The organism is Psychromonas aquimarina ATCC BAA-1526 (assembly GCF_000428725.1).
GTDB lineage: Bacteria > Pseudomonadota > Gammaproteobacteria > Enterobacterales > Psychromonadaceae > Psychromonas > Psychromonas aquimarina.
Map to the genome: position 1 here is coordinate 292,208 of NZ_KE386791.1, position 115,343 is coordinate 407,550.

94 protein-coding genes and 2 other RNA genes (1 of these 96 cut by a window edge) are annotated in these 115,343 nt (G+C 41.2%); 51 read left to right on the top strand and 45 right to left on the bottom strand.

Features of this window, described 5'->3' with window-relative positions:
• The 4 genes from G337_RS0120725 to G337_RS0120740 form a co-directional block, all read left to right on the top strand.
• Nucleotides 1–864 (top strand): FimV/HubP family polar landmark protein (locus tag G337_RS0120725; RefSeq protein ID WP_028865537.1); only part of this gene is annotated, 864 nt, incomplete at its 5' end.
• A 93-nt stretch (nt 865–957) separates the two neighbouring features.
• Entirely contained in the window at nt 958–1,971 is a 1,014-nt protein-coding gene (gene nagZ, locus G337_RS0120730; RefSeq protein ID WP_028865538.1) for a beta-N-acetylhexosaminidase, read from the top strand.
• Nucleotides 1,972–2,072: 101 nt separating this feature from the next.
• A complete protein-coding gene (gene ycfP, locus G337_RS0120735; RefSeq protein WP_028865539.1) occupies nt 2,073–2,615 on the top strand; it encodes an alpha/beta hydrolase YcfP in 543 nt (180 codons plus the stop codon).
• 223 nt (nt 2,616–2,838) lie between these two features.
• Nucleotides 2,839–4,125, top strand: coding sequence for an NAD(P)/FAD-dependent oxidoreductase (locus tag G337_RS0120740; protein WP_028865540.1), 1,287 nt, complete (start codon nt 2,839–2,841; stop codon nt 4,123–4,125).
• A 57-nt stretch (nt 4,126–4,182) separates the two neighbouring features.
• Here the strand turns inward: G337_RS0120740 and G337_RS0120745 are convergent, their stop codons facing one another.
• The 7 genes from G337_RS0120745 to G337_RS0120775 form a co-directional block, all read right to left on the bottom strand.
• Nucleotides 4,183–4,644, bottom strand: coding sequence for a DUF2919 domain-containing protein (locus G337_RS0120745; protein ID WP_028865541.1), 462 nt, complete (start codon nt 4,642–4,644; stop codon nt 4,183–4,185).
• Nucleotides 4,645–4,706: 62 nt separating this feature from the next.
• Entirely contained in the window at nt 4,707–6,557 is a 1,851-nt protein-coding gene (sppA, locus tag G337_RS0120750; RefSeq protein ID WP_028865542.1) for a signal peptide peptidase SppA, read from the bottom strand.
• A gap of 87 nt (nt 6,558–6,644) precedes the next feature.
• Entirely contained in the window at nt 6,645–7,184 is a 540-nt protein-coding gene (gene fabA, locus G337_RS0120755) for a bifunctional 3-hydroxydecanoyl-ACP dehydratase/trans-2-decenoyl-ACP isomerase (protein ID WP_028865543.1), read from the bottom strand.
• A gap of 124 nt (nt 7,185–7,308) precedes the next feature.
• Nucleotides 7,309–8,994: an AAA family ATPase gene (locus G337_RS0120760; protein WP_028865544.1), complete on the bottom strand. Its 1,686-nt coding sequence runs from the start codon at nt 8,992–8,994 to the stop codon at nt 7,309–7,311.
• Between the two features lie 111 nt (nt 8,995–9,105).
• Nucleotides 9,106–9,495, bottom strand: a complete 390-nt coding sequence (locus tag G337_RS0120765) for a TraR/DksA family transcriptional regulator (protein ID WP_028865545.1) — start codon at nt 9,493–9,495, stop codon at nt 9,106–9,108.
• 246 nt (nt 9,496–9,741) lie between these two features.
• The gene (locus G337_RS28980; protein ID WP_028865546.1) at nt 9,742–10,518 is read right to left on the bottom strand and encodes a hypothetical protein; all 777 of its coding nucleotides are present in this window, start codon (nt 10,516–10,518) and stop codon (nt 9,742–9,744) included.
• Between the two features lie 72 nt (nt 10,519–10,590).
• On the bottom strand, nt 10,591–11,277 hold the full coding sequence (locus G337_RS0120775; RefSeq protein ID WP_028865547.1) for a sensor histidine kinase: 687 nt from the start codon (nt 11,275–11,277) through the stop codon (nt 10,591–10,593).
• Between the two features lie 194 nt (nt 11,278–11,471).
• On the opposite strand from G337_RS0120775, the gene cysB reads away from it, so the two are divergent.
• Nucleotides 11,472–12,446 (top strand): HTH-type transcriptional regulator CysB, encoded by a 975-nt coding sequence (gene cysB, locus G337_RS0120780; RefSeq protein ID WP_028865548.1) that lies wholly within the window; start codon nt 11,472–11,474, stop codon nt 12,444–12,446.
• A gap of 59 nt (nt 12,447–12,505) precedes the next feature.
• Here the strand turns inward: cysB and pabB are convergent, their stop codons facing one another.
• On the bottom strand, nt 12,506–13,927 hold the full coding sequence (gene pabB / locus G337_RS0120785; protein WP_037028260.1) for an aminodeoxychorismate synthase component I: 1,422 nt from the start codon (nt 13,925–13,927) through the stop codon (nt 12,506–12,508).
• Nucleotides 13,928–14,054: 127 nt separating this feature from the next.
• Here pabB and G337_RS0120790 point away from each other — a divergent pair, with 127 nt between their 5' ends.
• The 6 genes from G337_RS0120790 (at nt 14,055) to G337_RS0120810 (ending at nt 20,426) form a co-directional block, all read left to right on the top strand.
• Entirely contained in the window at nt 14,055–15,596 is a 1,542-nt protein-coding gene (locus G337_RS0120790; RefSeq protein ID WP_028865550.1) for a fumarate hydratase, read from the top strand.
• A gap of 82 nt (nt 15,597–15,678) precedes the next feature.
• Complete coding sequence (locus G337_RS0120795) at nt 15,679–16,869, top strand: amino acid aminotransferase (protein WP_028865551.1); 1,191 nt, start codon at nt 15,679–15,681, stop codon at nt 16,867–16,869.
• A gap of 124 nt (nt 16,870–16,993) precedes the next feature.
• Entirely contained in the window at nt 16,994–18,346 is a 1,353-nt protein-coding gene (pssA, locus tag G337_RS0120800) for a CDP-diacylglycerol--serine O-phosphatidyltransferase (protein ID WP_028865552.1), read from the top strand.
• Complete coding sequence (locus G337_RS0120805) at nt 18,346–19,131, top strand: sulfite exporter TauE/SafE family protein (RefSeq protein ID WP_028865553.1); 786 nt, start codon at nt 18,346–18,348, stop codon at nt 19,129–19,131. Before pssA ends, G337_RS0120805 begins: the two co-directional genes overlap by 1 nt.
• Before the next feature lie 171 nt (nt 19,132–19,302).
• Nucleotides 19,303–19,400, top strand: an RNA gene (ffs, locus tag G337_RS28435) — signal recognition particle sRNA small type.
• Between the two features lie 57 nt (nt 19,401–19,457).
• On the top strand, nt 19,458–20,426 hold the full coding sequence (locus G337_RS0120810) for an LpxL/LpxP family acyltransferase (protein ID WP_028865554.1): 969 nt from the start codon (nt 19,458–19,460) through the stop codon (nt 20,424–20,426).
• Between the two features lie 35 nt (nt 20,427–20,461).
• Here the strand turns inward: G337_RS0120810 and G337_RS0120815 are convergent, their stop codons facing one another.
• A complete protein-coding gene (locus tag G337_RS0120815; protein ID WP_028865555.1) occupies nt 20,462–21,199 on the bottom strand; it encodes a YciK family oxidoreductase in 738 nt (245 codons plus the stop codon).
• A gap of 128 nt (nt 21,200–21,327) precedes the next feature.
• On the opposite strand from G337_RS0120815, the gene sohB reads away from it, so the two are divergent.
• The 9 genes from sohB (at nt 21,328) to purF (ending at nt 32,390) form a co-directional block, all read left to right on the top strand.
• The gene (gene sohB, locus G337_RS0120820; protein ID WP_028865556.1) at nt 21,328–22,377 is read left to right on the top strand and encodes a protease SohB; all 1,050 of its coding nucleotides are present in this window, start codon (nt 21,328–21,330) and stop codon (nt 22,375–22,377) included.
• Between the two features lie 189 nt (nt 22,378–22,566).
• Nucleotides 22,567–25,218 (top strand): type I DNA topoisomerase, encoded by a 2,652-nt coding sequence (topA, locus tag G337_RS0120825; RefSeq protein ID WP_028865557.1) that lies wholly within the window; start codon nt 22,567–22,569, stop codon nt 25,216–25,218.
• Between the two features lie 192 nt (nt 25,219–25,410).
• A complete protein-coding gene (locus tag G337_RS0120830; RefSeq protein ID WP_028865558.1) occupies nt 25,411–25,905 on the top strand; it encodes a hypothetical protein in 495 nt (164 codons plus the stop codon).
• Between the two features lie 82 nt (nt 25,906–25,987).
• The gene (gene glgC / locus G337_RS0120835; protein ID WP_028865559.1) at nt 25,988–27,232 is read left to right on the top strand and encodes a glucose-1-phosphate adenylyltransferase; all 1,245 of its coding nucleotides are present in this window, start codon (nt 25,988–25,990) and stop codon (nt 27,230–27,232) included.
• A gap of 113 nt (nt 27,233–27,345) precedes the next feature.
• A complete protein-coding gene (truA, locus tag G337_RS0120840) occupies nt 27,346–28,131 on the top strand; it encodes a tRNA pseudouridine(38-40) synthase TruA (RefSeq protein WP_028865560.1) in 786 nt (261 codons plus the stop codon).
• A 40-nt stretch (nt 28,132–28,171) separates the two neighbouring features.
• Nucleotides 28,172–29,446, top strand: a complete 1,275-nt coding sequence (folC, locus tag G337_RS0120845) for a bifunctional tetrahydrofolate synthase/dihydrofolate synthase (protein WP_028865561.1) — start codon at nt 28,172–28,174, stop codon at nt 29,444–29,446.
• Nucleotides 29,447–29,449: 3 nt separating this feature from the next.
• Complete coding sequence (locus tag G337_RS0120850) at nt 29,450–30,091, top strand: SPOR domain-containing protein (protein ID WP_028865562.1); 642 nt, start codon at nt 29,450–29,452, stop codon at nt 30,089–30,091.
• Between the two features lie 131 nt (nt 30,092–30,222).
• Complete coding sequence (locus G337_RS0120855) at nt 30,223–30,717, top strand: CvpA family protein (protein ID WP_028865563.1); 495 nt, start codon at nt 30,223–30,225, stop codon at nt 30,715–30,717.
• A 158-nt stretch (nt 30,718–30,875) separates the two neighbouring features.
• Entirely contained in the window at nt 30,876–32,390 is a 1,515-nt protein-coding gene (gene purF, locus G337_RS0120860; protein WP_028865564.1) for an amidophosphoribosyltransferase, read from the top strand.
• 143 nt (nt 32,391–32,533) lie between these two features.
• Here purF and G337_RS0120865 read toward each other — a convergent pair whose 3' ends face one another.
• From G337_RS0120865 to asnS, 4 genes are all read right to left on the bottom strand, one after another.
• The gene (locus G337_RS0120865) at nt 32,534–35,635 is read right to left on the bottom strand and encodes an efflux RND transporter permease subunit (RefSeq protein WP_028865565.1); all 3,102 of its coding nucleotides are present in this window, start codon (nt 35,633–35,635) and stop codon (nt 32,534–32,536) included.
• On the bottom strand, nt 35,632–36,936 hold the full coding sequence (locus tag G337_RS0120870) for an efflux RND transporter periplasmic adaptor subunit (protein ID WP_028865566.1): 1,305 nt from the start codon (nt 36,934–36,936) through the stop codon (nt 35,632–35,634). Before G337_RS0120870 ends, G337_RS0120865 begins: the two co-directional genes overlap by 4 nt.
• Complete coding sequence (locus G337_RS0120875) at nt 36,926–37,588, bottom strand: TetR/AcrR family transcriptional regulator (RefSeq protein WP_028865567.1); 663 nt, start codon at nt 37,586–37,588, stop codon at nt 36,926–36,928. Before G337_RS0120875 ends, G337_RS0120870 begins: the two co-directional genes overlap by 11 nt.
• Nucleotides 37,589–37,771: 183 nt before the next feature.
• Entirely contained in the window at nt 37,772–39,172 is a 1,401-nt protein-coding gene (asnS, locus tag G337_RS0120880) for an asparagine--tRNA ligase (RefSeq protein ID WP_028865568.1), read from the bottom strand.
• Nucleotides 39,173–39,307: 135 nt separating this feature from the next.
• Here asnS and G337_RS0120885 point away from each other — a divergent pair, with 135 nt between their 5' ends.
• Entirely contained in the window at nt 39,308–39,724 is a 417-nt protein-coding gene (locus tag G337_RS0120885; protein WP_028865569.1) for a hypothetical protein, read from the top strand.
• A gap of 81 nt (nt 39,725–39,805) precedes the next feature.
• On the opposite strand, the gene bioA is transcribed toward G337_RS0120885, so the two are convergent.
• Nucleotides 39,806–41,077: an adenosylmethionine--8-amino-7-oxononanoate transaminase gene (bioA, locus tag G337_RS0120890; protein WP_028865570.1), complete on the bottom strand. Its 1,272-nt coding sequence runs from the start codon at nt 41,075–41,077 to the stop codon at nt 39,806–39,808.
• Nucleotides 41,078–41,184: 107 nt separating this feature from the next.
• Here bioA and bioB point away from each other — a divergent pair, with 107 nt between their 5' ends.
• The 11 genes from bioB to G337_RS27990 all read left to right on the top strand — a co-directional run bounded on the left by bioB (nt 41,185) and on the right by G337_RS27990 (nt 52,667).
• On the top strand, nt 41,185–42,237 hold the full coding sequence (gene bioB / locus G337_RS0120895) for a biotin synthase BioB (RefSeq protein WP_028865571.1): 1,053 nt from the start codon (nt 41,185–41,187) through the stop codon (nt 42,235–42,237).
• Entirely contained in the window at nt 42,237–43,406 is a 1,170-nt protein-coding gene (bioF, locus tag G337_RS0120900) for an 8-amino-7-oxononanoate synthase (RefSeq protein ID WP_028865572.1), read from the top strand. The genes bioB and bioF overlap by 1 nt, the downstream gene beginning before the upstream one ends.
• Entirely contained in the window at nt 43,396–44,202 is an 807-nt protein-coding gene (gene bioC / locus G337_RS0120905) for a malonyl-ACP O-methyltransferase BioC (protein WP_037028264.1), read from the top strand. Before bioF ends, bioC begins: the two co-directional genes overlap by 11 nt.
• Nucleotides 44,203–44,886 carry a dethiobiotin synthase gene (gene bioD / locus G337_RS0120910; RefSeq protein WP_028865574.1) on the top strand — a complete coding sequence of 228 codons (684 nt, stop codon included), beginning with the start codon at nt 44,203–44,205 and terminating at the stop codon, nt 44,884–44,886.
• A gap of 181 nt (nt 44,887–45,067) precedes the next feature.
• Nucleotides 45,068–46,231 carry a cache domain-containing protein gene (locus tag G337_RS0120915; protein ID WP_028865575.1) on the top strand — a complete coding sequence of 388 codons (1,164 nt, stop codon included), beginning with the start codon at nt 45,068–45,070 and terminating at the stop codon, nt 46,229–46,231.
• A 120-nt stretch (nt 46,232–46,351) separates the two neighbouring features.
• A complete protein-coding gene (locus G337_RS0120920) occupies nt 46,352–47,125 on the top strand; it encodes a hypothetical protein (protein ID WP_028865576.1) in 774 nt (257 codons plus the stop codon).
• Between the two features lie 111 nt (nt 47,126–47,236).
• A complete protein-coding gene (locus G337_RS26995) occupies nt 47,237–47,617 on the top strand; it encodes a DUF1294 domain-containing protein (protein ID WP_037028267.1) in 381 nt (126 codons plus the stop codon).
• Nucleotides 47,618–47,876: 259 nt separating this feature from the next.
• Nucleotides 47,877–48,341, top strand: a complete 465-nt coding sequence (locus G337_RS0120930) for a GNAT family N-acetyltransferase (protein ID WP_028865577.1) — start codon at nt 47,877–47,879, stop codon at nt 48,339–48,341.
• A 111-nt stretch (nt 48,342–48,452) separates the two neighbouring features.
• Nucleotides 48,453–49,394: an ABC transporter substrate-binding protein gene (locus G337_RS27000; protein WP_051303466.1), complete on the top strand. Its 942-nt coding sequence runs from the start codon at nt 48,453–48,455 to the stop codon at nt 49,392–49,394.
• The gene (locus G337_RS27985; RefSeq protein WP_051303468.1) at nt 49,394–52,327 is read left to right on the top strand and encodes a putative bifunctional diguanylate cyclase/phosphodiesterase; all 2,934 of its coding nucleotides are present in this window, start codon (nt 49,394–49,396) and stop codon (nt 52,325–52,327) included. The genes G337_RS27000 and G337_RS27985 overlap by 1 nt, the downstream gene beginning before the upstream one ends.
• On the top strand, nt 52,314–52,667 hold the full coding sequence (locus tag G337_RS27990; RefSeq protein WP_051303470.1) for a DUF6404 family protein: 354 nt from the start codon (nt 52,314–52,316) through the stop codon (nt 52,665–52,667). The genes G337_RS27985 and G337_RS27990 overlap by 14 nt, the downstream gene beginning before the upstream one ends.
• A 31-nt stretch (nt 52,668–52,698) precedes the next feature.
• Here G337_RS27990 and G337_RS0120950 read toward each other — a convergent pair whose 3' ends face one another.
• The gene (locus G337_RS0120950) at nt 52,699–53,364 is read right to left on the bottom strand and encodes an SDR family oxidoreductase (protein ID WP_028865578.1); all 666 of its coding nucleotides are present in this window, start codon (nt 53,362–53,364) and stop codon (nt 52,699–52,701) included.
• A gap of 529 nt (nt 53,365–53,893) precedes the next feature.
• Here G337_RS0120950 and G337_RS0120955 point away from each other — a divergent pair.
• Genes G337_RS0120955 through G337_RS0120965 form a run of 3 tightly spaced genes read left to right on the top strand, consistent with a single transcriptional unit; the run spans nt 53,894 to nt 56,125 of the window.
• Nucleotides 53,894–54,652 (top strand): amino acid ABC transporter substrate-binding protein, encoded by a 759-nt coding sequence (locus tag G337_RS0120955; protein ID WP_028865579.1) that lies wholly within the window; start codon nt 53,894–53,896, stop codon nt 54,650–54,652.
• Between the two features lie 34 nt (nt 54,653–54,686).
• A complete protein-coding gene (locus G337_RS0120960) occupies nt 54,687–55,358 on the top strand; it encodes an amino acid ABC transporter permease (protein ID WP_028865580.1) in 672 nt (223 codons plus the stop codon).
• On the top strand, nt 55,358–56,125 hold the full coding sequence (locus G337_RS0120965) for an amino acid ABC transporter ATP-binding protein (protein WP_028865581.1): 768 nt from the start codon (nt 55,358–55,360) through the stop codon (nt 56,123–56,125). The genes G337_RS0120960 and G337_RS0120965 overlap by 1 nt, the downstream gene beginning before the upstream one ends.
• 88 nt (nt 56,126–56,213) lie before the next feature.
• On the opposite strand, the gene G337_RS0120970 is transcribed toward G337_RS0120965, so the two are convergent.
• Nucleotides 56,214–56,495: a peptidylprolyl isomerase gene (locus G337_RS0120970; RefSeq protein WP_028865582.1), complete on the bottom strand. Its 282-nt coding sequence runs from the start codon at nt 56,493–56,495 to the stop codon at nt 56,214–56,216.
• A gap of 164 nt (nt 56,496–56,659) precedes the next feature.
• On the opposite strand from G337_RS0120970, the gene htpX reads away from it, so the two are divergent.
• From htpX to G337_RS0120995, 5 genes are all read left to right on the top strand, one after another.
• Nucleotides 56,660–57,529, top strand: a complete 870-nt coding sequence (htpX, locus tag G337_RS0120975) for a protease HtpX (RefSeq protein WP_028865583.1) — start codon at nt 56,660–56,662, stop codon at nt 57,527–57,529.
• A gap of 144 nt (nt 57,530–57,673) precedes the next feature.
• Complete coding sequence (locus G337_RS0120980) at nt 57,674–58,651, top strand: ABC transporter substrate-binding protein (protein WP_028865584.1); 978 nt, start codon at nt 57,674–57,676, stop codon at nt 58,649–58,651.
• Nucleotides 58,644–61,163, top strand: a complete 2,520-nt coding sequence (locus G337_RS0120985; RefSeq protein WP_028865585.1) for a bifunctional diguanylate cyclase/phosphodiesterase — start codon at nt 58,644–58,646, stop codon at nt 61,161–61,163. Before G337_RS0120980 ends, G337_RS0120985 begins: the two co-directional genes overlap by 8 nt.
• Nucleotides 61,163–62,875 (top strand): autotransporter assembly complex protein TamA, encoded by a 1,713-nt coding sequence (locus G337_RS0120990; protein ID WP_028865586.1) that lies wholly within the window; start codon nt 61,163–61,165, stop codon nt 62,873–62,875. Before G337_RS0120985 ends, G337_RS0120990 begins: the two co-directional genes overlap by 1 nt.
• Nucleotides 62,872–66,864: a translocation/assembly module TamB domain-containing protein gene (locus G337_RS0120995; protein WP_028865587.1), complete on the top strand. Its 3,993-nt coding sequence runs from the start codon at nt 62,872–62,874 to the stop codon at nt 66,862–66,864. The genes G337_RS0120990 and G337_RS0120995 overlap by 4 nt, the downstream gene beginning before the upstream one ends.
• A gap of 85 nt (nt 66,865–66,949) precedes the next feature.
• Here the strand turns inward: G337_RS0120995 and G337_RS0121000 are convergent, their stop codons facing one another.
• A complete protein-coding gene (locus tag G337_RS0121000) occupies nt 66,950–69,553 on the bottom strand; it encodes a TRAP transporter permease (protein WP_028865588.1) in 2,604 nt (867 codons plus the stop codon).
• A gap of 127 nt (nt 69,554–69,680) precedes the next feature.
• Nucleotides 69,681–70,640, bottom strand: a complete 960-nt coding sequence (locus G337_RS0121005) for a TAXI family TRAP transporter solute-binding subunit (RefSeq protein ID WP_028865589.1) — start codon at nt 70,638–70,640, stop codon at nt 69,681–69,683.
• A 409-nt stretch (nt 70,641–71,049) separates the two neighbouring features.
• Here G337_RS0121005 and rihA point away from each other — a divergent pair, with 409 nt between their 5' ends.
• Together rihA and G337_RS0121015 are read left to right on the top strand one after the other, a co-directional pair.
• Nucleotides 71,050–71,988 (top strand): pyrimidine-specific ribonucleoside hydrolase RihA, encoded by a 939-nt coding sequence (gene rihA, locus G337_RS0121010; protein WP_028865590.1) that lies wholly within the window; start codon nt 71,050–71,052, stop codon nt 71,986–71,988.
• A gap of 203 nt (nt 71,989–72,191) precedes the next feature.
• Complete coding sequence (locus G337_RS0121015; RefSeq protein ID WP_028865591.1) at nt 72,192–72,593, top strand: hypothetical protein; 402 nt, start codon at nt 72,192–72,194, stop codon at nt 72,591–72,593.
• 42 nt (nt 72,594–72,635) lie between these two features.
• Here G337_RS0121015 and G337_RS0121020 read toward each other — a convergent pair whose 3' ends face one another.
• A complete protein-coding gene (locus G337_RS0121020) occupies nt 72,636–73,805 on the bottom strand; it encodes an ATP-binding protein (protein WP_028865592.1) in 1,170 nt (389 codons plus the stop codon).
• An 810-nt stretch (nt 73,806–74,615) separates the two neighbouring features.
• Between G337_RS0121020 and G337_RS0121025 the strand changes: the two genes are divergently transcribed.
• Nucleotides 74,616–75,833 carry a phosphoribosyltransferase family protein gene (locus G337_RS0121025; protein WP_028865593.1) on the top strand — a complete coding sequence of 406 codons (1,218 nt, stop codon included), beginning with the start codon at nt 74,616–74,618 and terminating at the stop codon, nt 75,831–75,833.
• 1,807 nt (nt 75,834–77,640) lie between these two features.
• On the opposite strand, the gene G337_RS0121030 is transcribed toward G337_RS0121025, so the two are convergent.
• From G337_RS0121030 to G337_RS0121045, 4 genes are all read right to left on the bottom strand, one after another.
• Nucleotides 77,641–77,892 carry a hypothetical protein gene (locus G337_RS0121030; protein ID WP_028865594.1) on the bottom strand — a complete coding sequence of 84 codons (252 nt, stop codon included), beginning with the start codon at nt 77,890–77,892 and terminating at the stop codon, nt 77,641–77,643.
• A gap of 922 nt (nt 77,893–78,814) precedes the next feature.
• Nucleotides 78,815–80,833 (bottom strand): HAMP domain-containing methyl-accepting chemotaxis protein, encoded by a 2,019-nt coding sequence (locus G337_RS0121035; protein ID WP_028865595.1) that lies wholly within the window; start codon nt 80,831–80,833, stop codon nt 78,815–78,817.
• 379 nt (nt 80,834–81,212) lie between these two features.
• Nucleotides 81,213–82,100 (bottom strand): nuclear transport factor 2 family protein, encoded by an 888-nt coding sequence (locus tag G337_RS0121040; RefSeq protein WP_245597692.1) that lies wholly within the window; start codon nt 82,098–82,100, stop codon nt 81,213–81,215.
• Between the two features lie 122 nt (nt 82,101–82,222).
• Nucleotides 82,223–83,077, bottom strand: coding sequence for an SDR family oxidoreductase (locus G337_RS0121045; RefSeq protein ID WP_028865597.1), 855 nt, complete (start codon nt 83,075–83,077; stop codon nt 82,223–82,225).
• 116 nt (nt 83,078–83,193) lie between these two features.
• On the opposite strand from G337_RS0121045, the gene G337_RS0121050 reads away from it, so the two are divergent.
• Together G337_RS0121050 and emrD are read left to right on the top strand one after the other, a co-directional pair.
• Nucleotides 83,194–84,084 carry a LysR family transcriptional regulator gene (locus G337_RS0121050; protein ID WP_028865598.1) on the top strand — a complete coding sequence of 297 codons (891 nt, stop codon included), beginning with the start codon at nt 83,194–83,196 and terminating at the stop codon, nt 84,082–84,084.
• 756 nt (nt 84,085–84,840) lie between these two features.
• Nucleotides 84,841–86,067, top strand: coding sequence for a multidrug efflux MFS transporter EmrD (emrD, locus tag G337_RS27015; protein WP_051303472.1), 1,227 nt, complete (start codon nt 84,841–84,843; stop codon nt 86,065–86,067).
• A gap of 165 nt (nt 86,068–86,232) precedes the next feature.
• On the opposite strand, the gene G337_RS0121060 is transcribed toward emrD, so the two are convergent.
• Nucleotides 86,233–86,862, bottom strand: a complete 630-nt coding sequence (locus G337_RS0121060; protein ID WP_028865599.1) for a class I SAM-dependent methyltransferase — start codon at nt 86,860–86,862, stop codon at nt 86,233–86,235.
• Nucleotides 86,863–87,578: 716 nt separating this feature from the next.
• Between G337_RS0121060 and G337_RS27020 the strand changes: the two genes are divergently transcribed.
• From G337_RS27020 to G337_RS0121075, 3 genes are all read left to right on the top strand, one after another.
• The gene (locus tag G337_RS27020) at nt 87,579–87,887 is read left to right on the top strand and encodes an FKBP-type peptidyl-prolyl cis-trans isomerase (protein ID WP_245597693.1); all 309 of its coding nucleotides are present in this window, start codon (nt 87,579–87,581) and stop codon (nt 87,885–87,887) included.
• A gap of 147 nt (nt 87,888–88,034) precedes the next feature.
• An RNA gene (gene ffs / locus G337_RS28440) (signal recognition particle sRNA small type) lies at nt 88,035–88,132 on the top strand.
• 241 nt (nt 88,133–88,373) lie between these two features.
• Nucleotides 88,374–89,363 (top strand): ribonuclease Z, encoded by a 990-nt coding sequence (locus G337_RS0121075; protein WP_028865600.1) that lies wholly within the window; start codon nt 88,374–88,376, stop codon nt 89,361–89,363.
• Nucleotides 89,364–89,496: 133 nt separating this feature from the next.
• On the opposite strand, the gene G337_RS0121080 is transcribed toward G337_RS0121075, so the two are convergent.
• The 4 genes from G337_RS0121080 to G337_RS0121095 all read right to left on the bottom strand — a co-directional run bounded on the left by G337_RS0121080 (nt 89,497) and on the right by G337_RS0121095 (nt 93,567).
• Nucleotides 89,497–90,270, bottom strand: coding sequence for a hypothetical protein (locus G337_RS0121080; protein ID WP_028865601.1), 774 nt, complete (start codon nt 90,268–90,270; stop codon nt 89,497–89,499).
• Between the two features lie 108 nt (nt 90,271–90,378).
• Nucleotides 90,379–91,614 (bottom strand): quaternary amine ABC transporter ATP-binding protein, encoded by a 1,236-nt coding sequence (locus G337_RS0121085; RefSeq protein ID WP_028865602.1) that lies wholly within the window; start codon nt 91,612–91,614, stop codon nt 90,379–90,381.
• Between the two features lies 1 nt (nt 91,615).
• The gene (locus tag G337_RS0121090; protein ID WP_028865603.1) at nt 91,616–92,506 is read right to left on the bottom strand and encodes an ABC transporter permease; all 891 of its coding nucleotides are present in this window, start codon (nt 92,504–92,506) and stop codon (nt 91,616–91,618) included.
• Nucleotides 92,507–92,562: 56 nt separating this feature from the next.
• Nucleotides 92,563–93,567 (bottom strand): ABC transporter substrate-binding protein, encoded by a 1,005-nt coding sequence (locus tag G337_RS0121095; protein ID WP_028865604.1) that lies wholly within the window; start codon nt 93,565–93,567, stop codon nt 92,563–92,565.
• Between the two features lie 775 nt (nt 93,568–94,342).
• Between G337_RS0121095 and G337_RS0121100 the strand changes: the two genes are divergently transcribed.
• Nucleotides 94,343–94,990, top strand: a complete 648-nt coding sequence (locus G337_RS0121100) for a TetR/AcrR family transcriptional regulator (protein ID WP_028865605.1) — start codon at nt 94,343–94,345, stop codon at nt 94,988–94,990.
• A 72-nt stretch (nt 94,991–95,062) separates the two neighbouring features.
• Nucleotides 95,063–95,569: an SRPBCC family protein gene (locus G337_RS0121105; protein ID WP_028865606.1), complete on the top strand. Its 507-nt coding sequence runs from the start codon at nt 95,063–95,065 to the stop codon at nt 95,567–95,569.
• 279 nt (nt 95,570–95,848) lie between these two features.
• On the opposite strand, the gene yddG is transcribed toward G337_RS0121105, so the two are convergent.
• The 17 genes from yddG to G337_RS0121190 form a co-directional block, all read right to left on the bottom strand.
• Complete coding sequence (gene yddG, locus G337_RS0121110; RefSeq protein WP_037028270.1) at nt 95,849–96,775, bottom strand: aromatic amino acid DMT transporter YddG; 927 nt, start codon at nt 96,773–96,775, stop codon at nt 95,849–95,851.
• Between the two features lie 256 nt (nt 96,776–97,031).
• On the bottom strand, nt 97,032–97,646 hold the full coding sequence (locus tag G337_RS0121115) for a hypothetical protein (RefSeq protein WP_028865608.1): 615 nt from the start codon (nt 97,644–97,646) through the stop codon (nt 97,032–97,034).
• Between the two features lie 89 nt (nt 97,647–97,735).
• Entirely contained in the window at nt 97,736–98,047 is a 312-nt protein-coding gene (locus tag G337_RS0121120) for a hypothetical protein (RefSeq protein WP_028865609.1), read from the bottom strand.
• Between the two features lie 98 nt (nt 98,048–98,145).
• On the bottom strand, nt 98,146–98,571 hold the full coding sequence (locus G337_RS0121125; RefSeq protein ID WP_028865610.1) for a GNAT family N-acetyltransferase: 426 nt from the start codon (nt 98,569–98,571) through the stop codon (nt 98,146–98,148).
• A 177-nt stretch (nt 98,572–98,748) separates the two neighbouring features.
• Nucleotides 98,749–99,576, bottom strand: a complete 828-nt coding sequence (locus G337_RS0121130; protein ID WP_084605545.1) for a substrate-binding periplasmic protein — start codon at nt 99,574–99,576, stop codon at nt 98,749–98,751.
• A gap of 138 nt (nt 99,577–99,714) precedes the next feature.
• Nucleotides 99,715–100,848: a membrane-bound lytic murein transglycosylase MltC gene (gene mltC / locus G337_RS0121135; protein WP_028865612.1), complete on the bottom strand. Its 1,134-nt coding sequence runs from the start codon at nt 100,846–100,848 to the stop codon at nt 99,715–99,717.
• A 412-nt stretch (nt 100,849–101,260) separates the two neighbouring features.
• Entirely contained in the window at nt 101,261–105,034 is a 3,774-nt protein-coding gene (locus tag G337_RS0121140) for a DNA replication protein (RefSeq protein ID WP_028865613.1), read from the bottom strand.
• A 98-nt stretch (nt 105,035–105,132) separates the two neighbouring features.
• Nucleotides 105,133–105,525 carry a hypothetical protein gene (locus G337_RS0121145; protein WP_028865614.1) on the bottom strand — a complete coding sequence of 131 codons (393 nt, stop codon included), beginning with the start codon at nt 105,523–105,525 and terminating at the stop codon, nt 105,133–105,135.
• 397 nt (nt 105,526–105,922) lie between these two features.
• Nucleotides 105,923–106,801 (bottom strand): ABC transporter six-transmembrane domain-containing protein, encoded by an 879-nt coding sequence (locus tag G337_RS0121150; RefSeq protein WP_028865615.1) that lies wholly within the window; start codon nt 106,799–106,801, stop codon nt 105,923–105,925.
• A 470-nt stretch (nt 106,802–107,271) separates the two neighbouring features.
• Nucleotides 107,272–107,985: a L,D-transpeptidase family protein gene (locus G337_RS0121155; RefSeq protein ID WP_037028274.1), complete on the bottom strand. Its 714-nt coding sequence runs from the start codon at nt 107,983–107,985 to the stop codon at nt 107,272–107,274.
• Nucleotides 107,986–108,433: 448 nt separating this feature from the next.
• The gene (locus G337_RS0121160) at nt 108,434–109,276 is read right to left on the bottom strand and encodes a YwqG family protein (protein WP_051303474.1); all 843 of its coding nucleotides are present in this window, start codon (nt 109,274–109,276) and stop codon (nt 108,434–108,436) included.
• Between the two features lie 50 nt (nt 109,277–109,326).
• A complete protein-coding gene (locus G337_RS0121165; protein WP_028865618.1) occupies nt 109,327–109,728 on the bottom strand; it encodes a gamma-glutamylcyclotransferase family protein in 402 nt (133 codons plus the stop codon).
• Between the two features lie 3 nt (nt 109,729–109,731).
• Nucleotides 109,732–110,364: an SGNH/GDSL hydrolase family protein gene (locus G337_RS0121170; protein ID WP_037028275.1), complete on the bottom strand. Its 633-nt coding sequence runs from the start codon at nt 110,362–110,364 to the stop codon at nt 109,732–109,734.
• A gap of 62 nt (nt 110,365–110,426) precedes the next feature.
• Entirely contained in the window at nt 110,427–110,846 is a 420-nt protein-coding gene (locus G337_RS27025) for a VF530 family DNA-binding protein (protein WP_084605547.1), read from the bottom strand.
• A 111-nt stretch (nt 110,847–110,957) separates the two neighbouring features.
• Entirely contained in the window at nt 110,958–111,335 is a 378-nt protein-coding gene (locus G337_RS0121180) for a hypothetical protein (protein WP_028865620.1), read from the bottom strand.
• Between the two features lie 346 nt (nt 111,336–111,681).
• Nucleotides 111,682–112,278, bottom strand: coding sequence for a TrmH family RNA methyltransferase (locus G337_RS27030; protein WP_051303476.1), 597 nt, complete (start codon nt 112,276–112,278; stop codon nt 111,682–111,684).
• 330 nt (nt 112,279–112,608) lie between these two features.
• Nucleotides 112,609–113,874, bottom strand: a complete 1,266-nt coding sequence (locus G337_RS0121190) for a NupC/NupG family nucleoside CNT transporter (protein ID WP_028865621.1) — start codon at nt 113,872–113,874, stop codon at nt 112,609–112,611.
• 456 nt (nt 113,875–114,330) lie between these two features.
• Between G337_RS0121190 and G337_RS0121195 the strand changes: the two genes are divergently transcribed.
• On the top strand, nt 114,331–115,343 hold the 5' portion of the coding sequence (locus tag G337_RS0121195; RefSeq protein WP_028865622.1) for a vWA domain-containing protein. The gene runs 877 nt beyond the window's last position; only the first 1,013 of its 1,890 coding nucleotides appear in the window; the start codon lies at nt 114,331–114,333; the stop codon falls past the right edge of the window.

Sequence of the window (115,343 nt, forward strand, 5' to 3'; positions counted from 1 at the left end):
CTTACTTTAGAGACAGAGCCTGAAGAAGATGCTGCAGAACTTGATTTAGCTGAGCTTAGTGAAGATATTGCTGAATTTGATTTAAGCGCACTAGAGACACCGCAGGCAGATGCTCCTGAAACTGACACAGAAGCAGAGCTTGATTTAAGTACATTAGAAGCGCTTGACTCTAACGCGGATCTCCAGGAGGAATTAGCTGAGCTTGATTTATCTTCTTTAGAAACGATTGAACTTGAACCTGAAGCTGATGATATTAGTGATTTAAGTGAACAAACCGCGGAGTTTGATTTAACCTCTTTAGATGATTTAGATACGCTTGAGAAAGAGTCTTCATTAAATGAACAGCAGGGCGCAGACGAATTAACATTAGATCTTGATGATGATGAGTTTGATCTTTCTGCTTTGGACGGATTAGCGCAGGAAAGCGGGTTTAAGCCGACACCGCTAGCTGAGTTTGAAGCAGAGCAGGAGGCCTTAGAGCAGAGTGAGCATGATAAATTAGCAAAACAGTTAAGTGATGTTGCCTTTAAATCGGATGCGCCGCTGCCTAAAATCGATGCAGAAAGCAGTGATTTTATTGATATTGAGACTTTATTGGAAAACAGTGAAGGTTATAGTAATGATGAACCTTATGCTGAGTTAGAACTTGATCTTGGTTTGGATGAATTTCCAGATGTAGTTAATTCTGGTGAAAGCGTGGATATTGATGATGATGAAAACGGCATCGGCGCTCAATTAGATCTCGCTCGTGCTTATCTGGAGATTGATGATAAAGAGGGAGCAAAAGAGATCCTGCTGTCGGTACTGGAAGACAGTAACGGTACACAGAGAAAAGAGATAGATAAATTATTAAGCCGATTGTAGATATCTTCTGTTAACTATCTACTGAATTACAAATGAAATCAAAAAGCCAGCACTGCTGGTTTTTTTATAGACAAAAAACATAAGAGAAAAATAATGAGACCGCTAATTTTAGACGTACATGGTTATCAGCTGGATGCTGAGGAAAAAGAGATGTTAGCCCACCCTCTGGTTGCAGGCATCATTTTATTTACGCGCAATTTTGCAGATATTCAACAGTTAAAAGATCTGGTTAAAGAGATTCGCTATTATGCTGTTAATGATATTTTAATAGCTGTAGACCATGAAGGAGGGCGAGTACAGCGCTTCAGAGATGGTTTTACCCTGCTGCCCAGCGCAGGCTCCCTGATCGAATACAATGATCTTGATACTGCCAGGCAGTTAGCTTTCAGCAGTGCCTGGGTAATGGCCGCTGAATTAACTGCATGTGATATAGATTTAAGTTTTGCCCCGGTCCTGGATATTAACGGTATTTCCGATGTGATACAAAATCGAGCATTTTCCAGCAGAGCTGAGCAGGTTATTCAATTGGCGCAGGCTTATATAACAGGAATGAAAACAGCCGGTATGTCTTCCACAGGTAAACACTTTCCCGGGCACGGCAGCGTGAAAGCAGATTCCCATATTGCATTACCGTCAGACAACCGCAGCCCGGATGAGATATTCAGCACTGATATATTACCTTTTAGTGAACTGATTAATCATAGCTTATTAGATGCAGTGATGCCGTCACATGTTGTTTATCCGCAATGCGATGCGCAGCCTGCAGGATTTTCAAGCTACTGGCTGCGGGATATATTACGTAAAAAACTTAATTTTAACGGCGTTATTATCAGTGATGATCTGTCAATGCATGGTGCAAGTTTTGCGGGCGATCATTTAAGCCGCGCCGAAGCGGCCCTTGATGCCGGTTGTGATCTTCTGCTGGCATGTAACGATAGAGATGCTGCAGTTATGCTGCTGGATAATTTGAAACTGCCTGCAGCCGGTAATAGTGAAGTGATCCGCAAGTTACAATATGTTAAAAGACGTATTGAATTACCGTTGAAAAACAATCCGATCTGGTTAGAAAACCAGCAAAAACTGCTGCAGTTTGCTGAGCGGATCTAATTAGTCGTCTGCAGCGCTTGCACTATAGATGAAATCCCATAAACTTAACTGTATGAAATATCGCTAAATTTACGACTAGAAGAAAAAGGCGGGAACAACTAATGATCATTTATCTGCACGGTTTCGACGCAACAAGTCCGGGTAACCACGAAAAAGTGATGCAATTAAAGTTTATAGATGATGATGTTCGTTTTGTTCATTACAGCACCATTCATCCTAAGCTTGATATGAGTCATATTCTCAAGGAAGTTCATAAACATATTCAAAGCAGTGAAGACAAGACGCCGCTTATCTGCGGAGTTGGTCTGGGTGGCTTCTGGAGTGAACGCATCGGTTTCTTATGCGGCATTAAACAGGTTATCTTCAACCCTAATCTGCATCCGGAAGATAATATGGTCGGTAAAATTGAATGGCCGGAAGAGTATTTAGATATTGAGACTAAGTGTGTCAGTGATTTTAGAAAGAAAAATACGCGCAATTGTCTGTGCATTCTTTCTACATCTGATGATGTTATTGATCCCGATGAAAGCGATCATGAATTGTCTGAATATTATCAAATTGTTTTTGATGACCAGCAGGGTCACAAGTTTCGAGATATTTCACACCATCTGCAGACAATCAAACAGTTTAAATCCGCACAATAATTTATTTTTTAACGGCAGCTAAGGCTGCCGTTTTACTTTTCTGTAATTAAATAACCCATTTCCTACAATTTCATTAACATAATTAGTGATAATTCCTCGTTTTTGTAATAAAGTTACATTGCTGTTTGATCTGTATCAAATTGTAGTTCTATTACAGCAGTGCTTCACTTTAATTTAGAGCTTTCTTGTAATCGAATTAGTCATACAAATATTGAGGTTTATTATGTGTAAAATTGTCATTGTAGGTGGTGGTGCCGGCGGTTTAGAGCTTGCGACTAAGCTGGGGGACAAATTAGGCCGTTCTAAAAAAGCGCACGTGACCCTGGTTGATAAGAATAGAACACATCTATGGAAGCCGCTGCTGCATGAGGTTGCGGCAGGTTCGATGGATGATGGTATTGATGCATTAAGTTATCGAGCCCATGCGAAGAATCACGGCTTTAACTTTAAACTTGGTGCATTAGCGAATATTGACCGGGACAATAAATTAATACAGCTCGCCGAACTGGTTGATGAGGACGGCACACAGATATTACCAGAAAGTCAGCTTAGCTATGACATTCTGGTAATGGCACTCGGCAGTATTAGTAATGACTTTAATACTAAAGGTGTACGTGAGCACTGTATCTTTTTAGACAGTCCGCAGCAGGCCAAAAAATTCCATCACCGCATGTTAAATAAATACTTACAGCTTGGTGTACAGGAAACTAAGCAGGTTAGTGTTGCTATTGTTGGAGCGGGAGCCACCGGGGTGGAGCTCTCTGCCGAATTGTTTAATTCACTTAAGCAGGTTTCCAGTTATGGTTTTGAGCATATCAGCAGCGCTGATTTAAAAGTAAGTCTGGTTGAGGCTGGTGAAAAAATATTACCTGCACTGCCGGAACGTATCTCCGGCTCAGCTCATCAGGAGTTGTCTAAGCTGGGTGTTGATGTGCGCACCAAAACAATGGTCACCGAGGCTACTGAACAGGGGCTGCTGACCAAAGACGGCGAGCTGATAAAAGCGGATTTAATTGTCTGGGCTGCCGGTATTAAAGCGCCTGATTTTATGAAAGATATTGCCGGATTAGAAACAAACCGATCCAATCAGCTGGTTGTAAAATCAACACTGCAGACTTCATTAGATGACTGTATTTATGCACTTGGCGACTGTGCCAGCTGCGCGCTGCCCGAGGGAGGATTTGTGCCGCCTAGAGCTCAGTCAGCACATCAGATGGCCTCTTTAGTCGCTAAAAATATTATTGCATCGATCAATAAAAAACCTTTGTCTGACTATAAATATACTGATTACGGCTCGTTAGTTTCATTGAGCAACTACAGCACAGTGGGAAGTTTAATGGGAAATTTAATGAAAGGCTCGATGATGATAGAAGGGCGTCTGGCCCGTCTTGTTTATATTTCATTGTACCGTATGCACCAGATAGCACTGCATGGATATATGCGTACCGGTTTAATCACTTTAGTCGAGTCTATTAACCGCGTTTTACGTCCGCGTTTGAAACTTCACTAATAGTTACTGCTGCTGATATAACGGCACCGACAAGTCAGCTGCTTGTTGGTGCAGGTTTTAAACTGTGCGGATAAAGCAGTCTTTTAAATGTCTGCTTCTGCAGCAGTACAGCAGCAGCCAGACAGCAAAAACTAACTGCAGCGAGGCCGCTAGTGAATACTGGAAATTGTTAAGCAGCAGATAATAAAACTGCAGGGCTAAATCGGCTAGAATGCTTAATAACAGAAACGGATAACCTGCCTGCCATAATTTTGAAATAACTCTGTTTTTATCATGGTCTCTGCCCGATAAAATAAACAGGAGTACTGCAGCGGCACCTGAAGCTAAGCCTGAATAAAAATGAATTTTATCAGGATAGAAGATGGCTAACAGTTTTTCTCCCTCATTGCGTGAGACCACTGAAATAATCAGCAGTCCCCAGGTTCTTGCCAGAAACAGTAAAGCCAGATAGAAAAACGGAGGCGGTTTTAAATTACCTGACTGGGTATAGTGTTGAAGCGGATAAAGTCTAATGCTCATTGTTCTACCATATATGAAAAAGGGGACAATAGTCCCCTGATAGTTATCTTATATATAGCATATTACTTGATAATACACATAGGGCAATAAGCATAACGTCCCTGGGGGTCATTAAACTTGGTCAACACAGCTGCTTGTGACTTTAAAGAGTTTAGAGTTTGTAAAACAGCCGGATTAAGCTGCAGACTTTTCCCCAGCAGCTGAGCATTACTGCTGAACATTTCATTAATAAACTGCTGTTTTGCTGATACGGCTGGTGTGATTACTTTTATGTCATACTGCTGCAGATCAGCAAGCACTCCTGCTTCTTGTATTGCATCCTGAAGGCCGCCTATTTTATCAACAAGCCCGAGAGTTTGAGCATCACTGCCTGTCCATACACGTCCCTGGGCAACTTTATCAACTTCAGCCAGTGTCATGCCTCGGCCTTCACTGACCACGGTTAAAAACTGCTGGTAACCATGCTCAATACCCATCTGAATAATTTCGCCCAGCTCCGGGTTTAACGCCCGGGTGGGATTTAAAGTTGATAGCTCTGTAGTACCAACGCCGTCATTATAGATTCCGAACTTATTTAGAGCCTTATCTGCACTTGCAAACATACCGAAGATACCAATCGAGCCGGTTAGGGTTGTCGGCGATGCGACGATAGAGTCGGCTGCCGATGCAATCCAGTAGCCGCCGGAGGCTGTAACACTGCCCATGGATACAACTACTTTTTTACCCGCCTGTTTCAGAGCTAATACCTGCTGGCGGATTTTTTCTGATGCAAAAGCGCTGCCGCCTGGAGTATCTAGACGAATAACCACCGCTTTAATATTTTTATTATGCAGTGCTTTATCTAATAGCTTGCTGAAGCTGACACCGCCTATCGCGCCGATCTCCTGGCTGCCCGCTAAAATTTCTCCACTTCCGTGAATCAAAGCGATCTGATCTCTATTACCCTTAGCTGTGTACAATTTCGGCAGCGTAGACTGATAATTTGAATAATCGACTAAGTTTAACTCATATCCTGACAGGCCGGCGTTATCCTGCATTTTTTTTATGATTTCAAAACGATTATTAAGATGATCAACTAGACCTGCCTGCTGTGCATAAAGGGCTGCATCACCGCCGGCTTTTTTAAGCGCGGATTTAAGCTCTTTTAATGAAGGTGAGACCGATTGTGCACTGATTAGACTGCTGTGCTCTCTTTGAGTCACCACGGTATCGATATAATCTTTCCATAGTTGATTTAACCAGTGTTTGTTAGCTAGTTTGCTGGCCTTTGACATCTGGTTGTCAGTAAATGGTTCAACAAAAGATTTATAGGTACCAACTTTAAATACATGCGGGGTGATCAGCAGATTGTCTAAAGCTTCTTTGAAATACAGGCGGTAGACAGAATAGCCCTGGAGCAGAACCATACCCTGCGGATTAAGATATATTTGATCGGCATAACTGGCTAATAGATATTGTGCCTGTGAATAGTTATCGGAAACAGCCGTCACTTTTTTGCCGCTTGACTTAAAGTCGTTTAGTGCTTTGCCTATATCGGTAAGATGATTAATGCCGGCACCGCTGAGGTTGTTCAGCTCTAGTAAAATATCATTAATTTTCGGATCGTTCTGCGCATGGCGGATAGTCTGAATAACTTCGTCCACCTGATATTCTTTTATCTGCTGCTGTTCACCTGAAAGCATCTGGCTGGAAAGTTCGGCTGCAAAGTTAACCGGGTTTTTCTGTTCGACAATCACACCGTTTAAATTAAGGTGCAGTGTTGAATTATCTGAAATTTGAATCGTCTGCTCATCGACATTGAGAGCGGCAACAACAATGATCAGCAGTACGACAAAAACTGCATTAATAATAAACAGGCGTGTCAGATTGATTAATTTAGCCAGTGATTTCAGCCAGGAGAAGAGTAGTTTCATTGCTGTTCCTTAAGCGGTGCACAAAAAAATAAAGCACTGATATTTTCATATACAGTGCTTTATATAGTTTAGTTTATTAAAGGTAGATTAAAAACTTGCAGTATCAGTAAATAAACCTACTTTCAGATCTTCTGCGGTATAAATAACTTTACCGTCTACTTCAACAATACCGTCAGCAATACCCATAACAAGTTTACGCATAATTAAACGTTTCATTGTAATACGGTAGGTTACTTTTTTCGCTGTTGGTAGTACCTGACCGGTAAATTTAACATTACCTACACCCAGTGCACGTCCTTTACCAGGGCCGCCGCTCCAGCCAAGGAAGAAGCCGACTAACTGCCACATAGCATCCAGGCCTAAACAGCCCGGCATTACCGGGTCACCCGGGAAATGACATTCAAAGAACCATAACGCTTTATCAATATCTAATTCAGCAATTAGTTCGCCTTTACCGTGCTCGCCGCCGTCTTCAGTGATGGTGATGATTCGGTCTAACATCAGCATGTTGTCTACCGGCAGCTGGCAGTTGCCTTCGCCGAATAGCTTACCCTGGCCGCATAATACTAATTCTTCTTTCGAGTAAGAGTTTTTACCCAACTCTTTTTGGGATACAGTTTTGGTCATAGTCACTTATCTTGTAAATTTGAAACTTGCGAGGTATTTCAGACAAATAGCCTGAAATACCGATAATAAATTAGGTGCGCATACTCTATATGACAGGGTAGTAACAATCAACTTTATTAAATGTTTACCTGAACAAGTGCAGCAGTTTGTGCAGTAAACCGGCTTCCTGTGTGTCGTTTTCTTCTTTATGCAGATCTTCAATACGTTTATTGATGATTTCTATCACTTTATTAAACGGCTGATTCATTGCCAGAGGGAATGCTTCCTGACAGTGATCAATGCCGTAAATATTAATTTTCTTATTACGTACTAATTCGATAGTGTTTATATTTAAGGTGAGATTAATCTGATTAGCTTTAGGCATCATAATAGTGACCGGATCAGTTAATAAACCTAACTCAAATAAGCGTGTTACTGACTGAATTTTCTGATTAATGCCGCCGATTGCAAGAACATTTCCATGCTGATCCAGTGCGCCGGTTACAAAAAGGTTCTGCATAATTGGAGTATGCGAATAACAGGAGATAACCGCTAACAAAATTGCCAGTGAAGCGCTGTCTCCGTCACTTTCCTGATAAGACTGCTCAAAGACCACATTACAGGATAACGGGAAATTCGGGATATGAGTGAAAAAGTGATTCAGGTAGCCCTGTACAATTAATGTACTTTTGGCATGTATATTACCAGCAAGTTCCACTTTACGTTCAACGTCAACAACTTCCCCGTCACCAATCATATCACTAGCTGAAACTCTGAATATCTCACCAAACTCAGTCGGGTAACCCATTAACTCAACAACAGAAAGACCGTTTATCTGGCCTATTTCGTGGCCCTGCAGCTGAATTTTCAGCTGCTTTTCCAGCAGGGCTTGATCGCTGAAGTTTTGTGCTAAAGACTGAGCCTGAACCTGAACATCGAGTACCTGCTGCAGGTGTGCTGCACTAAGCACTGTCTGCTGCGGATTAAACAGCTGCGCATAACGTAATACGCTCTCAATTATTTCCGGAGAAAATAAAATTTTCTTCTGATGCTCGCATTTTGCCGCCAGATGATGGAACAGCAGTGCCATTGCCTGCGCTGATAATTCAGGTAAAGCAAACTGCTTAATCAGTTTATTACAATAGCTGCGCAGAAGCTGAATATTAGTATCAGTGGTTTTAACGTCACTGGAAAGCTCCGCAAACAGTGAGCCTACTTGACTGTATTCCGGATCAATCTGCGCTAGTTCATCGAGCTGATATCTATTGGCGACCAGAATGATTTTAGTATCAACCTGGGATAACGGCTCTGCGGGATATTTTCCTTTTAATTTATCACCATTTACTGCTGAGGTTGCGGGAAGTTTACGGCTTATTAAAAAGGCTTTTAACAGGAACCATAAACTCGGCTGTGCAAGCAGCGGGCTGATATGCAGAATCAGGCAGCCTTTATTGTATTTAAATATTTCGCCCTGATGAAAATCGATAGCATGGTTTTCTTTTTCGTTTAAACGTCCGAACAGGGTCTGATGATCGTAATTTAATAGTGCCAGCTGCGGGTAATCAAAGCCGCTTGATGCGCTTATCACTTCTGTAGCCGCCTGCCAGTAACGGGCATTAAATATCAGCAGGGGCTGCGGGAGCTGAATAAAATGTTTAATAATTTGCGAAGCCAGAGGATAGATAGATAACCAGTCCTGCTGTTCAGCCGGCAGTGCTAATTGTGCAAGAAAATCCGGTGCACACTGCTCAGCAGAGAGAGGAGTGAGTGATGCTGCAGCTGAATCATTAACAGGTAATTTACTGGTAGATACTGATTTATTTATTGACAATGTGGCAACTCTAAATTGATAAATAAGGATGGGCTTTAAGCGATTATAAGTAGGGCTGGTCGATGTTGCAATGGGTATGATTAAATACCCACTGCAGATGCGGCAATATCCTTATAATTTAAAACTGTTATTGCTTTGTTTATCGTATTTCTCCTGACAGCTCAGACATCGCTGCGTAGTCGGATCAATCTTCAGCCGTTCGATACGGATCTCTTTTTCACAGTCGGAACATAAACCGTACATGCCCATTTCTATATTATGCAGGGCCGCATCAATGCTCTCCATTTTTTCTATTTTATGAGCAATTGACGGCAGATTTATTTTAAGTGCTAATTCAAGCAGTTCATCCGAGGCTAATTTCTGCAGTTGCCTGGCCGCCAGTTTATGGCTGGAGTGACTGGATCTCATTAATATTTCAGTCATACCCAAGCGCAGTTTTTCAAGACTCTCGAACAGCTGCGCTTGAAAAATCTTTAGCTGCGTTTCACTGATATGTTGCATTTTTATCTCGATTTTACAAATTCATATCTTAATAGTAGAACGTGACACTTGTTATCCTTATGATTTAAATCAACTTATCGAGGTTGTAACAAATCAATAACAGTTCATTTGATATGGATCAGATCCAGGCTGTTTTAATAATGCAGTAAAAGTGCGGGATAGGGCTGTAAGAGTGGAAATATTAAGGAATGCCGTACTGTCTGCAGATAATTGGCTTTCTGCAGACAGTTAAAGATTATAAAGCGGCTACCATTTCTTTTTGTCCTGGAATAAGACATCGAGATCGTCTTTTTTCTCTTTCTCTTTTTCCTGCAGTGCTTTAAGCTCTTTATCACTGGTTTTAACCAGATAAGTTTTTATCTCATTTTTGATTGTAGTCAGCTGCGCCTGCTTCTTTTCCAGGTAACTGTCTTTATCGGTTATACTCACTAGAATTTTCAGCAGTTTATTGATCATCTGATTTGCACTGCCGAACTGTTTCGCAACTTTTGCCTCAAATATTCGTTTGATGCCGTTTTCCAGATTTATTTTCAGCTGCATGATTTCTAAACGGTGATCTTCTGCAACAAAAATCTCTGTATTTATTTTCCCCTTAGCATGCTCTGAGCGCAGTACCGCACGTATTTTTTTGGTTACCTGCAGCAGCTGCAGAGCTTCTTTATCATTTTCTGGAGCCCGGAAAATACTTTCATCAGGCGGCGTGTAGTTGGTCCGCACCTGCTGGATCTGTGCATCGGTATTTTTTAAATGATCACGAATTGCCGCACTGTTCGGGGAACTTTGAATCATTATCATTAAAGCATTGCGAATACGATGCTGTAGAATTAATAAAAGTGATTTACTAAAGGGCATGCGTGTGGCATTGAGCAGCAGTTCGTCAACTTCAGTAATAACTGCACGCTGCTTACTGATGGCAATCCTTTTTTCAGCTTCAATTTTTTGCTTATACTGCTGAATAATATTGTAGCCGATAAGGACAAATAATAATAAACCGACCAAAGCTAAAATTAATGGAAATAACATAAGTTCTCGTAATACATAGTAATTAAAATTAATGCTGCTGAATAACAGCGCAACTTGAGCCTCTAGTTTGCATTAAGGCAAACGTAAGGTAAACACGCTTCCGCTGGATTCAGTTTTATTTTCAAGTAAAATGTGACCCTGCAGCTGCTTTGTTTTATGTTCTGATGCAATTCTCTTTGCAAATAACAGGCCAAGTCCGCTTCTACCTTTACCCGCATTAAATAATGCAGGTTTCTCCTGGTTGATTGCCAGCATATGCTCCGGGTAGCCCTCACCGTCATCTTCAACCTGTATATTAAGATACTGCTGGTCTATAAATGCACGTAAACTAACACTTGTCTGCGTGTGTCTCAGTGCGTTTACGAAAATATCGCCTATTAGATAAGTGATTAAATCCTGGTCAAAATAAGCTGTCAGATCAGGATCTACCTGTAAAGTGACGTTGACATCGTGACTGTTTAAATACAGGCGGTTTCTGTCGATTACCTCCTGAAGCATTTCCGCGACGGAGTTTTCTTCAATATAGATAGGTAATTGATTCTGCTCATCCCGGTATAAAGCGAGTAGCTGCATTAAGGTGCCGTTAATTCTTGATGTCTGATAATGCAGGTCGGCAAAAGCCTGGTGCTGTTTGGCGGTTAAATTATCGGCCAGGTCTAAATTCTCAATTGACTGTAACAGCATAAACAGTGAATTTTTCATGTCATGGGTACTGGTAGCCAGAATAGTGCTGAAATTGAGTGAATTTTCCTGATCCATATTACTCTCCGTTTATCTATGCGCTTATTTATGACTAGAATAAGACTATGCTCTGCAAAGCTGTTGAATGTGTAAGTATATAAATATATGCGTTAAATAACTAATAGTTAAAGCAGCTCTTTGTATTTATTAGAACTCTGATAGTATTAAATAGAATAATAACCTGCAAATGCAGCATAAATATTGGGCGAATCATGAAATTACAACAATTGCGTTATATCGTCGAAGTGTTAAATCATAATTTAAATGTTTCAGCCACAGCTGAAAACCTGTTTACCTCGCAGCCCGGCATCAGTAAACAAGTTCATATGCTGGAGGATGAGCTGGGTGTTCAGATCTTTGAGCGCAGCGGCAAACATTTAACCAAAGTTACTCCGGCAGGCAAAGAGATCATTCGTTATGCAACGCAGGTATTAGGTAAAGTTGAAAGTATTAAAGCAGTTGCCTGTCAGTATACGCAGCCGGATCAGGGGACTTTAAATATTGCCACAACCCATACTCAGGCGCGTTATGCGCTGCCTGATGTGATTCAGGGCTTTATTAAACGCTATCCTAAAGTGTCGCTGCATATGCACCAGGGAACACCAACTCAAATCAGTGAGTCTGTGGTCAAAGGTAAAACTGATTTTGCGATTGCAACTGAAGCTCTGCATCTTTACCAGGATTTAATTATGCTGCCTTGTTATCACTGGAACCGTTCAGTGATTGTTCCTAAAGGACATCCTCTTGCTGATATAAAAAACATCAGCATTGAAGATATTGCAAAACACCCGATAGTGACTTACGTTTTTGGTTTTACCGGACGTTCAGAACTAGATGATGCTTTTAATGCCGCCGGTTATACACCAAACGTTGTATTTACTGCAACCGATGCAGATGTGATTAAGACCTATGTAAGGTTAGGAGTAGGTGTTGGTGTTGTAGCAACGATGGCTGTCGATAAAGATGATAATGATGATTTTTGTGTTATTGATGCCAGTCATATTTTTAAATCCAGTACCACCAGCATAGGTTTTCGAAAAGGCTCATTTCTGCGTGATTATATGTATGACTTTATGGCCCGTTTTGCACCTCATCTTACCCGGCCGCTTGTCGAAAAAGCGATTCAGCTGAAATACAGCGCAGAAGTCAGCAAGTTATTTGCAGATATTGAATTACCGACACGTTAGACGTATTTCTTGCGTTTATTAATTTGATGGTGCGAGTACAAACCGCACCATCAACCCGGCTACTGCTGCTTATTTAATGCCTCTAAACAGGGCAGTATTTTACTGACTTTATCAAAACACTCCTGATATTCTGCATCTACATTTGAATCAGCCACCAGGCCTCCTCCTGCCCAGCAGTAGATATTATTCTGAAAACAGACAAGGGTGCGGATTGTTATACTGCTGTCCATCTGCCCGTTTGCGCTTATATAAGCAATGCTGCCGCAGTACAGCTGGCGCCGGTTCGGCTCCAGCTCGGCAATAACTTCCATGGCGCGGATTTTCGGCGCGCCGGTGATTGAACCGCCCGGGAAACCTGCTCTGAGCAGATCTTCTGCACAGTGCTTTGTCTGCAGTCTGCCTAATACAGTACTGACTAAATGATGAACGGCAGGAAAGCTTTCAATTTCAAACAGCTTAGGCACAGTAACGCTGCCCGGCCGGCAGACGCGGCCGATATCATTGCGCAGCAGATCCACTATCATCAGGTTTTCGGCACGGTCTTTAGGTGATGCGGCTAATGCCCGGCTGCTTTGCTCATCCTGCGCTTTGTCGGCAAAGCGCGGCCGTGTTCCTTTAATCGGTTTACTTTCAACGATATTGTTTTTTAATTTAAAGAAACGCTCCGGAGAAAGCGAAAGAATAACCTGTGCGGGTAAGCGCAGAAAAGCTGCAAAAGGCGGGCGGTTTTGGGCGAACAAAGCCAGATAGGCTTGATACTCATCACCACTGTATGGCGCTTGAAAACGCTGTGCCAAATTAACCTGGTAACAGTCGCCGCTGAGGATGTAATCCTGCACTTTTGCAAATTTGTTTTTATAGGCTCTCTTATCCATATTCGCATTCCAGCTGCCGTTCAGCTGAAAAGGTACGCCGGGTGCAGCGCTTTTACTCTGCTCCATTAACCAGTCAAAGCGCTGCGACCATAAATCGTCAGCTGTCTGAGTCTGACCTTTTACTTTATGAACAACTAGATAAAATAGTTTTTGGTAATTATCATAAACTAATGCCCAGTCATAAAAACCGGTCGCAGTTTCCGGCAGTGCAAGCCCCGCAGGTTTATCTGAATTGTTTGTTGTTTCAAACTGATAACCCAGCTCATAACTGAAGCTGCCTAAAACACCGCCGCTAAAAGGAAGTGGATTATCGGTAACTTCCTGATGAAATATTTTTTTACGTAAAGATTCAATAATAGTCAGAGGATCATCACTGCGCTGATAAGTGCCGTCTATGCTCTGTATTTCAGTTATTGTGTTAATTGTCTGCAGCTTTACAAGCGGCTGAGCGCTGTAAATTGACCAGCGGCTGTCGCAGCTGCCGGTTGCCGCTGATTCTAATAAAACTCCCCAGTCAACAGAGGCAATGTGTTGTTTTATATTTGAAAATTCGTCTGTGGTTAACGAAATTGTTTTAAATAGTATATTTGTAGTGCAGTTAGTCATAATTTTTCGAATTCAGGCAACAGTTTTGTAACAAACTGGTTGGTGGTTGTTATGATGCAGATTAACATTCTATTTAATATATATCAGCAATTTATAGTCAGCATCATTAATCTATTCGGAGTTTTATATGACGATTATCAAGCAGCAGGATTTTGTTAACAGTATTGCAGGTGCATTACAGTTTATCTCTTATTATCACCCTCTTGATTTCATTGAGGCGATGGACAGGGCTTATCAGATTGAGTTGAACCCGGCCGCCAAAGATGCAATTGCACAAATATTAATTAATTCACGCATGTCTGCACAGGGGAAGCGTCCTATCTGTCAGGATACGGGCATTGTTACTACTTTTGTAAAAATAGGTATGGATGTTTCCTTCGATACGGATTTAACTGTGCAGGAACTCGTTGATGCCGGGGTAAGAAAAGCCTATACGGATCCGAGTAACCCGCTGCGTGCTTCTATTGTCGCTGATCCTGCCGGAGCAAGGAAAAATACCAAAGATAATACGCCTTCTGTAGTACATATTGAGATGGTGCGCGGTAATAAAGTTGAAGTGATGGTGGCGGCCAAAGGCGGCGGCTCGGAAAATAAATCTAAAATGGTGATGTTAAATCCCTCCGATTCCATAGCCGACTGGGTAGAAAAAACCGTACCAAGTATGGGAGCCGGCTGGTGTCCGCCGGGCATGTTAGGTATAGGTATCGGCGGCACGGTGGAAAAAGCAGCTGTAATGGCGAAAGAATCGCTAATGGAACCCGTTGATATTGTTGAACTGCAGCACAAAGCTCAATTAGACAGCGAAAATTTAACTGCCGATGAAAAGCTGCGTTTAGAAATTATGGAACGGGTTAATAAGCTGGGTATCGGCGCGCAGGGGTTAGGCGGTTTAACTACGGTTTTAGATGTAAAAATTAAAAGCTGTCCGACCCATGCCGCCTCAAAACCTGTGGTTATGATCCCCAACTGTGCCGCAGCGAGACATACGCATTTTACCCTGGACGGCAGCGGTGAAGCTCTGCTGCATACACCAAAACTCAGCGACTGGCCGGAGATTACCCGTGAAGCCGGGGAAAATGTGCACCGCGTGAACGTCAATGATCTAAGTAAGGCGGACATGTCCTCATGGAAAAGCGGCGATACGCTGCTGCTGTCAGGAAAAATTCTAACCGGCCGTGATGCGGCCCATAAACGTATTCAGGAACTGGTTACTTCAGGGCAGGGCTTACCTGAAGGGCTGGACTTTAAAGACAGATTTATCTATTACGTCGGCCCGGTTGATGCTGTCGGTGATGAGGTGGTCGGTCCTGCCGGTCCGACAACAGCAACACGCATGGATAAATTCACTGATTTTATGCTCGAAGAGATTGGTTTATTAGGCATGATCGGTAAGTCTGAACGCGGCCCGCAGACAGTTGCCTCTATTGCTAAAAACAAATCTGTGTATCTGATGGCCGTCGGCGGCGCCGCTTATCTGGTTGCTAAAGCAATTAAAAAAGCACGTGTGGTTGCTTTTGCCGATCTCGGTATGGAAGCGGTTTATGAGTTTGATGTCGAGGATATGCCGGTTACTGTTGCCGTCGACAGCGCAGGTAATAACGTGCATGATCAAGGACCTGCGGTGTGGAAGGTGAAAATTGCAGAGCTTGATAATAAAATGGCGCAATAAGTGCAATTTTTATTGCTTGAAAAAGTAGTAATGGTATAACACTAACTCTGAATATACCGTAGACCAGAATTAAGGAATAATTATGTTTGAACAAGTAAGTATGGCACCAGCAGATCCAATTCTTGGGCTGACAGACGCTTTTAAAAAAGATCCGCGTGCTGAGAAAATTAATCTCGGCGTGGGTATCTATAAAGATGAAAGTGGTTTAACGCCGATTTTAGCTACGGTTAAGGAAGCAGAAAAACGTCTGCTTGCTGAAGAAACCACCAAAAGTTATTTAACGATTGAAGGTATTGCGGCTTACGGCGCTGCAGTGCAGACACTTCTATTTGGTAAAGATGCTGAAATTATTACTTCAAACCGTGCGCGTACAGCGCAAGTGCCCGGCGGTACCGGTGCTCTGCGTACCGGCGCTGACTTTGCGGTAAAAAAATTAGGTATTAAGAAGATCTGGGTAAGTAATCCGACCTGGGCTAACCATGGCAATGTGTTTAAAACAGCCGGTCTGCAGGTTGCTAGTTATGACTATTATAACGCTGAAACTAAAGACCTGGATTTTGATGCAATGATCAACTCACTGCAGAGTGTAGAAGCAGGGGATCTGGTTTTATTCCACGGCTGCTGCCATAACCCGACGGGCATTGATCCGACGATTGAGCAGTGGGAAACGGCAGCTAAGCTGACTGCTGAACTTGGTGCTGTGCCGTTCTTTGATTTTGCATATCAAGGATTTGCCAAAGGTGTGGAAGAGGATGCGCAGGGTTTACGTATTTTTGCAAAATATAATAAAGAGCTGCTTGTTGCGAACTCCTTTTCTAAAAACTTCGGTTTATACAATGAACGTGTCGGCGGCATCACTTTAGTTGCACAAGACAATGAAATTGCTGACTCTGCATTCAGCCAGATAAAATCTGGTATTCGTTCAAACTATTCAAATCCTCCTGCTCACGGTGCCGCGGTTGTGACGACCATACTTAATGATGCGCAGCTGTATCAGCAGTGGGTTCAGGAAGTTGCTGATATGCGTGTACGTATTCAGGAGATGCGCGATCTTTTTGTGGCAACACTAAAAGAAAAGGGCGTAAGCGGCGATTATAGTTTTATCAGCCGTCAGAACGGTATGTTCTCTTTTTCCGGTTTATCTGTTGAACAGGTAAATCGACTAAAAGAAGAGTTTGCTGTATATATTGTTGGTTCAGGACGAATTTCGGTGGCAGGAATGACCAAAGATAATATGCAGCCGCTGTGTGATGCTATCGCAAAAGTTATTTAATATTTTGCAGGTATAAAAAAACAAGGTTGTTTAGGCAGCCTTGTTTTGTTTTTGAAGGTATGCAAATAACTGTTGTAGCGAAGTTATCTGCATATATTTCTTTTAATCTTTATGAAAGAGTTTTATGAGCAGTCGAATTAATCAAAGTTTAGCATTTTTAAATAATCTGAAGAAAATCCCTCTTTCAGCGCAGTCTGTCGACTGCCTTTTATCTACTAAGTCTTTTAAAGCAGAGCTTTTAAAGCAGATAGCCGGTGCGCAGAAGCGCATATATTTAACTGCCCTGTATCTAGAAGCAGATCAGGCCGGCGAAGAAATTTTAATGGCGCTGTATCAGGCAAAACAAAACAATCCTAATTTACAGATTGTTGTCTGTATTGATTTTCATCGTGCTCAACGTGGTTTAATTGGAGAGAAAAAGTCATCAGCCACTAACGCAAGCTGGTATCAGGAAATTGCTAAAGCGGAAGGTTTAGGCGTTAATATTGTCGGCATTCCGGTTAAACGCAAAGAACTGTTTGGTGTACAGCATCTTAAAGGTTTTATTTTTGATGATCTGGTTTTATACAGTGGTGCGAGTTTAAATAATATCTATCTGCAGCAGAACGGCCGCTACCGTTACGATCGCTACTGGCTGATTAATAACCCTGAATTAGCTGATTCAATGATACGTTTTCTTGAGGATGAGATACTCAGCAGCGGGGCAACCGCCTCGTTAAATGCAGAGTCTATTCCTGTGATGGCGGATCTTAAAAATGCACATAGGAAATTAACTAAAAACCTTAAGCAGGCAGCGTTTAAATATCCGGGGCAGTCTTCATCTGAGACATTATCTGTTGCTCCCCTGTGTGGTTTAGGTGCAAGAAATAACAAACTTAATAAATGTATCCGTAAGCTGCTGCAGAGCGCACAAAGTGAAATGGTTATTTTTACCCCTTACTTTAACTTACCGGCTGCTTTGTCCCGTGATATAAGCTCGTTATTAAAACGCGGTGTAAATTTAACCATAGTTATCGGCGATAAAACTGCTAATGATTTTTATATTACTGAAGATAAACCCTTTCGTACTATCGGCGGTTTACCCTACCTGTACGAAAGCAATTTAAGAAAATTTGCCAAGCAGCATCAAAGTGCACTGCACAAAGGCTCGTTGAATATTCATCTATGGAAAGACGGTGATAACAGCTTCCATCTTAAAGGCATTTATTCTGATCAGCGTTTTATGCTCCTGACCGGGCATAACCTTAATCCGCGGGCATGGCGCTTAGATGTCGAAAATGCGCTGCTTATTGATGATCCGAAGCAGGAGCTTAAAGCGCTTGCCGATAAAGAGCTGCATGAAATTCTCAAACATACTGAAAAGATAACTTCTCATGCTGATATTGACGGCCTCGAAGCATATCCGGCGCATGTAAGAAAACTGCTTACCCGTATGCGTAGAATAAAAGCAGACAAAATTGTTAAAGGTATTATTTAATGCTTTTACTGGCTGGTTATCTACTGCTTGGTGCCGCTGCCGGATTAACTGCAGGTATTTTTGGTTTAGGCGGGGGCATAATTATTGTTCCTGCATTGATATTTACATTCAGTTATTTAAATTTCCCGCCTGATGTTTTAACTCACCTTGCTGTCGGTACTTCACTGTCGACGATTCTTTTTACTTCATTAAGTGCGATCTATGTGCACCATCAGAGGCTGGCAATTGACTGGCCGCTGGCAGGGAAGCTAAGTGCAGGCATGCTTGCCGGCGGTTTAATCGGCGCTTATTTTGCTGAATTTATGTCCGGTGCGCTGCTGCAGCGCATTTTTGCATTATATGCAGTGAGTGTTGCGCTGCAGATGTGGTTCTCCTGGTCACCGAAAGGGGCGCTGCAGTTACCACGACAAGCCGGCTGTGCCGCTTTAGGCGGTGTTATCGGTATTATTTCCGGTTTGTTCGGTATTGCCGGCGGGTCGTTAGTTGTACCTGTGCTGACCCTGTATCGTGTACAGATCACCCGGGCTATTGCCACCTCGGCAGTAACGGGGTTCCCAATCGCTTTATCCGGCAGCATAGGTTACCTGCTGATGGGGTTAAACAATCCTGATCTGCCGGAAAATAGTTTTGGTTATATTTACTGGCCGGCGACCCTGGGTATTATTCTAAGCAGTACTTTTTTTGCTAAAATCGGTGCTAGACTCGCGCACCGGCTGCCGCCTCAGAAACTAAAAAAACTGTTTTCGTTTATGCTGCTGCTGGTTGCAGCAAAGTTATTTTTATAGCGCTGAACGCTTTATAAACGCCGTCCGTCTGCTTTGTGCTCATCTTGTTGTTTTATTAAGCACTTGAAATTTAAACGCTAAATAGGAGTTGTATTCTCTCATTCGATACGTATAATTCACTGCATCAAGTCGTTACACAGAAACGAACTGATAACAGTGACAATGGTAGGCTTCTTGGTTCCTCGCATTGATAACTTATTAACCTGGTCAGGGCCGGAAGGCAGCAGCCATAGTAGGTGATTCAAGTGCCGAGGGTTTGCTGGGGAGTCTGCCACCCACACTTCCCGTCTTAACTCATTTTTGACTTATTTGTTTAAGGTCTAAATATGACGCAATACAATTCTCGTTTCGATACTTCTCTTAAAGCAAAACACTTTCTGCCTAAACATTGGGGCACATGGTCTTTACTTGGACTTTTATTTTTATTCAGCTTCTGCCCGATAAAAATTCGCGACCGCTTTGCCGCCTTTGTGGCAGATAAACTATATAACGCAAAATTTCTTAATAAACGCAAAAATATTGCATTTACTAATCTCGGTTTATGTTTTCCTGAGTATACGCAGGAGCAGAAAGAGGATTTGATGCGTGAAAATCTGCGCTCGGTAGCACAGATATCTTTATCGCTGGGAGAAATTGCTTTTAGAAGTCAGTCGTTTCTGGTTAACCGTGTCAATATGACCGGAGAGCATTATATTAAAGAAGCGGAACAGCAGAATAAAGCCATTATCTTTTTAGCGCCACATTGTTATGGTGTTGACTTTGCAGGTGTAGCCGCGATCTCTGCTCGAGGTTATCCTCTGTCGAGCATGTTTAATGATTATAGAAACCCGATCTTCGACTGGTTTGTAACAGGTTACCGTACCCGTTTTACTAAACTTGCAGGAAAGGGAACGCTCTACCACCGTAGTGAAGGTTTAAAACCTGCTATTAAAAGCTTAAGAGATAAAGCACATTTCTACTATTTACCAGATGAAGATCACGGCAGAGACAGCAGTGTATTTGCTGATTTTTATGCCACTAAAAAAGCGACACTGCCGGTAATCGGACGTCTGGCAAAATTAGGACGTGCAGTGGTGATCCCTGTATATACTTCTTACAATGCAGAAACATCAAAAGTAGACGTGATTTGTCATGCTCCGCTTGCGGATTTTTCTAAACTTGAGGAGCAGGAGCAGACTGAGTTAATGAACCGCGCTATTGAAAAAGTAGTGGATGAAAACCGTGCACAGTATATGTGGACACTTAAACTGCTGAAAACTCGTCCAGAAGAAGGGCTGGATATTTACAAACAATAATTTTTTAACGGGGGATTTTTATCCCCCGATGTTTTCTATTGAGCGTTAAAACGTTTTCCTGTTACATCTTTGCTGTCGTCACTTAACAGATAAAGATAAGTACTCATAATCTCCTCTGGTGTTTTTAATAAACTGCTGTCTTCAGCAGGATAAGCACTTGCGCGCATTGCTGTACGGGTTGCTCCCGGGTTAACTGCATTAAAACGTAATGTGCTGTTTTCATATTCATCGGCAAGCACCTGCATCATACCTTCGGTTGCAAATTTAGAGACGCTGTAAGCTCCCCAATAAGCTCTACCTGCATTACCTACTCCTGAGGTGGTAAATATCGTTGATGACTGCTGTGCAAGGCTTAAAACCGGGATCAGTGATTTGGTTAATAAGAACTGTGCAGTGACATTGGTGTGCATCACTTCATCCCAGGTGTTCTTTTCAATCTGGGTGAAAGGACCTAATACGCCCAGTAGTCCGGCATTGTGCACTAAAGCATCCAGCTTTCCATATTCACGTTTAACGGTATCGGCTAAATCGATATAGTGCTGCTCAGTTGCGCCGTTTAAGTCCAGGGGTAAAATTGCCGCTTCCTGTTTACCGATAGTCTGAATCTGATCATAAACGGCCTCTAATTTTTTTACTGTTTTACCTAATAATATAACGGCCGCACCATATTGTGCACACTGCAGTGCTAATGTTTTACCAATGCCGGCACCGGCACCTGTAATTAAAATCGTTTTGCCCGCTAAACAGTCTGGTTGTGCTTGATATTCCATCATATTTTTTCTCGTTTTAATAAATAAGCAGGAATATTAACTTTATTTCAACAAAAGTCTCAATCTCTTTTGTACCCGGCTTCGCTTTTTGTCATGATACGCTGGGAAAAAACTATAAAGAGGAATAAATTTTGGAATTTTTATTTGAATATGGTCTGTTTTTAGCAAAAGCGGTGACCCTGGTGTTAACGGTAATTGCTATTTTACTCGCAGTTATCGCACTGACAAGTAAGCAGAAAAATAAAAAAGGCGAGTTGGATTTAATTGATCTTTCTGAGCAGTTAAAAGCAACGAAGAAATCAATTGAAGAGCAGTTATTAACTTCTCATCAGTTAAAAGAGCTTCATAAAAAAGAAAAAAAACAGCAGAAAGAAAAAGATAAAGCGGCTAAAAAGGCTGCTAAGAAAGGCGAATCTGAAGAGGGGCTGCCTCAACTTTATGTTGTTGATTTCAAGGGTAGTATTGATGCTAAAGAGGTGTCATCTCTGCGCGAAGAGATTACCGCAATTTTAAGCGTTGCCGGTGAAAAGGATGAGGTGTTTGTTCGTCTTGAAAGCGGCGGCGGTATGGTACACGGTTACGGTTTAGCGTCTTCGCAGCTGCAGCGCATCCGAGATCATAATATTCCCTTAACAGTGTCGGTTGATAAAGTGGCCGCCAGCGGCGGTTATATGATGGCCTGTGTTGCAGATAAAGTGATTGCCGCTCCCTTTGCTATTCTCGGATCAATTGGTGTTATCGCACAGATTCCTAATTTTAACCGCCTGCTTAAAAAGCATGATGTTGAGTTTGAACAGTTAACCGCCGGCGAATACAAACGTACATTAACTATGTTCGGGGAAAATGATGATGCCGGGCGTGAAAAATTTAAACAGGAACTGCAGGAAACACATGATCTGTTTAAACAGTTTGTCACTGAGCACCGCAGCCAGATCGATATTGATAAAGTGGCAACCGGCGAACACTGGTATGGACTGCAGGCAATTGAGCGCAACTTAGTTGACCAGATATTAACCAGTGATGATTATCTGGTGTCTAACCTGGAAGATCGTCATATCATTCAGGTTAAATATACGCAGCGTAAAAAACTAGCCGATAAATTAGGTCACGGCGCAGCAATGGCGATGGAAAACAGTGTGTTAAAACTGATGCAGTTTAATGTCAGCCGCTTATTTAAATAATCGTTTGTTTTTTAAACTACTTAGCAAGCCAACTTAACTTAAGTTGGCTTTTTTCATAAATTAACCTTCATTTTGAAAATAAAAGTTGCTATTCCCTTTGAGTTTGGCTTATATAAAAGGAAATTCAGCGGATGAATTACAAATTAGTTTCACCTTCTCAATTATGACTATTTTAGGTACAGAATAATTATGAGCAAATCACTTGTTATTGTGGAATCTCCTGCAAAAGCAAAAACAATTAATAAATATCTAGGCAAAGATTTCATTGTAAAATCTAGTGTAGGCCATGTTCGTGACCTTCCTACCAGCGGCAGTGCCAAGAAAACTATTGATGCAAAGCCGAAAAAATCTCTTGCTGGTATGACGCCTGCGAAAAAAGAAAAAGAAAAAGCAAAGCGGGCACAAGAAGCGCTTGTTACTCGAATGGGTATAGATCCGAATAATAACTGGAAAGCGCATTACGAAATTCTGCCGGGTAAAGAAAAAGTAGTCAGTGAATTACAAAAACTTGCTAAAGATGCACCGACTATCTATCTCGCAACCGATTTGGATAGAGAAGGGGAAGCCATTGCCTGGCACCTTCGTGAAATTCTAGGCGGTGACGACAGTAAATATCAGCGTGTTGTATTTAATGAAATTACAGAAAGTGCAATTCAGGAAGCTTTTAAACATCCGACCGAGCTGAATATCGATGGTGTAAATGCGCAGCAGACACGTCGTTTCTTAGATCGCGTGGTTGGATTTATGGTTTCTCCGCTGCTGTGGAAAAAAGTAGCGCGAGGTTTATCGGCCGGCCGCGTACAGTCCGTTGCAGTACGTTTATTAGTTGAACGGGAACGTTTAATTAAAGCATTTAACCCGGAAGAATACTGGGATCTGCACGCAGACGTTCAAAGTTCAGATAAAACTGATTTACGCTTAGAAGTATTCAAAGAGTCAGGAAAATCTTTTAAACCTGTAACGGAGAAGCAGACAGCAAAAGCTGTTGAGCTTTTAAAATCTGCACAGTTTAAGCTGTTGTCGCGTGAAGATAAACCGACTAAAAGTAAAGCCAGCGCGCCGTTTATTACCTCAACTCTGCAGCAGGCGGCCAGTACACGTTTAGGGTTTGGTGTTAAGAAGACCATGATGCTGGCGCAGCGCCTTTATGAAGCCGGTTACATCACTTATATGCGTACCGACTCTACCAACTTAAGTAAAGAGGCTGTTGCATCTGCCCGTGATTATATTAGTGATGAGTTTGGGAAAAATTATCTGCCTGAAAAACCGGTTAGTTACAGCAGTAAATCCGGTGCACAGGAAGCCCATGAAGCGATACGTCCTTCTGATGTAAATCAGTTAGCCGCACTGTTAGCGGGTGTGGACAGGGATGCACAGCGTTTATACGAATTAATCTGGCGTCAGTTTTTAGCCTGTCAGATGCTGCCTGCATTATATGATGCAACAACACTGGTTGTTGAAGCGGGTGACTACCAGCTTCGTGCTAAAGGCCGCACCATGCGTTTTGCCGGCTGGACAAAAGCACAGCCGGTTGCAAAAAGTAAGGTTGATGAAGTTCAGCTTCCGGACCTTGCTATCGGCGAATCACTTAACCTTATCGAGCTGGATCCTAAACAGCATTTTACTAAACCGCCGGCTCGTTTTACTGAAGCCGCTTTAGTTAAAGAGCTTGAGAAGCAGGGCATCGGCCGTCCGTCGACCTATGCAAGCATCATTTCCACGATTCAGGATCGTGGTTATGTAAAAGTGGATAAACGTCGTTTTTATGCTGTAAAAATGGGAGAAATTGTCAGCGACCGCCTGAGTGAAAACTTTGTGGATCTGATGAGTTATGATTTCACCGCACAGATGGAACGTAATCTTGATGAGATTGCTGAAGGTAAAGTTAACTGGATTAGTGAATTAGACCGTTTCTATAACGATTTAACCAAATTGTTAGATAAAGCTGAACTGCCGGTTGAAGAAGGCGGCATGCGTCTTAACGATCCGGTGGTAATCGATGATGTACGCTGCCCGACATGTGACCGTGCAATGGGGATCCGCACTGCATCAACGGGGGTTTTCCTGGGCTGTTCCGGTTATGCTCTGCCGCCGAAAGAGCGCTGTAAAACCACTATCAACCTGGTTGACGGTGAAGAAGTGATTGACATACTCAGCGATGAAGACGCTGAAACGGCCGCTTTAATGGCTAAACAGCGCTGCCCTAAGTGTGATATGGCAATGGACAGCTACCTGATTGACGAAACCCGAAAACTGCATGTCTGTGGTAATAATCCTCTTTGTGACGGCCATATTGTTGAGCAGGGTGAGTTTAAGATTAAAGGTTATGACGGTCCGCTTGTTGAATGTGACAAGTGCGGCAGTGATATGCAGCTGAAAGACGGACGCTTTGGTAAGTATATGGGCTGCACTAACGAAGAGTGTAAAAACACCCGCAAGATACTGCGTAATGGTGAAGTTGCACCGCCGAAGGAAGATCCGGTACACCTGCAGGAATTAGAGTGTGAGCAGAGTGATGCTTATTTCATTTTAAGAGACGGCGCATCGGGTATCTTCCTGGCCGCCAGCACTTTCCCGCGCTCCCGTGAAACACGAGCGCCGAAAGTTACCGAGCTTAACAGGTTTAGAGAGCGAATCTCAGCTAAGTTCTATTACTTAGCTGATGCACCGCAGCAGGATCCCGAGGGCAATCTGGCAGTGGTTCGTTACAGTCGTAAAAATAAAGAACAGTATGTAATGACTGAGATTGATAAAAAAGCGACAGGCTGGACTGCTAAATTTGTTGACGGAAAATGGGTAGAAGAGCAGACTAAGAAAAGAACGCCTAAGAAAAAAGCGTAACTTTCAGTTGGTTAACAAGAGCAGCTTCGGCTGCTTTTTTTATTTATAAACAAAAAGCATGTGAGCCATGCCTAAAAAACTGCAGCTTCCTTGTTGTTTTTTTGATATCATTCAAAATTATCCCACCTGCAGTGTTAAATATCTGCCAGATGACCTAGTTTTAAATCAACTAGATGCAACTGAGAGATATGAATGCCTTTGTATTCCCTGCTTAGTGAATTAGACCGCAAGGTTATTTTATTCACCTACGAAAAACGTGATGACAGCAAGTCTCCGATGCATTTTGGTGTGCTCAATGACGAGTATCGATCTTTTATTATGACTGAAGGTGAATATATCCTCTGGGAATTAGAAAAAAGAAAGTTAACCGTTGCTGAAGTTGTTGCACATTCCTGGTTAGTTACTTCAAAAGATAATATCTCCTTAGTTTTCCAGTTTCAGGAAAATAACCACCTTAAAATCAGCAGCCTGTTTGACGATGAAGATTATGACGGGCACTGGCTGCTGGAGCATGGAATTTTAAAAGTTCGTTTTATTTATGAAAATCACGCTTACGATATAAATATTATCGCTAATAATAATCAGGCAATTCATTCCGCCCTGCAGATTATAGATGACGCCAGAGTGGAAGTACTTAAAGTAGTGCCCTTAAGCCACGCAAAATACGGCAAAGCATTAATTGACTAAATAATCGCGCGAGTTGATTTTCGCAGAGCTTTAGTCTGTTAATCAACATCTAGATAATTACTTTATACAGGAAGGAAAGTTCATGTCCCAGCATATCGGTTTGTTAACCCGTGATACGGTTGCATTGATTTTAGCCGGCGGTAAAGGCAGTCGTTTAAAGCAGTTAACGGAAGAGCGGGCAAAACCCGGACTGCCCTTCGGCGGCAAATATAAAATCATCGATTTTACTTTATCTAACTGTATGAATTCAGGGATTCGGCGAATTGATGTCTTAACTCAGTATAAATCCTCCGAACTGCTCGGGCATATTCAAAAAGCCTGGAGCCGCATGCCCTGGGAGCTTGGAGAGTATGTCAATATCGTACCGGCACAGCAGCAGATTGGTGATTTATGGTATAGAGGCACTGCTGATGCCGTATATCAGAATTTAAAGCAGCTGCGTCAGCAGCGCTGTCAATATATTCTGATTTTAGGCGGCGATCATATTTATAAAATGGATTACAGCCGCATGCTGCGCCAGCATGCTAAACATGATTCAGATATATCAATAGCAACCATTCCGGTAGATACATCTTGTGCCAGTTCATTCGGTGTAGTAAATATTGATTCGGATATGACCATCACTGAATTTCAGGAGAAACCTAAACTACCTGCTGAGATACCCGGTAAACCGGGGACTTCACTAGTATCAATGGGCGTATATATCTTTAAATTTGATATTTTAGAGAAGCTGCTTCTTGAAGATGCCTCTACTGAAGGCTCGCAGCATGATTTTGGTTATAACATTATTCCCAAAGCCATTCATGATCATCACGTCACGGCATACGTCTTTGATAATGAAGGCTGTGCTGATGTCCAGGCATACTGGAAAGATGTTGGTACCATCGATCAGTACTTCCAGGCAAATTTAGATTTAGTACAGATTAGTCCGGAGCTGAATTTATACGATAGGCACTGGCCAATTTATTCATTTCAGGAGCAGCTGCCCGGCGCAAAATTTATATTCAATGATGATAACTGCCGCGGTCAGGCTATCGACAGTGTTATTTGCGCCGGTTGTATTATATCAGGAGCACTGATTATACGCTCTCTACTTTCATGCGGTGTCACTGTTGAAAAGCATAGTCATTTAGAGCGCTGCGTTGTTTTACCTAATGTAGATATAGGTAAAAACTGCCATTTAAAAAATGTACTTGTTGTTGAAGACTGTGTCATTCCTAATGGTTTTACTATTGGATATGATCTGCAGTTTGATAAAGAACATTTTGAAATTTCCGAAGAGGGGGTCGTATTAGTCACGCAGGAAATGATAGATAATTGTAAATAAAGTAAAAAATATCTGCAGATATATTTGTTTGTTTACTTTAGAGGCGTTTTCATTTTTAAAACTCTGAACAGATGGGGTATACTACGCGCTTTGAATTTTTAGGATAAATATCAATGCGTATTGCTCTGGGTATTGAATACGATGGTGCCGCTTACTATGGCTGGCAGCGTCAAAAAGAGGTTATTTCGGTACAAGAAGAGCTGGAAAAAGCCCTTTCTATTGTGGCAAATCATCCTGTCACGGTGAATTGTGCCGGCCGCACCGATGCAGGTGTACACGGCACTGGTCAAGTGGTACATTTCGAAACACAATCGATCCGTAAAGATGTTGCATGGACGTTAGGGGTTAATACTAATCTGCCCGATGATATTGCCGTGCGCTGGGTTAAACAGGTAGACGATACATTCCACGCCCGCTTTAGCGCAACTTCACGCCGTTATCGTTATATCATTTATAATAGTGAATTCAGACCGGGTATTCTGCGTACCGGTTTAAGTCATTATCATTATCCGCTTGATGCGCAGCTGATGCATCAGGCCGGGCAGTATATTGTTGGTGAGCATGATTTCACCTCCTTCAGGGCGCTGCATTGTCAGGCAAGCAGTCCGGTTCGCTGTATTGAGTATCTGAATATCACCCGTAGAAGCGACTTTATAATTATTGATATTAAAGCGAATGCTTTCCTGCATCATATGGTGCGTAATATTGCCGGCAGTCTGATTGAAGTCGGACGTGGAAACCAGCCGGTAAACTGGTTAGAAACATTGATTTCTTATAAAGACCGTGCAAAAGCGGCTGCTACCGCAAAACCTGGTGGTTTATATCTAGTCGAGGTCGATTATCCGCAGGAGTTTGATCTTCCAAGGCCGCCATGTGGTCCCTTATTCCTAGATATCTAGCTTAACAGAGCAGATCCTGACAGATTGTTTTGAGAATTATATGCGTACAAGTAAAACAAAAAGTTTAAATGAATGGTTAAGTCAAATAGAGAAACTTCACCCAAGCGAGATCGAATTAGGACTGGCCCGCATTTCTAAAGTGGGAAACGATCTGGATCTTATTAATTTTGATGCCAAGGTTATTACCGTTGCCGGTACAAACGGTAAAGGTACAACCTGTGCCTTTTTAGAAGAGATTCTTATTCAGGCCGGATATAAAGTAGGGGTGTACAGTTCCCCGCATATTCAGCGATACACCGAACGTCTGCGTATTAACCAGCAGGAGCTGCCTGAAAACGATCATTGCCGCGCATTTGCAGTGATTGAAAAAACACGTAAAGACACTTCACTTAGTTATTTTGAATATGTCACATTAGGCTGCTTATACCTGCTGCAGCAGGCGCAGTGTGATTTTATCCTGTTAGAAGTAGGTTTGGGCGGACGTTTAGATGCGACGAATATGGTTGAATCTGATATCAGCGTGATCACCACCATAGGCATAGATCATGTTGACTGGTTAGGCGATGACCGTGAAAAAATAGCTTACGAAAAAGCCGGTGTATTCCGCGCCGGCAAACCGGCTGTCTGCGGCGAGTTCGAGCCGCCGCAGTCACTAAAAGATTACGCGGCCAAGCTGTCCACCGATATTCGTTATGCAGGTAAAGATTTTACTTTTACAGCGGCTGCTGATAACTGGCAGTGGAGCGGCAGTAAAACCATCTGCGGCTTAACTCCTACCTTAATGCCGATGCAGAATGCATCCACGGCATTGGCGGTTATAGAAGCCCTGGAGCTTAATATCGACACACAGGTGATCAGAAGTGCGCTGGCTCAGGCCAAACTTGCCGGCCGCCTGCAGAAAGTTGAAATGTCTCATAACACCGATGTTTATGTAGATGTTGCCCATAACCCTCAGTCTGCACAATATTTAGCAGGTCGTTTAGAGGTACTGAAAGAACAGAAGGGGCCTGACTGTAAAATATTTGCAATTGCAGGTATGCTCGAGGATAAAGACATCACAGGTACTTTTAATCAGGTGAATCAGCAGCTGGATCACTGCTGTCTTATTAGCCTGGACTGTTATAGAGGCGCAGATAAAGAGGTGCTTCTTAAACATTATCAGGCGAGTAGTCATAAACTCGATAGTGTTACTTGTTTTGCAGATCTGCAGTCTGCTTATCAAAGTATCATTAATAAAGTAAACTCCTCTGATATAATCATTATCTTTGGTTCGTTTTATACCGTTTCTGATTTCCTAACTTTTTCGCAAGGATGATTTGTGGCTTCTCAGTTTAAAAATCGATTAGTTGGCGTAACAATTTTAGCTACTTTAGTTGTTATCTTTTTACCTACCATTATTGACGGTAAAAAAGCCGTATATCATGATGATTTTGTTTCAACACCGATCCAGCCGGTTGTTAAAGAGCATACCTTTGCTGTTGCTGAGCCTGAGCTGCAAACTGAAGAGCAGGTCGGTCTGCCTGAAACTACTGAGATAGTTGTTGATGAGCAGATGCCGCAGGATACTGCTGCTCCTGTTGAAGAGACTGATAAGTGGGAAATTGAGCAGGTAGAAAAAACACCTGTGGTAAAAGCCGAAGTGAAGAAACCACAAAAAACGGTTAAAGAGGTTATTGTAAACAGCTCTAAGCCTGTTAAGGCCAATATGCCGAAAAGTGCCTGGACTATTCAGCTTGGGGCTTTTCAAAATGCCGCTAATATCAATGCGCTTTTGAAAAAATTAAACAAAGCCGGCTTTCAGGCGCATACTGTACCTACCGATGTTATTGACGGAGTGTTAACCCGCGTTTTTGTCGGGCCTGATGTTTCTAAACAGAAACTTGAAAAACAGCTTCCGCAGCTTAAACGCCTGACCAAACTGCAGGGTAAACTGGTTGCTTTTGATGCTGTAAATCCGTAGCAGAACAATAAAACGCCTGAAAACAGCAAATTGTCTGTTTTCAGGCTGTTAAGATATTTTTTACAACATCTTTTGTTTATCTCTGTTAGAATGCGCCCGTTTAAAGCTATTAGTTATTACTAAGGATAACAATGAATTGGTTTGATTTTACGATCATCGGCATTATTGCATTTTCAGCATTAATTAGTTTAATTCGCGGTTTCACAAAAGAAGCTGTTTCCCTCACTACCTGGTTCACCGCCTTTTTTATCGCCAGTAATTTTTATCCCGAAGTCTCTGTTTATCTCACTCAGCTTAATGATCAATTAGTTCGTAATTCAGCAGCCATTGCGATTTTGTTTGTATCTGTTTTATTACTTGGTGCATTAATCAACTATATAATTAACCGTTTAGTTGCAGTAACCGGATTATCCGGTACAGACCGCCTCCTAGGGGTTTTATTCGGCGCCATTCGTGGTGTATTAGTTGTCAGCGCGCTGCTGTTTTTTATTGATTCATTTACCAGCTTTAATGAAGCGGTATGGTGGACTGAATCGACCTTAATTCCTGAATTCGGCATTATTATTGAGTGGTTCTTTAAGCATATTGAAAACTCGTCGAGTTTTTTAAATCACTTTTCAAAATAAATTTATTTGTAAAAAATTAGTGGAAATTATGAGTCTGTCAGCAGTACCGGCAGACTCCAGTATATAAGCAGTATCAACCGGTCTTGCACAGCTAGCTGTCAGATTGAAAAATATATTTAAAATTAATCATTAACTACCTAAAATAAAGGCGTAAATTTATGTGTGGAATTGTGGGCATCGTTGGGTCAACTCCTGTTAATCAGAGCATTTATGATGCATTAACAGTATTACAACATCGTGGACAAGACGCAGCTGGTATTGTCACCATTGCAAATGATAATTTTAAACAGCGTAAAGCAAATGGTTTGGTCAAAGATGTTTTTGCATCGAAACATATGCAGCGTTTAAAAGGCACTATCGGAATCGGTCATGTTCGTTACCCGACTGCAGGCAGCTCAAGCGCCGCTGAAGCGCAGCCGTTTTATGTAAACTCTCCCTGGGGACTTGCATTAGCACATAACGGTAACCTGACTAATGCAGCCGGTCTGCGAGAATCTTTAATCAAGTCCCGCCGTCATATTAATACCACTTCTGACTCGGAAGTATTATTAAATATCTTTGCTGCCGAGCTTGATAAGGTTGAAGGCAAAAAATTAACGCCTGATGATATTTTTAATGCGGTAAGTGATGTTCATAAGCAGGTAAGCGGTGCTTATGGTGTTGTTTCACTAATGATCGACCATGGTTTAGTTGCATTTCGTGATCCCGATGGTATTCGTCCTTTAGTATTAGGTTCACGTAAAACAGAAGAGGGCGATATTGAATATATCGTTGCTTCTGAAAGCGTTGGTCTGGATACCATAGGTTTTGAAGTGATGCGTGATGTTGAACCCGGTGAAGCGGTTTATATCACCGAGGACCGTCAGCTGTTTACTAAACAGTGTGCAGAAAAAAGCAGCCTGCACCCGTGTATTTTTGAATATGTGTACTTAGCACGTCCCGACTCTACATTAAGCGGTATTTCAGTATATGAAGCACGTTTAGAAATGGGCCGTACTTTAGGGGCGAAAATAAAACGTGAGTGGGCGGATGTTGATATTGATGTCATTATTCCTATTCCGGAAACATCCAATGAGATCGCCTTAGTAATGTCAGAGGTATTAGATCTGCCTTATCGCCAGGGGTTTGTTAAAAACCGTTATATCGGCCGTACATTTATTATGCCTGGTCAGACGCAGCGTCGTAAATCAGTGCGTCGTAAATTAAACCCTATTACTGCAGAGTTTAAAGGTAAATCTGTACTGTTAGTTGATGATTCAATTGTGCGCGGTACAACCTCAGAGCAGATTGTTGAAATGGTACGCGATGCTGGAGCTAAAAAAGTGTACCTGGCTTCAGCCGCGCCTCCTGTTTGTCATCCTAACGTTTACGGTATTGATATGCCGACAGCCAGTGAGTTAATCGCTCACGGCCGCAGTGTTGAACAGATCAGTGACAGTATCGGCACTGATGCTTTAATTTATCAGGATCTTGATGATTTAAAAGCGGCGGTCGGCAGACAAAACCCGGACGTTGACGGTTTTGAATGTTCTGTGTTTGACGGCATTTATGTAACAGGTGATGTAACTCAAGAGTACTTTGATTATTTAGCCAGCCTGCGCAGTGAAGACGCCAAGAAGATTCAAGAGCAGAAAGAAGAGATTGCAAGTCTGGAATTACATAACGAGTCCTAGTTTCTTCTATTTCTCTGCTTATCTAATACCCGACAGTTATTAACTGCCGGGCATTTTTTTATCACACCTGTTTATGTTTATGAATTAAACCAGCCGGCTCATTTGTCAGGCGTGTTTATGAATTCAACAAGTCGGCCCTTTTATCAAGCGTGTTCATGTTTGTGGATCAAGCCAAAGTCCGCCAGGATCGCATAAGCACTTGGTATAATAAATAACACCAGCAATGTCGAAGTAAAAATACCAAAGACTATTGAGATTACCAGAGGCTGAACTACCTGTGCCTGTAAACTGGTTTCCAGCAGCAGCGGCAGCAGACCGGCCGCTGTTGTCAAAGAGGTCAGAAACACTGCTCTAAACCTTTCTCTGCTTGCTAGTACCACTGCTTTATGGACACTGTCTCCTTCATCGACATGGTGGCGTATATACTGCACCAGCAATATCGAATCGTTAACAACGATACCTGCCAGAGAGATAAAACCCATAATAGAAGGCATAGACAAGCTGTGCCCAAGCAGGAAATGTCCCCAGATCACACCGATCAAAGCAAGCGGGATTGCCAGCATAACCACAAAAGGTTCAAGGTAACTGCGGAACTGGAAACTAAGAATCGTAAACAGACCAAATAAACCGATCATAAAACCCTTTGACAGTGATGAACCGGTTTTAGCCGTTTCTTTACTGGCGCCTTCATAGTCGACTCTTAAGTCGGGATATTGACTTTTAAGTTCAGGAATTAATTCCTGACGAACTTTCTGCAGAATTTCGCTGCTGTTCGCTTTTTTATTGTTTACCTCGGCCATGACAGTGACTGTTCTTAAGCTGTTAACCCGAGAAATACGTACAAAAGAGCGTTGATAATCAAGATCTGCAACAGCATTCAGCGGCAGTTGACTGCCGTCGGGCATAATGATCGGAAAGTTTTCTAAAACGCGCAGATCACCCGCCTGCTGCTTATTAATTTTCACCTCTATTTCGATATTTTCAGGACCGACCTGAATATTATCCGCTGTCTGGCCGTAATAGGCCGCCCGCAGCTGCTGTGCCACCGTTTTCCCGTCTACACCATAGGCTTCTGCACCTGGTTTTAAACTGATACTGATCTCTTCTTTACCGGGACGCATATCATCTAAAATACCGTTTACCCCGGAAAACTCAGCCAGATAAGACTGCAGCTGCAGTGAGGCATCTTTGAGCTGGTCAAGATCATTATGCTGCAATCGGATCTCAATATCCCTTCCGGCAGGGCCCATGGTCGGCTGCTTGAATACTAGTGAAACGGGAGTTGGCAAATCACCAAGGTCTAAGCGCCAGTCTTGAATAAAGTCATCAATATAGGTGTTGCGGATCTCGGCTGAGAGCATATTTACACGTACGGTGGCAAGGTGTGCACCTTGCTCACCGGCATCACTGTTAAAATTAAACTGTGTTGTAATATCCTCAATAAGAGGGCTGGGTTCATCATTCTGCTGATTATAAATTTCTGCTGTTTTTCTGGCGCTGGCCGCTATTTTGTTTACAACCTGCTCCGTCTGACTTAGTGAAGATCCCGGTGGTAATATGATACGCGCTTCGGCAATGTCACCGTCTAATTCTGGAAATGCAACAAATTTAACGGCGCCGCCGACCACTAAAGAGATAGAAATAAGAAGAAAACCTAAAACACAACCCACCGAGGCATACCGCCATTTAACAACAAATGTTACCGCAGTCACCAGTTTTGTATTTCTAAAGGTTTCAAAATTATCTAAAAAGCGGCATTTCCAATGCCACATCGGTCTTTCGCTGGATTTGTTAGTGAGCGAATGATTGAGGTGATTCGGCAGAATACAAAATGCTTCTACCAGGCTGATACTTAATACCAGAATCAGTACCATTGGTACCACGGACAATACCGCACCCATTTGTCCCTCTAACCACAGTAAACTGCCGAAAATAAAAATAGTGGTTAGAAAAGAGGAGACGACACCCGGCGCTACTTTTTTAACCCCTTTACTGACCGCTTCCTGCGGCGAAAATCCGCGGTCAATATGTGAGGCAATGGATTCGGCAATCACAATCGCGTCATCCATCATAATACCGATTGCCATCAGTAAACCAACCAGGCTCATTATATTTATTGAAAGCCCTAATATACTCATCAGGAACAAGCCGCCCATAAAGGCCACGGGTAATCCGGCTGAAACCCAGAAAGAATAACGCAGAGAGAAAAACAGCCACATACTGCAGAAAACTAAAATAATACCCTGCCAGCCGTTTTTGATCATCATGGCTAACCTGTCCTTAAGCAGCGATGATAAATCATTAGTTAAAGTGAGGGTAACACCTTCAGGTGCACGTAAATTCTCCTGGTCAACAAACTCCTGCACTTTTGCTTTTATGCGCAGCGCATCATCGGCTTTATTTTTCTTTATATTCAATACCGCTGACGGTTTCCCGTCAAACAGTATTTTTTCTTCATCAACTGCAAATTTATCTGTAATAGTTGCGATATCTGCCAGGCGTACAATGCCGCCGTCTCGATTAGAAGAAATAACCGTGGAGCCAAGTTCAAAAGGGGTTATTTTCTGCTGATCAAAACGAATCAGCAGCGTTTTTTCAAACAGCTCAATATTACCGCTGGGCATTTTAACATTCTGCCTGTTTATCTTATCGGCAATATCGTTAACGGTTAAAGACAGGCGTCTGACCGCCTCCTGGTTAAGCTCTACACTTAACTGATGGTCAGAAAATCCGGAAATGCTCACTAAGCTGACACCGGCATCCACTTTTAGTCTCAGTTTGACGTCCTCTGCATAGGCTTTTAACTGCGGACGAGTGGTATCGGCGGAAACTGCAATATCTACAACCGGCTCTGCCCAGTCAAGTTCTTTAACAATCGGCGGCTCTATTTCACTAGGAAAGTCTTTTATGGCGCCAATTTCAGTCTGCACGTCTACTAAAGATCGCCCAAGGTCGACATTCTCATCCAGTTTAATAATCAGGGTAGCCATACCTTCAACGGCCTGACATTTGGTCTCTTCGATACTGGATAAACCGTCAATGGCATCTTCCATACGCAGACACAGACTTTCTTCAACTTCAATAGGTGATGCGCCTGGATAAACAATGGATGCAGAGATATACGGCGGTGCGAACTCTGGAAAAGTTTCCCGTTTTATATTACCTAATTGCGATAGACCCAGTACCAGGAAGCCGATCATTAGTAAATTAGCCAGTGTCGGGTGGCGTGTTAAATAATTTATCACAGCGCCTGCTCCTTATTATTAACCGTTTTAAGGGACATACCGGCAACTGCAGGGATAAGGTCGTTAACCACCAGTTTCTGACCTTCCTGTATATCTCCTGTAATGACCGCCCCCTTTCTGGTGCGGTAGAGCACTTTAACCGTTTTAATCAGCAGTTTATTATCGCTGTCCATCAGATAAATTTTGTTTTCGTGCAGCGCCTTTTCCGGAATAAGAAATTGTGTTGATGCCGCCCCGTTAATGGTGGCCGCTAAAAACATGCCTTTGGTTAACGGTGGTTTTGCGGGAAGGTTGAGGTTCCTGAAGTCCTGCTCTACCTCTAAATACACACCTATGGTGGCCTGATCCGGATTAACTGTTTCTGCAACCCTAGTCACTTTGGCCGGCCATTGATATTCATTAGATGCCATCTGCAGGGAGACATCCGCAACCAGATGCAGTGTTTCGATTGAAGGTAATGCGCCGTTTTGAGGAAGATGCTTAATACTGCTCATCAAAATATTCATATCTGACAGGGATAATTCAGCCTTTATCTCAACAGTACCTAACTGATAAGCACTGAGCATAACCGAGCCTAAAGAGACAACCTGATCCTGTTCTATATTTACTTCGGCAATGCGTGCATCATAGGGCAGGACAAGTTTTGTTTTGCTCAATTTACGCTGACTGTCTGCTAATTTAGACTGATCGATACGTACCTGCGCGATGGTTACTTTACGATCATCGGGCAGGAGCTGCAGGGAACTCTGCAGATCCTGGACGCGGTTCTGCTGCTCTAACAGAGTCTGTTTTTGATTTTCGACACTGGAACTGGAGATCAGACCTTTCTTTTTCAAAGTCAATTGTCTTTGATATTCCTGCTCAACTAACTGCAGTTTCTGTTTCTCTAATTTAAGGCTGTCAGTAAAGTTTTTCTCCTGCTGATCAATACGCAGCAGCTGTGCTTTACTGGCATGTAAATTTGACTCTGCCTGCGCTAAATTAAGCTGATATTCAAGCGGATCAATTTCCAGAAGTACCGTTCCCTCGGGCAGCAGGCGGCCGGTTTCTAATAACGGATTACGGTATATCAGTTTGCCGCTGACTTCGGCAATTCCCTGCCAGCTGTGCTTAGGCGTTACCCTGCCAAAACCTGTGACCTGCGGCGCTGTCTGCTGTGCTTTTAAGGTATTGATTTCGACCAGTCTGGCGCGGTCAAAACTTGCCTGCAGCTCAGGGCTGGGTTTAAGTTTAACTGCCAGTACCAGTACAATAACTCCGACAGCAAGTCCCAGTATAAAAAAGCGTTTTTTATTTTCCATGATTATTTTTGTCCTGTGGTTTAAGTAAACCTAAGCTGAGTAGTTGGATATTTTGTTCGGCAAGTTGTGCCAAAAATTCATCTGTAAACTTAATGTTGTACATTTTTTTAAAGTTATCGGGCATTAAAAAGGGAAAGACCATTAAGCTGATAAAACTTACCCGCGCACAGGCAGGTTCAATATTATCTTTAAGCAGTCCGTTTTTTTTGAGTTGTTCAAAAAGGTCCATTTCCTGCGGGCGAAGAATGTCAATCAACAGCTGCCAAAGCTCTTTGTTTTTATCATTACTGGTATCAACACTGGCTAGTCTGAATATTAATTTGGGAAAATCCGGATTTTCAGCCATCACCTGATAATAGGTGCGCAGCATCTGTGCAGGACCGTCTGATGGTGCCCGAGATTTCATTATCTGCATACGAGCGGAAAGCGGGGCGGTGGTTTCGCGGATCATAGCGGCAAACAGCTGCATTTTTGAACCAAAATAATAACGAATTAATGCCGGATCTACACCGGCTTTTAAGGCAATTTTACGCGTAGAAACCCTGTCATAATCGTCGGCAATAAACAGCTCTCTGGCGGCTTCAATAAGCCTGGCCTGCTTTTGAGTATCTTGGACCGGCCTTCCCGGGCGTATGTTTGATTTTGTCGGCATAATATAATTCTCCATTTGATGAATATATTAGGCGATGACAGCAGGATGCGACAGTAGAATAATTCTCCGAAATTGGTTATTTGAAGAATTTAATGATTATTGTGTGCAGGCGCGCAGTTTTGAACAGATACAAAAAAACCGGCAATAAGCCGGCTTTTATAATCAATAAATAACTTCTATTATTTAGAAATCTGCTGTGCCTGGTGCACGAGGGAAAGCAATTACGTCACGGATGTTCTGTACACCGGTTACGTAAGAAACTAAACGCTCAAAACCAAGACCGAAACCTGCATGCGGTACTGTACCGTATTTACGCAGATCACGGTACCAGCTGTAATCTTCCTTATCTAAGCCCATCTCTTCAAGACGTTTATCAAGCGCTTCTAAGTCCTCTTCACGCTGACTGCCGCCGATGATTTCACCGATACCCGGTGCTAATACATCCATAGCCGCAACGGTTTTGCCGTCTGCATTTAATTTCATGTAGAAAGCTTTAATATCTTTCGGGTAGTTCTGCAGAATAATCGGTGCACCTACATGCTCTTCAGCCAGGTAGCGCTCATGCTCAGACTGCAGATCTACACCCCATTCAACCGGGAATTCAAACTGTTTGTCACAGTTCTGCAGGATTTCAATCGCGTCTGTGTAGTCCATACGTACAAACTCAGAGCTGACCATTTTTTCTAAACGTGTGATCGCTTCTTTATCTACACGCTGGGCAAAGAAAGCCATATCATCAGCACGTTCAGTTAATACTGCGTTAAATACATATTTAAGCATATCTTCTGCAAGCTGTGCCGCATCAGCTAAATCAGCAAATGCAATTTCAGGCTCAACCATCCAGAACTCAGCAAGATGACGAGTTGTGTTGGAGTTTTCAGCACGGAAAGTCGGACCGAAAGTATAAACATTGCTCAGAGCACAGGCGTAGGTTTCAGCGTTCAGCTGACCAGATACAGTCAGGAAAGTTTCTTTACCGAAGAAATCTTTCTTATAGTCAATTGCACCGGCATCAGTACGAGGAAGATTTTCTAAATCAAGTGTGCTCACCTGAAACATTTCACCTGCACCTTCACAGTCACTGCCGGTAATAATCGGCGTGCTTATCCAGTTAAAGCCTTTTTCATAAAAGAAGTTATGAATTGCATGAGATAAACAGTTACGAACACGTGTAACCGCGCCGAACATATTAGTACGCGGACGAAGATGTGCATGTTCACGCATATATTCAATGCTGTGACGCTTTGCCGACATCGGGTAAGTGTCCGGATCCTGAACAAAACCAACAACATTGACTGTTTCAGCTTGAATTTCAAAGCTTTGACCTTTACCCGGGCTTTCTACTAATTTACCCGTTACTTCAACAGAGCAGCCTGCGGTTAAATTTTGAACTTCAGAAGCATAATTTTCTAGGTCTGCAGGAACAACGGCCTGAATCGGATCAAAACAAGAACCGTCATAAATTGCTAAAAATGAGATACCGGCCTTTGAATCACGACGAGTACGGATCCAGCCCTGAACCGTTACTTTTGTACCCACTGGGAATTTGCTGTTGAAAATTTCAACAATCGCTGTTTTTGACATTAGAATTAGTGCTCCATAATCACAGTTTTCACTGTTTTTTTCTAAAAATATTTAATAGACACACATCTTACCTTGGCTAGGTTGAGATACAAGTCTATGATTTGATAATCATCAAGTTTTTTATCGGGGTAGGTCATGGAACAGCAATACGAGAGAAAACGGTTTCATAATGCACATGAGTGGCGTCGTTTTTTTATGCTGTGGTTAACGGTTATTTTATGGGCGGTTTTTTTAGCGTATATGCTGCTTTTTCATTACCAGCGGGATTTCTTTGAACCTTTGGTTATGTCGCATTTTGGAGTTGAATCTCCCCAGTATTATGAATTTGCGGAGATCAAACTATTTATGTACCTGATCTGGTCCTGCAGCATAGTGTCTGTGCTGGCAATAATTAATACCTGGGATAAAAAACGCCGGGCAGGTGATAATACGCCGGATAAGTTTTTAATTGTAATTATGTCAGTCACGGTTATTTTTGCTTTTTATTATGCAAAAACTGATCTCAATTATTTAAACGGGCAGTTGTCCATATTAGAGAATCTGTTTGGCTGACGAAGTACAAGCCGCGGGATTAGAAAATAAAAGGAGACAAAATGTCTCCTTTTTTACTGCTGTTAAACAAATAACTTCTGTTTAAGACTCACCGGCTACCGTATATATTGCATCACATAATGTTTTCAGCTGCTGCTTTTCTATTACATAGGGAGGCATAATATAAACTAACTTGCCGAACGGACGGATCCACACGCCAAGCTCCACAAAACGCTTCTGTACAATGGCTACATCAAGCGGCTCGACCATCTCAACAACACCAATAGCCCCTAATACCCGCACATCCTGCACCTGCTTTAGAGCTTTACAGGGGGCTAAGTAGTCATTAAGCTGTTTTTCTATACTGCTGACTTTATCTGACCAGCTGCACTCTAACAGCTTATCAATGCTGGCATTAGCAACGGCACATGCTAAAGGATTGCCCATAAAGGTCGGCCCGTGCATAAATACGCCGGCTTTACCACTGCTGATGGTTTGAGCAATTTTATCAGTGGTTAAGGTAGCCGCCAGGCTCATATAACCGCCGGTGATAGCTTTACCTACACAAATAATATCCGGGCTGATACCTGCATGTTCACAGGCAAACAGTTTACCGGTGCGTCCAAAGCCGGTAGCAATTTCATCGGCAATTAATAACAGACCATATTTATCGCAGAGTCTGCGTACACCTTTAAGATATTCCGGATGATAAAAATACATGCCTCCTGCACCCTGCACAATCGGCTCTAAAATTACCGCGGCTATATTATGATGATTTTGCTTAACAGCTGCGCTGATTTCGTCTAACTCACTTTCGCACCACTCCTGTTCAAAAGAGATGCCCGGCTGTGATACAAAAAGCTGCTGAGGCAGGAAGTTATGATACAACTCGTGCATAGAGCCTTCGGGATCGGTAACAGACATGGCACCGAATGTATCACCGTGATATCCATTACGAATAGTTAGAAACTGACTTTTAGGTTTATCCAGTGAATGCCAGTACTGCAGCGCCATTTTTAATGCAACTTCAACACTGACGCTGCCTGAGTCTGCTAAAAAGACTTTATCCAGACCTTCGGGGGTTATGTCGACCAGTTTCTTAGCTAAATCGACAGCGGGCTGATGAGTCAGACCACCGAACATAACATGGGCCATTTTATCCAGCTGATTTTTGGCCGCCTGGTTAAGCTCCGGCACATTATAACCAAATAAACATGCCCACCAGGAGGACATGCCGTCTATCAGCTGATGATTATTTTCAAGGGTTAACATGCATTTATCAGCGCTAAGCACGCCGTAACAGGGTAACGGCGCTGTCATAGAAGTATAGGGGTGCCATAAGTGGTTGGTATCAAACTGCAGATCAATGTTCATGGTGGTCACTTTTTAGTCAGATGTAAAGATATAATCGTGAAAAAGTTGACAGTGTAGCTTTGAACCTTAAACTAGCCAAACTATTTTAAGGGAAGTGAGAACTAATTATGCCAAGCACAACAATACGTCAGGACTGGACGGTTGCAGAAGTAGAAGCGATGTTTGCAATGCCGTTTATGGATCTGTTATTTGAAGCACAAACCATACACCGTGCAAACTTCCCGAAAAATGAAGTACAGGTTAGTACTTTATTATCTATCAAAACCGGAGCCTGCCCGGAAGACTGTAAATACTGCCCGCAAAGTGCACGTTACGATACCGGTCTTGAAAAAGAGCGTTTGATGGAAGTTGATAAAGTTATCAAAGCAGCTAAAGACGCCAAAGCAACAGGATCAACACGTTTTTGTATGGGCGCAGCCTGGAAAAATCCCAAGCAGCGAGATATGCCTTATCTTGTTGATATGATTAAAGAAGTAAAATCTTTAGGGCTAGAGTCCTGCATGACGCTAGGGATGCTCGACGGCGATCAGGCTGAGCAGCTTTCAGAAGCGGGCCTTGATTATTACAATCATAACCTGGATACCTCTCCGGAATATTACGATAAAATAATCACCACTCGTTCTTATCAGGACCGTTTAGATACATTGGACCATGTACGTAATGCCGGTATGAAAGTCTGCAGCGGCGGCATTGTCGGTTTAGGTGAAGAGGGCAAAGACAGATCCGGTTTATTAGTGCAGCTTGCTAATATGCCCAGACAGCCTGAAAGTGTACCGATTAACAAGCTGGTTAAGGTTCAAGGCACACCGCTGGACAATGTTGATGATTTAGATGAATTCACCTTTATTAAAACTATTGCTATTGCCCGTATTATGATGCCGAAATCGCATGTACGTTTATCTGCGGGCCGCGAGGATATGTCAGAGCAGACCCAGGCCCTGTGTTTTATGGCCGGTGCAAACTCCATCTTTTACGGATGCAAACTGCTGACTACAGCAAACCCTGATGAAAACTCAGATATGAAACTGTTCAAAAAATTAGGCATTAATAAAGAAGCTGTTAATTTTTCTCCCTTTGAAAAAGAGAAGCCGGTTGATGCCGCAATCGTTCGTCACAGTGAAAAAGATGAACTGTTTTACGATGCAACAAGCAGACTGTAATGGCATTTGATTTTATAGAGCAGCAGCTTAAAGTCCGTTATCAAGACGGACTTTATCGTAAATGTACAGTCGCCGATGGTCAGCAGGGGCGTTATCTCATTGCTGATAACAAAACATACCTTAATTTTTCCAGTAATGATTATTTAGGCCTGGCCTCTGATCCTGCTTTAATAAAAGCATGGCAGAAGGGGGCGGAGCTGTTTGGTGTCGGCAGCGGCGGTTCGTTTCTTGTTACAGGATATAACCAGGCACATGCAGAGCTTACTGCGCAATTGAAGGAATGGCTGGGTGTAGAAGCATTAGCACTGTTCAGCTCCGGTTATTCAGCTAATCAGGCGGTTATCAAACTGCTGCTTAATAAACATGATCTGCTTATTCAGGACAAACTGAATCATGCATCATTGATGGAAGCCGGTACGCTTGCCGACTGTAAAATGCTTCGCTTCAGACATAATGATACAGCTCACCTTACCTCTTTATTGAATAATCATAAAGAAGCTGAAGGTAACAAACTAATTATTAGTGAAGGTGTATTCAGTATGGACGGTGACACTGCACCTGTTCAGTCACTGTATCAGCAGGCGCAGGAAAATAATGCCTGGCTAATGATTGATGATGCTCATGGTTTAGGTGTGTCGGGCAGAAACGGCCAAGGCAGTATAGTTGAAGCAGGATTAAAAAATTCTGATGTGCAGATATATATGGCAACCTTTGGTAAAGCATTAGGTGTGGGCGGTGCTTTTGTTGCCGGTTCACAATCTTTTATTGATTATTTAACTAATTTCTCCAAACCTTATATTTATACAACAGGTCTGCCTCCGGCTATGGCTTATACCATCACTCAGGCGACAAAAATGACAGAATCTGAGCAGTGGCGCCGTGATAAGCTGCACAGCTTAATCAAAACATTCAGAGAGTCAGCTGCAGATAAATGCATTGAACTTGGTGAATCACAGACAGCTGTTCAGCCTGTTATTATCGGTGACAGCCGCCGAACCTTAAATCTCGCTGAAAAACTTAAAAAGTTAGGTTTCTGGACAACCGCTATTCGTCCTCCCACCGTGCCGGTTAACAGTGCCCGTTTACGCATTACCTTAACCACGAATCATGAAATAGAAGATCTGAAAATGCTGATTGACGCTATTAGCCGGATTATCAATGAACAGTAGAATAATAACTAATGGGCCGCTTGATATAAACAAGCAGGCTGTTGAAGCATCTTTTTCTAAAGCCGCCGAACATTATGATCAGTTTGCTCAGCTGCAGAGAGATATCGGTCTGCAGCTGTTTAAGCAACTATCGGCAGATAAGCCGGCAAATATTTTAGATCTCGGCTGCGGCACAGGTTATTTTAGTGAAAAGTTAGCTGATTTTTATCCGCATAGTTCTCTAACTTGTTTTGATCTTTCTAGCGCTATGCTGGAGCAGGTAAAACAAAAAAATCTAGTGCAGGTGACCTGTCAGCAGGGAGATATCGACAAGCAGCCTTTTCCTAAAAACTTTTTTGATCTGATTTTTTCTAATCTGGTTGTGCAGTGGAGTGCGGATCTCGGCTGTTGTTTACAGCAGTTAAAAGAATCCTTAACCACGGGGGGCAAATTACATATTTCAACGCTTCTTGACGGCTCACTTCATGAACTTACCCAGGCCTGGAAGAGTGTTGACAGCCACCCGCATACCAATTCATTTTTAAGCTTAGCGGTTATTGAAGAGTTATTAGCACCGCTTGCTTTTCAATCGCTAAAAATAACTACAGAAACCCGCACTTTAGAGTATGACAATGTCATTGAAGTGATGCGCGCTTTAAAAGGCATAGGTGCAAATCATGTTCATGGCCATCAAAGGTTAAAGTTACAAGGCAGGCAGCTGATCAATCAATTAGAACAAGGTTATTCTCCTTTTGTTAATGACAATGGTTTATTAAATTTAACTTATCAAGTTTGTTATATAGAGGCTGTAAAATAGATGTTTAAAGATAAAACTGTATTTGTGACCGGTACTGATACCGATGTTGGAAAAACTATCTGTGTTAAAGCACTGCTGCAGGCCGCCGGGCGGCAGAGTTTAACTACGCTGGCTTATAAACCCATTGCCGCCGGCTGCATGGTAACCTCTAAGGGACTGCGCAACGACGATGCATTGATTTTACAGCAGAGCAGCACAGTTACTGTGCCGTATCAGGCTGTTAATCCGATCGCTTTTAAGCCGCCCATTGCACCGCATATTGCCGCAGAGCTGGTCAATACTCCCATAGAAGTGGATGTCATAACTCAGGGGCTGAAAGTTCTGCAGGATAAAAAAGCAGACCTGTTAATTGTGGAAGGCGCAGGCGGCTGGCGTTTACCATTAAATAATGAACAGCTGTTATCGGACTGGGTAAAAGCACAGAAGCTGCCGGTTATATTAGTGGTCGGAATGAAGCTTGGCTGTCTTAATCACGCACTGTTAACTTATGAGACGATTGTCAACGACGGTCTGAATGTGGTCGGCTGGATTGCCAATCAGCTGCAGCCCGACATGCCCTATTATGAGCAGAACCTGCATTTGCTGACCAAGAAATTAGATGCGCCGCTGATTGCAGAAATTCCTTATCTTAGCAATGTTAATAACAGTGATTTAGCTCAATATGTAAATTGCGATTTCAGCTGATTTAAATTCACAGCGGCTGCTTTACATTTAAAAGCAGCCGCTGCTATTCAGACATTACCTGCAGTCCTTAATATCCCGCCCGGATTGACATAATCCCATATTATAGAAATTACCATATACTTATCAGTGCAAGGCATGCAGTAAACAGGAGTGTTTACTTTATAAGGCTAAAGGACTGTCTATGATAAATTCATTAAAGCAGGCAAGCAGGTTTTCCTCTCGCAGCAAATTTATTATTCTGCATACATTGACCAGTGCAGGAGTTATCCTGTTTCTTCTGTTCTTTTATTACTCTTTTTCCAGCAGCCTTAAACAGGAAAAATATATTCAGGCCAAGCACCTCTCTGAAGCTGGAGTCGGTGTTATACAGTCCTTTCATCAACAGGCAGTAAAAGGAGAATTAACACTTGTACAGGCGCAGATGCTGGCTAAGAAAGCACTGCAGTCTGCTGTGTATGGTAAAAACGGCTATTTCTGGATCAGTGATACACGAGGCAAGCTGTTGATGCACCCTTATCAGACACAGAAAGTCGGCGATAATATGCTCAACTGGACTGATATAAATGGAAAATTCTTTTTCCGCGAGCTGATTCGTGAAGCTAAAGCGGGTGGGGGCTGGGTTTCCTATTACTGGTCAAAACCGAATACGGAAACTGAGTACCCGAAAATATCTTATGTCGAATACTTTGAATCATGGGACTGGGTCCTAGGTACCGGTGTCTATCTTGATGATGTAGAGAAAGAGATCTACTGGGCTATGCTCCAGACTTCGGGCATTGTTATCGGCTGCTTTTTAATCTTTACTATTATTATCATTTTAATAGTTAATCATTTTGTGCGCGAGCTTGAAGAGCTGGCCATAAGAGACGGTCTGACAAACCTATATACAAAACGTTTTTTAAAAGAAATTCTGCCGTCTATTATCAATAAAAATCAGCGCGATAAAGACTGTTTAATGGCGGCCATTTTTATGGATATTGACCACTTCAAGCGGGTAAATGATAATTACGGTCATAACAATGGAGATAAAGTATTACGGAAAATAGCTCAAGTTGTGATCGATGATACTCGTGCGGGAGATTTCTGTATCCGTTTCGGCGGTGAAGAGTTTCTTGTTGTCGGTGTATTTGCAGATGCACAGACAACGATTGATATTGCAGAAAGGATCCGCGTAGATGTTTCGCAGTTACAGTTTGCTGCTGAAAAGAAAAAATTTCAAGTTACATTAAGTGCAGGTATTGCACTGTATGACAGTCAAAAAGAAACCTTTGATGATACGATAAAACGCGCGGATAAAAAACTGTACGAATCGAAACAGGGCGGCCGTGATCGTGTTTCTATTTAATTATTATTGTCAATAATTGTGCGTTTAACACAAGTAAAATAATTGATGAAATGACAGGGAATACTAACATATAGATATAGTTGTTTATCTACCGGGTATTACTGTTAAGAGAATTCAATAATGAAAATTCAATTTATTGACACCACAAAGGAAACACTTGAACAATATTTTGCATATTACGTCAGCAGTTTAAGTTCTCCAATTGATTCATTTTTAGAGCAGTATATTTTAAATTCAGATTTCCTGCGCATTGAACTAGATGAGCAGACTATTGGATATGCAGCCGTTCATCAGCAGTTTTTAATAACGCAGTTCTATTTAACAGATGCTTACAAGCCGTTAGGGCAGGAAGTCTATCATCAGCTAAAAAAAACGGCGCAGGTTAAAGAGGCATTGGTACCTACTTGTGACGAGTTCTTTTTGAGTCATGCGCTTGAATCTAACAGAGGTTTTGAGTTTCAGGCGTATATTTTTCAAGACTGTAAAACTGCTGATCAACATGTAAATGAACTTGCCGGTTTTGAACTGGTATTAGCAAGCCAGCATGATATTTTTTTTATTAAAGAAAACAGCGGTGATTTTTTTACTGATCTGGAAAAGCATATAGAAGAGGAGGAGATATATATTGGTTTGTACCAGGGGGAAAGAGTATCATTCGGCATTATTCAAGAGTCCCGTATCTGCACACAATTTGCCAGTATCGGCATGTATGTCATCGAGGGCAAAAAACAGCTGGGATTTGCAGTAAAAACCTTATTTTGTTTAAAAAATTACTGTTATAACAGGTGTATGTATCCGGTGGCAGGGTGCTGGTATTATAACCATAACGCTAAAAAAGCGCTTAATAGCGCCGCAATGTTCGCTAATACAAGGCTGTTAAAAATCCAACTGTAAATCACTTGTTCGCCTGTGAAGAGCCGGTTGTAAGTGAAAGATAAATATGTATTTTTAATGCCCGCATAGATACAATGTAAACTTCAGTGCAGATAACTATTTGAAGAAAACATGTACCCAAAATTTATATTATTAATAACCAGCTCTGCATTTATTTATTCTGCACTCACAGCTGTAATCCCGAGCTCTCTAGTCTACTATTACGGCTTAATTAATACGCTTACCTTCCTCTGCTACGCCGTTGATAAATATGCCGCCTGTCATAACCGCTGGCGTATTAAAGAGTCAAGGCTGCATCTGTTGTCTCTTATCGGAGGATGGTTTGGTGCGCTGGTGGCACAGATAATTGTAAATCATAAATTATGCAAAACCTCTTTTCAGGCTGTTTACTGGTTAACTGCAGTACTTCATAATATTGCTCTAGTGTATTTTTTATCTGAACAGGGTAATGAATATATTGTGCTGCTGCTTAACTACATAAATATTCCGTAATAAAAGAAAATATAAAGCTTTGCTTTCCGGCTGATAACAACTGTGTATTTTTCAATTAATTTTACTGTGTCTCTCATTTTTATAATAACTGCTTAAAGTTATTGATGAATTTTTGAAAAAGATGAAAAAGCATCCTATCTTCAGTCCATTACATGGATTATTACTGTTAAGCTTGGTGATTTTTATTCTCTTATTGCAAAGCAGAGATTCAAGATCAGACAGTTAATCTAATTTTAATTTATCTGATATCGGTTTATTTATGCTTAGAATTAGACATTATTTACCCGGAGAAGAGCCTCTATTAAGAGAGCTGTTATTTAATACAGTTAGAAATATTAACTGTCGTGATTATTCTCAAGCTCAGGTTCAGGCCTGGGCGGCAGAAGAATATGACCCTCTCGAATGGCAGGCTCGTATCAAATCCATTAATCCATTTGTGGTTACGCTTAAGAATGAAATTGTAGCCTATGGGGATCTGCAGTCGGATGGTTATATAGATCATTTCTTCTGTCACTATCTGCACCAGAAAAAAGGTATTGCAAAGGCTTTAATGCGTCTGTTGTTACGAACGGGTAAAGATAACGGCATAAAAAGGTTTTATTCCAATGTCAGTATTACTGCAAAACCATTCTTCGAACACTTCGGCTTTAGAATTGTTAAGGAGCAGCTGGTGGAAATGAACGGACTGGTATTAAAAAACTATTTAATGGAGAAAACCGTCTAATTATAAGTGCCGGTTCCTTAAGTGTTATTTCTTATAAACCGCTCTAGTTTATTTGACGCTTATTTATCAGGCACTAAACTTATCCTTGTATCTCTTTGTTAAGGATTGATAATGAACAGGCTATTGTTAATCATTGTGTTTACTGTTTTACCTTTTCATTTATCCGCTTCACAAATTCTGCGTGTAGGCTCTACATTATGGCCTGGATATGAACCTCTGCATTATGCTAATGAGTTTGGTATATATCAAAAGTATAACATCCGCACGATTGACTATCCCTCTGCCAGTGAGGTTTTACGTGCATTCAAAAACAGAGCTCTGGAAGCCGCCGCCTTAACACTTGATGAAGTTGTTTCATTAAGACGTTTAGGTATAAAAATGAAAATAATTCTCGTTTGTGATGTTTCCGATGGTGCTGATGTGATCCTGTCAACACCGGAGATCAATTCGGTGAAACAATTAAAGGCTAAACGAGTTGCAGTGGAACCATCGGCCGCCGGAGCCTATCTTCTAAGTCGGGCACTGCAGATTCATAATGTAAAACTCAATGAGATAGAAATCGTCAAAATGGATGTCAGTACCGGTGTTGATGCATTTACTAATAACCAGGCCGATGCTTTTGTGACCTATGAACCGATGCGTACAAAATTAATGAACTTAGGCCTGGTGGAAATATTTACCAGTAAAAGTATTCCTAATGAAATAGTTGATGTGCTGGTGGTTCATGAAAGTGTTTATAATAACAACAAAGAGCAGCTCAATATATTAATCCAGGGCTGGTTTATGGCGATGCAGGTATTTCAGAACAACCCGGTGAGAGCTTATGATTATGTTTCATCGCGTATGCAGATAACGCCGGCTAAGGTTCAGGAAAGTTACTTCGGGCTGAAGCTGGTAAGCCTTGCTGAAAACCATAAATTTCTTTCCGGCGCGGAAGCTGTGCTCTTTAGCAGCTGGACAAGAGTAATACAGCATATGAAAAATACTCGGTTAATTAATGAGTCCATTGCTGCTGACAGCATCATCACAGGTGAGTTTCTGCCGGAGAAATAATGAGAATTTCAATCCGCAATCTGTTTTCTATTATCTTATTCGGCTTAGTATTTGTTATAACGGTTTTCAGTTATATTATCAGCCAGGCTAATGTCACTAATGTGGTGCGTGAAAATATAGAAAGTGATCTGTTAAACGAGCTGAATCTTCTTCAGAGTAATTACGAACGTTATATACTGTATAACCATGCCGTTGGTATTAATCAGTCCATTGCGGCAAAAGCTTCCAATGTCAATGTGTTGAAACTGCTGGTCACTTATCCTGACGGTACTGTACGCGCATCAACAACTCCTCAGGATTTAGGTAAAAACTGGCGGCAGTTAAATTATCAGTTTTCTGCGCAGCAGATAACAGCTGTCGCGGCCAGTCAGTTAGCTTCAGCCCTGTTTGATCCGCAGCAGCGTTGGATTGACGGGGTTGTTCCTATTTGTCAGACAGCGATAGAACTTGGTCTGCGGGGGTCCAAATGCGGTTTTGCTGTTTTACGCCTGGATTATAATTATAGACTGTCCAGTGCTAATAAGATTCTGATTGAGCAGTCTGTCTACCTTGCACTCGGCAGTCTGCTCAGTGCTCTGTTTTTATTACTGATATCACAGCGTTTAATTACCAGGCGAGTGCAGACTATCCTGCACACGTTCAAAAACTGGATTGGTGGTGACCGGCAGTCAAGAATAGTTTTTAAAGGTAACGATGAACTTTCTGATATTGCCGGGCTGGCAAATAAACTTATTTACAGATTTGCCCAGGATGAAAATACACTGCGTAAAAGTACGCAGCTCAATGATGCAATAATCAGCGGTACTAAATATGCCATTATTTCAACTTCGCCGCAGGGGCTTATTCAGCTGTTTAACAGTAGTGCGGAACAATTATGGGGGGGCTCTGCTGAATTGCTGGTTGATCAGCAGGCTTTTCACAGTCTACTGGATCAAAAACAGCTTAAAAGGCGTTCAAAAATGCTGGCAGAACAGCTGCACCGGCCGGTCAGGCCCGACTTTGAACTGTTTACTGCTCAGCTTGAGAACTGCAGTCATTACGACGCCGAATGGATAATCGACAATGCGCAGACAGGGCTGATACCAATACAGTTGTCTATGTCGCCGTTGTTTAATGCTGACGGTGAAATAGAAGGCTATTTAGGTGTTGCTTTTGATTTATCAGAGCAGAAAGAATCACGCCGGCAGTTATATTTAGCTGAAAAAGTATTTAATAATACCAGCGAAGCAATAATGGTCACCGATAAAGACTTAAATATTATTGATATTAATCAGGCTTATACCGATATCACAGGTTACAGCACGCAGGATATTAAATCTAAACGGGCAAACTTAAGCAGCTCAGGGCACCATGACGATGAGTTTTTTCGTCAGATGTGGGAACAGATAAAAGCAACTGGCGCATGGAGCGGCGAGATCTGGGATCGGCGCAAAAGCGGTGAATTATTAGCAACATGGTTAACGGTAAACCGTGTATTAGCTGAAGACGGCAGTGTTGCTAATTATGTCGGATTATTTAAAGATATTACCAAGCAGATAACAGATGCAAAGGAGCTGCACCAGCTGGCCTACTATGATCAGTTAACACAGTTACCCAATAGAGTTTTGTTCAATGAACGTTTAAGCCGTTCCATTCTCGATGCCAAAAGAACCTGCTGCAACTGCGCTTTACTGTTTTTAGATCTGGATCGTTTTAAATACGTTAATGATACCTATGGGCACAAAACCGGTGATCAGGTATTAATTGAAGTCGCCAAGCGCCTTAAAAGTGTGGTCCGCTCGTCAGATACCATTGCCCGCCTGGGCGGAGATGAGTTTGTTGTTATTGTTAATGATTTAGAAAAACAGGATGTACCGCATAAAGTGAATAGTGTTGCTCAGAAAATCTCTGATGCCGTCAGCCGAGTGTACAATTTCGCCAATTTAAAATGTTACATTGATATAAGTATCGGCGTTGCTGTCTATCCAGATGACGGGCAGACGGTTTCCTGTTTAAGTAAAAATGCCGATACTGCGATGTATAAAGCTAAAAACAGTGCTGATGCCGGTGTAGTTTTTTTCACCGACCATATGAACCGTGAAAATGAACGGCGCATGGAACTCGAAGGGGAATTACGCGGTGCATTAGAAAATAACGAGTTGTATCTGCACTATCAGCCGCTGATCAATATTAAAACCCGGCAGCTAACAGGTTTTGAGGCGCTGCTTCGCTGGCATAACCCGCAGCTTGGTGATGTTTCACCATTAGATTTTATCGCTATTGCCGAGGATGTCGGCTTGATTATACCGATAGGTGACTGGGTAATGGAAAATGCCTGCAGGCAGCTTAGTCAATGGTTAGATCTGTATCAGATTCCCTTATCAATGTCGATTAATGTCTCAGCAAAACAGATCCGTTCAAAAAAATTCTTTACGGAAGTGAAATCGATTATTGATCGCTATCAACTGCCGCATCACTTAATAAACCTGGAAATAACTGAAAGTGTATTAATGGAGCAGGATCAGCAGTTAATTGATGAATTAATGCCTTTATATGAACAGGGGATAAAAATTTCAATCGATGATTTTGGTACGGGCTACTCATGTTTAAGCTATCTTAAAAATATTCCAGTAACCACAGTAAAAATTGACCGCTGCTTTATCGCTAATTCGCTTAGTGATTCTGTTGATTTAGCTATTGTTAGGGCGATAATATCAATTGCAGACAGTATGTCTTTACAAGTGGTTGCTGAAGGTATTGAATGTGAAGAGCAGCATCAGCTGCTGCAGGAACTGAACTGCCAGGGCGGGCAGGGGTATTTATATGCAAAACCCTTATCAGTACAGCAGGCAGAGCAGTTTATTTCAAAATTTTTACCTATAATTACTCAGTCTAAACAGGTTATTTGTAATAGTAATCAACGCAACAAGGAAGATAATAATGGTGACATTTGAAAGAAGACTGCAGCTGGCCCATGAGGAACTACAGCAGTCTGGAATTTGGAAGTCTAATTATAAGCCCGTCCCCCTGACCTTAATAAGGCGGATGGGAATCCAGATTAAACCGCCTCATTACCGGAAATTTCTGGTTAATTTTCTTAGTTATGCGGTGATTGTGGCGACAGCATGGGGAAGTTTAATGTGGCTGCTGGTTTGGCGGAGTGTACAGTTAGAGTTTTATAGTGTTTTTGTGATAAGTGCCTGCGTGGGTTTATTATTTGGTTTTACTATGGCGATCTATTATAGATTCAGTGCACAATATCACCATTTATCAAACTGGCAGGACTTTAAGTAACTGCACAATATTTGCGCTCAGTCGGCTGGAGTTACCAGGGTAATTCCTCGCCGCTGCTGTGCCAGAATCCACCTGAATTAGCGATGCTTAATGATTCAATGATGCTGAATATGCCTTGAGCTGATTCCTCTGCGGAGATCAGTCCGTTAAAGGCAACCATGCGGGTTTTAACCCAGCCGGGATGAATTACTGCAGCCATAATCCCCTGGTCTTTTAAATCCACAGCAAGAGATTTTGTAAAAGCATTTAATGCCGCTTTTGAAGCTCTATATCCATAACGTCCCCCTGAACCATTATCGGCAATTGAACCCATACGGCTGGTGATGTTTATGATCTTGCCGCCTTCTGACAGACAGGGTAAGAATTTTTCGCTAACCATTAACGGTGCGTAAGCATTAATTTCCATCTGCCGGCGCAGACTGTCTATCTCAATTGAGCCTAAAACATCATCTTGTAATAATCCTGCGTTATTGATTAACACATCCACCTTAACTGTTTTCAACTGCTCATAGATACGCTCCAGATCTTCCTGACGGGTAAAATCAACAGCGCAGATAAGACGGTCAGCTGTCTCTTTTATCTCTGCACTTTCACTACGGCACAGTGCAATAACCTGATAACCATTTTTCTTAAACAGTGCCGCTAGTGCTAAACCAATACCGCGGTTAGCGCCGGTAATTAATAATGTTTTTGACATAAAACCTCACTAATAAATTTCCAATTAAAACAACTCTTAAGGTATATACCCATGTTACCTCAAGATGCTTTGTCAGGCACTCGCTCGAATACCAGAACAAGGAGCAACATGAGGTAATGGTACTCCCTTTTCGATTGTTGCAGCGCGGGGCTGGTTTTCGAGCCAGCGCCCCGTAGGGCAAGGCAAACAGCACCAATCTGCGTTGTTATAAAATCTCTATGTAGAATAACTATAAAAGAATTAAAGTATTTATTTTAATTCTACCGACAGAGGATTAACGTAGTTAATCGCTCGAAAGGTTCAATTTTATGCCTGGCATCTTGGCACAGCTTGCCTTGCTGACTTTGCATCTTTAAGTATCATGGGTATAAGATATAACGTTAAGTTATGCCTTGCCTAGAATCGAGTCAGATATACTACCCTAAAATATATACCGGAAATATAGTTTTCAGCTCTAAACTACCCGCCTTGCGCAGCAATATTTTACAGCCGCTTGCTATACCACTCTCAATAAAGAACAGGATTTATCATGAACAAACAGTTTAAATTAATACTTGCAGCCCTTGTTGCAGTCACGACTCTTTTCACCGTTCCAGCGTTTGCTTCGCAAACAGTTAAAGTCGGCATGTCAGGACGGTATTTCCCGTTTACCTTTTCACAGCGCGATGTTCTGCAGGGATTTGAAGTTGATATCTGGAATGAAATAGGCAAACGTGCTGACTATAAAGTTGAATTTGTAACATCAAGTTTTTCAGGTTTATTCGGTATGCTTGAAGCGGGCCATATTGACACTATCTCCAATCAGGTAACGATTACCCCGGCCCGTCTGGAAAAATATGTGTTCTCTACACCTTATGTTGTGGACGGGGCACAAATCGTAGTTAAAAAAGGGCGTACAGATATACAGTCTGTAGATGATTTAAAAGGCAAAAAAGTAGCTGTAAACCTTGGCAGTAACTTTGAGCAGCTCCTGCGTGCATTTGATACAAAAAATGAAATCACAGTTGTTACTTACGATTCTGGTTTTGAGCAGGATGTTGTATTAGGTCGTGCCGATGCATTCGTAATGGACCGCGTATCAACTGCTCAGTTAATAAAAAAATCAGGTCTGCCGCTGCAGCAGGCTGGTGCACCTTTTCAGAAGATTGAAAATGCCATGCCGTTTTTAAACACTGCAGAGCAGACTGCTATCCGCGATAAAGTAAACGAAACACTGCTCAGCATGCGCAATGACGGTAAATTAGCTGAAATATCAGTTAAATGGTTCAACACCGATATCACTAAATAAAATAATTTAAAAATTCCAGAGCGAGTCATTTTCAATGCAGACGTCATTAGATGTTCAATATATTGTAGAGTTACTGCCGATATTACTTAAATACCTGGGGGTAACGATGGAAATGGCCCTTTGGGGCTTTTTCTTCGCATTAATTCTTGCCGTAGTTTTAGCTGTAATAAAGGTATTCAAAGTGCCCTTAGTACATCAGGCTGCAGGTTTATTTATTTCATTTTTCCGGGGCACACCGCTCCTGGTACAGCTGTTTTTATTATATTACGGTTTACCGCATTACATTCCTGCATTAGCAGGCATGGATGCCTTTACTGCCGCTGTTATTGGTTTATCACTGCACTTTGCAGCCTATATGGCAGAAAGTATTCGCGGTGCAATTCTGGGTATAGATAAAAGCCAGATGGAGGCTTGTTTAAGTATCGGCATGACCAGACTGCAGGGCATGTTCCGTATCATACTGCCGCAGGCATCCCGTGTGGCGACTCCGTCTCTGATGAATTACTTTATCGATATGATTAAAAGTACATCCTTAGCTTTTACCTTAGGGGTTGCCGAAATTATGGCTAAAGCGCAGATGGAAGCAGCTTCTAGTTTTAAGTTTTTTGAAAGCTTTTTAGCAGTTGCACTTATTTACTGGGCAGTTGTTGTATTCTTTACCCGCATTCAGCATATTGTTGAAACTCGTCTTAATAAGGCTTATTAATGATTACAGTACAAAACTTGAGTAAAAGTTTCGGTCAGAACCAGGTATTAAAAGATATCAGTTTTGAAGTAAATGCCGGTGAAATTGTTGTTATTATCGGTCCGTCGGGTACAGGTAAGTCAACTTTATTACGATGCTTGAATTACCTGGAAACACCTACATCGGGCTCCGTAGAGATAGGCACAGCTAAAGTTGATGCGGCTTGCGCAACAAATAAACAGATCAGCAGTCTGCGTAAACAAAGTAGTTTTGTTTTTCAAAATTATTCATTGTTTGCTAATAAAAATGCGCTGCAGAATGTTGCAGAAAGCCTGATTACGGTATGGAAAGAACCGAAAAAAGCGGCACTGGAGCATGCTCAGACTATTCTCAAGCAGGTTGGTCTGGCTGATAAAGCTGACCAGTATCCGTCGCAGCTTTCCGGCGGTCAGCAGCAGCGTGTTGGTATTGCCCGCGCAATGGCATCAAAAGGCGAGGTTATTTTGTTTGACGAGCCGACATCAGCACTGGATCCTGAATGGGTTGAAGAGGTCTTAGTTGTGATGAAAGAGCTTGCCCGGCAGAAACAGACTATGATTGTGGTTACCCATGAAATGCAGTTTGCAAAAGAGGTCGCAGATAAGGTTATCTTTATGGAAGGCGGGCATATAGTAGAAACGGGTACAGCAAAGCAGATATTTGATAACCCTGAGCATAATCGTACAAAAGCGTTTGTGGCACGTGCAGCTAAAAATGCACTAACATCTTTTGATTCAAGCATGCTGTAAGAAGTATTGTTAATATAATATTACTGTCTGCGGAATAAAAAAAAGGTCTTTTAACATTGTTAAAAGACCTTATCTGCAAATACTTTTATTAATCGTTACGGCTTGTAACTTCTAATAAATGATAGCCGAACTGTGTTTTAACTGGACCCTGAACAATACCAACGGGCGCGCTGAAAACAACTTTATCAAATTCAGGTACCATCATTCCAGGGCCGAATTCACCTAGATCACCACCGCTTTCACGAGAAGGACAGCTGGAGTTTCTGCTTGCAACATCAGAGAAATCAGCACCAGCTTCAATCTCTTTCTTTAGTTCAAGACAAAGTTCTTCTGATTTTACTAGAATATGACGGGCACTTGCTAAAGCCATTTTGTTTTCCTTTAATTTGTGTTTAATTGACCACGATAAATTAATTTTAATAATGAATCAATCCGTAAATGAACCCGAATAGAACTTTTTTTTCATATAAGACTTGAAATATTCTCCATAGGCCATATTATGTCCCCTAACAAACTATTTACTTTGAGGTAACAATGAAACGCATCGCGCTATTTTTAATCACCAACTTAGCTGTCATTTTAGTACTAGGGATTGTACTAAACCTTGTTTTTGCTTTTACTGGCGTAGACTCGCGCAGTACAGGCGGCTTATTAATCTTAGCGGTAGTATTCGGTTTCGGCGGTTCATTTATCTCGCTGGCTATGTCTAAATGGATTGCGAAACGCAGTACTGGTGCTGTTGTTATTGAACAGCCAAGTAACGAAACTGAGCACTGGCTGGTAAATACAGTTAGAGCGCAGGCGTCCAAAGCAGGTATTGAATGCCCTGAAGTCGCTGTCTATGATGCGCCTGATATGAATGCCTTTGCTACCGGCATGAATAAAAACAAAGCACTAGTGGCTGTGAGCAGCGGTTTACTGCACAATATGACGCGGGATGAAGCTGAAGCTGTTTTAGCCCATGAAGTGAGTCATGTTTCCAGCGGCGATATGGTAACCCTGGCGTTAATTCAAGGTGTTGTTAATACCTTTGTTATCTTTATTGCCCGCGTGCTGGGCGGTATTATCGACAGTGCAATGAGCAGTAGCGATGAAGAGTCATCGGGTCACGGCTTCTCCTATTTTATTATTGTCTTTGTGCTGGAAATGATATTCGGCGTGTTAGCAAGTACCATTGTGATGTACTACTCGCGTCAGCGTGAGTTTAGTGCAGATTCCGGAGCTGCTAAACTTGTCGGCAAGCAGAAAATGATTGCCGCACTGCAGCGGCTGCAGCAGGGCGCGGAGCCTAATTTAGAAGGCAGTATGATGGCGTTTGGTATTTCAGGTAAGCGCAGCGGCGGATTATTTATGTCTCATCCTCCTATTGAAAAACGTATCGAAGCGTTACAGGCTATCAGTTAAATTCATTTAAGCTCGCAAAACTATTAAAAAAAACAGTTATTTTCACAAAAATAGCTGTTTTTTTATCAATTACTTTCTGTCATGATCCTAAACTGTATGTTTATGAAATCAATTATTGATTTTTATTTTCAATTTGGATCTTCTATGAAATTGTTTTTCCTCTTTGCTAAACGCTTAGTATGTCTTGTTTTGTTAGTCTCTTTTATATCCAGCTGCCAGCCCTATAAGCCGCCTCTAACCGTAGCCGCCGCTCCCTGGCCGAATTATGAATTTCTATTTTTAGCAAAGCAGCTGAATTATCTCAATCCTGAGCAGTTTTCCTTATTTGAGCTGCCGTCTTCAACCAGTGTAACCCAGGCATTTCAGACCGGTAAACTCGACGTAGCTTTTTTATCACTTGACGAAGTTTTAACCCTGGTGGCACTGGGTATTGACCTTAAAATAATCTCAGTGATTGATCAGTCCGTGGGAGGAGATTCATTATTAGCAAAACCGGAAATTAAAAAACTGCAGGACTTAAAATGGCGGTCTATAGGTTATGAAAACAAAGCCGCCGGCGCACTGTTATTAGATGAAATGATGTCCCTTTCAGGATTGAACAATCAGACCATTCAATTATATGAAGTGAAACAAAATGAAGTAAAAGATGCTTATATGCAGGGGAATATTGATGCGCTGATTGTCAGGGAACCGCAGAAACAGCAGCTGCTCGAACTAGGCGCAGTTGAACTGCTCAATTCCAGTATTCTAGAACAGCGTATTACTCATTTAATTGTTACGAGAGAAGACAGTTTCTACAGTAAAGAAGAGCAGATAACGGAGCTGTTGAAACGTTTTTATAAGGCTCAGGAATATTATAAGGAAAATCCTAAAGATGCGCTGACAACTATGTCTGTCCGGCTTCAGGTTTATCCGTATTTATTAGAAAAGTCCTTTAGCGGTACGCTGTTTATTGAACCCCGTGACGCATTAATGCGCTTATCCGGATCACCTTCAAATATCGAACTGCAGGCCAGCCAGTTAAGCAAATTTATGACCGCAAAGAATATGCTCGGCAAAATACCTTCTAACTTTAACAGTCTCATTTCAACGAGAATACTGGAGCGTGTTATTTATGAATAACGTTAATAAGCTGTCACTGCGCGTTATTATCCCGGCAATTCTTTTTGCAATTTTTGTCCTGCTGCAGGGCTGTGTATTTTATCTAGAATATCAGCAGGCGCAGAAGCGCCTTTATATTGAAAAAGAGCAGTATATCAAAGGGATCGCCGGTAATTTACAGACAACCTTATCTAATACATTAATGCGTTTAGAAAAAGCTCAGGCACAGCATATCGTATCGGAAACTGCGCTGGATCAGAACTTTAAAACCATCGCTATTGTTGATCATAATCAGCAGATTATTTTAAGTAACGATTTACGCAAAAAATATATGTTTTCTAAACTGCAGCTTGAACAATATGACGGTAATCTTCTGCCGCAGGTAATTGAAAAAAATGAGTTTATTTTTCAGTACAATGATAGAACTCAGGATTTAATTGTTTATGCTCCGCTGCAGATGCTGTCCAAAGGAAACAGCTTAAACCGTAAATATAACGGTCTTATTTTCATTCGCTATTCACTGACCAGTGCAATAAAGTCGCTGCAGTATAATGCCCTTGTATCTTTGATTAAGATTTCAACTACCTTACTGGTGACTCTGTTTCTGCTTATCTATTTCTTAAATCGAATTATTATCAGACCGCTGAATCAGCTGGCACTGTCCACTAATATTTCTGATTTAAGCAATAAGATTGAGGTTGATCAGAGCGGTATTGGTGAAGTTGGTCTTTTACAAAACTCCTTTGCGAAACTGGCTAATGAAGTAAAAAACAATATAAACCGTTTATCAGCAAGCGAGCAGCGCTGGTTATATGCGCTAAGCGGTGCTCGAGACGGTGTATGGGACTGGAATATATGCGACGATAATGTTTATTATTCAACCCGCTGGAAAGAGATGCTCGGATATGACAAAAGTGATATCGGCACTGATATTGATGAATGGGAATCGCGGATTCACCCGGAAGATCTGTTTGCCGTACTGCAGGATCTGCGCTTCCATTTTACCGGGCGTAATTCATTTTTTGAAAATACTCACAGGGTGCGCTGTTTTAACGGTGAATACCGCTGGATATTAAGCCGCGGTCAGACTGTATCCTGGGATGCTGACGGACAGCCGTTACGGGTAATCGGTACCAACACCGATGTCAGTGTTTATAAAGAGTCTCAAGAAAAAATTAAACAGCAGACACAATTTGATGAGATCACCCAGCTGCCGAACCGCAGTCAGTTATTAGCTCATATTGCCCAGGAAGCGGCCCGTGCTCAGCATAACGAACTGCATGGTGCAGTTATATTTATTGAGTGTAACCAGTACAAAACAATCAACGATCTGCAGGGCCACTTTAAAGGTGATGAGCTTCTGTATTTAATCGCTCGACGTTTGGAAGAATTAAAATCAGGCCCTGATTTTATTGCACATCTGCAGGGCAGTGAGTTTGTTGCCGTACTGCCGGATCTGCATAAAGACAGTGAACATGCTGCTGAAATGGCGTTAGAGTTCGCACAGCATCTGGACAAAAAATTAAAAGAAGCATTCATTATCGACGGTGAAGATGTTGTACTGTCCTGTGTGCTTGGTATTGAGCTGTTTCCAACGGCAGATGCCGATGCAAACGATCTGCTCCGCCAGTCTGCGATGGCAATGAAAAATGCTAAAAACAACGAGTTTAGTAATATTAGTTTCTTTGCCAGAGAAATTGAACAGAAAATACTAGCACGCCATAACCTCCAGAAACAGATCCATTTAGGACTTGAAAATCAGGAGTTTACACTGTATTTTCAGCCGCGTATCAATGCACAGGGGGAGTTAACCGGTGCAGAAGCCTTAACCCGCTGGTTACATGGTGCACAGGGCTGGGTTAACCCGGGCGACTTTATTCCCGTTGCCGAAGACTGCGGCTTGATACTGCCTTTAGGAGACTGGGTGGTTAAAAGCTCATTTGAACAGTTTGCTCAATGGCAGAAGCTCGGCTTACCAGAATCATTTACCACATTATCAATTAATGTCAGTCCTAAGCAGCTGCTGCAGACTACCTTTGTACGTTCAATTGAACGTTACCTGGAAGAGACTCAGATAGACCCTGGATTTATCGAAATTGAAATCACGGAAAATATTCTAGTTGCGCATATGGACCTGGTGATAAATAAACTTAATACACTGCGGGAGTTAGGTTTACGTTTTGCGATTGACGATTTTGGAACGGGTTATTCTTCATTCGCATATTTAAGTGTACTGCCCGTATCAACTTTAAAAATTGATCAGTCCTTTATTGTAAATTTAATGCACGACGAGAATCAAAAAGTTATCGTTAATGCGATTATCAGTATGGCACAGGCATTGAAGCTCGATGTTGTTGCTGAAGGTATTGAGTCACAGGAACAGTTAACATTTCTAACTGCAAGCGGCTGTACTCAGTTTCAGGGATATTATATCGGCACGCCGTTAGCTAAAAAAGACTTTCAAACCCTGTTATTCAAAGGACATAAAACAGTGCACAGCAGCAGTAAAAATGAGTTGAAAAAAATAACTTGATGAACATGATAAAATCCTGCTTTTTAATATTACTTGTTTTTTTTCATGCGGCTCTGGCTGCGGAGGTGATTTTTGAAGTTAACGGGACTGATGATAAAGCCCGTGAAAATATTGAAATCCACCTGAAAGGACTCAGTCAGCCTAAAAATGCCGACAGCAGCGGTTATCTGCAGCAGGTTGAAGATTCTACTCGAGAAGGTTTGAATGCATTAGGCTATTATCAGATAAGCATGCAGATCAAGGTGACAGAGCAGGATCAAGACCAGCTGGTTACTTTAAATATAGAGCCCGGTGTGCGCAGTGAAATTACCACCCTGAGCGTTAAAATTATCGGAGAAGGAAAAAGCGACCGTGAGTTTAATAAAGTCTTAGAGAACTTTGCACTTAAACTGCATGATAAACTGCATCATGGTAATTATGAAAGTGCAAAAGACAGCCTGAAAAGTATTGCCCAGCGCCGCGGTTATTTTGACGCTAAGTTTGATAAATCGATTGTTAAGGTGACTTCAAAAACCAGCAGCGCCGCCGTTTACCTGTGGTTCAATACCGGTCCACGCTATCAGTTCGGCGAACTAGTCTTTACGACTGAAGTCGCTGCCGAACAATATATCCAGACCTTAGTAAATTTTAAAGTAGGTGATCCCTATGACTCGGGAATTTTGAGCCAGTTTAATGCCGATCTGAACGAAACAAATTATTTCAAAACCATTACCATTCTGCCTGCAGTCAAAGATAAGCAGGGGCTGCTGATTCCATTACATGTTATAGCCAAAATGCAGCCGCAGGACTCCTTTAATGTCGGGGCTGGTTTTAGTACCGATGAAGGTGTAAGAGGAAAATTCCGCTGGGTGAGACCCTGGGTAAACGAAGACGGACACTCTATTGAAGGAAATCTGGTTGCATCTGTTCCCAAGCAGGAAACCTCTATCACTTACTCAATACCGCTGGAAGACCCTTTATATAATTATTTTTCCATACAAAGCGGTTATAAACATGTTGATCAGAATGATACCGTCACCCATCAATATCTGTTTGGTTTGAATCGTCACTGGCGGTTATCAAATAACTGGCTGCAGACTGCGTTTATACGATACGACCATGAAAATGGTATTCAGGGCCAGGAAAGTTATTCAACGGATCTGATTCTCCCTGGAGTAAGTTTCAGCAACAGCCGCAGCAGAGGCGGCATTAATGCGAACTGGGGAAGCAAACATATGTTTTCATTGGAAGTATCAAACCAGTGGTGGTTATCAAGCTCAGACTTAGTGAAAGTTTACGGCAGTTCAAAGTTTATCCGCACTTATAATGAACACCAGTTTGTTGCTTCTATGGAGCTTGGTGCTATCTATGCTGACTCTATTAATGATGTACCGTCTTCTATGCGGTTCTTTACCGGTGGAGACCAGAGTATCCGTGGTTATGATTACGAAAAAATCGCTCCGAGAGACGGCAGCGGTTTATTGATCGGCGGACGTTATTTGACGGTCGGCAGTTTGGAATATCGAATGCCGGTAACAGAAAACTGGAAACTGGCACTGTTTACCGATGCAGGTACTGCAACTAATGATTATTCCGAGGAGGTTTCAATAGGAGCCGGAGCCGGGGTTGTATGGGCATCACCGGTTGGTCCGATCCGTCTGTATATTGCTAAGCCGCTTACCGAGACAGAAAATTCTTTTACATTCCACTTTATGATCGGTCCTGAATTATGAGCTTGAAATCTACAATACTGACAGTCAGCAAGTTCAGTATTATTACCGTGCTTTCCCTTGTAACTGCAGTGCTGCTGAGTATTAGTCTGCTGCTGTTTACCCATTCCGGCGGCAGGCTGGTTTTTGCCGCTCTCGAGCAAATCGAATCTCGCTTTTCAATTGAGCTGCAAAGCGGCAGTATATTTAACTCACCAGTCTACTCAGATATTAGCTGGAATGACGGTGAAACAAAGATTTCCATAAACTCTGCCAGTTATATTTTTGACTGGTCCTGTCTGTTTAACAAGCTCTGTTTACAGCAGCTGAATGTTTCCGGCGCAGATATTATTATTGCCGATACAAATAACGGCAGCCAGCCGCCGCCGTCAGAAACACAGGCGGTCATTGATATGCAGCTGCCTGTAGAAGTTGAACTGAAGGGAATCAACCTGTCGGATATTTATTTTGCACTAGGCGGGTTAAGCGTGGAGCTGCAGAATCTTTCATTACAGGCACACGGCTTAGATAAAGATATTTCAGTCAGCAGTGCTGTTAACGGTTTACTGGTGACTTTACCTGAAGCCGCAGAAACGCAGCAGGCAGCTTCTTCATCGGAAAAATTACAAAGCATTCCAGCATTATTAAAAGAGGGGGATCTGCCGGAGATAATTCTGCCGCTTAACCTGTCTATAGCTCCCATTACAGTTAGCGATTTTAAGTTGAAACAGGGAGAACAGGAATTATTTAAACTTAACTCATTAGACACACAGTTTAAGTTTATTCACTCTAAACTTACCATTGATTCATTAGTGCTCGATATTCCGGAAACCGATCTCAGCCTTGCTGGAGATATTGATTTCACTGAAAGATATCCGTTAAATATTGAACTGAACGGCAAGCTGAAATCAATGAAGCAGCTGCAGCCCGCTTCACTATTAGCAGGCCAGCTCTATAATATTAAAAGCTCGGGAAACCTGGCACAACTAAGCACTGATTTAAGCTTATCTAAGAAAATATCAATGCAGCTGCAGACGCAGGTTAATCTGTTTGCAGAGAACTTACCGCATAAACTGGATTTAAACTGGCAGAATTTACGCTGGCCGTTAACAGAGACTGAGCAGTACTCATCTAAACAGGGAAGAGTGCAGAGTACCGGCAGTGCGGATAATTATCAGCTTAAGATTAATACTGACTACCTGATTGAGAATGTGCCCGCAGGTCAGCTGTCCCTGTCTGCCCGGGGGAATTTACAGGAGCTTAATCTGCAGCAGTTAATTGTTCACACGTTAGACGGCTCGGTAAACCTCTCCGGCCTGCTTAACTGGCAGGACAGTATTAAATGGCAGGACAGTATTAAATGGCAGGACAGTATTAAATGGCAGGGGCAGTTGTTCTTAGATGCTGTAGATTTAAAGCAGCTTAACACTGAGTATACGGGTAACTTCTCCGGCCTGATTAAACAAAATGCGCTCGTAAAACTGCAGGAGGGGGCTGCACCGAGCTGGGATTTTTCCATACCGGAAATGGATGTTAACGGTACTTTCCTGGATCTGCCGTTTTCACTAAGCGGACAGTTATCCGGTGATGATAAAAGCGGTATTGCATTTAACGATTTTATTGTGCATAACGCAGATAACAAATTCAATATTAACGGCAGCTTTGCACAGGAAAGTGACCTGACTATTGCTTTAAACATTGTTGATTTAGGGCACGCTCTGCTTGATAGTCACGGCGCTATCAGTGGCAACGTTGCAGTCAAAGGTCCTATGGAAAACTTAAGTGTTAAAGCGGATCTACAGGGGCAGGAAGTAAGTTATCAGACATCATCACTTGGGCATTTTAAACTTTCCAGTGACTCAGTTATCTCTGCACAGCCGCAGGTATTTTTAGATATAAATGCCGCTGAGATTGTTGTGAACGATCATCTAATTCAATCCGCCGCAGTCAGGGTTCGAAATACCGGCAGCAGCGCAGAGGCGCAGGTACATGCAGTTGATTTGTCCATAGACAGCGAACTGCTGTCAACGGATCTGCAGGTTAAACTGACTCAGGAAAAAGATAAGTGGCTGACGGCGCTGAGCACAGCCGTTATTGATATCTCCAGTCAGCGTCTTACTTTAAACAGACCTTTTGATGTAATTGTTGAAAATAATCAGGTAACACTGACTGAGCACTGCTGGCAGTCATCGAATAAGATGTCAGCCGAAAGCGGAAAGTTGTGTATTAATAAATTTACTGCCGGAGATTACGGCGACATTATTTTTGATATTGACTCATATTTATTAAGCGGCCTGGATCCGCTGCTGCCTGCAGAGCTGAAACTTGACGGAGCTGTATCTGCTAATGCGGATATTAAGTGGGTAAAAGAGCAGAAACCTGAGTTTGATATTAACCTTTTTTCCAAAGATATGGCGGTTAAAGTTAATCTGGAAAAAAGTGCACAAGGGCAGGTTATATATCCGGTGCAGTCATTTGATATCAGCCTTAAAGGCAATGAACAGCAGACTGATTTATCTGCACTGATTTTTTCAGATAAATTAATCGATACAAAAATCCAGGGAAAAGTCTTCCCCTATAAAAAAGAAGCAGGTATTGAAGCATCGGTTAATATAGATATTCCCGATTTTTCACCGTTTGCTGTACTTGTCCCGCAGCTTGAGAAATTAACCGGCAGTCTGCACAGTGACCTTGATGTTAACGGCCCGCTGGCAAATCCGATTGTTAATGGTTTAATTAATTTCAATGATATCAGAATCACTGCCGTCGGCAGCCCGGTGCAGATAAACCGTTTAAACACCCTGATTACAGTTCGTGATACAAGAGCGGAGATAAACGGCTCTTTCTACACTGGAGACTCACAGCAGAAAGAAAACAGTAAACCGGCCAAGCAGATTGTAAACAGTGCACTTGGTATTATTAACAGTTCATTAAATGTTGTCGGCATCAAATCTAAACAGCAGCAGCTGGCAGAGGAGCAGGCCAAAGCAGCGGCCGGAGAGACAGACACCGGCAAAGCATTTATTAAAGGACAGTTTGACTGGAAGAAAAAATTAAAAGGTAACCTGCACTTCTTTGCTAATAAGCTGGAGATTTATGATTACGAAAAAATTGATCTGCTAATCAGTCCGGATCTGCAGTTAGTAATAGATGAATATATTGAATTAAAAGGTAAAGTACTGGTTAATCAGGGGCGAATTACCGTTAAAGACTTGCCGGAGGGAGCTGTGACAACATCTAAAGATGTTGTTGTTATAGACATAGAAAAACCCAAGGATGCCTCTACATTACCCATCAAAATTGATCTTGAAGTTGATCTTGGTTCAAAACTGCAGGTTATTGCAATGGGACTGGATACCTTTGTTAACGGTAATATGCTGATAGCTAAAGAGCCGCAGAAAGCATTAACAATTAACGGCGAGTTAAATTTTGTCGATGGAAGTTACCGCTCTCTAGGCCAGCAGCTGGTTCTGCAGAAAAGCCGTGTTATCTTTCAAGGTGCTCCAGACTCGCCGTATATCTCCATCGAAGCAATACGAGATCCCAATAATATCGAAGACGGTGTCACTGCAGGAGTGCGTGTTACCGGCACACCGGATCAGTTAAAACTGGTTATATTTTCTGATCCGTCAATGTCGCAGCAGGATGCTTTATCTTACATTACCCGCGGTAAATCATTAGATGCGGCTTCCGACGGCAGCAGCAGTAGTAATCAGTTAGCCAGTATGCTGGTTAGTATCGGTGCTGGTCAGTCTGAAGATTTAGTGACAAATTTAGGCAACACGGTCGGCATTAAAGATCTTTCACTTTCATCAAGCGGCAGCGGTGATCAGCAGTCGGTTGGTGTCAGCGGCTATATTGCACCGGGTATACAGTTAAGTTACGGTGTGGGGGTTTTTGACAGCTTTACCATACTGGCAATACGCTATGAATTATTCGAACGTTTTTACATTGAAGCATCCAACGGGATTTATCAAGCGGTTGATGCCTATTATCAGTTTGACTGGGATTAGTTCTGAGGCAGCTGTTTGTTGTTAGAAAACCGGCTCTGTTGTCACAAGAGCCGGTCTATATCGATATATGGCTTGTGTATCAGTGTTAAATGGTTTGTGTCTCAGCTTCAACTGACTCCGCTTTCTGCTTACGACGTCTGCTTATCTGAAGCATATAGACTAACCAGACAAGTAACAGTGCAGGGATATAAACCAGCTGTTTAGCAAAACGCTGATTAGGCTGCTGTACCGCCAGAATTACCTGATCAAAATCCAGACCGGCTTGTTCCGCGGCGCTGCCCCAGGTAACCATATCGACTACAGTTTCACCTTTGTCATTCTCAAGCAGGGTCAAACCGACCTCTTCAAGACGCTGCTGACCTGTGCCTTGAGCAGGAAGCTCAAGTACTACCACGGTTTGTTTCTGTTCGCCTTTTATTGTGTTATAGGCCGTCTTAAGACGAAGCGGCTGTCCAGGTTCTATATTGTCAATTACTTTAGTTATTTCGCTGCCGGGATGATCAATGAATTCCGGTGCATAACGGTTCTGCCAGAAGTCAGGACGGGCAAGTGAGAATGCAGCCAGGATCAGTAAAAGAGTTTCCACTGGTTTGTTACGCGCGAAGAAGTAACCTTGAACCGCGGCTGCAAAGAAACACATTGCCGTAAGAGTAACAACAAAGATAAAAGCCGCATGCCAGAAGCTGTCGATGCCGACCAGAATAATATCGGTATTAAAGATAAACATAAAAGGCAAGACGGCAGTCAGCATTGCATATTTAAAGGCTTGAACTCCGGTCTTAATCGGATCGGCCTTCGAAATAGCCGAAGCTGCAAATGCGGCCAGACCTACCGGAGGGGTGATATCGGCCATAATACCAAAGTAAAAAACAAACAGATGTACAGCAATCAGCGGTACTATCATGCCGTGCTGCGCACCTAGGGTCATTACAACCGGCGCCATTAAACTAGATACCACAATATAATTAGCGGTTGTCGGCAGGCCTAAACCTAAAATCAGGCTGATCACTGCAATTAGTACCAGCATCACCATCAAGCTGCCGCCGGAAAGTACTTCTACCAGCTCAGTCATAACCGGGCCAAGTCCCGTCAGGGTTACAGCGCCTACTACAATACCAGCAGCTGCGGTGGCAACACCGATACCTATCATATTGCGGGCACCGGTTTCTAATCCGGACATCAGGTCATCAACACCGAGTTTAAACTCTTCGCTGAAATTACTTTGTTTTCTGAAAAAAGCAAACATCGGCTTTTGTGTCAGCAGAATAAACATCATAAATGCCGCCGCATAAAAAGCAGAGAGCCCAGGAGACAGCTGTTCAACCATCAGACACCAGACAAGGATGATAACAGGCAGCAGGAAGTGCAGACCGGATTTCACTGTCGGGCCTAATTCCGGAAGAGAATCGACAGGTTTGCTCGGATCATCAATTTCCAAATCCGGGTACTTAGCACTATGTGCAACCAGTGCGATATATGAAGCTAATACAGTCGCCGCAATAACAAAAACAGCTGTTCCGCCCAAAGCAGCCTGGATTAAATTAAGGCCAAAATAAACGACACCGGCAAGAATAAACAGACTGGAAAGGGTAATGCCGGAGCGCAGCAGGCGAATCTTCCAGGGGGCAGGTGCTGCTGTGCGTTTAATACCTTTAAGGTTGGCCTTTAATGCTTCGAGATGCATGATATACAGGAAAGTCAAATAGGCTGCTATGGCCGGAATAAAGGCGTGCTTAATTACATCCACATAAGGAATACCTACATACTCAACCATTAGAAAGGCCGCCGCGCCCATTATCGGCGGCATAATCTGTCCGTAACAGGAGGAAGCGACTTCAACAGCGCCGGCTTTTTCAGGCGGCATGCCCATACGTTTCATTAATGGAATGGTGAAGGTGCCCGTTGTTACTACGTTGGCTATTGAAGAACCCGAAATTAATCCGGTCATACCGGATGCTAAAACCGCCGCTTTTGCCGGACCGCCGCGCATATGACCTAATAAAGCAAACGCCATTTTTATAAAGTAATTACCGGCACCGGCTTTTTCCAGCAGGGCGCCGAATAATACAAACAGAAAGACAAAACTGGTTGATACGCCAAGCGCAATGCCGAATACACCTTCCGAGGTGATCCATAGATGACTGGCAGCTTTGGCCAGTGATGCGCCGCGGTGTGAAATTACTTCCGGCATCATAGGACCGGCAAATATATACACTAAGAATACACCGGCAACGAGCATCAGTGCAGGCCCTAATGCGCGGCGAGTTGCTTCTAAAAGCAGCACCATACCTGTTACTGCAGCCGCAATATCCATAGTAATCGGTGCGCCCGGGCGTGTTGCCAGATCTCTGTAAAATACAAAAAGATATACTGCACAAGCGGCGCCGGTCAGGGCAAATAACCAGTCCTGTATTGGTACGCGGTTTCTTGGTGAATTTTTAAAAGCAGGAAATGCTGTGAAAGCTAAGAATACTGCAAATGACAGATGAATAACCCGGGCTTGAGAATCGTTAATGATACCGAAGTTAAGTGTAAACGGCAGTGGTGATGCATACCATAATTGAAACAGTGCCCAGGTTAAGGCAACAATGGAAATAAACCTGCCGCTGATACCTTCTGGCTGGCGGGCACCGGAATCGACGTTTGCCGCCATTTCCTGTAACTGTGTTGAAGTTTGAGTATTTTGCATATAGTTAATTCTTTTCAAGGATAGGAGAAACTTTTGCGCAGATACCCAGATTAAGAACTGTGTATAAATAAAACGGCAAAAGAGGGAGGTGAAAAAGCGCCACCGAAGTGCCGCTTTCAGTCGCTTACTAAAGCAAACCGCTTTCCTTAAAATACTTAGCCGCACCTGGATGCATCGGTGCTGTATTGCCGTCTAACATATCTGATTTTTCAATATCAGCAAAACCCGGATGCAGTCTGCGGAAAGTGTCAAAATTATCAAATACTGCTTTTACAGCCTGATAGATAGTTTCATTCGACGTTTTAGCACTGGCTACAACTGTTGCCTTAGCGCCCAGTGTTGTTACCGTCTGCTCATTGCCGCGATACATGCCGCCGGGTACGTCATAAGAGACGTAATATGGCGTATCTTCTATCAGTTTTTTAACAGTTGTATCATCAACACTGACTATATTCGTTTCGCATGAGGTGGTTGCTTCTTTAATTGCTCCGTTAGGGTGACCGACAAAATAGACCATGACATCTATTTTATTATCGCAAAGTGCCTGTGCCTGCTCGGCTGCTTTCAGCTCTGATGTAAGGCGGAAATCGCTGCTTTCCCAGCCTTTTGCATCCATCAGAACTTCCATTGTGGCACGTTGACCTGAGCCGGGCTCACCAATATTTACCCGTTTGCCTTTCAGATCATCAAAAGTTTTGATATTGGCATCTTTACGCGCTACAACCGTGAAAGCTTCCGTATAGATAGAAAAAACACTGCGAAGATCTTCGTATTTACCCGCTTTTGCAAAGGCTCCTTTACCGTTATAAGCATCGTACTGCTGATCCGACTGTGCAACACCTAAGCTTAATTCACCGGCACGAAGTGTGTTGAGGTTGTATACAGAGCCGCCGGTACTTTCGACGTTACAGCGAATTCCGTGATCACTGTTATCTTTGTTGATCAAGCGGCACATTCCGCCGCCGGCAGGGTAATAAACTCCAGTAACACCGCCGGTACCGATAGTTAGGAATTCTTGAGCTTGAGTCAGTGGAGCAAGAGTTACTGCAGTGAAAGCAGCCGCTGCCAAAAGGGATTTATTCTTCATTTTGTATCCTCTACGAGTGTTTTTGAATTGTTACCGCCCGTAAAGCAAAACGAATTCAGCAATAGTCCAGGCGGTTACATTATCATCATATTCGCCTGATCCATGGCTGTCTTTCATTCGTCGACGATGTTAACAAAATGTTACTTGGGCAGCAGTGATGCAGCATGCGCTTTGCTAAAATATAATTTTTATATTACTTTCTGCATATGAAAATATTTGCTTTTATTAACCACAAACAGGACTTTAAGGAGCACAGAACAGAGCGGCTAATATCGATGTAGTGTATTGATTAAGTACTGATTTATAAGTGAAATTGAAGCATTATCTGTTTTAAAATGTGAAGGTTAACGCATTACCAGTGCTGCGGCCGTGTTAATCTGCTTTTTTGTTAAAATAAAGGAGTTAGACAATGACACGCCCGATAATTCTAGATTGTGATCCCGGCCATGATGATGCGATTGCGCTTATTCTTGCACTTAGCAGTGATGCTTTTTCTCCACTAGCAGTGACCACAAGTGCTGGTAATCAGACCCCGGATAAAACGCTTAATAATGCGCTGCGCATCCTCACCCTGCTAAAACGCAGCGATATTCCAGTGGCGGGCGGGGCGCCTAAACCACTGTCTAGAGAGTTAATTATTGCCGATAATGTCCACGGTGAGACGGGACTTGACGGCCCCAAACTACCCGATCCTGGTTTTTCTCCCGTAACTCTAACGGCTGTTGAACTGATGGCGCTGCAGCTTAAGGAAAGCCGTGAACCTGTAACACTTGTGCCGACGGGGCCGCTGACCAATATTGCTATACTGCTGACCGGTCATCCTGAACTTCATCATAAAATTGAACGGATAGTGTTAATGGGTGGTGCAGCCGGCGTAGGAAACTGGACACCGGCAGCTGAATTTAATATTTATGTTGATCCAGAAGCTGCTGATATTGTGTTTAAATCCGGTATCCCTATTACCATGTGCGGTCTGGATGTTACGCATCGAGCACAGATTATGGATGAAGATATAGAGCGGATCCGCGCCGTTGATAATCCGATTGCGTTATGTGTGGCTGAGCTTCTCGACTTCTTTATGGTTTACCACAGAGATCCTAAATGGGGATTTGCCGGTGCGCCGCTTCATGATCCATGTACTATCGCCTGGATGCTTAAACCTGAATTGTTTGAAGCGCAGGAATGCTGGGTCGGAATTGAAACTAAAGGTGAGCTTACTCAGGGAATGACTGTGGTTGACCGTTATCAGCTGACAGGAAATAAAACTAACGCGACAGTTTTATTTGATCTGGACAGAGAGGGGTTTGTCGATCTCTTAGTTGAAAGCCTGCAGGCATACGGCCGCTAAAATAAGTAAATTTAAAAAATTTGAGTGTTTGTCCTGTTCGGGCAAGCCTCAATTAAGCGCTGTTCAAAGTATTTTAACAGTCTGTGTTTGTAAGGAATTTCCTGCTGCCAAAGGATTTACAAAATCCATTGTAGACTATATATTTGCACAAAGTGTGACACTGTCACAAATTATTTTTATCAATCAAAATCTAAAGAGCTAAAATGGCGAAGGTAGTGAACATATTTAATGACTATTATGACATTCAGGAATCATGGATCAGAAGACAGATTGATAACCTGAAATACGATTCATTTATTGATTTAAACGCCGCAAAAAAAGAGATTGAAGGAGCTGGACTGGTTGCCTTTGTTGATCATCATTCTCTGCAGCAGTTTCGAGAAAGTAATCTTTCCGTGACCGGGAAAAAGAAATTATCTGCAGCATTACGAACTTATAAAAAACGTGATAATAGAAAGTTAACAACAAGAAGGCTGGATATTGATATTTCGCTGCAGGCACACCAGGTACTTGAAACCATGGCGGCTGAATCCGGATTAACAAAAATTCAAATTATTGAGCAGCTTCTTTTAAATGAAAGAGAAAAACAAATCAACTATGCGTGACACTGTCACGCATTAACTGCAACAGCACAATTTTGGAGGTTATCAAGTTCTTTTGCCGCCTTCCATTAGGCTTTTTAGTGACTTGTAAAGACCCGCTTTTTCGAAGAAGATACCTCCCTCATGCTCGGTCAGCAGCTCTTTTTTCTTCAATCGTTTAACTGAACTCTGAACAGAGCTTTTTTTGATTTCTTTTCCCATATGCTCAGAGTAGAACTTCAAATCTTCACTGCTGTACTTAGATTCAGCCTCGTACATTCGCACGTAAACCAGTTTATCGAGTGGTTTCAGATCTCGAAGAAGCTGATCTAAGCCTCCGTCGATACGAATCCTGGCTCTAACAATCTCCATTGCACTTTCTATATCAGTTCGATTAGTCGTTACCTCGGTCAATAAAACTCGAAACCAGAATGGTGAGTATTCTAACTCTTTAAATGCACTCTCTAATGCATCAACAGAGTAGTCCAGCTGGAAGTATTCCTGTAATAATGAGCAAAAGAATTCAACACTATTTTCATCAAGAGTAGGAAACTCCCTTAAAATGGCACTGTTATAGAAGGGCATTTCACGCTTAATTACCTTGTTATTACTTATCAGCTCTGACTCTTTTTGATTAAACATGGCCGCAACACCGCCGCGTGAAGATCCTGCATAGATAACGCAGATTTCATCGAAAGTATCAAAATTGGTTCGCAAACATGACTGAATAGGCAGAAATGCTTCCGAAGTGTTCAAGTGCTGCACTTCATCAATAATGAAAAGCGGTCTTTTATCACTGATATCACACAACCTGACAATCTCTTTAATTTGTTCGCTGATTTGAGATATTTCAGAGGCAGTGACACTGCTTAGAGATGAAGTAGAGGTATCAAAACTTGCTTTGATTACACCAAGATTGATGTCTAATTTTTTTACCTCAGACGACAGCAGCTGCCTGATTGACTGACTGGTTTTGCTCTTAAGTGCTGCTATATATCGCTCCAGGGTCAAAACAATATGCTCTTGAGGTGATTCTTTGTTGTCCCACATGTTAAGGTAGACTGGCAGAAACTCCAGCTTTTCCGCAATAGGTGCAAGGTCTTTAAGAAGGAATGCCGTCTTACCAATTCGACGCACACCAAGTAAAGCGATACGAGATATTGGACTTAAACCTACCGCCTTAACATATTGTTCTGCAAGTTCTGGGCGTTGATAGTGCCAGTTAATTTGTTTCATAATTCCTCTTGGTATACCTTAGTACGAACCTGTTGGTACTAAAGCATACCGCAAGTATTTAGATGGATCAAGACGTTGAGATTATTGAAGGATAGTGCAGTTATGTGAGTGTATCTATAAAAACTAATATTAATAGGGGCTTGGTTAAGCCGTATTTGATAATCACAGAATGTAGATTATCGACTGGTCTTTAGATCTGACAATGTATTGAACAGTTGCTTTTTAAAGAAAGAGAAAAGCAAATTCACAACAGTGTGACACTGTCACATTTCATTATAATAAAATATGCGTTTTAATAAGCCGATTAATACTTCTGAGATTTCCTGCTTTGATACAACACTTTGATTTATATGTAGATTTTACGTGAGAGCGTTTGAAAAACAGACAATAAGTTATTGAAGCCAATAATGGCGGGTCTTTCAGAACGGTTCGTTGAAAATGAATGATCTAATTATTCGGTTAATCAGCTTGTTATTGCTGATAATCTGCTCAAACGGCTGTAAAACGCAGTTAAATTTATCTCTACGAAGCTGAAGTTGAATTAGTGCAGTTTAAACGAGGTATAAATAAAAGGCGGCTCTTGGCAAATGTGTATTGCTAATTGTGAAAAATGCACATATTTACCTATTTGTTCAAAACGAACTGTGTGTATTTACAGTGTATCTTTTTGGTAAAAGGAATTGATTGTTCCTAAGCACGAAAAAGTCGAAACTTTGTATGTATACACAGTATCGATTAGGAAGCGTTAATATTAAAATTAGCGTCTAAATTCCTCCACCTCCAATCGTCTATTTTGGCAAGGATCTGTTCATGAGTTTATCAACCAGTCAGTCTAGTAATCTCGTCGTTGTAAGTAATACTTCTGACAACCCGTTTGCAATTGATATAGCCTACGCTATGGGACAGCATGAAGATATTGCTGATTTGATCAGCATGAAAACCTTTATGAATTCTGAATTTTGTCCACGTTTCATCTCGGATGAACTGGATATGGATTCGATAGGTCAAACACTGAACGGCAAGACCGTGGTTATTGTCAGTACCAGCAGCCATACTAAATCTCGTCAAGAATTGGCAATGGCTAATCTGGTCATAGCCCGAACCGCTAAAGAAAATGGTGCTAGCCGCGTTGTTCTGGTTGAACCTGATCTGTTCTACAGTGCACAAGATAGAGGAGCTCATAAAAATTTAGGTGAAACACATTTTGAACGCGACGTTAATGACATAAAAAAATTCGATGGTCAGGCATTCACGGCAAAGTTATATGCACAGTTATTAAAGTTCTCTGGTGTTGATACCGTACTGACAATTCACAATCATTCTTACTCTGTGCAGCGTATTTTCTCAGAAATATTTGAAGGTGATTTTCATAATCTGATCCCTTATCAAATTTACGCTCACTATTTATTGAATAGCAATATTTTAAATTACGGCCCTGATGGTGAAGGCTTAGTATTATGCGCACCTGATAAAGGAGCCCGCGATTTCGTGAAAGAAATGTTCAATGCGCTAGGTTTGTCTAAAGCAAAATTTATCATGCTCGACAAAGAACGCAGCAATGAACGCAAAGTGGATATTACCCTGCACAAGGAAAGCGAACACACCTTTGAAGATCTAGACGGCTGCAGCATTGTATTGTTTGATGACATGGTTCGCACCGGCTCTACGGTGGTTAAGTCTTGTCAGTTTTTACAAAAAATAAATCCTGAGCGCATGGTGTTTGCTGTTTCGCATTTCTATGCCAGTGATGAAGGGCGCGAGCGAATGGTCCATCCTGCCATTGGTGAAATTTTAACGCTCAACACTTTGCCAACTATTCTAAACCGAGATGAACAGGGACGTTTACGTAAAAAACTCGTCGTGCTTAAAGTTGAAAAATGGCTAGCACAAGAGCTCTCTAACATTTTAGATTTGCCATATCATTCAGAAGCCAATCCATACAAGATTGATATGTCTTCAAAGAACCCGCGCTTTCAGCGTAAGATCTGGCACAGCGAAGAATTGTCAGATTTAAAGAAGGACAAATAGCTGCTCATAAAAAAGAGTCATCGAGTAAGCTCGGCATTGGTCGAGCTTTTTATATGGCTGGATATGCCTTTAAATAAATAGATTAATGCTTCATATGATTTCTGCTTCGATACAATAGCTTGTTTTCTTTACAGATTTTACGTGAGAGCGCTCAGAAAACAGACAGATGGTTGTTAAGCCCATTAATAGCAGGCCTTTCAGGGGAATCAGTAAGAAATGAATGACGCAATTGTTGCATAATTAGCTTGTTATTGCTGATATTCTGCTCAAATGACTGCAAAACTCAGTTATATTTATCTCTACGAAGCTGAATCAGTACAGCTTGAACGAGGCATAAATAAAAGGGGGCTTGTACTAAATTTTTATCGCTAACTGTAAAAAGACACGTATTTACGGGACTTTAAAAACAACTGTATACAATAACAGTAATTAAATAGATAAATAAAAGGGCGCTTAGTCTATATTTTGTCCTGAAACTGCAATAATCACTGTAAAAAGCTTCATTTTTACGCAAATACCAACACAGCTGTATGTACATACAGTTTTAATCCGCTCCCTGTGAAAAGCTGACTTATTAAACTTAAACAGCTAAGTAACAATCTAATTCAGTTAATTTATCTGATATTAAACGGGTTGATTATATAAACACTGATATTTATGGATGCTCGGTTAAGTTTAGTTTCTGATAATCACAGGTAATCGTCAGCTAAAAATAGATGAATTGAAAACTAGTAACCGCATTGGATTAAAGAGAATCTTAAGCGCCCAATACATAACTTAATAATTGGTTTGTTACGATTTGATTACAGGTGAAAACTATTAGTAGATAGCTAAGTGAAGTTTAAATATTGTTGGCCAGTGCTTAAAGTTGGTTATGAACAGCTAAGGTAATAAAGCAAATTAAGTAAGTTAATAATATATAAAGAGCTTGGATGATATGACCAATAAAAGCTTAAAGGTAATTTAGATTTAACGATTAGCTTGCTGTGTAAAATCTACGGGTAATAACAGCCGCAAAAGGCTCAGATTTTACGTGACAGAATATAGTAACGAATCGACAAGTTAGCTGTGTAAAATCTGCTGGTAATAACAGACATAACCAGCTCAGATTTTACGTGACAGTCCATAACAATAAATGGATAAGTTGGCGGTGTGAAATCTATGAATAATGACAGACATGACAGGTTTAGATAATTATCGTTGAAATCTGCGAGTAACGGCAGACAGAAAAAAGCTTAGATTATACGTAGAGCCGGAAAGTTTAAATATAAGAAGATTTATTAAATAACATAGATGATGGTGTAAAGAGTAGAATAGACATCAAGTTTAAAAATAGGTTAACAACACAGTGTGTGAACTTTATAGCTGACGTAGATCTTAAATTTAATGAGATTTATTAAGATAATCCCCCTACAGAACAAAACAGATAACTGCGCATAATGTATATTATGTTAAATAGGGTTTATGGTTAGATAGTGATGCCTATATATCTTGTGATAATTGAAGTTTGGATCCAGATCTGATCTTGTCTAGATTTCCATGCTATTGAACATAATCGCATTTAACATAAAATGTATAATATACCTATCTATGGCGGAGCTTGAAAAATGTTAAACAGCCTGGTTAATTCATTCTATTTATTGTTATCCGTCTGCAATCCTTGCTATTTAAGGCTTGCAGAGAAAAACGATCATTCTCAAATGAATTTATTTAGGATTACTTCAATGATGCTATTTTCAAACTCTTGCTGCAGCAGAATTTAAAAATAGCTTTTTGAATACACTTATTGAGGTAACTACAATACTAACTAATGATAATGTTTAATTAAATCAGCGGCTCTTACTGCTGATTCGGTAAATAATTCAGACCATTGTTCACCATTGATTACATCAACAATTTTCATCAGGTCTGGATGCTCACCTTGGTTTTCTAAGTCAATTGCGTCTCTGACTACTTCTTTGATTAGCTCTTTTGCGACATTGTTTATGATTAGATCATGCTCTATTACTTCCATCAAATCATTAACAGTTGCAGTGCTAATTTGTTCTGCACTATTCATCTTAAAACCCTTACTGTTAGGACAACCATAACGCTTAGTTTAACCCGCGCACTTTTACAACTTTAAAATATGGTCACCCGTAATTTTAGTGCAGCTGCGGCAAATTGCTTACTTCAATAGTACGTCTCCACCTTTCTTAACAGCTTCGCAAAAAACAGCTGTTTTGTTTGTTAAATATACAAATTAGTTTGTTTTACAGTTATTTACCCGTGTTTTTTGATTCGTTCATTTTAAAACATATTGCCTGTACAGCCCGTAAACACTGGGCTTTGGAACTGCTTGTTTAATATCTAAACGCTCTCACGTAAAATCTATACAATAATTCGGCTAACTGCACACGTTCAGAAAAACTGAGAAACAAAAATCATATTATTTAACCGTACAACAGGTTGATTTGGATGGCTGAATTGTATTTACGGTTATATTTTTCAGAGGCTGTCGGTTGGATCTGTTTCTATTTAATTATCAAATCAGATTAATACAGCAGTCGGACTTACACGCAACTAATTAGATTAATTTTGTCTGTAATAAAAAATTTCTAGTATGAGTACTACTGCTAAAATTATTTTAAGTGCCCTGCTGATTATTTTTATATCACGTAAACGAAATAACTTCGAACAAGTTAACCAGCTCTTCTGTTAATAAGCATCTCAATTTGCTTTAGAGCTTTACTAGTTCCCATGCTCCGCGTGGGAATTCATACCGGTACATATCGACTACTCAACTTTAAACCTATGCATTCCCACGCAGAGCGTGGGAACGAGATACGTCTGTATCATAAACGTTTAGATATAGAATATAAGATAAAAGGTTTGCAAAGATTTAGTAGAGGTCTACCGAAGCCATCAGTGCCTGGTCTTTAATCTTGTAGATTAAAAGACCAGACCGTGATGCTTAAGTGTTTACAACACATTGAACATATTTAAATCATCTTTATCAATTTATCTGCTCTGTTTGTTGTATTCTGCGTTACTGTGTCAGACAGAAATACAACATTATCAACCCCTGCTTTAACTTGTTGAGTCACAAAAGATACTTTCTCTGTATTTTGTGCTATTTCAGCTGTAACCATGGTTTGCTCTTCGGCGGTTGCGGCAATAGCTTGAATTTGTGATACAACCTCGCTGACGCTGGTGATAATTTCAGTAATGGAGCAAGCCGCTTGATCTGACATATCAACACCTTGTTGAACCATATCAGCACCTTCTGTCATTAAAAGAACTGCATTTTCAGTTTCACTACACATAGTTGAAATAGCAGTTTCAACTTCGACAGTTGCATCGGTGGTATTTGCTGCTAACTGCCTAACTTCATCTGCTACCACTGCAAACCCCCTGCCTTGTTCACCCGCTCTAGCGGCTTCAATGGCGGCATTTAAAGCTAACAAATTGGTTTGATCGGCGATGCCTTTTATCACAGTTAAAATATTACCGATGACATTACTCTGCTGGTTCAGAGAGGTGACTGCATCAGAGCTGCTGTCAAAAGCACTTTTAATAGACTGCATATGCGATGATGAGCTATTTATAATTTCTCCACCTGACTTGGCTAATGTTAAAGCATCACAGGCACCTTCTGATGCTGAGGTACAATTATTTGAGACTTCATTAGCAGAATTGGAAAGCTCCTCAATTGCAGATGCAATTTGCTGTACTTGTGCAGACTGACCATTTATTTCAGTAGCCATCTCCTGGTTGGCTGTCCAAATATCTTTTGTACCTTTTGAAGCATCGTGCATTGATTCAGCTGTTTGCCGCACTAATACTTGCAGTGATTGAGACATTTGATTAACTGCAACGGTTAAGTCAGTTAACTCATCATTACCTTTAGGGACTAGTTTCTCTCCTGTCATGTCTCCATCTGCAATACTTTTTGATCGTGTTAAAATGCTGCTTAAGCGTTTTAAGATACTTTGGCTAAATAAAATGGTACAAGCAGTACCAACAAGCAATGATATTAATGTTACTACGATTAATGTTGTTTTTAATAACTGTATTACCGCTGTCGCTTCTGCGGAATCTTCAGCAAGCAGCTGCTCTTGAGAAACTTTCATTTCTGCAAGTAGATCTAAAATATTGGCGGCTTTGGGGGCTGCTTTTGTTCCTAACCAGGCATTGGCTTTATTCCAGTCATCAGCACTACGTAAATCAAACATTTGCAGCGGTAAGTTTTTGAACTCTTCTCGTGTTTTGATAAAGCTTTGCCAATGAGTTAACTGTGTAGTGTTAAACAGATACTGCATTGAAGAGTTTACTGTTGTTACACGCTGTTCATTAGTTTGCCATTTTCTATTAAATTCATCTTTGAAGTCATCATTACCCGATAATAAATATGCCCGGATATTTGCAATTCCGATGGCAAAAGAGCCTCGAATATCGGCAAGATTTTTCAGCAGGGTTTTACGCTCAGGGCTGGCAGTTAGTGCTGCTTCCTCATTAATTATCGCTGTGATATGCTGCAGCATTAATGATGCTTTGGGAGCCGCTTTAGTGAGTAACAAGTGATAAGACGGTATATTATCCGAGGTGTGTGCTATATCTTCAATCTTTTGTTGTGCATTTTTAAATGTGCTGAGCTCTGATTTGATTGTACTTAAACGTTGAATATTAGCGGGTACAGTCCAGTTTTTGGATAAAATATCATATTGCTTAATAGCTTGATCGATATTTAACCAGGCTTGAGTACGTTGAGACTTCATTAACTCAGCTTTTTTAGGATTTTCTCCCAATATCATATAACCGCGTAATGCTGCTAATGATTTATTAACCCCATTAATAACATCTTTCCCCAGTAATACAGTCTGCATTCTGTCAGTGAGGACCTTATTTTGGATTTTTTCATTTTCAAGTATTAATGAATAGGTGATCATAGCTGAAACAGTCATAAGCAATAATATTGTACCAAATGATAAGCTAAGTTTTTTACCGATTGTAAGTTTCATAATGCGTCCTAAGTTCACAAAAATTTATGAATCTAAAAATTGACCAGCTTGAATTGTGCGTCAACGATTTCTGAAATATATGTATCTACAGGTAAATGGTAGTCAATAAATGAGTTTTATCTAATGTGGTGTTATAAATAGAAAAGCTGGGTAGACTAATGAGAATGCAGGGTAGAGCTTAATTATATAAAGCCTTGGAATTACGGGGGCAAGTTCACGCGCTGTTTAGAAGTTTTTTATTTTACTACTTCCCATGCTCCGCGTGGAATTAAGACTGATTTCTACTACTTAATTTTAAACCTATGTATCCTCACCCCTGCAGAAATAAAATGTAATAAGTTAAATGAAAGAGCCTCTGTTATGAGGCTCTAAATTACATTTAAAACATACCGTTGTCGTGAGCCATTTGTTCAGGAATTTCTTGGATAATATCCCAGTGTTCTACTATTTTACCGTCTTTAATGCGGAACAGATCGTAGAACGCTTGTGCTTTATCATTCCATCGGCCTTCGCTTTGCGCTAATACAAAATTACCTTCACCCAAAATACGATGAACTTTTTGGTAGTCGAACATATTGTTTTGAGATTCTAAGAAGGCAAGTGCTTCGTTAAGGCCAACTAAACCATCTTCTACCATAGTGTTATGCTGATCATACTGCTCTGTACTGATGTATTCACTGATTTTTTCAGGCGCCTTACCAAAAAAAACATCTTCCATGAAGTCTGCAATCAGCTGCTTATTCTCTTGAGTTTTGTCTGTATCTGTAACAAGAGTCGGCCCGTCAAACTGAGAACGGCCACTCGCTGTTTCCTTGATAACTGGAGAAACAGCATCCCAATGCTCGGCTACTTGACCGTCCTGCATACGCCAAACATCAAAAGTAACAACTTCTTTAGCACCAAATAATTCAGCATTATCGTAGGTATTGTGCATAATGATAAAATCACCATCTTCTAATAATCGATGGGTTTTATAGGTTAATCCAGCGTCTTTTAACACAGGTAGAAAACCAAGTGCAGGGGCTAGTCCTGTAGGTACATGAGGATTATGCTGAATATAATCTTCACGAAAATATTTTTGCATTTCTACTGCGTCAAAATCTTTAAAAAATGCATCCTGCGCTTCCATTGCTGTTTCTTTCATTGGGCTGTTTACCTTTGGGTCATTTGACTCAGTTGCTGTGCTTCCACATGCGCTGAGCATTGTTACTGTTGTAAGCATTGCTGCTGCGATAAAAGAGGTTTTCAATTCCATTTTTAATTCCATTTTAAATATTCCTGATGGTTATGCTCACTAGCTGCGAGCATCTTTGTTATAAAATTTTGAATATTAAACATAAACAAAAGCCCTGCCTGATAAAAAAAAAGAGCGGAGCAAAAGGTATTTATCTATGCAAGAACAGCTTTAATCATCTCACTTAGATTTGTTGTAGAGCGGCCGATCAAAGAACTTAATTCACCTTGTTCATCAAATAATCCTCCCTTCGAAGCACCAGTATCAGAATTCGCCAGCAATGCCGCAAATGGCTCCGGCAGTCCAGCGCCGACAAGTGCACCTTTAAACTCATGCTCCGGAAGGTTCACGTAAGGTATTTCTTTACTTGATTCCCGGCTGATTAGAGCCGCAAGATCAGTGAGCGTGTATGACTGATCACCTGCCAGCTCGTGAACTTTTCCTGCTTGAGGCTCTTCTGAGGTAAGGACCACTGCTGCCGCCTGTGCATAATCTTCCCGCGCTGCTGAACTTATTTTTCCCTTGCCTGCGCTACCGATAAAGGCGCCATGCTCAATGGAAGATGCGACACTTGCAAGGTAGTTTTCTGTATACCAGCCATTGCGAAGCAGCACGAACGGCACTCCGCTCTCTTTTAAATATTTCTCTGTTTCAATGTGCTCTGCAGCCAGTCCCAAAGGAGACGTGTCTGCGTGCAGTAAGCTTGTATAGGCGATAAGAGATACACCTTCACTTTTCGCTGCTTCGATAACATTCATGTGCTGCTCTGCTCTTTGCCCTAATTCACTTGATGAGATAAGAATAATTTTCTCTGCACCCGCGAACGCAGTTTTTAGCGTTTCAGGTCTTGAATAATCCGCTTCACGCACCTGCACAGCCAAGGCAGATAAATCGCCTGCCTTTTCAGGAGTACGAACCGCCGCAATAATGTTGGAAGCATCTACTTTGCTGATTAAATGTTTAATTACTAGACGGCCTAGCTGGCCAGTTGCACCCGTTACAACAATCATATTTCTAACTCCATTCGTTTATTTACTGTGTGGAATAAATATATCATTTAGTAGTTGATTGATAATCACCTGTGAAATAAACTCATAGTTAACTATGACTAAACAATGTATATAAAATGATCTCGATAGATGACATGATGGTGTTTACCAAGGTGGTCGAAACTCAATCTTTTACCAAAGCTGCGGAACAGTCAGGGATTGGCAAAGCGCGAGTTTCTCAGATAGTTACCAAGCTTGAGCAGGAATTAAATACACGGCTGCTTCATCGTACAACGCGCTCTTTATCACTCACAGACACTGGGGTGAGTTATTACAAAAAGTGTCAAATGATTCAGGAGTTAGCGACGCAGGCCAACAATGAAGCACAGAAACTCAGCAGCGAGCCAAGCGGTCTCATACGAATTTCACTGCCCTTCGGCAGTGCTGCATATATTAACCTCTTAAGTAAGTTTCTCAGCCGGTATCCGCAAATTAAGTTGGATATTATGGAAAGTGACAGCTATATCAACTTGATAGAATCCCGCTGTGATATCGCTATTCGTGCTTCCTCCGCACTCGAAGATTCCAGTCTGTTTGCAGCTAAAATCGGAGAATTTGACGATATTATTTGCGCTTCACCCGAATACCTAAAACGTTTTGATGAGCTGCAGTCAGCGCAAGATCTGCTTAAACTCGACTGGGTGAGTCACAATATTGTGCATGGTGATAAACAGCTGCTGCTAAAGTCGTCACAAGGAGAGGTGGTAAAACTAAGTAAAACCCCCAAAGTGCAGGTTCGCACTACTAATTCACTGAAAGAACTCCTGAACAATCATATGGGATTTGGTATTTTGCCAGACTTTGCGGTTAAACATGAGTTAGCTAGTGGTCAGTTGGTCAGGATCCTCCCGGAAGTTCATAATATCGCCATTCCTTTATATGCCGTATATCAGAACAAGGCTTTGATGCCGCTAAGAGTGCGTACCTTGATAGATTTTCTTAAGCGGGAAGGTGATACTTTTACATAATTCAGCCGCTCATCACAGTGCTGACTAATCCGGAACGATTCACTCAATAACTATGGATATAGAATAGGACTTTACTTAGTTACGACACTTCTTCTAAAAGAAGGAATGGCGACTATGTCACGGTCTAGCATAATGATCTAGTGCATAAGGGTTCGCGATAAAATTAGTAATGCTGAAGCTTTTACGCTCGCTTGGGAGAAAGCGAGCTTAAATGCGGTAGCATCAACAGATTAATAGTGCAAAAATTTTAAGTCGGTTTGTGCCCCTTTACACCATAGAACTACAATAATGGAGTAACGTAAAATTATTCAGAGACAACATACTGCTTTGAATGCAAATCCGTGGCTAGTTTTACTTGACCATTAGACGGGATTAAAAACAGTTTGAATTATTTAGTTGAGCAAGATTAAGTAAATTTTCAAAAGCAAAGGAGTAATACCATGCCCATTGCAATTATGTGTTCAGGAGGTGATTCCTGTGGAATGAACCCAGCAATAAATATCTCGAAAAGGATTAGATCTCCCATTATTAACTTTTTGCTATTTTCTGCGCTGTACGTATGAAATCTGTATTAAAAACATGTTATTAAGCCGATTCACAAGCAAAAATACAACACATATTGCAAGTTTAACCTTAGAATCTTTACACTTCATAAAATTTACATTCGCTAAGCATATTATGAATTGTAATTGTACCTAAACTGAGTATGATGCGCGCATCTAATACCACCTGATACTTTACCGTTTCGGAGATGCCATGAGCGCCCCACTGCAGAACTCAAACCTAAGCATTCAAAACCAAAGATTTTCCTTACTTATCATTTTAATTGTAATGATGGTTTCCTGTGGACAGATGGCTCAAACCATTTTTGTTCCAGCTTTATCTGAAATTGCCGACAGCTTTGCTGTTACTGCCGGTCAGTTACAAGCTATCATGGCCTGTTACCTTTTATCATACGGCTTAGCACAATTCATCTATGGCCCGGCATCTGACCGACTTGGTCGTAAACCTATACTGATTTTCGGTTTATCAGTGTTTATTATCGGCACTCTGTTAGCTGGCTTTGCCGAAAGTTATCAAACACTTATCATCTCGACATTACTCCAGGGCGCAGGAACAGCGAGCGCTGGCGCCCTGTGCCGCAGTATTCCAAGGGATCACTATTTCGGTGAGCCGTTAGTGAAATTTAACAGCTATGTTTCCATGGCAGTAGTATTCTCACCTTTACTGGCTCCCTTTGCTGGAAGCTTGATGACACATTATTTCGGCTGGCAGGCCGTGTATGAACTCTTATCCGTGTTTGGCGTGATAGTGCTTTTGTTAGTTATCTTTAAGTTCAGGGAGTCTCTTCCCGCTGATCAGCGTAAACCGGAGCCTGTGGCTAAGTCCTACCGTTTCGTTCTGGCTAACAGAAAATTTAAAAGTTATCTGACCTGCTTAGTCGCCACTTTTGCCGGCATTGCAGCATTTGAAGCGATAGCAGGTGTACTCTATGGGCAAGTGCTTCAACTATCCCCATTTTGGGTGAGCAGCTATTTTGTTGCACCGATTCCAGGTTATCTGGCCGGCGCCTATTATGCGGGCCGGCTCAGTGACAACAGTAAAGGCATGAATCACAGCGTTGCCCTGCTCGGTGCAGGCGCTCTGTTTCTACTTATACCGGGTTTATCAAACCTGGTGATAGGCTGGAGCTTATTAGTGGGCTCTGTACTGTTTTTTACCGGAGCGGGGATATTGTTTCCAGTATTAACCTCTGCAGCGCTTGAGCCCTTCCCGCGTCACGCAGGTGTAGCCGGCGCCTTATTAGGCGGCTTACAGAACTTTGGCGCAGGTCTGGCTGCGCTCCTGATGTCATTGGTCCCCATGCATGGGCAGCTGAGTATCGGGGGGTTGTGTGTCATCATGGTGATATTCGTTATTTTTGCGCTGCACTACGCGAAATCTGACTGCGATCTTGATAAGAGTAATTTGGCGGTTTTGTAACTGCTCAAAAAGACCATAAAAAAGCCTGCAGTTTGCAGGCTTTTTTGTAACAGAAGTTTACTAACTGTCCGTTCAATGATATGAAAAGCAATGTTATCCGTTATCCCAAGCAACTTACCAGCCTGAAAATTTATAGCCAATATAATAAAAACAGCATATTGCCACTCAATGTTTCATAATAATGGTAAAGTCATTTTTGGCGTAGTGGTCGAATAATTGGCTGTTCGTGCATATTGAGCGGCAGAATTTAAGTACTTTTTGGGGATCGTGGGAAATTAAAAGCTTGCCGGGTGTAAAATAGCGGCTGTCTAACATGTTAAAAGCTACCGCATAGCGAGCTGATTCATACATCGCTGTTATTAGCTTTTGATGATAAGCCTGTTGTCTGCTGCGGTAATTCAATGATCCGCTTGCGATAATAATATCAACTTTCGGCAGGGGGCTGGTGGAAAAATCAGCCTTGATAAACTCAGTGTTGGTACTGTTTATAAAGTGGTGTTGCGCCGATTTAATAAATGCGTTTTGTTGATCGATGCCAAGGTAGCTTGCTATTTTGTTATTCAAGCCGCCCTGCCGGCCGATGGATTGATCAAGATATTGTTTAAGATCGCCATATCCGCAGCCTAAATCCAGAATGCTTTTATCTGTAAAATCAAGCTGCTGACATAATGCTTGAAAACGATTCTGTTGTGACTGGGTGGAATTCCAGCCTTGCACCCTAGCTCGATTATTACCTAATTTTTTTAAACGTTTATGGTGATAAAATTTTATCTTAAGTTTGTCGAGCAAATGCATAAAAAGGAACTCCTATGCGCAGATGTTCAGAAAATCACTTTTTGAGTATTACAATAATAAATTGCTGCCAATAGCATAATACAACGGCGAATAATACTTGCCGCATACTTCATCATAATAATGACGGGATAATCCGAAATAAAGCAGAGAAAACATATTGAAATGACTTAGCTGCAGCACTTGCTATTGGGTGATCCCCTAGTTTTCCATTCCGTATTGTTCAGTATTTTAAACTCAGGAACAGCCTCTTTTAACCAATAAGATTAAGCAGTTATTTATCGGGTTTGGTATAATATTGCGTTAAGGCATTTGAGAAGTATGTAAAATAGTCGGAGCTTTCTAAGTGAGCTGCATTTATAGTATTGCTTGAATGTTACCTGTTAACAATATTACTTCCTAAATCATCAGTTTAGTATACCAATTCCGTTAATTAAATGATCTATTTAGGCGTAGGAAAAATGGATGAAAGCAAGGCATTGATTGCAGTAACTAGTTGTTCTAATTACAAAATCAATAACGAAGCTAGCATCCATTTTAACCTGCATAAATGAGTAGATAATTATCGGATTTGGTATTATTTCGGAATATAAAAAAATGGCACGTAAAAAAGAGAAAAAAGCGGCAAAGGTTCTGCTGGGCAAAATAGAAAAAGCAGCGAAGACTTTTCAAAAAAATACCAACAAAAATCAGATGTGATCATCACTGATTCGGGTCTAATGTATCGGATTATTGAGGAAACAAACAACCCTCACCCTACTATGGAAGATAGTGTTGAAGTCCATCAGCGCATTTTATTAACAGATGGTAAAGTTATTGCCGATACTTACAAGACCAATAGCTCTGAGAAGTTTAGTGTCGAAGAAGCGATCGACGGATTAACTGAAGGTCTGCAGTATATGACATTAGGTGCACGTTATGAGTTTGTGATACCTGCGGATTTAGCGTGGGGTAAAAAAGGCAACCGCAGCAGCATTGGTCCTAATGCGGTATTAGTTATCGACATACGTTTATTAGATATATATTAGCGTTTCTGAATAAATTTTGAGTTAACTGCTGGTTAATCAGGCAGTTAAAAGTGAGATTCTAAGTAATAGTTGATTTCTATATCGTTATACATATAATCCTTCCATCAAATCGTTACGCGATATTTGATAACAGTGACAATGGTAGGCTTCCTGGTTCCTCGCATTGATAACTTATTAACCTGGTCAGAGCCGGAAGGCAGCAGCCATAGTAGGTGATTCAAGTGCCGAGGGTTTGCTGGGGAGTCTGCCGCCCACACCTCTATTCTAATCATTATTAGCTTCTTAAACTTGTGATTTTAGAAACTTACAAAACCATGACCATTACATACCTTTTCTAACTCGAAAAGATCAGCACAGCTAAACCTAATGAAATGACAGGGACTGAACTGCTATTCAATTCCCCATAATTCTATTTTATAAAGTCATCTCTCAGTTAAGAAAAACGGAAAGTGGTAAGCTGGCTAAAAATTAAAACTCGGTTAAACAATGGAAATTATATTTTTAGGAACCTCAGCAGGTACACCGACAAAATCAAGAAATGTATCTGCAACAGCAGTTAAAAAGGCTAACTCCAAATTATGGAGTTTGATCGATTGCGGAGAAGCAACTCAGCATCAAATTCTGCATACAAAACTCAGTTTAAATAACCTTGAGTCTATTTTTATCACCCATGTCCATGGCGATCATTGTTATGGGCTGCCCGGATTATTAGCCAGCGCATCTTTGGCGGGAAGAATCACTCCCCTCACCATAATCGCTCCCGCACTCATACAAGATTTTGTCGAAAATACGCAAAGGATTTCCAAGTCCAGCTTATCTTATAAGATCAATTTTATACATGTAGAAGAGTGCAAAGAATATACCGACGGCAATGATTTCGATGTTGAGTTCTCAGAGCTGTCTCATTGTGTTCCATCTTACGCTTATACTTTTTGCGAAAAGAAAATCCAAGGTAAATTAGACATAGCCAAACTGCAGAAAGACGGTATCAAAGCTGGTCCATGCTGGGGAGAAATTCATAAAGGTATAAACCAGGTGCTTCCTGATGGAAGGAAAATAAATGCTTCTGACTATATATTAGCAGATAGAAAACCAAGGCGGATTATTGTATGCGGAGATAATGATACGCCAGCCCTTTTGACTAATGCGGCCGGCTCTGCAAATGTGCTTATACATGAAGCTACCTACACTGAAGATGTTTCGTTGAAAGTTGGCAAGGCGTCGCAGCACAGCACAGCTAAAACTGTCGCTCAGTTTGCCGAAGAAGTCTTGATTAATAATTTAATTCTCACACATTTTAGTCCCAGATATTGTAGAAATAAGAATTCATCACCATCAATTGCTGATATTGCAAATGAGGCTGCAAACTACTATAGCGGCAGTCTTTTTTTAGCAAATGACTTTGATATGTACTTATTAAACAAAGACGGGGAGTTACAGCTTTTATCGAATAAGAATAAGTATGTGGGGCAGTAAGCCTGCAGTCTTATAGTTTAATTTCAGGTCTCGGGCGAATTATCTCCCCTCCATGCGGCTGGTGCTTTGCTAAATTATTTAATAAAGAACAACCGCCCTTTGCTGATTGTTCTTTATTTTCTGCCGTTATCAATCAGTTATTCTTAGCGTTATGCTTATTTAAAAACTTTTCTATTTCGTAAACTGATTTGCTTTCTGTCCATCGGAAATAACATTTTTTAGATTTCATACAGCTGTCTTTGGTTTTAAGCGCAAGACTAGACCAGATAAAAGCATCTGAATTTGCATTTAAAGCATTGGAATCATGCAGAGCAGGCAGTAATTTCAAGAGTATAAACTCAAAGAGCATGTGAGCATCATCAGCATAAAGACCACTGTGGTCAATACCGAAACGCAGCTTCTTTTCATCTACTCTACCATGAATGGCGAATTCAGATAGTTTAGGGTATTTTTCAACGGCATGATTAAAAGCTAAAGACCAGGAAAACAGAGTATTTCTCTTATTTTTTATGTCGTCTATAGATTTAGAATAATCAAATCCAATACCAGCCTTATCACTATCGAAGCCGGCTTTAATAAGAGCACTTGATGCCCACATATTTAAGGAATCACCTTCCCCCAAAAATTTAGCATGAGTTTTAATCATGGCAGAAATCATTGGATAGGCATTCGGGGGAATACATTTAATAAAGTATTGCTCCGAAGGCTTGTTCTTTGATTCTTCACAAGCGGAGCCAATACTATCAATTGTTTGATACAGCTGAGCTTCTGAGTCGTCGATAAGCCCTCTCACTACTTTATATTTCATTTCTCCATGCCAGCTGTTTTCATATAACTCAAGGTTATCTGATGCATAACAGGGTAAAGTGAATAAGGATGAAAGTAACAATCTTTTAAAAAATTTCATTGTGATGCCTGTCTATTTAAATAGAAACAAGGTTAATTATATTAATCGCCAAAATGAAGTATAACACCATAGGAAATAGCCCATGGTGTTTGATATTGAATAGAGGCGTTAAGCGTGTTTCTGTTTTTTCTCTTCAACATTGGGCTGTTCACTCAACACATCAACAAGCGTTGAACGGCATAAGTTCCCTTCTACTTCACCATCTTCATTTAATACCGGCAGCGGCAGCTCATTATCCAGCATATCCGGGATCACTGTTTCCAGTAATGCGTTGTTCTGCACTGCAGGTACATCCGTTAACAAAGACAGATCAATTACATTGCTGTAATCACTTTTTTCTACATTTTCCAGCGTATCCTGCGTGATAACGCCTTGGTAGCCGTCATCATTAACAACATAACCATAGTCCTGGTTTGATTTACGCATTTGTAAAACGGCTTCCCCTATTGTTTCACTGGAGATGCGGCAGACTTGCGGCTGCATCACTGTTTCAACTGTTAAGGCGCGGGCACGGTTTACATCTTTAACAAACGCTTCGACATAATCATCCGCAGGGTTAAGCAGAATATCAACCGGCTCACCCTGCTGCACTAATACACCGTCACGCAAAATAGCAATGCGGTCACCTAGACGTAATGCTTCATCCAGATCATGGGTAATAAATACAATAGTTTTATGCAGTTTCTCCTGCAGTTCTATCAGCTGATCCTGCATTTCACTGCGGATTAACGGATCCAGCGCAGAAAAAGCTTCATCCATTAACAAAATTTCAGCGTCCGTACATAACGCCCGGGCTAAACCAACACGCTGCTGCTGACCGCCGGAAAGCTGGCTTGGATACTGATTACCATAACCTTCAAGGCCGACTGTCTTTAACCATTCTTGTGCTTTTTGTTGACGCAGCGCTTTTTTAACGCCCTGCACCTGCAGGCCGTAACCGATATTCTGCAGTACAGTACGGTGCGGCATCAGACCAAAACGTTGAAATACCATGGACATTTTATTGCGGCGAAACTCCTGAAGCTCTTTCTCTTTGAGCTTCATTACATCACTGCCTGCAACTTCGATTTCACCGGCAGTCGGTTCAATTAAGCGGTTAAAGTGGCGGATTAATGTTGATTTTCCTGAGCCGGATAAGCCCATGATAACGAATATTTCACCCGGATATATATCAATATTAATATCCGACAAACCCACAGTATGCCCGGTTTCAGCAAGGATCTCATCTTTGGATTTACCTGTTTTAACCTGCTCAAGTATCTTTTTTTCGTTTGATCCGAAGACTTTATACAGGTGTTTAATACTGATTAAAGTTTTTTTATTTTCATTATTATTCTGACTCATCTTAATTACCTCCAAAATTCTGCAGCGTACGTTTTGCATAGCTTTGCGAGATACGGTCAAAAATTATTGCTAGTGCGACGATTGCTAATCCGTTTAACAAACCCAGTGTAAAGTACTGATTCGTAATTGATTTTAAAACCGGCTGCCCCAAACCTTTTACCCCTATCATGGAGGCGATAACCACCATTGCCAGCGCCATCATAATGGTCTGATTAATACCGGCCATAATATTAGGCATGGCTAAAGGTATCTGCACACCAAATAAACGCTGCATCGGGTTGGCACCATAGGCTGTCGCTGCTTCAAGCACTTCTTTATCAACCAGGCGTATGCCTAAATTGGTTAAGCGGATCACCGGCGGAACGGCATAAATAATTACCGCAATAACACCCGGGATTTTACCAATACCCAGCAGCATAACCACGGGGATAAGGTATACAAAGGCCGGCATGGTCTGCATTACATCAAGTATCGGTGTGACGATAGACTGTACCCGATCCGAGCGCGCCATGGATATGCCTATGGGAATGCCGATTATAATGGCCAGCATAGTGGAGACTAAAATAATGCTCATGGTACGCATGGTATTGTCCCACATGCCGAAAAAGCCGATCAGGAAAAAAGCGGCCATAACGCCTAAAGTTAACTTCCAGGAGCGGCTTGCCGCATAAGCAAAAACAGCCAGCACCGCAATAACTAACCACCATGGCGTGCCGAGTAATAATTTTTCGAACCAGATAAGAAAGCTTAATAAGGGATCAAAAAATGATTCAATGCTGTCACCGTATTCACGCGAGAAGCTGCGGTAAGCACCGTCCAGTGTTTTCCTGATACTTAATAACTGATAGCGGTCAAGCTGCGGAATTTCCGACAGCCATGATTTGTCTGACATTATATTTATTTCCTAATACAAAAAAGCCCGGACTCACCGGGCTGATAGAGAACTACTTACAATTCTGATAATGCTTTCTTAATTTTATTTGCTGTTGAAATATCTACCCACTTAGTCCAGGTATCTTCATGATTTTTCAAAAAATATTCAACAGCATACTCACCTTCAGCTTGTTCGTCTTCCATCCAGGCCAGCAGCGTGTTCATCTGCGCATTAGTAAATGAACGACTTGAAAGATAAGACAAAACTTCCGGTGCTCTTTTTGCAAACTCTTCAGTAACAACCGAATCGACTGCTGACGGCGGATACATAGTTGGTTTTGGTGTTAAACAGTCATTTTGAGTAATACATTCTTTGAAATGCTTCTCATCTATGCCTGAGCCGAAATCAACCTTAACCATTTTATATTTACCCAGTACTGCTGTCGGCGCCCAGTAATAACCAATCCAGGCTTCTTTGCGCTCGTAGGCTTTGGCAATGGAACCTGACAGACCTGCGCCTGAGCCCGGATCAATCAAATCAAAACCGGAAGCCGCTAAATCCATCGCATCAAAAAGCTGCGACGTTGATATCTGGCAGTTCCAGCCGGCAGGACAGCCCATAAATGCAGACTTACTTGGATCTTCCGGGTGTTTAAATAACTTAGCGTTAGCCTTAATACCTGCAATTGTTGCTAATGTCGGATCTTTCTCAACCATGTACTCCGGCACCCAGAATCCTTCTTCGCCGCCGTCGGTGAGTGTTACACCTGCGTAACGAACACGCCCTTCTGCAACTCCTTTATCTAATGCCGGTTTCATTGAGTTGCTCCAGAATTCCGGTGCAATATCTGGTTTGCCTTTTTCAATCATGGCGGCACCTGTCGGCATGGTATCGCCGGGAACAAGTTCAGCATCACAATCATAACCGTGCTCAAGAATAAAACGGTCAATATTGGCAATCAGAGTGGCGGAATTCCAGTTCATATCTGCAATGGTAACAGTGCCGCATTCACTTGCAGCCGCAGTTGTTGAGATTGATGAACAAGCAAGAAGTATAGACGAGCTTAAAAGTTTACGCATATTAATTAATATCCCTATTTATTATTAACTCCTGTTTACCATACAGTAATTAAGCATAAAAATGTCAACTAAGATTTGAACAAGATGTTTCTTATTGTCACTCGCGGATAACAAAAAGGTCATTATAAACTTATATCCTTCTCGTTCCTCTTTCTCCATAAATCGACAACAAAGCAAGTTACACAGCGACATTGACACGTATTTTTCAGACAAAGGTTTATAAAAACAAATCGTTTATATAAGCCGGCGGGCAGCTGCTTAATTACTGATTAAAAATGAACAAATATTTGACAATATAGGTGTGCAAAGGCAGGAGCCTATTTATTAATCATTCCTGGGTATTGATAAATTAAATGACAATGAATGTCCCGCTTGTATTCATGTCTCTTACAGAATTGATCGATTAAAGATTAAAAATCTGTGGTGCTAATTTTTAATAAGTGATTAGAGTTATGGCAAAAAGCGAATTTAATCAGCACATTATGATAATAAAATAGCACCGGCGGTAGAAACATTCTCTAGTTCCCATGCTCCGCGTGGGAATTCATATAGGTACATATCTACGGAAAAGATTTGCCTGTCTCACCTTTTCACGCAGGGCTTATGTACCGAAGGGAGCCTCTAGTTCCCATGCTCCGCGTGGGAATTCATATTGGCTCGATATCAACAATTGATGCAGATTGTTGTCAGCCATTTATCCTTTTTAACCCTTGGCAAGTAACCAGTGGTCTCTTATTCTTTAAATAAGAGACCGCTAGACACTAAGGTGAGAAATATGAATTGGCAGCGAGCAGCAACAGATGAAAAGAAGAATGAAAGGAAAGAAGCTATTTTTAATGCGGCTTTCACTCTTTTTAAAAACAACGGCTATGACAATGTAAGTTTTAACGGCATTGCTGCTGAGGCTGGATTTACTAAATCCAACATGTATCGATACTTTAGTTCCAGAGAAGAAATTTTTTTGAATGTATTTGCAGAGCTATTTGAAAAGTGGGTTGAAGACTGTCAGCAGCGACTGCAGAAATTAGAACAAGACGAAAGCGTACAGCATTTTGCAGACACCTGGGTGGCTTCACAGCTCGCACACCCAGAGTTTCTTGATCTCACCCCGCTGCTTTTTACATCTCTTGAAAAAAACAGCTCTTATGAACAGTTACTGATTTTCAAAAGATCAGCGAAAAATTTACTGTATTCGATTGCTGTTGAAATAAGCAGGATTTATCCAGCGCTGCAGGGTGAAAAAGCCTTTAAGTTTCTAAATCTTAGTTATGCAGCAACAACAAGTTGCTGGTCAGCTGCTTCGCAGAATGAGGCCTTGATTAAAATCTATCAACAGCAGGAATTTAAAGAGTTAAAACCAGATTTTGAAAAAGATCTAAGTAGTTCAATTGAGATCATCATTCAAGGATTACGAGCAAGTTAAACAACTGTATCAAAACTATATTGGCAGCTCATAAAGCCGCTTCAACTAATTAATTTAAAAAGGAATATTTAAATGGCACATCACACAGAAAAAACAATCAAGGTAAATGTCCCTGCAGCGAAAATCTGGCAAGTATTAGAGGATTTCAGCAGTGTTGAAAAGTTTGCAGCAACGATAAAAACCTCTCCTATCGTCGGCGATATCAGCTCTGGGCTAGGAGCTAAACGGTTATGTACCTTTAATGACGGCTCAAGCCTAGTGGAAGAGATTATTGAGTTTCAAGAGGGGCAAGGTTATAAAATGGTACTTTCAGAATTTTCACTACCGCTAAAGAGTATGTATGCGGAAATGATCGTAAAAGAGGTTGATGCAAACACCAGCGAAATCTACATGTCTTCTGATTTTATTGTAAAAGCAGGCCCTTTAGGCTGGTTGATGGGACAGTTCATCATGCGCCCTGTAATGAAAGGTGTTTTCAATAAAGTGTTGAGCGGCTTAGCGTATCATTGCGTGACAGGAAAAAGAGTGGATGAAAAATTACCAGCGAGTGAAGAACTGGCCCCAATAATTATCAGTTAATCATTTCCGTCTTAAGAACTAAGGGCTGATATTCAAGATTAAAGACCAGCCCTTTTTGTGCGCAGATATTATTGCAAATGCATTCACTTGATGATATTTGTAATATGCAGAAAATTAAATTAATTCAGATCAGAATGTTATGAATAGATGATTTAACCCGTTAGATCTTCACCTTCACGCTTAGAACCTGTTCACCTTACGACTTGCTGATTTTTGCATCTTGAATGATAACGGGTATATATGCTGTATAAATTTGATAACCTCTAACATGAGGCTGACTTATTCAGCCTCGACATACCGGGCATTGTTTATAGCTGAAGAAGGTTTTTCTCGGGAGAACCACCAGCAAAGTAAGGAAGCAGCAGTGACCATCACCACGCCTTGCCAAAATTTTGTAGTCAGTGCAATATCCAAAATCACTGCAGATAAAAAAGTAGAAAATAGAGGAGCAAAATTCGATAGAGTTGCCAGAAGCATCATATTACCGCCGATAATACCTATGTTCCATAATGCATATCCGCTCCCCATGGCCATTCCTGTTAACAATAAGTCTATTGCTGCGCCTGATGTAAACACCATGGCAGGCTCATTACTAATAAAATACTTAATCCACAAAGCAGCTGCTGTTGCTATAAAGAACCAGGTAATGGCATTCTTTCCGTTCGCAAGCCGCTTGGTGATATTGCAGTAAAATGCCCAGATAAAGGCCCCCGTCATCGCCATTGAATAACTTGCCGGGTTTGTCGCTATGTTCCCTGCCAACTGACTAATCGAAATCCCTTCATCACCACCTACCGTCCAGGCCACACCAAAAAACGACAGCGCTATCGCCGGGTAAAGCGCCTTATTAACGGGTTTCTTACTGATAAACACAGCCAGCAGTACAGTTAAAGACGGCCACAAATAATTAATTACGCCCATTTCGACCGCTTGAACTCGGTTATTTGCCATTCCCAACGCAAGCGATAAACAAATTTCATAGCTGACAAACAGCGTCCCGCCTATTAGAAGATACTTGAGCGAGAAGGTTCTAAATCGAGGTGCACCAATGAAGATCAAAAGAAAAAATGAACTCACGGTATAAATCATTGCAGCACCGCCAATAGGTCCTAACTGCTCAGCCACATTGCGGACAAAACCTACCGTTGTACTGAATAGTAAAATTGCCAAGCACCCTGCAAGTGTGCATTTATGTGTTCCTGTCACGATAATTCCTCTGGCGCCCGTCTAGAGCATTTGATAAACGAAGCAGGTTAACAAATAATGCTAGGTGTACAAAATAAAATAAAAAGAAAGAGTAAATTGATTGCGGCTCACAATAAGGGCTGGAGAAAAATACTATTTAATAAATCTAAACATTTGTAATTTCATTTTGATGCCCTGCGTTTACTTTAAGCAAAAGGACGCGCGATAGCGCGTCCTTGCTTGAGCTTTGGGGGCGTTTTTTAGTATTTGATACGGTTCATTTCATTGTAACTTTAAGTGACTTGATAAGCCTGTTAATGACATCTTCATCACCTGATGAGGCAATTTCATAATCAATTTGGGTCATAATTAACAACCCTGAATCTTTAATACCATATGTGTAAAAAAGTCTTTCGATATCTGACCCTTTATATTTCGAAGTAACAACTTTTCCATTTAATACAGTACCGTCTGATAGAGTTGTAGATAATGGCCTCGATTCTAATTTATAACCATATTCCCGTTCTTCTTTAGTGACCTCATTAATCATTAAGTCTAATAAACTTGAAGGATCTATGTTCGTGTATTCCTGAATTAGTACGACTGTCCCAAGAGGAGTCATCATAGCAGTCTGAAATATCCCCCCTCCTAAGTCTGACTTAGAAGGAGAATACTGTTTAGGATATTCAAATGAAAAATTACCGGTTGTATATGTAAGGTAATCCTTTTGTTTTAACTTTGCAGAAACATAATGCTCACCGACTTTAATGCGGACTTCCTTATCTAAAGAAAGCTCATATGATTCCTTTCCAATAGTCAAAACATAATTTTCAGCAAATGATATTTTCGCAAAAAATAAAAACAACAAGCTAATTAAAATTCTAATATTCATATTTCCCTCTTTATTTCAATCCATGGCAGCAAGAAACTAACGCCTGTGCAGAGAGCATCTGCGAATAAAATTCTCATATAACACACCTGTTATATTTTAATGTTTTCTTTAACTTTAACTTTACCTGCAGCAAGTGCAGCTACTCTAAACATAGACGCATAAAGCATTAATATAAGGCTAAAAGCTAAACCTGGGCCTAATTCTTTTAGTGCGTCTATAGTCGAAAACAAATAAACAAGCCAAACCAGAGAAACGGTAAAAGCCAGATAAGTTGATAACTCAGAGACCTTCAACACTCTTACAATTATATCGGGTTCTTTTCTATACAATAAAAATGTAATTAACAATATCGCTGTCATGGCGAAGATAGACTCAATGTCTAAAAACATATCTAGATACATACATTCCTCCTTGAAGGTGAAATAAAATCACATAACGCTTAGCTCACATGCGCTTTAAAAAACTCTAACCACCATAAACAGTCAAGTGCAGCTGCTTATTAGCTTCGTCCTACGCTCTTTTGATAAAAAATTTTGTCGACACCAGGCAAAGGAAAGTCTCTATATCGCCCTACTTCGGTAAAGCCTAGCCGCTCATAAAACTGGGGCGCTTGAAATGTATAGGTATCAAGATAGATATTATTAACACCATACCCGGCAGCTTCCTGCTCTATACGTTTAATTAACTCACTGCCGATCCCGCTGCCGCGAATACTCTTCGCCAGCCAAAGATAATTTACGTGTAAGCTGGTAAAGAGTATCTTTCCTGTAACACCACCTACTACCGTGGAATTTGTATCCCGAACAAATAAGCCAAAAGTCTGCTCATTAATTTCAGGAAAATGAGGCTGATTGAACTCTAGTAAGCCGTTATAAATGGCCGCCACATCTTTTTCTGACGGCGAAAGTGCAAATTCAAAATTCACGAATAACTCCATTTGATGATCAGCAGCTACGCAGCTGCCGTTATGAGTTAGGTACTTTCCTTATACTCAGCATTTTATGGCTGAGAGTAGAGTATTAACCCTTTAACCTGCAGCTTTAAATAAAGCTCCATTCTATTTTTTAACAGTAATTTATATTTGCTTGATATTCAACGGGAACTAGTTAGTTTTAGCAATTGATACTAAATCTTTCTTTAAATTAAACTGCGCGATTATTTCCTGATACTCACCACTTTTTTTCAAAAGGCGAAGTCCCTGATTAAAAAGTTTTGCTTTGGCCTCATTTCCTTTGACCGCCTTAGAAAACAGAATATGGTAAATAGAAGTCTTCAACGGCCGCGGATGATAGGTGATCCGATTTGCAGTCAGCGGATGATATTTATTTTTAATAAAGTTCAAACCAACATGCAGATTCAAAGGGACAAGTGTTATACGCTGAGCCAGCAGCTTATCAAAGTTCTGCTTATCCAGTGGTACTTTTTGAACCTTCAATTTTCCAGCATCCAATGCGTTATGAAATGATCTGCCGTAGAAATTTTTCAATACAATTCCAATTTCAAATTGTTTTAAGCAATCAACAGTTTCCCAGTCGAAAGAAACGCTTTTTAAATGAAAAAATACTAATGGACCTTCGAAAATCGGATCGCTGTAATGAAATGCTTTTTCTCGCTCATCGGAGTGAACCCAGCCGACGGTTCCATCAAACTCTCCTGCTTTAGCATTTGCAAAAGTCCGCGCTGGCGGATAAAAGTTGTAGACTACATCTGTATCAACCCTTTTAAAAGCCGCGGTTACAATTGCCGGCAGTACTCCATATTCATTCATTTTTTTAGACATGAAAGGAGGATATTCCATCAAGGTAAATCGAATCGGCTCTGATGCCCAGATACTCTTGCTAAAAAGAACAACACATAAAGTCATTCCAAACTGAATCATGCGGTACTTTTCCATGTCCCTGCCTTTTTCAAATTTTTCTCTAGTTCCCATGCTCCGCGTGGGAATTAATATAAGCACATATTCTACGGAAAAGGTTTGCCTGTCCCACCTTTTCCTCCTAGCTTTTCATCAGTTGTGAAAAGAAATAAAACAACTGATGGTGACTGGCTGCAGAGATCTGTGCAAGCCCTATTCCTGCCAGCTATGAATAAATTCTTTTTCATATTTATTCACTTTATACAAATAACGGCGTGCTTCCGCAATCGGGTTTCTGGTGGTTAAATTATCGTAAATCTGCTGGCTGTTTTTGTTGTTCATCACCTTTACAGCTTGTGTTCTATCAGTATGAAAGGTTTTAAATACATTACCCGCGCCGCCGTTATAGGCGGATATCATCGCATAATGACGACCGGTATCGTTATTTATACCTTTCAGGTATCTGGTCTTCAAAATTTGTAAATAAGCTGTTCCAGTATCGATATTATTCTCAGGCGAAAATAGATAAGCTTTTGTTGGTTGATCATCACGCTTTTTTATCTTTTGGAAGACATCTTTTCCAGCCGTTTTCGGGATAACCTGCATCAAACCATAAGCATTGGCATGAGACACGGCATAAGGGTTAAAACTGCTTTCAGTTTTAATAATTGCGTAAATAAGACTTTCTTTAATGTTGTAACGCTTGCTGGCTTGCTGAACTAAAGTTGAATATTTGTAACTGCGGATCTCTTCACTGTTTTTAACTAAATTAAACTCCACTGAATAGATTTTTTTATTACCGCTCTGTTTAGTCTGTAACTTGTTATCAATTAAGTTTTGCGCATAACGTTCAGCACGCCATTGCCAGCGGATGGGCTGTTTATCTTCATCTAGAATCTGCTTGTATAAAAAAGGCTCTTTATTTAAGACCGGAATTTCCTTGGATGAAAAAACATCAACCTCATTGGGAGAATCAGGAGTCAACAGTGTAGTGACAATCGCACTTTTTAAATGTGTTAAAGATGAATATTCAGCAATTGTTTCTACGCGAACAATGCCCTTATCAAAATCGATATAAGCCCGATCCTGATAATGATTAGTATATTTCACATACTTTTTTTTCTCGGGAAGCTGCATCTCTTTTTCCCCCCATATATCATCTATCTTTTTTTCCAGATTAGAAAATAAAACCAGCGCAGAGCGAACATCCTTTTCTATTTCATCGGGATTGTTTTTATAATATTCAATACGCTTTTTGGTCTCTTCCTGCGTAAATCCATAGCGGTTCGTTTCTGTACAAGCAGTTAATAAAAGCACGCCTGATATTATTGCAGTTAACCTTTTCACTCAGTAATCCTTACCCGATTTTTGTCCTATGACTTTCGCGCATTATGCCGCAAACAGGGCATATTAAAAGCCAAAAACATCAACTACTTGGCAAATACAGAAGTGTCGTCCCCATGATTTAGGAACAATAAAACCGACAGGAATTAAACAGAGAAGCTTGGGGTGCTTAGTTTTTTGTAATAGCTTTATTATTACCGGTTTATATATGAATGGAATTCTGTCCACCAGCGTTGAAGCAGTTGTTTGATTCAAGATTAAAGACCTGGCACCGTTTATTTGCGAATGGCATTATCGAAGGGGGAAAGATTAAATACTGTCCGAACCACTATTTAATCATGCACAAATCATCCTCTACCTTGATGTATTGAGCAGTAAAAAGTCACTTAAATAAAAACTGATTTCAGCCTTCTAGCTAAGACCTACTTTCCAAGAAGTCTCGCTTTTTCTCGCATTCAATTGACTTAATTTTATATTCAATTTGTTTTTCAACGTAACCTCTATGTTCAAGTAATTCTATCCGATTCAATAAAGGCAGTATTGATACAAGGTAGTTTTTTTCTTTCTCTAATATTGGAACTCTACTGCCCGACCAACTTCTAGTTGTTAACTCATAATCAAGAACCTGGAAGTCATCAAAGCTCATATTATTTTGAAGAAACAAACTTAATAATTCTCTCCTAAAATCTTCACTCATATAGTTTGCGACATTAAAAAGGAAGCAAGAATATTTAATATCATCAATATTGTTCAAGATAGACTGCTTAATGAAAGTTTGTTTTTTAACGACTAGCTCGTTGTCATCAGTTTTTCCTTTTTCCTTCAAGAATAGTTTGCAAAAAATATTATCCCTACGCCCATATGAATCTTTTTCTTTGCTATATACGCATTTAGCGTATTGCTCTATGTCATCTACATAATTATCTCGTTGCCATAAAAAATCCAATTCAGGCATATTGGTATGTGAACTAGGCCAGCGTTCATTTTCATAGATGCAATCAACAATTTTATTCAGAAAATTAGCGTTTCGATTTGTCAAAATATCTAAGGTTTCACCTCTATAATCCCAATAACGTTCAAGTTTAAACGCAGCCAAATACGCATCAAATACCAAGCCTGTATCAGATTCAAAAACCTCAAACCAAGAGTCAAATATTTCAGAGTTGGTGCTAAAAATATGCCCTAATGGTCTAGCATAATTAATATCACTTTTAGATTTTGTTACTAATATATTTACTACTTTTGCATATATATCTTTGTCTACCACTCTGTATTTAGATAAGAAATCCAACCAATTAGTTAACTCGTGACTTTCAATATCATTGAAATGTTGAAGCATTAATTCAACTTCTCCATTCGAAATATACTCTTCTGGCAGTAATGAGAAATAATATGAGCACCAATACTTTCTACAGTTATATTCCTTAGAGTTGATTAATGCCCATACTCCTTTGTTATCCATATTTTTAAACAGGTTTGAAATTATTGGGTAAGGGTAAACTGAAAATATATCGTCATAATCAATATACATAACCACAATTTCAGCGAACCGTTTTGGATGTGTCTCTGCAAGGGCCTTTAAACTCATTTCAATGCCACGATTTAAAGAATAATCCCTTTCTCTACCAGAAAGAGCCTTGTGCAACGAAACACACTGCTCCATAAAGTGGGTAAACTGCTCTTTTGTAAGAACCGAAAAATACTTTACAAAACACTGATGACGATATTTATTATACTCTTCATGCCCCATGTCTAGCATTCGTTGCTCGTGCCTATCTTCAATAAGTAAGTTTGATAGTTCAAGAGTTTCACTTGCAAACTCATTTTTCCATTCGGAAGGATATTCAATTTCAAGTGAATCTAAATGTTCACAAAGGTCTTGCATGATTAAGCAATGCGAAGTGTTATTCGAATCTAAATTGATTACAAAAAATTCTTTTATATATGGCAAATCGGCTTCTGCCATTTCTTTTCCTTCAAACCTTAATCGATTTACATACTCCTGAAAGATTTCCTGAACTATTTTTTCGTAGTTTGACAGACGCTGTAGAATTGATAAATTTGCAATTAATTTTTTCCTTATTGGCATGAGGTATTCATCAGGTGACAACCTAAAGGTAATCATACGTATGGTGTCACCTCGATTCCATTGATGTTCTGTATATTCAATTTTTAAAAACGATTTAGCCACTAAGATAAAAAGTTTTGAAAATAGATAGTTTTCACCATCCTCACTCCGATCGATTAAAGTATCAACAACATGGGCTTGAATATAATAACCATAACGCCAATCATTAGGCTTAAAATTATACTTTGCTGTTAGTTCTTTAATAATATGACCAAGAGATTCTTTACTTTTTTGTACATATTGTAAAAGCAAATCAAAAGACATTTTAAACTCGACGTCACCGAAATTTCTAAAATTACTTAGCAAAGTAACTAATGACGATTCGGAAGGCTCTCCTTTCGCTTCTTCAAATGACTCATTTTCCCAAGAGCCTTCTATATACGGCATTTCAGAAATTAGTCTTTGGGCAAAAATTAATGTTTCTGTGGGCAATGCAAACCAAAAAGAGTTCAAAAATTCAATTGAACTTGTCACATTGCCAGATTCAGAAATCGACTTAAACGTTTCTTCTATTTCACACCTAATTTCTTTTACTATTTTTTTGTGGTCAAAAGAACTGATTACAGGATTTAAGGCATCAACGATGGTTCTTTTAAAATCATGATAAAAATCATTTACAATTAACGAGAATGGTATTGTTTTCTTTTCAAATACAGATAGATAGAATAAATAGGTCGAGAGAACTTGGTCTGATATTTTTACAACCTCATTTTCATATAAATCTACAAGCTCATTTTTATGTAAAACACCAACATATTCCCAGAATTCTTCGGGTGAAATGCCAAATGAGTTTTGCACCCAATCCATATGCGAATCATTTAACTTGTCTACTTTTCTGAAGAAAGAAATTGCACACACTACCGCCATTAACTTTTCATTTTCTACAACTTCTTTTATGTTTTCATTTTGACCAAAATAATCGTCATATAAAGACGCAACATTTTGTATTGAATCGATTTGATTAGTTTCAATTGCGACTTTTGAAGCCATTATTGCCAACCTCGCATTACCTCCTGATATTTCTTGAATTCTTTGTTGATATTCACTGTTGTTAATATCGAACAACTCAACAATTAACTCTTTAATTTGTTCGTCTGTTAAGGGGGCTATATTTTGCTCATTCACCTCTGTGAATTTATTAACTTGACTCAATACTGAATCGCGAGCGTAATCCCTAACGGTAGCAATAATGCGAAATGTTCTATTGCCATCATTTTCATTTAGATAATGTAAAATGTAATCGAGCCTATTGTCTAACCTGTTGGCATCATCAATAAATACCATGTAATCACCAGGTTCACTAAAGTGTGCGGTTATATCTCTTATCAAGTCTGCACCTTTATCGAACAGGCAATACACTTTTAAATCTGAATTTCTTTCCTGCATTGCAACGGTTAAATTTACAGAAAACAATGTTTTACCCACACCTGCAGCACCAGATACAAGCAATAACGGTCCTTGCTCTAATTGCTCGATGCCTTGCTCTATCGCTTCGTTCTGAAATAACATTTTGTTATCAATAGAAGTTGTAAGATTATTTTTTCCATATCGAATAATGAAATCATTTACGGAAAGTAATTGCCCCGTATCAAGAGGCAAACCTAAATATTGTTCAGATAGGACTGGATAGCAGTTTTGAATGCTGAGAGATATTGAATCAAGTCCATTAAGGCTTAATCTTACATTTCTATTTTGACAAAGGCTTTTTAGGTGGTTAATTTCATGCGTTGTAAGTTCTCCTAAATAACAAATAATTATTTCACTAATTTGATCACTCTTGATACCTGTCTTTTGCTCGTCAAAGCACTTGCTAATATCATCTTCAAGTTTTGAGGCAAGTCGGTTTTGCTGAACGGTATATTCAGAAAAAACATAATATCCATCAGGCTGAATAAATAAACAATCAGGGGTGCCTTTTCTAACTCTATCAGTTGATTGCATCATTCCTATAGCATTGATGTTTTCATAGCCTTTTCGGTGCAGCCAATCATCACATAATCGTTGAAATACACCGCCTTCAAGTTCAAGTAATTTCGCTCTGATTTGATTGGTACCAGTCATAGGTATCCTTACGTTTGAGATTGTTATAGTTGAAATATGATTATGTAATATTGCGTTTTTTAGACTTAAAGGGAGCTAAGGAATTTCCTGTTTACAATTCATATTTTTCTAATAATGATATTACTTGCTGAGATCCAGGAAACTTCAATTTCATCACCCTCCTGTGCGTTGATCTGATGAAACCAGTCCCCTAATAACTTTAAGTTACCGCTCCCTTCAAACTGCTTTGCATGCAGTGCTCCGGCACTGGATGAACCGCAGGCTTTGAGCGTTACATTGGTGAGGAAACCATCATAAGATGAACACTTATATTCATTGCCTGCATCGGGATGATTGCTGTTATAAATGTTCAACTTGCGTGCAACTGACGCAGGGATCTGTATGTAGCCTTCCCCGTATACAACTCCTCGTGTAGAGGTGTGCCTGTGAGTGCCCCACTGCATATGCGCAGTTTTTAATGTCACTGTATAGTTGTCACCTGCATTCGGCATAAAGCTCTCCGGCTATCCCAACCCTTTCTTTTAACAGGGTTATTGAGTTATTAACGCGATACTACTCCTTTATATATAAAAAACACCGTGCTATATCACATCATTATCACTGAAACGTAATTACATCTAAAGCCGTGCGTTGGATTATAATTCTGCGAAGGAAAAAGCTTAATGATATGTAAAGGCAGGTACGACATAGAGAGCCAGTCTCGGTCGTAATGCTTACTGGGAATATGCGGGATTTCAGGCTGGTTCCGACTGCTGAGTTAAACCTATGCATTCCCACGCAGAGCATGGGAACGAGATAAAGCCGGTAATAACTTTCATTATTGCCGGCTTATGTTTGCTGGGAGTTGTTAATTAAAGCACCTGTTGTATTAAACCTTATAAGAGTGCCCTATGCATGATTCTGTATTGACTCTGATGTTGATGAAGAATTTAAACGCCGGCTTATCTCCGTCAGTCTAGATAAAGTCTGCAGGGTGACAGGTAATACCACCGCTGCTTCAACAAATTCCATTGAATAAGTAACAATTGAGAATATTTGACCAACACTTGGTCCAACAAGAGAGCTTACCATCCAAAGATTACCCAGTACGGCAGAGAGCAGTACAATGAAAATCAAACCATAAGCAACAGCTTCTGTATCAGACAGTTTGATTTCGCAATTTTTAATGCGTTTAAAGTGAGCTCGTGCCGCTGTAAATCGACTGCAGCTTAAAGCGGATACCTGCTGCTCCAACTGGTCGTTGAGTTCGCCGTTTAGACGAGTAAAGGCGCCATGAAACAGACTGTAAATTACCAGAATTGCAGCGCCGGAGGCTAAAACACAAAGTGCTAAGTTGAGATGAAAAGCTGCCAGAATCACTACCGTCGCAATAAGCTGAACCGTGGCTGTCATTAGTGAGGGCAAATCTTCCTCAAGAAAATCGACCAGTTCGCGAGACATTGTCAGGCGAGCCGTTCTCGTTGAAATGGGAGAGTCTTTTAGATTTCGATCTACAATTCTAGCCAGCTTATAGCGGATGTTCCCATAAACTCGCGTATCATAGAAACGTCGTAGTACACTTACAATGACTAGCGCTAGAAGTAACAAAGCAAAGTTCAGCAGCGGCTGCATATGCTGATTTAAAACACCATCAATGGCGTAGCCGATAAATAAGGGTAATAAAATCAACATCACGTTTTCAACCAGTACCATTATCCAAGTAAGTGCGACTTTGAATGGATCTAGCTGAATTGTTGACTTTAATGTAATGTGGAGGCAATTTGACATCATTATCCCTATGAATGTATTTGCTGTTAGTATTGCCAATTCGTCATATGAATAAGTGTCCCAAATTGCGCTTTTGAGTCATTGTTGATGCTCTATTTTATTGCTTACCTTCCTCCCGCACACATCTATCAGGCGTGTACTGCCGGCATTAATAGTAATTTGGTGCAGCTGTTTTGCTGGTCAAATTATTAAAGCGGGATAAACAGGTACGCAGCTGCGGCCGGATACAATAAAAGGCCGCCAGTGACGACCTTTGTTAACCAGCTTATTTATTCATTGAATATACGAATGTCATGGATTTGATACGGCTCTTCAGTCCCCATCGCAACACCTTGGCAGCACGCTTTTATTGCTCCACATGCTCTGGGCTGAAATCTTAATAAAGTATGTCTGCTTCTTTTAAAGCTGCAGAGGCAATTTTGCAGCTTCGAGGCAATTTTGCAGCTTCGAGGCTGTTTGTCAGCACTGAATTATGCACCGAATATATATTTACCATTTAAAACCTCTACATTTGGCGGTCTTTTGTGCAGATTAAAGTAATCATATCCGTCCTTGAGATTAAGCCAAAACAGATACCACTGACTTGATTGATATTTAATTAACGACTCACGATCAAGTTTAAATGGAAAAGAGTGCACTCTAAAGAACGGCTGACCCGACTTTAAAGCTGCCGCACCAAGCGCATAAATTTCATTGATATAAGAATCTGTCATCGCGTAACAGCCTATCGAGACACAGTTTCCGTGGACCATCAAGGCACTTCCTGTACGTCCATGGTGTCGGTCATATTTATTGGGATAACCCAGGTTAAATGATAGGTGAAATCGACTCCAGGGATTTAGACGAGCAGAATTGACGAAGTAGAAACCTTCCGGGCTCTGATTGTCGCCCTCTTTCAGCTTAGGGCCTAAATCTCCTGAGAAGGTGCAGATGTCGTAATTTTTAAAATTAACGAACTTACCATTACTGGACTCAAGCCATAATTCGAGAACCCCTGGATCTTTGAAGATACGGATAAAGACCGGCGCCCCATACTCAAGTCCTTTTGCCGATAACTCCTTCTTCAGGGAGGACTCCACGCTTGCTATAGCTCTGTCTGCTCTTGGGCTGGTTGGGATATCTACAGCGGCAGCATTAAAGCTTATTAACAGCAGCAGTTTTATGACTTTCTTTAATGCATTCATTTTGTGCTCGTTACTGGTAGTGTTAACACCGTTTCAAATGCCGGGGCCGGCGCTTGTAGGGGGCAGCATTCCATTTTTTTCGATTTATTTAATTAAGGCGCTTATTTCGCGAGCTTGGGCTTGTCTGTTTAAAAACTCACTGTGATTTACATTCGATTGATATTAAATGAACTATTCTATTGAGCATAGCTGATTTTATTCTTGTTTATGGATAATTTTCAATGCACAAGCTTTTCATATTGCCTGCTCAGCTTATCGGTCTTTTTGAGCAGATATAAATACAAAGTAATGCAGTTCGCAGTAATCGGGACAACAAGTGCTCACCTTTGACTGTTAATTTATACAGTCATGTGAATTAGCAGCCGGCGTTACAGATGGGCGCCGTTAGCTTTCTATCAAACTGAATAAATTTATGAGGCTTTAACCGGCTCATAGTTGCTAACTTCTGCTAGCAGCACTGGAGTATTAACCAGCTGTTATCAAATTGATTTATCTTAGATTTCTGCTCCTGAACCCAAAAATAGATCATTCCGCAATCGCCCCACATAATATCTAAATCATCGTCGCTATCGAATTGAAACAGTAGTTTCCAATCCTTGGCACCAGATTCTAGCTTTTTAGCCTTTTCGCTTTCATATCCTTTGGGGTAACCAACATAAATACCATTGGAAGCAAGCTGTGACTCTAGATCCATGTAATTACCTTGGACAGATGACGGGAAACCGCCGAGTTGATGCAATGCTTCATCACTTCCATCATTGAGATCAATATAAGCATCTATTTCTTCATCAGTAAGCTTCAGTATTTCAACACTGGGATCATCATAACTAGGGAGGATTTCTACGTGTTTGGGTTTAATGAATACTTCTTTAATTTTGAGTTCATCACCTAAATCATCAGGGTATTCGATATAACTGTCGGCTTTGGACTGATAAAGTACACACCATTTTCCGCGATCTTTTGGGTCAAATCCCCAAGGCATCTCAAGCACATCATAAAAAAACAGTATTACCCCTTCATCTGCAAGCCATTCATAATGATGTACGCTAGAAATTTCAGCTAGGTCCAACTGAGCAAGGAAGGCCATTGGTTTTCCGTTGCTTCGAGGCCATGCAAACTTATTTTTCTCGACGAAAGGTTTTCCGCCGAACTTTGATATTTTTACTTGAGAGGTTTTCTCGAGCCTTACCGCCGGGCGTTTTAAATCTGCAATTTTTGAAGCTAAAGATTCCCTTACCTCATCCAAATCTATTTTTCTTCTACTGCCAAATAGTTTCTTAAATATTTCCATGAGCTCCCCTATCTGCTTATCTTATACAGGCAATTCAACAGTTTTTAACCTTACTGCTGATTTACATAATCACCAGATTTAATTCTTTTTAGATTAGAAACATCACGGTTAAACAGGTAAACCCATGCCAGTACTTCTTCTCCGTTAACCAGAGTAACCGGCAGTTGTTTTCTAATGTATTCGCGGGGAAACGGGAATTTGTCCGAGCATGCTTCATAATCATCAAGTAAGGCAAATAATCTGCCGGGGCTGCTTATTTTATAAACCTCACCTAAAACTTTATCTGTTATTTCGCTGGACTCTATCATGCCTGGATATCCCGACAGCGCATAAAGTATTCCCTGCGTCTCTCCTGCTGACAGGTATTCACTGTAACCGGCTAACAGGTCATGCATTTTAGTGCTTTCCCCACGCCGTAATGTGCCGTATACAAAAATTAACTGCGGATTCATTCTCTAGTTTTCTTTTATGAGCATCTCTTTAAGTTTTATTGAAATCTTATCTGCCATCTTTCTATGTTGATCTGCTTCCCAGTGGATGCCGTCTATCGGGCTGGAAGTGACTACACTGCCGGCATCAAAAAACTCACATCCCAGTTCTTGCGCACGAAGTGCATAATATCCGGCAAACTCTCTGGATTTCTCTGCGCCTCCTGCAAACAGCTGACCAAAATAACCGACTTCAGAAATGGCTGGTGGTGCAGCTAAGCATATAGCTGGTGCTGGTTGTTTATTCTGACTGCTGTGCTGCTGGATTTCCCGCACTAATTTAGCCGTATTTCGGGATATATCATCGGCGGATTGAGCAAAGCTGCTTTTTAAATCATTTGTTCCCAGCATAAGTACAATATAGTCCGGCTGGTGCTTTTTAAGGCAAGGTACAAGGTCGTCATGTCCGTTCACAAGACCAGCATCCGGAGCATCAAAGAACGTTGTTCTTCCCGGCTGTCCTTGTTCAATAATCCGGCAGTCTAAAGACAGCAGGCTGGTTAATAATGCAGGCCATCTTTGATCTGCATTGTAACGTCGGCCGTCAACGGGAGAGTATCCCCAGGTATTTGAATCCCCGAAACATAGTATGGTTTTCATGCGTTCTTTCTTATCTGCAGTACTTATAAATTCAGGAAGTATTCCCTGATCCGGCTGTTTTTTTAAGTTTTTCGCTTGGGTGAATAATATCGTCTATCACAGGGAGATTTATGGCAAGGCTCAAAGTTTTGTTTACCTTTTGCTACTGCCTTTGACTTATCATCTTCTGCTGCCGGAATGTTCGGAGCCTGTGTCACGGTCCCGGCTGCAAAGCTTCGCTCTCGAGGCGGCAGTTTATACTGATCATCATAAGGTCTAGGCAGCCCCTTAAAACGATACAAGTAAAATGCTTCCAGCTTCTCTCTTGCCCATGCAGTGCTGCTTAGAAATTTCAAACACTCCTCTATGCCGCCATTGCTGCTAAAGCAGTCAAAACGCAGCTCAGCAGCCAGTATATCCCAGCCGTAAAATTCGACTAATTCAGTTAATAAATCGTCTAACTCAAGACCGTAAAGCGGATTGTTTTGATCTTCTTGGTTCATAAATACTCCTGGAAATGTCCGCTGATAGACAGTAAACAAAACATAAAACGGGCTGCATCTTTTACTAGAATAAACCCATCGCCGGGCCTTAGCTGCGATGGGTTCAGCAGATTAGTCTATGTAGCAGCTTTCCCAGTCGCCGTAGTTAGCGTCACCTGCTAATACCTGCAGCTCAACTTCGCCTAGTTCTTTAACAATGACTGCGTTAGTTATCTCTAACACTGCATTTAACTCTTGTTGTTCTGTGAAGAAGTTAACCGCTACGTGGTATTGCTCATTGAAATAAGCAATAAACAAATCCCAGCCCTGCTGCTGCTGACATTGAATTAAAGCGCTGTCGACTTGGTCGAACTTTTCTATGTCTGCACTAAAACGGATCTCTGCACAGGTTTGAGCAAAAGGACCAATGGCCATTTTTTTCATATGACGGGCTTTGTGGTGACTTTTAACTTGTGGTTTAGCCATTTCTGGAACGGTAATAATATTCATGAGCTGCCTATTTAAAATTTGGGGGACGTGAACACGTCTATAAAAATTTTCGCTAACGCGATTGAGCGGGAGCTTAAACCAGCTTGCCTGGCTGCGCAAGTTAAAGCGGATAACAACTGTCGGATATTTTTAAATACGCAGGCATGCTTGACGGTATATGAACTGGGTTAACTCTGCTCTTATTCAGTAAAGAGTTACAGCTGCATATCAGCACCGGTTTAAATAGGAAGTATAAAAAATACAATGAGAGGTACACCTCAGGGCTGTTTCTTGCGAAAACCAGCAGCCCAAATACCACGGCGTATCTGAAATATCTTTAACGGTATTGATCCGTTTGCTGGCATCTTTATAAATTAAAGGATGCTGATAATACTTCAGTATTTATAAAGCCGGCGTTAGGCTTATGGCTGTTTCGAATTTGATTAGCACATTCTGCTAATACAATAGCGCCTGCGGTTGAAACATTCAGTGAGTTACCCATGCCGAACATAGGAATGTGTATTTGCTGATGACTTAACTGCAGTGCGGCTTCACTCACGCCTTTGCGTTCATTGCCTAAGACTAATGCGCACGGGGACGGGTAAGTTACATCACTATAATCAACGGACTCATGGCACAGCTCAACGCTATAAACTCCATATCCCTCATCCAGTAAAGTTTGTAAGCTTGAAGTTGTACTGTCGCTGTATTCAATACAAACCCATTTAGCTTCATTTCTCGAGGCTTTTTTTAACTTTTTATCGGATATAGTCAGCTCGCCGCAGATAATTATTTTTTCGATAGCAAAAGCATCCGCCAGGCGAATAAAAGCTCCAATATTGTAGCTGTTAGTGACATTGTCTAATACCAGTACCAAAGGGGTTTTCGGCTTATCTAAGTATTCATCTCGTGTCGGCTTGTTTTTTCTAATGTCTTCTTTGCTGAGTTGTATTCTTGAATGCATGGTTTCTACTCTTGTTTCCTACGACTATTGCCGCTTGGGATTTTTCTGCGCCTGCGGCACGCTGCGGATCTGGCAAGGATTGTGCGGTTTTATCCTGCTAAGATCAAATGCTTATTAGCAACAGCTGTCATTCTACAGCCCTAACGTCGAATCATACGATCATCAGGCTGCAAGTTTGCTCCCATAACGTGATTACTCGATACTTTGTTTTATGTAGTTAATGTTTGCGGGGAATATACGGGACTTCAGGGGGGCTTGTTTAACCTATTCATTCCCGCGCAGAGCGCGGGAATGAAATAATAGGCTGCTTACCGATTGTTGATTGAGAAATTAAGCAACACTCAATGCGAAGAAGATACCTACTAAACATGCACTCATAAAGTTAGATAACGTACCCGCTAGAACAGCTTTAAGACCCAGGCGGGCAATATCAGGACGACGTGATGGTGCCAGCGCACCTAAGCCGCCAAGTAAAATTGCCATTGAAGATAAGTTTGCAAAACCACATAAAGCAACAGTGATGATAACTTGCGTGTTTTCACTTAATGTATCTTTAATACTAACGAAGTCGATGTAAGCAACAAACTCGTTTACTACTAGTTTTTGACCTAACAGGCTGCCGGCTTGTATTGCTTCAGACCATGGCACACCGATTAAGAACGCGATTGGTGCGAATAAGTAACCTAACAGCAGCTGCAGAGTTAGAGTATCAACTCCGAATATACTGCCTGCAGTACCTAAAATAGTGTTTACCAGCGAGATTAAAGCGATAAACGCGATTAACATACCACCAACATTCATTGCCATATGAAGGCCGTCAGATGCACCTTCTGCCGCAGCATCTATTACATTTACAGGTTTGCTTTCAAAGCCGGCTGCTAAGTCTGCCTGAGATAAGTGACTCATTTGATCTTTTGGTGTACCTGTTTCCGGCTCTAATAATTTAGCCATTAATAGACCGCCAGGTGCCGCCATAAATGATGCTGCAATCAGGTATTCCAGACTAACACCTAAAGATGCGTAACCTGCCAGTACCGAACCTGCAACGGATGCAAGACCGCCGGCCATTACCGCGAAAAGCTCTGAACGAGTCATTGATTTGATAAAGGGCTTAACAACTAACGGCGCTTCTGTTTGACCAACAAAAATGTTAGCAGCCGCCGCCATTGACTCTGTACGGCTTGTACCGAGTACTTTCTGCAGCACACCGCCGAAAATTTTGATGATAAACTGCATAATACCCAAGTGGTAGAGTACAGCCATTAACGAAGCGAAGAAGATAATGATAGGCAGTACTTTAAACGCAAAGACAAAACCGCCGCCGCCGAACACTTCAAACATTTTCGGGGAAACAAGACCGCCGAAAAGGAAACCGATACCCGCGTTTGCACTGGCAATAATAGCTTGAACACCGTTAGATACGGCACCTAAGACACCAGCTCCAGAATCTGTAAATATAACAACAGCAGGTATAACTGCCTGCACTGCGAAAGCGCCGCCAACCGTTCTCAGGTTGATTGCTTTTCTATTGCTTGAAAATATTACCGCAATCACAATTAAGGATAGAATCCCTACTAAACCCATAATAATTTGCATTTTTAACTCTCCATTTTGTTAGTTTTTTTTCATAAAAAATTCTGTCTGTTATTTAAACTAGGTGATCTGCTGATGCTGAATTCAATAATGCATCGGCAGGTTGTTTACTTTAGTGCAGACGAATCTCTACAGCTTTTGATAAATATTGACCATAAGGTTCGACTGCATAGCAATTTATTGTCAAAGACAATCGTCAAAAAAAATCATCGCGATAATACAGAATGAAATCTCGCTTGCCCAGCCTGAAATTCATATTAATGTTGAATTCCAGTCTCAATGGTGGATCCTGATGGTTTTTCAGAGCTTAAAGCAGCCGCATGCTTTGAGAATTACAGGCGTTTTTAGTTCTTTACAAATAATTTCAAAAATAATTAACCCCTTTTCAAACTTCGTCCGTTTATAGCTAGTAACAGTATTACTACAAACAACAGCAATAAGTGATAACGGAGAACAATAATGAAATATTCAATGCAGAAATCAGCACAAGCAGCGGCGCTTTCCTGTTTATTTTTAGTTACGGCCTGCGGGCCAATGCCGCAAGTGGGCAGCCCAGACAACACGAATAATCCCGGGCAGAAAGAACAGCCGCTAAGCAAAGATAATGAGACAGGTGCCGTAGTTACAGACGTAAGAGAGGTTGATGCGATAGAAAGCGAAGAATTAGCAGATCACAGCTTACGTTTAACAAAAAATGATGATCAGGTTATTCAACCCGCAGTGAAACCACTGCCGCAGGTGGTTAAGTTAGAAGAACAAAGGCAAACTCAAAGAAAACAGGAAAAAAGTAAAATGGCCTATATGGGAAGTGCTGCAGCTAAAATGGCTGCTGGACAGCCTTCCCTTCACCATAACATCATTGCGCCTCCCATGCCGCTGAGCAGCCGCGAAAACTACTCACACAATACAGACAATCCGTTTCATCTGGTGACAGAGCAGCCTGTATCAACCTTTTCTATTGATGTAGATACGGCGTCCTATGCCAATGTGCGTCGTATTCTTAATCAAGGTACCCTGCCGCCTTTTGATGCGGTGCGGGTGGAAGAGATGATTAATTACTTTTCCTATAACTATGCACAGCCGCAAAGCGGGTCGTTTTCAGTTTACAGTGAAGTAGGTCCCAGCCCCTTTAATGCCCAGAAACACTTAATACATATCGGCATACAGGGGGACAAAATGCAGGATTCAGCAAGACCTGCCGCAAATTTAGTGTTTCTACTGGATGTGTCAGGCTCGATGAACAGCGCTGATAAGCTGGGTTTATTAAAAAATGCACTGAAAATGTTAAGCAGACAACTTACCGCGAACGACAGCGTTGCTATTGTCGTTTACGCCGGCGCTGCGGGCACGGTGCTTGAGCCGACTAAGGGGGACAACAATGCCGCGATTGTTGATGCATTAACACGTTTATCAGCCGGCGGCTCAACTAACGGCGGTGCAGGTATTGAACTGGCTTATCGTCTTGCACAGCA

Coding starts and splice junctions, on each gene's coding strand:
- G337_RS0120995 (WP_028865587.1), top strand. CDS start 62,872: ATGAGCTTGAAATCTACAATACTGACAGTCAGCAAGTTCAGTATTATT.
- fabA (WP_028865543.1), bottom strand. CDS start 7,184: ATGACCAAAACTGTATCCCAAAAAGAGTTGGGTAAAAACTCTTACTCG.
- G337_RS0121165 (WP_028865618.1), bottom strand. CDS start 109,728: ATGAATCCGCAGTTAATTTTTGTATACGGCACATTACGGCGTGGGGAA.
- G337_RS0121140 (WP_028865613.1), bottom strand. CDS start 105,034: ATGACTGGTACCAATCAAATCAGAGCGAAATTACTTGAACTTGAAGGC.
- G337_RS0121170 (WP_037028275.1), bottom strand. CDS start 110,364: ATGAAAACCATACTATGTTTCGGGGATTCAAATACCTGGGGATACTCT.
- G337_RS27025 (WP_084605547.1), bottom strand. CDS start 110,846: ATGAACCAAGAAGATCAAAACAATCCGCTTTACGGTCTTGAGTTAGAC.
- G337_RS0121040 (WP_245597692.1), bottom strand. CDS start 82,100: ATGGAATTAAAAATGGAATTGAAAACCTCTTTTATCGCAGCAGCAATG.
- G337_RS27000 (WP_051303466.1), top strand. CDS start 48,453: ATGAACAGGCTATTGTTAATCATTGTGTTTACTGTTTTACCTTTTCAT.
- G337_RS0120810 (WP_028865554.1), top strand. CDS start 19,458: ATGACGCAATACAATTCTCGTTTCGATACTTCTCTTAAAGCAAAACAC.
- G337_RS0121005 (WP_028865589.1), bottom strand. CDS start 70,640: ATGAAGAATAAATCCCTTTTGGCAGCGGCTGCTTTCACTGCAGTAACT.
- G337_RS0120970 (WP_028865582.1), bottom strand. CDS start 56,495: ATGGCTTTAGCAAGTGCCCGTCATATTCTAGTAAAATCAGAAGAACTT.
- G337_RS26995 (WP_037028267.1), top strand. CDS start 47,237: ATGTACCCAAAATTTATATTATTAATAACCAGCTCTGCATTTATTTAT.
- G337_RS0121115 (WP_028865608.1), bottom strand. CDS start 97,646: ATGAATATTAGAATTTTAATTAGCTTGTTGTTTTTATTTTTTGCGAAA.
- G337_RS0121190 (WP_028865621.1), bottom strand. CDS start 113,874: ATGCAAATTATTATGGGTTTAGTAGGGATTCTATCCTTAATTGTGATT.
- G337_RS0120855 (WP_028865563.1), top strand. CDS start 30,223: ATGAATTGGTTTGATTTTACGATCATCGGCATTATTGCATTTTCAGCA.
- G337_RS0121090 (WP_028865603.1), bottom strand. CDS start 92,506: ATGTCAGACAAATCATGGCTGTCGGAAATTCCGCAGCTTGACCGCTAT.
- cysB (WP_028865548.1), top strand. CDS start 11,472: ATGAAATTACAACAATTGCGTTATATCGTCGAAGTGTTAAATCATAAT.
- G337_RS0120765 (WP_028865545.1), bottom strand. CDS start 9,495: ATGCAACATATCAGTGAAACGCAGCTAAAGATTTTTCAAGCGCAGCTG.
- G337_RS0121130 (WP_084605545.1), bottom strand. CDS start 99,576: ATGGGAACTAGAGAAAAATTTGAAAAAGGCAGGGACATGGAAAAGTAC.
- G337_RS0120985 (WP_028865585.1), top strand. CDS start 58,644: ATGAATAACGTTAATAAGCTGTCACTGCGCGTTATTATCCCGGCAATT.
- emrD (WP_051303472.1), top strand. CDS start 84,841: ATGAGCGCCCCACTGCAGAACTCAAACCTAAGCATTCAAAACCAAAGA.
- G337_RS0121015 (WP_028865591.1), top strand. CDS start 72,192: ATGGCGAAGGTAGTGAACATATTTAATGACTATTATGACATTCAGGAA.
- G337_RS0121095 (WP_028865604.1), bottom strand. CDS start 93,567: ATGCGTAAACTTTTAAGCTCGTCTATACTTCTTGCTTGTTCATCAATC.
- G337_RS0120805 (WP_028865553.1), top strand. CDS start 18,346: ATGCTTTTACTGGCTGGTTATCTACTGCTTGGTGCCGCTGCCGGATTA.
- bioB (WP_028865571.1), top strand. CDS start 41,185: ATGCCAAGCACAACAATACGTCAGGACTGGACGGTTGCAGAAGTAGAA.
- G337_RS0121150 (WP_028865615.1), bottom strand. CDS start 106,801: ATGTCAAATTGCCTCCACATTACATTAAAGTCAACAATTCAGCTAGAT.
- G337_RS0120775 (WP_028865547.1), bottom strand. CDS start 11,277: ATGGATCAGGAAAATTCACTCAATTTCAGCACTATTCTGGCTACCAGT.
- G337_RS0120875 (WP_028865567.1), bottom strand. CDS start 37,588: ATGCCGACAAAATCAAACATACGCCCGGGAAGGCCGGTCCAAGATACT.
- G337_RS0121045 (WP_028865597.1), bottom strand. CDS start 83,077: ATGATTGTTGTAACGGGTGCAACTGGCCAGCTAGGCCGTCTAGTAATT.
- G337_RS28980 (WP_028865546.1), bottom strand. CDS start 10,518: ATGTTATTTCCATTAATTTTAGCTTTGGTCGGTTTATTATTATTTGTC.
- folC (WP_028865561.1), top strand. CDS start 28,172: ATGCGTACAAGTAAAACAAAAAGTTTAAATGAATGGTTAAGTCAAATA.
- bioF (WP_028865572.1), top strand. CDS start 42,237: ATGGCATTTGATTTTATAGAGCAGCAGCTTAAAGTCCGTTATCAAGAC.
- G337_RS0121075 (WP_028865600.1), top strand. CDS start 88,374: ATGGAAATTATATTTTTAGGAACCTCAGCAGGTACACCGACAAAATCA.
- G337_RS0120920 (WP_028865576.1), top strand. CDS start 46,352: ATGAAAATTCAATTTATTGACACCACAAAGGAAACACTTGAACAATAT.
- pabB (WP_037028260.1), bottom strand. CDS start 13,927: ATGACTAACTGCACTACAAATATACTATTTAAAACAATTTCGTTAACC.
- G337_RS0121000 (WP_028865588.1), bottom strand. CDS start 69,553: ATGCAAAATACTCAAACTTCAACACAGTTACAGGAAATGGCGGCAAAC.
- G337_RS0121060 (WP_028865599.1), bottom strand. CDS start 86,862: ATGCATTTGCTCGACAAACTTAAGATAAAATTTTATCACCATAAACGT.
- ycfP (WP_028865539.1), top strand. CDS start 2,073: ATGATCATTTATCTGCACGGTTTCGACGCAACAAGTCCGGGTAACCAC.
- G337_RS0120745 (WP_028865541.1), bottom strand. CDS start 4,644: ATGAGCATTAGACTTTATCCGCTTCAACACTATACCCAGTCAGGTAAT.
- G337_RS0120955 (WP_028865579.1), top strand. CDS start 53,894: ATGAACAAACAGTTTAAATTAATACTTGCAGCCCTTGTTGCAGTCACG.
- G337_RS27985 (WP_051303468.1), top strand. CDS start 49,394: ATGAGAATTTCAATCCGCAATCTGTTTTCTATTATCTTATTCGGCTTA.
- G337_RS0121160 (WP_051303474.1), bottom strand. CDS start 109,276: ATGGAAATATTTAAGAAACTATTTGGCAGTAGAAGAAAAATAGATTTG.
- bioA (WP_028865570.1), bottom strand. CDS start 41,077: ATGAACATTGATCTGCAGTTTGATACCAACCACTTATGGCACCCCTAT.
- G337_RS0120980 (WP_028865584.1), top strand. CDS start 57,674: ATGAAATTGTTTTTCCTCTTTGCTAAACGCTTAGTATGTCTTGTTTTG.
- G337_RS0120990 (WP_028865586.1), top strand. CDS start 61,163: ATGAACATGATAAAATCCTGCTTTTTAATATTACTTGTTTTTTTTCAT.
- pssA (WP_028865552.1), top strand. CDS start 16,994: ATGAGCAGTCGAATTAATCAAAGTTTAGCATTTTTAAATAATCTGAAG.
- G337_RS0121020 (WP_028865592.1), bottom strand. CDS start 73,805: ATGAAACAAATTAACTGGCACTATCAACGCCCAGAACTTGCAGAACAA.
- asnS (WP_028865568.1), bottom strand. CDS start 39,172: ATGTCAAAAACAGCGATTGTTGAAATTTTCAACAGCAAATTCCCAGTG.
- G337_RS0120950 (WP_028865578.1), bottom strand. CDS start 53,364: ATGTCAAAAACATTATTAATTACCGGCGCTAACCGCGGTATTGGTTTA.
- G337_RS0121050 (WP_028865598.1), top strand. CDS start 83,194: ATGATCTCGATAGATGACATGATGGTGTTTACCAAGGTGGTCGAAACT.
- G337_RS0120930 (WP_028865577.1), top strand. CDS start 47,877: ATGCTTAGAATTAGACATTATTTACCCGGAGAAGAGCCTCTATTAAGA.
- G337_RS0121035 (WP_028865595.1), bottom strand. CDS start 80,833: ATGAAACTTACAATCGGTAAAAAACTTAGCTTATCATTTGGTACAATA.
- G337_RS0121085 (WP_028865602.1), bottom strand. CDS start 91,614: ATGAGTCAGAATAATAATGAAAATAAAAAAACTTTAATCAGTATTAAA.
- G337_RS0121145 (WP_028865614.1), bottom strand. CDS start 105,525: ATGCCGAATGCAGGTGACAACTATACAGTGACATTAAAAACTGCGCAT.
- G337_RS0120740 (WP_028865540.1), top strand. CDS start 2,839: ATGTGTAAAATTGTCATTGTAGGTGGTGGTGCCGGCGGTTTAGAGCTT.
- rihA (WP_028865590.1), top strand. CDS start 71,050: ATGACACGCCCGATAATTCTAGATTGTGATCCCGGCCATGATGATGCG.
- htpX (WP_028865583.1), top strand. CDS start 56,660: ATGAAACGCATCGCGCTATTTTTAATCACCAACTTAGCTGTCATTTTA.
- G337_RS0121030 (WP_028865594.1), bottom strand. CDS start 77,892: ATGAATAGTGCAGAACAAATTAGCACTGCAACTGTTAATGATTTGATG.
- G337_RS0121025 (WP_028865593.1), top strand. CDS start 74,616: ATGAGTTTATCAACCAGTCAGTCTAGTAATCTCGTCGTTGTAAGTAAT.
- glgC (WP_028865559.1), top strand. CDS start 25,988: ATGTCCCAGCATATCGGTTTGTTAACCCGTGATACGGTTGCATTGATT.
- G337_RS0120815 (WP_028865555.1), bottom strand. CDS start 21,199: ATGATGGAATATCAAGCACAACCAGACTGTTTAGCGGGCAAAACGATT.
- G337_RS0120830 (WP_028865558.1), top strand. CDS start 25,411: ATGCCTTTGTATTCCCTGCTTAGTGAATTAGACCGCAAGGTTATTTTA.
- G337_RS0120870 (WP_028865566.1), bottom strand. CDS start 36,936: ATGGAAAATAAAAAACGCTTTTTTATACTGGGACTTGCTGTCGGAGTT.
- truA (WP_028865560.1), top strand. CDS start 27,346: ATGCGTATTGCTCTGGGTATTGAATACGATGGTGCCGCTTACTATGGC.
- purF (WP_028865564.1), top strand. CDS start 30,876: ATGTGTGGAATTGTGGGCATCGTTGGGTCAACTCCTGTTAATCAGAGC.
- G337_RS0121180 (WP_028865620.1), bottom strand. CDS start 111,335: ATGAATATTATTACCGTTCCAGAAATGGCTAAACCACAAGTTAAAAGT.
- G337_RS0120965 (WP_028865581.1), top strand. CDS start 55,358: ATGATTACAGTACAAAACTTGAGTAAAAGTTTCGGTCAGAACCAGGTA.
- G337_RS0121105 (WP_028865606.1), top strand. CDS start 95,063: ATGGCACATCACACAGAAAAAACAATCAAGGTAAATGTCCCTGCAGCG.
- G337_RS0120790 (WP_028865550.1), top strand. CDS start 14,055: ATGACGATTATCAAGCAGCAGGATTTTGTTAACAGTATTGCAGGTGCA.
- nagZ (WP_028865538.1), top strand. CDS start 958: ATGAGACCGCTAATTTTAGACGTACATGGTTATCAGCTGGATGCTGAG.
- G337_RS0120885 (WP_028865569.1), top strand. CDS start 39,308: ATGGAACAGCAATACGAGAGAAAACGGTTTCATAATGCACATGAGTGG.
- G337_RS0120915 (WP_028865575.1), top strand. CDS start 45,068: ATGATAAATTCATTAAAGCAGGCAAGCAGGTTTTCCTCTCGCAGCAAA.
- G337_RS0121100 (WP_028865605.1), top strand. CDS start 94,343: ATGAATTGGCAGCGAGCAGCAACAGATGAAAAGAAGAATGAAAGGAAA.
- bioC (WP_037028264.1), top strand. CDS start 43,396: ATGAACAGTAGAATAATAACTAATGGGCCGCTTGATATAAACAAGCAG.
- topA (WP_028865557.1), top strand. CDS start 22,567: ATGAGCAAATCACTTGTTATTGTGGAATCTCCTGCAAAAGCAAAAACA.
- G337_RS27020 (WP_245597693.1), top strand. CDS start 87,579: ATGTATCGGATTATTGAGGAAACAAACAACCCTCACCCTACTATGGAA.
- G337_RS0121080 (WP_028865601.1), bottom strand. CDS start 90,270: ATGAAATTTTTTAAAAGATTGTTACTTTCATCCTTATTCACTTTACCC.
- G337_RS0121120 (WP_028865609.1), bottom strand. CDS start 98,047: ATGTATCTAGATATGTTTTTAGACATTGAGTCTATCTTCGCCATGACA.
- G337_RS27990 (WP_051303470.1), top strand. CDS start 52,314: ATGGTGACATTTGAAAGAAGACTGCAGCTGGCCCATGAGGAACTACAG.
- bioD (WP_028865574.1), top strand. CDS start 44,203: ATGTTTAAAGATAAAACTGTATTTGTGACCGGTACTGATACCGATGTT.
- sppA (WP_028865542.1), bottom strand. CDS start 6,557: ATGAAACTACTCTTCTCCTGGCTGAAATCACTGGCTAAATTAATCAAT.
- G337_RS27030 (WP_051303476.1), bottom strand. CDS start 112,278: ATGCATTCAAGAATACAACTCAGCAAAGAAGACATTAGAAAAAACAAG.
- G337_RS0120795 (WP_028865551.1), top strand. CDS start 15,679: ATGTTTGAACAAGTAAGTATGGCACCAGCAGATCCAATTCTTGGGCTG.
- G337_RS0120960 (WP_028865580.1), top strand. CDS start 54,687: ATGCAGACGTCATTAGATGTTCAATATATTGTAGAGTTACTGCCGATA.
- G337_RS0121155 (WP_037028274.1), bottom strand. CDS start 107,985: ATGAATGCATTAAAGAAAGTCATAAAACTGCTGCTGTTAATAAGCTTT.